The organism is Candidatus Tisiphia endosymbiont of Ptychoptera albimana (assembly GCF_964026605.1).
GTDB lineage: Bacteria > Pseudomonadota > Alphaproteobacteria > Rickettsiales > Rickettsiaceae > Tisiphia.
Window position 1 is genome coordinate 1,240,931 of sequence record NZ_OZ032164.1, and the last position, 115,343, is coordinate 1,356,273.

Genomic DNA, 115,343 nt, shown 5'->3' on the forward strand with positions numbered 1-115,343 from the left:
AGACTTCACTTTAACCTCTTTTCTAAAGCATCTACAGCTTCTTGTGATAACAAAACATAATCATGGCGTATTATATCATAAACATTTGCACCAATTTGCGGTACTGAAATAGTATTTGGAATATTTTGTACTGCCAAAGAAAAATTGATATCAACTTCATCACCACTAACAATAAAATAACTTTTACCATGAAAATTATTTAATAATTTTATAAGATTAGAAGTTTTGGATTCATGTAATTTTAAAGAATCTACTATTAGCAGTTTTCCCTCAGCCAATTTTTCCGACAAAGCATGTTTTAAACCAAGTTTTCTAACTTTTTTTGGTAATTTTGTAGCATGACTCCTTGTTACTGGACCGTGAGAAACTCCACCACCTCTCATTTGGACAGATCTTAAAGATCCTTGCCTTGCATTACCCGTACCTTTTTGCTTAAAAGGTTTCTTTGTAGTACCAGATACTTGCGACACTGTCTTTGTTTGATGTGTACCAGCCATAGCTTTAGCTCTCTGCCAATCAACAACAAGCTTGATAATATCTTCCCTAACAAAATCTACAGCAAAAACTTCGTTATCTAAATCAATCTCACCAACAGCTTCATTTTCAAGATTTAATAATTTGGCTTTCATATATTTTATCCTATAGCTGTAATGGTTTTCTTAATAGCATCCTTAATGTAGACATAAGATCCTTTTGAACCGGGAATATTTCCACTAACTATGATTATGCTTTTTTCCATATCAGTATCGACTACTTTCAAATTTTGAATAGTAACTCTTGTATTTCCCATGTGACCAGCCATTTTCTTATTCTTAAATACTTTACCAGGATCTTGTCTACCACCAGTAGAACCATGCGAACGGTGAGACACAGACACACCATGTGAAGCTTCAAGTCCTCTAAAATTATGCCTTTTCATACTACCAGCAAAACCTTTACCAATAGTAGTACCTACAACATCTATAAACTGACCAATAACAAAATGATCCACATGCAATACAAAACCTACATCAAGGAAACAAGCTTCAGAAATTCTAAATTCCTTCAATTTTTCCTTTGGCGTAACTTGAGCATTAGCAAATACCTGCTTCATTGGTTTTGTTACTTTAGATAATTTTTTATCTTTTACCCCAATAACCAAAGCATTATAACCATCTTTTTCTTGGGTCTTTTGTCCCACTACTTGACAATCTTCAACTTGCAGAAAAGTAACAGTAGTTCTTTCTCCCTTTTCATTAAAAATTGAACTCATGCCAATTTTCTTAGCGATTAAACCGGTTCTCATCACTCAACACTCTCTAACTTAATCTCAACATCAACACCAGCAGGCAAATCAACTTTTTTTAAAGCATCAACAGTCTGAGGAGTTGGATAACTTATTATCAAAAGTCTTTTCTGAATTCTAATCTCAAATTGCTCCCTTGATTTTTTATTGACATGCGGAGATCTATTAACGGTAAATCTCTCAATTGTCCTTGGCAACGGAATTGGACCAATTATATCAGCACCGGTTCTTTTAACAGCCCCTACTATTTCTCTAGTACCTTGTTCAAGCGAGCGGTGATCAAACGACTTTAAACGAATTTTGATTTTTTGATTATTTTTCATTAACTAAACCTTTTTATAAACAGCTAGACCAGTCAAAGCACATTCTTTAATAGACTTACTCTAATTAAACATATTTTGCCTAACCCTAAAAAAATAGTCATCCTGAACTTTTTCAGGATGACTATTTCTTATTATTTTATAATCTTTGATACTACACCAGCTCCTACTGTCCTACCACCTTCACGTATAGCAAAACGTACGCCCTCTTCCATAGCTATCGGAGCGATCAATGCAATTTTCAGATTCGCATTATCACCAGGCATCACCATTGTTTTACCATCTTTCAAAGTGATTTCTCCAGTTACGTCAGTTGTTCTAAAATAAAACTGTGGTCGATATTTATCTGTAAATGCTGTATGACGACCACCTTCTTTCGTGGTAAGTACATAAACTTCAGCTTCAAACTCAGTATGCGGAGTTATACTTCCAGGCTTAGCTAACACTTGACCTCTGCATACATCTTCCCTTTTAGTTCCACGCAGTAATATACCAACATTATCACCGGCTTCACCTTGATCTAATAGCTTCTTAAACATTTCCACACCAGTACAAGTAGTTTTTTGAGTATCTCTTATACCAACAATCTCTACCTCTTCACCAACTTTTACTATACCTTTTTCGATTCTACCAGTAACAACCGTACCTCTTCCAGAAATAGAAAATACATCTTCTATCGACATTAAGAAAGGTTTATCTGTATCTCTCTCAGGTTGAGGTATATATTCATCAATAGCATTCATCAACTCTTTAATCGCAGCTTCACCTTCAGGTTTTCCTTCTAGAGCCTGTAAAGCTGAACCTCTGATAACTGGTATATCATCTCCAGGAAAATCATACATTGATAAAAGTTCTCTGACTTCCATTTCTACTAAGTCAAGCAATTCTGGATCATCAACCATATCAACTTTATTCAAAAATACAACTATTGCAGGTACGCCAACTTGCTTAGCAAGCAATATATGTTCCCTTGTTTGGGGCATTGGACCATCAGCAGCAGATACTACCAATATAGCAGCATCCATTTGAGCTGCACCACTTATCATATTCTTTATATAATCTGCGTGACCAGGACAATCAATGTGAGCATAATGCCTTTTTTTAGTTCTATATTCAACGTGAGCAGTAGCAATAGTTATACCCCTTTCCCTCTCTTCAGGAGCTTTATCAATGTCATCATAATTAGTAGCCTGTGCTCCACCTTCTTTTGATAACACTAAAGTTATTGCAGCTGTTAAAGAAGTCTTACCATGATCTACGTGTCCTATAGTACCTATATTACAATGGGGTAGATCCCTTTCAAATTTTACCTTTGCCATAATTCATTCTCCACAATTTAAGATTTAATACAATTTAACATAAAAATACAAATTTATCCAATTTCCAATTATCACCAATACTCTTGGAGCGGGTGATGGGAATCGAACCCACGTGGCCAGCTTGGAAGGCTGGAGCTCTACCATTGAGCTACACCCGCGTATCTACCTAACCAACTTGTGGTGGAGGAAGAAGGATTCGAACCTTCGTACGCTCACGCGGGCAGATTTACAGTCTGCTGCCATTGACCACTCGGCCATTCCTCCAAAGAATTTACGCAAGTATTAAATGGTCTAATTAAACGTAAAGCATATATATAACTTAGTATAAGTACCAACAAATCTTTTTTGCTCTTTTCCAAGGACATTTGAACTTCGGCCTACAAGCCTTTATAAATAAGGATACAACCCTTTAATACATCAGTATTATTCCTGCACATCGCATGGGTATCAACTTAAGAGTCTCGATATCCTTCCCGTGGCAGCAATCCAAAAAACAACCCAAATGGCTGTTAGGTATCATGGACTTGTCTACACGGGAAGAACATATTCTTTGTTATAAAGCTGAAACTCAAATGACCCCGGCTCTTTTCTCTTGAACTATCCTAGGTTCTGTGAACGTTTCTATGTAATGAGTAGATTTATAGGCATTTTCGCTCGCAGAACCGTAGCGTACTAAATGTACGTGAGGATTCGAGAACGAAAATAACGACGAAATCGACCATTAGATAGAAACGTTCACAGAACCTAAATAAGCTAATATTAAACTTATATTACTTCAGAACGTTTATCAGTTGTAACTTTCTATAATAAATAGTAGTTTGTGTCAAGAATAAATTACTCTAGGTTCTAATAAGATGAGAAATAAAGCTAAAATTTCTAAAGATTTGCACTATATATACGGCAAACATCCAGTATTTGCAGCATTAAGCAACCCAAAACGTTATATTCAAAATGTTTTATGTACAGAAGATATTTTCAATTTGCACAAAAATTTAATCTCTAACCACCCATATGAGATTACCAACATAGATTACTTAACCCGTCTTTTTGGTTCAAATCATAATCATCAGGGAATAGCCGCTAACGTTAAAAGTATCTTCTCTAATCGTATTGAAGATATTGACATAACTATTCCTAATTGTAAAGTTGCTATTTTGGATCAAATAACCGATCCACAAAATATTGGTGCTATTATTCGTAGTGCAGCTTCTTTTGACATCACGACCATAATATTACCTCTAGATAATGCACCTGATGAAAATGCTACCATAGCAAAAACAGCTTCTGGAGCTTTAGAACTAGTACAAATAGTTAAAGTCACTAATTTAAGATGGTCAATAGAATATCTAAAAAAACATGGGTTTTGGATTATTGGCCTTGATGGCAATGCAAAACAATCTTTAAGTACAAAAATATTTTCAGATAAAATGGCAATAGTACTTGGTTCTGAAGATAAAGGAATCAGACGTCTAGTTAAAGAAGCATGTGATCACTTAGTTAAAATACCCATTTCAAGTAAAGTAGAAAGCTTAAATGTCTCAAATGCTTCTGCAATAGCGTTTTATTTAATTTCATTAGACTCTTGATGTCATTCCCTCTTCGGTAAGGAATCCATATTTTTAGTAGGAGGAATTCTACCAATCATTTCATCTAGTGATATTTGAAAATGATCCGCTAGGGCTATTATAATTTGACTATTTAAAGTTTTTTTACTAACGTCCACACCAATATAAGTTGTTGTCATATAGAGCCTCATGCTTTATATTAATAATAGGATATGCTACATACTCATACGCAAGGTTTAAACCTTATGACATCCGTTCGTAGTCTTTATCCAAAACAGGATGGGTCTTTGCTGAGGTATGAAGTCTTTAAAATTCAAAGCTTCAATTCGACATACAGTTTACCCATCCTACCACTATATATAACTGATCATGTTATATTTATCATGTTTTTTTATTGTATGAGTTCGATATAAGAATTAATAATTCTTATATCGATACTTGCTTTATTATAAGGAAAAATGTACTCTTGAAGCGGCTGACGCAAGTACATTTTAACTTTTTTCATCATTCAATATGTGATTTTAATTATTAAAATCACATATTGAATGGAGTATTATATTTTAACAATCAGGTGGGCAGCCGCTTCAAACCTGATTGTTTCTATATATAACACTGAATTCGATGTAACTTGTTACATCGAATTCAGGTTATATTATATTTCTTTAATTTTTGGTATTGGAGGTATTGATTTAGGATCAGGGCATTTACGAGTTTGGAACATTAATTGATCAATAGAATGCCCAAATTTATCAGTGCTTAGTAGATTTTTATTTATCCATTTTGCCGTTATCAACTTACCCAGTTCAGAATGAATAATTGGAATATCCGGTACGGCACTAGCACCTATCCCTGCAATTTTAATATGATAACCCTGTTTATCTAATCCATATTGTTGTAATACTTTATCAACTTCTCTTTGAGCAACAATTGTTTGGCGTTCAATATGAGGATTATTACTGACAAATAAAATAACAAAGTCTTTTTGTCTACCAAATTTTCTACTTAAAATTCTTTCAGCAAAATTAACTGCTGCATCATGAGCAGTAGTGGCTGTATCAGGCCTTTCGTTATTCTTGCCTACTTTAGTATTGATTATTTCAGTACGTTTAACTTGATCCTTATTAAGGAACTTGTTTACTAGGTCACTACTCATCAGGTCTTCTGTGAGTTTTCTCTCATTGCTACTTGCATAATTAGGATAGAATCTTCTAGGAAAAAGACCTAATGGACATTCTTCTTGTGTTTTATATTGAATAAATGGCTGAGCTTTATTTAACTTAATACCGTAATCTTTAGCAAGAGACTCGATATATCTTTCACCTTCCTCAATACAAGCTGAATCATTTCCAACTAATGGTACAGTATCCAATCTATTAATATCTGCCTTTCCTTGCCATGCTTCTAGCAATTCAGTGTATGTTTTAGGGTTAATGCCATCGAGATTAGCCCATAAGGGTCTTGCTCCTGTTAATACTAGTACTAATCCGTTAACTTTAATTTGTTCTGTTAATTTATTATAATAGATTATACGTGTCAATAACCTAATTCTAGCTGCCCCGGCAATCCAAGCTTCGTCGTATTCTTGATAGTTAGGTTTTATTTCATTAATAAGTCCCAATTGTCTAGCATCTACAATATATTGAGACTTATATTTAGTCATCCAATCTCTAGTGGTCAGTTCATTCCGTTCCTGACCAAGATTAAGATCAAACGCATCCTGAGCAACAAATAGTAACCAATCTTCAATATTTCGTACATTTACCTCATTAATAGATTTAAATAAATTTTTACGCAATGATTTAACATTGAATTTACTAGGAGCGTTTTGATTAGCACCAGCTTTAGCCAAACTGCCCTGAATCAAACGAAATATTTTGTCTGCATTAGTCTTGTCAAAACATACTAGATCGTGCCATAATTTTTGTGGTTCAAAATATCCAGCTAGATAAAAAATCTTTAACAAAGCTTCTTGCTGGGTTGGTGAGGTAAAACCTAATTTGCTAGCAGCTAATTCGAATCCTGAAAGTTCTGATGAATGTTTATAATCCCCGTATGTTACGCTGGTAGTTAGGGCAACTGTTACAGATAGTAGCATTCTTTTTAAGGCTTGAAGCATAATATAATTTTCTTCGTTTAATTATAACCCTAGATTTTTGGGCTTTTGATACTTAATCCAAGTATCAATCAACAACTTAGTAATAACAATCGCAGAGAACATAGATGATATTATACCAATAGTTAGTGTTACTGCGAAACCTTTTATACCTCCAGCTCCAAATATAAAAAGTAAAAATGCTGCAATCAAAGTTGTAACATTTGAATCAAGGATTGTAGCAAAAGCTGATTCAAATCCCATCCTTATGGCATATAGATTAGATACACCTTTTTTAAGTTCTTCCCTTATCCTTTCATAAATGAGTACATTGGCATCAACTGCCATACCAATCGTTAGGATTATACCAGCAATTCCTGGCAGAGTTAATGTAGCTTGAAAAAGTGACAATAACGCTAAAATATAAAGTAAAGCTAGGCTTAATGCTATATTGGCAAAAATGCCAAGAATTCCGTAAGACCAAATCATGAATATTACCACACTAACAAAACCAATCATACCTGCTTTCTTGCCTGCCTCTATTGAATCTGCTCCAAGATTTGGTCCTACGGTTCTTTCCTCTATTATTTTTAAAGGGGCTGGCAACGAACCGGCCCTAAGTAATAACGCTAATTCATTTGCTGATTCAACAGTAAAATTACCTGAAATTATACCGCTTCCTCCAAGAATTGGTTCATTAATTACTGGTGCACTTAATAATTTGTTATCAAGCACGATAGCAAGCCTCTTGCCAGAATTACTCTTGGTTATTTCTGCAAATAATTTACTACCAAGATTATTAAAAGAAAAAGCAACAGCAGGTTGGGAATTTTGATTGAAAGAAGCTTGGGCAGTTGTTAGCTGGTCACCACTAACAATAGCTTTTTTCTTAACAACTACGTAATATTCTTGCTTATTTTCATTTTCCCCTTTCACTAAAATTGAACCAAAGGGTAAATGTCCATTTAATGCTTGTTGTATGTTGGCAGTTTCATCTACTAAATGAAAGGTTAGTTTTGCAGTTTTGCCAAGAATATTTTTGAGTTGTTGTGGATTTTCCTCACCTGGTACTTGCAGTAATATATGTTTATCACCTTGCCTTTGTATGTTAGGTTCTGTTGTGCCGGTGCTATCCACTCTCATTCTGATTATTTCAATTGATTGGGCAATAACTTGATACCTTAATTCAGCAAGCTTCGAATCACTATAGCTAAGCTTAATATTAGTATTATCATTTTCTACAGTAATTTCTTGGTCGACTTTACCTAAGATCTTTTTGACCTGTTTATAATCTTCTAGGTTTCTCAATTCAAACTGCACCGCCTTGTTCTTAACAACAAGATTTTTATAACCTATTTTATCTTCCCGTAAATATTTTCGTAAATGGTCAGCTAGATTGTCCATTACATCATTTAAGTAACTATCAAAATCTACATCTAGCAATAGATGAGCACCACCTCTTAAATCAAGACCAAGATTCACCTTATGGTTTGGCAGTATTTTAGAATCTATAGTTGTAAAATTAGGTAAAGCACAAATAAAGGCTGCTATTGTACATAAAATAGAAAGGAATATTTTCCATTTAGGAATATTATACACAGCTCATTTCCCTTTATCTTTTTTACTTTTGGCACTAACTTCTGTTTTATGACGACTTGTAATATCAAGTATTGAAGATTTCAGAATTTTGATTCGTATATTTTCAGCTACTTCAAGATCTACCGTGTTGTCAGCATCGTTAATCTTGCTTACTACTCCGAAAATTCCACTATTAGTTACCACCTCTTCTCCTTTCTTAACACTACCAACTATAGCCTCTTTCTCACGACGGCGTTTATCTTGTGGTCTAATTAGAAAAAAATAGAATACAACGAAGATTAATACCATCGGTACAAGGCTTGTTAATATTGATTGAGTAGATGATGATTCAGCTACTGGAGTTACTTCTTCAGTTTCTGTTATTGATATTGTATCATTGTTATCTGCATAGGCATTTTCTATAAACATATATATCTCCTGACGTATTATGTAAAAGTAGTTGTATTAATTTATTGTATACTCTTCTGCTTTAAAGAATTGTTTTTTGACAATGAGGAACTCGCGTACTCTAAAAAAGCTTGTACACTTGCAATATAAGACTGTTATCATTTTATTTCAATAAATATTTTTCGGGCGAAACCTATAGCTTTCAGACGTTCGCACACTTTTTCAAACACCGCTTTTGGTAAAATATTTAGTGTAGAAATTTCAATATATCTATTATCTTTTAACTCAAGAGAAAAAGATGGTGACTGAAATCTTGGTCCATCAATTTCCCTAGCAATTTTTATAAAATTACCTATTATATGACTGTTACAATAATCATATGAATTAATCATTCTTTTTGCTAATCTATTAATATATGTATCACTTCTTGCTGTATAGGTAAGTGCAAGAGCAATACTAAGCATCAACCTCTGACGATGACTAAAAGGAATATCTGAAGCTAAAATAAATTCAACAATAAAATTAGAGCGAAGAGTTTTATCGATATTTTTATTATATTGTGCAAGCATTATGACCAAAGTAATTATACTAATTGTTGTTGTATCTGGTTGAATTAAGATAGGCTTAATGACTTCTGTATAATTTTTGATATTACAAGTAGTTTCATCAAAATTTACTAATGTCTTGATTCTTTCATAAATAATATCTTTCTCCTGTTCTTCTTTAGGGAGACAAGCAAATCTAACACCTTCTTTTAAACCATAATTTGAAATTATTACCTTTTCAGGTAAAAAGACATTCAGCATAGATTTTGCCACCAAAACTGCGTTAGAATGAATTCTTGATTTATATTGTGTTCTCATACTATGAGCATGAGCTAATTTTTCGAGATATAGTTCAAATTCTCTACGATTTATTTCAAGGTTATGTAAGTTCTTAAGAGGATAATGAACAAACTCCATGTAAGAGCGTCCAATTAGCCTTAAAGCTCCTCCTATTAAGTATAAGTTTGGACAATGATACCCTTGTTGACATTGTTGTATACCCGAATGATTTGGGTATACCTCTCCAAACTCTTTGTTGATCATTTGGCTAATTATATTAATATCGTCAAAATGATTATTAGTGATTAAGCTAGTGCCTAAAGGTAGAGATTTTAAGATTCCCACTTTTTTGTCTTTGATTTGGGCAAGCTCAAGGCTACCCCCACCTAGGTCTGCTGCTATGCCACAAGCATCATTGATACCAGAAATTAATCCGGCAGCTGTAAGATAGGCCTCGCGATTACCAGAAATAATTTCAATATTAATATTAAATTTTCTTTTAACTATTTCTCTAAATTCTTCAGCTCTTGGATGCCCTCTAAGTACAGCAGTAGCAACGCATTTAACATCTGTTACTGATAACCTATCAAAAATATGTACAAAATATTGTAGTGATAAATATACTTGATGCTTTACTTCTAGGTCATCTAGATTAAGTAAATTGATAATATCACTTTTAAATTTATCATTGAAAATTTCTGGAGCTCCAAGTCTATCACATTCATAAACTACAGCTCTTATGGCATTATAACCAATATCAATAATGGCTGAACGCATAGAGTTTTATCTTATTGCTTACTTAAAAAATTAATCTTCTTTAGTAGTAGAATCTGTATTTTCTTGTTCCTCATCTACATTATTTTTATTTGGATCATAAGGTTTTTGAGTTGGAACAAATGTAGGCGGTAATAACCTATTTGTAAAGAACTTATCCTCATAATACTTAATTTTTAAAGATTTAATAGGTGGGAAAGATTCAATTAAAACAATTTGCTCATCTTTTGGTAATTGAATTACTTCTTGAGGCAAAAGCAGAGCTCTTGAAACTTGTGATACATTCTGCGTTCTTGTTGAAATATTAAGATCAAAAAATAGTGGTTTACTATAAGATCGTTGTTCAACTGTTTTATTACCCACTAGCTGTGATATCAGGTTGGCTGTTTCATAGTTATTAGCTGCAAAAGTAATACGATATGTAGCATTTGACAAGAATGAGTTCATTCCAGCATCCTCATAAGTTCCTTTGAGCTGCTGAGTATCTTGTATAATCAAGAATAGGCGAACTCTATATCCCCTGAAAAATGCGATACCAGCCTTAAATGTATCCATTTTGCCTAAAGTAGGGAATTCATCAAGTAGAAACATAACCCCATAAGGTTCTTCTTTTAAATCAGGCATTTTGCGGCTTAAAAACTCTGTAGCTTGCTGGTAAAAAACCTGCATCAATTTTTGTAAACGCTGTATATTATCCGGAGTTAAACCAACATAAACGCTTGTTTTAATCTTCTTAAACTCAAGTATATTAAAGTCAGATGATGCAGTAGCTGAGTCAATTAGCGGGTTTGCCCATAATTCTAAAGAAGAGTTCATTGTAGAGATAACACCTGAACGCTCTTTATCTGCTTTTTGTAGGAATGCAGCAATATTCATATAGGCCACAGGATGTATTACCTTACCTAAAGTATCTAGAACTACTGCCAAGTTGTACACTACGTCATCACTACGCATTGTCCTGACCACTTCGCCAAAGGATTTAGTTTTTGTCGGGTCAGCAATTAAGTATAGTACTACACCAAGAAATAAACTTCGTGCTTCATTATTCCAAAAATCTTTTTCAGGCATAATCAGATTTGAGATTTTTTGTACGTCATCCACCATTTGACCTGGTTTGGTACTTACCCAGTCTATAGGATTGTAACAATGAGTTATCCCATCAGGATTGGAAGGTTCCCAAACAAATACTCGTTGTCCTTGTTTCTGCCGCCATCCACTTGTAAAACCATGATTTTCTAGCTTAATGTCATGTACTATAATAGAGTGTTCCCAAAATAATAAATTAGGAATTACAAATCCTACCCCCTTACCTGAACCGGTTGGGGCAAAAAGCAAAGCGTGCTGAAATCCATCAGCAACAAAATATCCTCCGCTATTGGTGCCAAGCAACATACCATGCTTTGAACGTAGACCGGCTTTATCTACATCAGCTTCAGTAGCCCAACTAGCATCACCATAAACTTTTTCCGGTTGAATAAAAAATTGTAAATTCTTTATTCTTTTAAAATTTTTCCAGTAAAATATGATAACTATAATTGTCGGCATAGTAAGGGATAATATTAACTTAACTTTTAAGTAGTTATATGCTTGAAAAGTTAATTGCGACCATACACTAACTAGCCAATAAGTCCACTTATAAGCTATATCTATGGCTGTTAAGTCAACATTTATAGCTCTAATCTCGTTAGTAGTAAATGCAACTAGCACTCCACTAATCCATATCGTACAAAATACTACCAAAGGGTGTATTATAAAATGACCTAAGAGGTTACGGATAATGTTTACTATTCTCTCCAATCCCATCATTAGTCTTGCCTATTCTTACTATAGTATATTTCTGAGACATATCTCTTCCCACCACTACCACGTTTTAATTGTATCACAATATCGACGACCGCTAATATATATTTTTTCACTTCCTCTGGTGGCATGCCTAAACTAGCTTGCATAACCATTAGCTTAAGTTGTTCTATGGCCATTGCTGGTGCATCAGCATGTAAAGTAGATATAGAGCCAGGATGACCTGTATTAATTGCTCGTAAGAAACTAAATGCTTCAGCTCCTCTAAGTTCACCTACAATAATTCTATCAGGTCTTAGACGTAAACACGCTTCAATCAAATCCTGAGTAGTAACTTTTGCACGACCTTGCCCCCCTTTTGAAGCGAGGAGATGTAATTTATTAGGGTGATTTGCTAAGATTACCTCCCTAGCATCTTCAACAGTAATTAATCGCTCGATATTTGGAATTTCTGCTAAAGCAGCGTTAGTAAAGGTTGTTTTACCAGTTGATGTACCACCACTAATAATAATATTTTTTTTAGAAATTACAGCATGTCGAATAAATTCTTTTATTTTATTTTCTTTTAAATAATTATTTAAGATTTTTGCATTCTCGTCAATTAATTCTCCAGTAGATGTTGAATCAAAAGCTCCCAGCTTGGCATATTGATCTAGTGTAAGGTTCATTGTACTACCTTTCCTGATAGCATATCCGACATGGCCTGGTTCACAAGCAGGAGGAAATACTATTTGGATACGATAGCCATTTGGTAGGGACGCAGAGAGTAAAGGTTTTTCCTCAGAAATTGTCTGATCAGTTGACTGAGCTACAAGCCTACCAAGAGATATAAGATGTTCAAAATCAAGTTCAGGTACTGATTTACAAAACAAATCTCCTTTCTTCTCAACCCATACTTCTCCTGGTTTATTTACCATGATCTCATTAACACCATCTTCTGCGAACAGTTCTTTAAATGGTAATAGAAAAGTCTCTAATGCAGCAAAATTATCACTCATTTTATCAATCTTGATTTTCTTAGTACAGATTGAGGAAATTTATAATCTTTATTGACATAAATTTTAATTACCGTACCTTGATCTATAGTAATAGTTGGTTTAAATTCATGTTGCTGAATCATACCTTTCATAGTATCACTGATATCAGTAAAAGCTTTTTTTGAAGCTGCTTGTGCTTGGGTTGGAGTGCTAGCAGTTGCAGTGCTAGTTAACAAACTAGCTGCTGCATTAGTTACTGCAGTCATTAATGCAACAAGCCTTTGACCAGGCTGTGATCCAGTTGGATTTTGTGCAGTATTACAAGCCTGCATCATGGAAATATAGGCTGCTGAGGTCTTATCGGGAATGGCGTTCATGACACTAGAACATATCTGTGAAATTTTAACATCCTCAGTACCAGGACCATTATTAATACTTTGTGCTAAACTTTGTATATTAGCAGCAACAGCAGCATTAGCAGCAGCAGCTTGTGAATTAACTGGGGGAGCTACCACTTTGTCAAGGGCATTGGCAAGTCCAATATTAAATGCCGATAATAATACAGCATTGGTTAATCGTTCTTTATATTTATTATCTACTCTTCCTTGCTCACCTTTCCTTCCAAGATTATCAACAGCTATAGCATCTAAGGTAATGGTATAACCGTTTGACAGATCAATACGATTCCATATTATTGCAATTCGACCATACGCTCCATCAATACCAGTTGTATAAGCACCAAAAATCTTTGATCCTTTAGGAATTAAAATAATCTTTTCCCTTTCAGAAAACACATCTCTGCTAATTATTGCCCTTACTTCCCCACCTAAATCACTATTAATAGCAGTCTCTAGTACCGCTTCAATTATCTTACCACGACCAAGAACAAATGCCATATCTCCACGATCTTGAAAATTTGCTTCTTCGGCAATTTGACTTGGTGTTTTTTTCTCTGGAACTCCTGCAATTAATACTATAGAAGATTTTCTCTTTGCTTCACGGCGTTTCTTTTCCTCGTCACTTTCAGCTATTCCTCCAGGAAGGGGTGATGATACAACGGAAGGAAGAGAAACTTTGTCAGCACTATTATTATCTACTGAAGTAGTAGGTAAAGGAAGCTTTGGCACATCAGCAACTTTAGGGGGAGGAGGGGGTGGAAGCTCCACAGGTGTTTCGAGTTTAGGTGCTTCTGGTAATTTTGGAATCTCTGGTAGATTTTTAGAATTATCTTGTGTCGGTTTAGTAATATCAGTAGGTGCTGATGGAGCTACCACCTCAGGTGGTTTATTATCAGCAATAAAAAGTTTAAAAAAAATAAATATAAAGACAGCAGAAATGACAAGTAGAATCAGAATGCTTTGCTTAGGATTAGTGGCAACTTTTGATAGCTCATTTTGAACTTCTGGTATGTCTTGTTCCTCTACACTCTGTGTACTGATTTGAGAAGAGGTGTTATTTTGCTTTGCCATAGTAAATTAATATCATTATTACACGAATTTGGGATAAGAATTAATTAATTCTTATCCCGAATTGAGGTATTATTGTGAAGTACTAAACCTTTTTTTAGGATAATAAAACCTAACTACATATACCAAGTCTTTTTCACGACCTTCTTCCAATTCTTTGGATACAACATCGAATTGGTAAGTCCTTTTATTAGTTATGATAGTCATATTTGTTCTAATGTTTTTTTCCAATGGCTTAATGAATAATCTATTTGCCAACGGAGTCATTTTCCAAGCATAGGATTCCCCTAGAACAATATTTTGGATCTCCTCATTTTTGGCAAATTCTATACTTGACTGAAAACCAAAATGCAGAACTAATAAATAAACTTCATTAGGATTATGTATATAAGTTTTAATTCTGTTATCAGTAGTTATGGCTAGATCATCTACATCATTATCTATATGCATATTACCTGCACAAGCGTTGGCAATAACCGAATGTAATAATATTGCCGCTACGAAAAGAAGTCTAGCTATTATCATCATCTACCCTATAATCATTAACTTGAAAACCTACTGGATTAATATCTCGATCTGCATCTGTTAATTCCATTGGAATATATGCGTAACTTACCACAGCTATTTTATTGAAAACCGTTTTATTGCCTGTTGTTTCATTAATAGAGAACCTAACCATATATTTATTTTTTTCTACTCCTGACCAAGATTTAATTACTAAAAAAGTTGTGTTGTTTTGACCATATATTAAAACTGGATTTATATCTTTATTTTGTATATATCCTAGATAGTTATAATATACTGGACTTGAAGATAATAATCTAACGCTTTTCCTTGCTTCAGTATCAAAATCAACAGGATTATATGTTTCTCTAGCTATGAGGTATTTTTTAATAAAATACCTTGAAAGTGCCTCGTCACCGTTTAGTATCTCCGAAGATATTGGATTTACAATCGTTGCCATTCCCGTACTATCATCAATTTGGATAACAAAAGGACTAAACTCTCTTGAATTTACCACTATAGTTACCGCTGCTATGGATACCATTATAACTATTATTAGTAATATAGATAATACCAACAAGATATTACGTTGTACAATTAGCCTATCAGCTCTTTCTTCGTACCAATTCCTAGTAGCTTTAACAAAGTTATTAGACTGAACGCTTTGGTTCTCTACCGTACCAAAAGGTGATTTTAGTATATTTAATATATTAGCTAACTTAAACATTGTACATCCCCACTACTTGTAAAACCTAAGACAAGTTAGTGAATAAATTAATTCAAACAATATAATCATAAATTCTCAATATTTTTGCAGTATACACTAATTTCGAGCTACACTAATAGGTTATTTGTCATAATTCAAAAATATTATTTAACCTCAATTCGATATAAGAATTACTAATTCTTATATCGAATTGGCTTCTTATAATGAAGAATGCATTCTTGAAGCGGCTGGCACGAATGCATTTTAATCTATTACCGCTAATAATTTTATTTTTATACTTATAAAAATAAAATTATTAGCAAATTAATATTTAACAATCAGGTGGGCAGCCGCTTCAAACCTGATTGTTTCTATATATATCAATATATCCCGAAAGTTCGATGTAACTTGTTACATCGAACTTTCGGTTACTTACGACCACTACCAAAGGAATAGATTAATTTACCTATTAAGGATTCAATATTAACTGCTGACTGGGTGTATTTTATCTGATCACCTCCAGCCAAATTTTCTTCAGATGAACCGGGAGTTACGGATATATATCTACTACCAAGTATTCCACTTGTGACTATTGCTATACTAGTGTCTTTAGGTAACTTTATATCATTATTGATGTTAATGGTTAATAAGGCAAAAAAGCTAGTTTTATCTAGAGTTATGTTAGTTACTGCTCCGATTTTTATACCCGCTAACATCACGCTACTGCCTTGAACTATCCCTTCCGCATTCTGAAAATTTGCCTTAACTATATACCCAGATGCAACTTTTGATGAGTTACCAATTTTATAAGCAAAAACAAAAAAGGCTAAAGCAACTAGTATTACTATAAAGCCAACTAAAGTTTCTATAACATTATGTTTCATTATTTTGATTTATCTAAAGGTTTCCAGCTACTATATTTAGCTTCAGTTGTACTATTTTTTATTAGGTTATGAGATAAGCTAGTGCCAGTAATATTAGGGAGATAATTTTGTTGCCAGTCAAATTTATTATTGTTAGTTGGTACTTCATTAGTCATATAATGCAACCAAGCATGCCACATGGGAGGAACTTTCGATGCTTCCACTTTACCTTTATAAACCACCTGTCTTCTAGCTTGACCTAAATAATTCTGTTTTTTACTTTGATAATATTTGTTACCAAATTGATCTTTTCCAATCTCCTTAGAGAAAATAGGTATAAAAAAATTATCTATGAATGACATTTAAGTATTTTTATAGCAGTTTCTTTTCCTTGCACAGCTAGCCTATCAGCCACTTCATTACCTTCATTATTATTGTGACCTTTAACCCAATTCCAAATAATATAGTGTTTACTTAACTCTTCGTACAATTTTTTCCATAAGTCAACATTCTTGACGGGATCATTGTTGTTTTTATGCCAGTTATTTTTTATCCATGTGTTAATCCACTGTGTTATTCCAAGCTGTAAATACTTACTATCTGTGTAAACTTCTACATAGCATGATTTTTTAAGAACTTTTAATGCTTCAATTACTGCTGTCATTTCCATTTGATTATTAGTGGTATATAGTTCATGACCGAATATACTCTTCTGCTTTAAAGGCAAGCTATCACGAAACTTCGTAGAGTTCTCACATATATCTAACATGTTTAACTTTTTTTTGTTATACCAATTTTTCAAAGCATTTGTATCTAGCTCTACACTAGCTCCATGAAACTGTAATAACGCTCCCCAGCCACCTGGTCCAGGATTACCTGAGCAAGCTCCATCAGTGTATATGGTAACCTTAGGCAAAGTAGCTTGACTCTTTGAAATACTTGGGTCTTGTATATTCATTATAATTTAACCTGAGTTATGCGAATTCGCGTAAATTATATAGTCAATTCAGGAGGATTTGGTGCTAGGAGCGATGGAGCGACGCCTATATGTAATAGGCGAGCGACGAGTGACGACGTCACCAACTTCTCATCAATTGACTATACCTCTAAATAACGCCAAAGTCTGTCTGTACCTTTGCTAATACCAATCCTAGGAGTATTAATAAATTTAGGGGTATTACCTACATCAATAATACAAAAAGACTTATTACTAGTTACATCTTGACCATTTTGGGTTTTATTAATTCCAAGAGTACGACATAATTTACCAGGTCCATCAAGTAAAACTTGTAAAGGGCTATATTGATACACTCCCCTAATTAATACAGCAGCTGGAAATCCCTGTTTTTCTGTTACTATATTTAAGCAATAATACATACCATAAATCAAATATACATATGCATGACCTGCAGAACCATACATAATCTTTGTACGGGGCGTTATACCTTTTGCTGCATGACAAGCAGGATCATCTTCTCCAACATAAGCCTCTGTTTCAATAATTCGTGCTTCTATATTACCAAAGCACAAAACCTTTCCAAGTAACTCTTGTGAGACAATAAGCGTATTTCTTTCATAAAATGTTTTTGGAAGTATTTTAAACATCTTAGTGGTTTAATAAAATATGATATAATTGTATTGATGCACTATAATTCACTATTACATCATTTCACAGCTTTTTCTTGACAAATATTAAAGGTAAGATATTTTGTACTTAGGTTTGTATATTATAGAAAAATATTTGAGATTATTACATATATGTCAAAAGCTAAAACAGCGTCTAAAAATAACCCAACCTCTAGAGAACAGGCAAAGGAGTATTTTCATAATGGACAAAAAATTAGGCCTGTAAAACTTATATCCGGTAAATCTTCTTTTTTGGCAGCAGAATATGATGTATCAGGAGATTTGGTACTTGGTTCTGATGGCAAGGCATTACCTTGGGACAGAACAAAAATTTAGCCTAAATATTAAGTTTTCAAACAAGTTTGTTGACCTTACATGTAAAAAGGTATATAAGCTACCTATCATTAATATGGTTTGGGGATGTAGCTCAGGGGTAGAGCATCTGCTTTGCACGCAGAGGGTCGGGGGTTCGATTCCCTTCGTCTCCACCACTCTCCTATTTTAATTAATAAGTTTATTCATCTATATTTAAATTTGGTTTTTTACTACCAAATGTATGGTATCTCTTACAATAAGTAGCAGCCACATATAAAAAATAATCATCCTCTATATTCACTTTTTTCAAGAGTACTTTTTTATAGAATCTTTCGTAAGTAGTAACGGTAATTAAGCCGGCAGATGACAAAGTACCAAGCACAGCCCAAAGTAACGTATTAATTGGTGTATATAGCAAGTCCTCGTCAATTAGAATGATGACAGATTTATCACTACAAGTCATTACTCGGCGAATTAATTTGCCAAGAGTACAATAATCATAAGGTCCTTTAGATTCAATAATTTCTACTACTGTTAATCCTTCTTGTTGGCTAGTAGTAATGACATCATCTCTAAGTTTCATATCCTTAGGATGGTCATAAGCCGGATCAAAAAAGATGATTGCTTCAGAAGCTAAAGTTGTTGTGTATGTCATAGCAGTATCCCCTTTATGATTAAACTTAAAGTTATTAAGTTTTAACCACCAAAGAACCTTGAGAGATTACTTTGGCGATCGGGGAGTTAGTAAAACTGCCGCTAGACAGCTACGTTAGCCTTTAGGCCTAAGGTTTACACCTTAAGCCTTGAACATAGCTAACATCTCCCCGACCATTACAGTCGAGGATACATCATTTAATGGTTGATGCTTACCACTAACGGACTACAGGTTACTACACCCCAAAGTAACTTTGCAGTTACTTCACTTTTAATTTTAAACTATACTCCCCTAAAGTCAATAACAGTTTTTTTACTGTGAATTGTTATTTTCATTGTCTTCCTTGGTACGTTCATTACATTTTTTTATAGGTATAATATTTTAGCTCTTTTTATTTTTATAATTTTATCTTAGCATCCAACATAATTTTATATTACACAACTGTGAATTCATGGCATGTAAAAAAATAATTTGTTTTTTAAGATTTTGTTGCATTTAACTTTAATTTTAGCTTTGTAAGTGATATACTCATGTATGGAACTACCCAAAAATGCAAATTCATATATTTGCTAAGAAAATAGGTAAGAATAGCAGTCAAGTACATAAATATATCCATGCAAATGTTATGCCAAAGCATGATGTCATTGTTAAAATTTATATTGCAACTTTGGGGGCAGTTTCAGCTAATGATTTCCATAGGCTTTCTGATAAATTATTTGAGAAAGAAAAATTACATGCTAATTCTTTTCATGATGATTAGTAGATCAATCGTAATTAACATATCAAAATCCAATCTATAATTTCTTTTAAATCTTGACTATATGGGCTTGTTGACATTTTCTCTCTTCTTTATATTATATTCTGTCACCTAATTCAATCTGATTTACTATATAATTATTTAGTTAGCAATTAAAACTATAGGTTATTATTTCTATTGTATTTGTAATCTAAGTATGTATAATGCAATAATTTACGATTGAATTATGCTATTTCATATGTTGCTATATAGACATGAGTTTATAATTCATTTACTAGAATGGCAAGAAAAAATCACTACATGAAAGCAAGTTGATCAATTTATTGGAAAAATTTTCTTCTCTGAGATTGGCAAAAGGTTACACATGGCAACAACTTATTGATTTAATTGAGGTAACCCATCAACAATTAGTGAGATAAGGTTTCCTTTATGCTATTGTCTGAAGTAGCTACATTAATAGCACATCAGCCAGTAAAGCCATAATGTGGATGGTCGCACAGATGTGGAAAGAGTTTGTGGCGCACCCGAGAGGAGTCGAACCCCTAACCTTATGATCCGTAGTCATATACTCTATCCAATTGAGCTACGGGTGCTATATATACTCTTCTGTTTTAAAGAATTGCTTTTTGAGATATTATTGGATTCACGTACCAAAGTACGCTGAGTGCGCTGAGTGCGTTCCTAATTCATTTTCAATTCGTAAGACCATTCGAGTATACTTGAATCCTAGATAGCATAGTGTGTTCATTTTTATAAAACATCTTAAAATTGAAAATTTTTAGAAAGAGTATACTATATCCCTAAACTCCTATTATGTCAAGATCATAAGTTTCCAAACCTAGAACAGAGCAGTTTAAAAATCACAACTGTGAGTAGAAAGAAGGTGCAAATGTTTAGAACAGGAATAAAAGAACTAAAAGATACTGCAAGCTAGGAGATAAGGTATCTAGAAAGGGATAAAGATAGTAAGAAAGAGTTGTAATGAATAGTTGTAAAATGTAAAAGTTTGTATAAAATACTCCGTTAATAGATTTACAACTTAAAATAACGGAGCTATTTATAAGCATAATTATTTAGAAAAAGTCAAAGATTTTAGAAAAGTGCGGGGACGAAGGTACGATACTGCAAGTGTAGTTAAACTAATAGTAGCAGGGTTGTTAAGCAATAAGAATAACTTAGAATAGATATCGAGGTTTGTAAAAAGTTTTAGCAAAGAAGAATTGTTAAAATTTAACAGAAGTCATTGGTCATGCGAAAATAATTTAAACTGGATAAAAGATAAGGTTTTTGAAGAAGATAAGTCAACTATTAGTACTGGAGAAGCTCCGTTAATAATGTCATTATTGAGGACAACAACTCTTTCTGTAATAACTTTATTTTCAAATAAAATTACTGAAACTAGAGAAAATTTTAACAATTATAGACATAGGTTATTTAAATTAATTCCAACTTAAAGTTGGAATTTTTAAACTGCCCTGAACCTAGAACAGCCTAATTAAAATATTATTTAGCCAAACCAATTTATTAAAGTAAAAGTGATAGCATAATGCATAACTGAAGCAAAGATTGCTGCTGCAATGTCATCTACCATAATACCAACACCCCCTTTGATATTAGCATCGAGCCAATTTATTGGCCATGGTTTTATTATATCAAAAAATCTAAATAACACTAAGGGCAAAGCAAATAAAAAGATAAAATTTATTAGTTGTGAACTTAAATATTTTGTAAGTCCTGAGTAGTTTACGAAAACCACAGAAAAACAACTTAGTATTATTGTTAGCATTTGACCAACTACCTCATCAATCACCACTTCTTTTGGATCGTCCTGTGTATCATACTGTATGTATATTGAAGAGAAGTACGTGCCTAATATAAATAACAATAGGCAAATCAAAAGAGTAATAAGTTGTGCTTGTAAAGTTGTGAAATTAGTAAATGAAAAAATTAGTTGATTAGTTATAGAAAGATATAAGATCAAGTAGCACAAAGGGAAAGCAGCTAAAGACCCAAATGTACCAGGACAATATTTTATTCTACCTATATAGAAAAAAGTTACAAAAAGTTCTACAAATTTTTTTCTTTTAGACATAATTCTGCTTAATTTTCTGATAATTCAAATAATTGATGCAAACAACGTATTGTTTTCTCGGTATCTAGGTCTTTTATTAGGATAGAAATTTTAATTTCTGAGATTTGTATCTTTTTCACTGATATATTTTCTTTTTCTAGTTCATTTAATACCATACCAAGTAGGGTCTGATCATTTTTAATACCATAACCAATAATTGATACTATAGAAATTTGACTATCAATGATAAAATTATTTATTTGATTAGTATTTTTTAGATCATCTAGTAAATGTTGTAATTTATTTTTATCGGATAGTTGGATAATGAAACTATATTGTATATTTGTCTTAATATTTTCCATTAATTCTAGGTGAATATTATGGTCAGCGATGAGTTTGCATATCTTAGAAAAACTCAATTGGGAGGATACCAGTAATTGTAATAAATTTTTGTTGGAAGTAATACCAGTAATTTGCCTATTTTCCATAATTTTATCTCTAGATGTTATTAGTGTACCATTTTTTTCGTGGTATAATGGGAATAAAAACGACGATAAAACGCGTATGGGTACATTATATCTAATAGCAACCTCTAAGGAACGTGGATGCAGCACTTTAGCTCCACAAGATGTAAATTCTAGCATTTCTTCAAAACTAATCTGTGATAATTTTGTTGCTCCCGGGACAATGCGAGGATCGGCAGTAAACACTCCTTCCACATCAGTGTATATATCACATCTATCAGCTTTCATAGCAGCTGCAATTAAAGAGGCGGTAGTATCTGATCCTCCTCGACCAAGCGTTGTCAACCTATTATTATTGGTAACACCTTGGAATCCAGCAACTATTGGAATGATGTTTTGCTTAATACATTCTATTAACAAACTAGTAGAGAGTTGTTCAACCAAAGCTTTGCTATAATTATCATTGGTTAGAATCGGTAATTGCCATGCCAGCACAGATCTTGCACTCATGCCTTGTTCTTGTAGTTTAAGGGCTAGTAAAGATGCTGTTACCATCTCCCCGCTACAAAGAGCGGCATCATATTCTGCGAGTTCTGAATTGGTCTTAAGACTAGAGACTTCATTACATAGAGTAACTAGTTGGTTGGTAACCCCGGTCATAGCTGAAACGACAATTATTAGTTGATTGCCATGCTGCTTTTCAAGCTTAATTATTGGAATAATTTCTTTTATTCTTGCAATGTTAGCAATGGAAGTTCCACCAAATTTTTGAACTATTATTGACATAAATCTGCAAGCGTAATTTTCGATGTCATTCCTACGTAGGTAGCAGAACCTAAAAAAAATAGACCAAGAGGGTTTGTTAAACTTTTTTAGACCTCTGTCTACGCAGGGGTAACATTGTGTGGTGAATAGGGATGACATCTGCAGGCAGAAATAGCATCATCACTGCACAATATTGACTATTTTATAGTCTCTCTTACTAGAAAATTCTACTTTGCCTGCAATCAATGCAAATAACGTATGATCTCTACCAAGTCCAACATTTTTACCTGGGTAAAATTTAGTACCACGTTGTCTAACAATAATGTTACCTGGTATCACATATTGTCCATCATATTTTTTAACACCCAACCTACGACCGATCGAGTCTCTGCCGTTTCTAGAACTACCACCAGCTTTTTTAGTTGCCATTTATATATCCTTAAATAAATCCTATTATAGTTTAGTAATGTCTAATATTTTCAGTTCGGTCAATTCCTGCCTATGACCAGTCTTGCGACGATAATTCTGACGACGTTTTTTCTTAAAGACAATAACCTTACTATCTTTAAACTGGTTAGTAATTTCGGCAGTAACAAGAGCTCCTTTAACCATTGGCGTACCTATAAAAGATGGCTTTGAATCTTCACCAATCATCAATATTTGGTCAAATTGGATTTTTGCACCTCTTTCACCGTCAATTTTTTCTACTTTGATGACACTGTTTTTGCCGACTTTATACTGTTTCCCGCCTGATTTGACGATTGCGAACATGAAAAATATCCTAACTAAAATTTAAACAAATTAAGTCGACATTATATTACCAGCAACTATTTTAGTCAATAGCAATTCGTAATTAAATAGATAATGCTATAAATAAAAGATAGCCCGTATTATTTATAATAATACAGTTTCTAATCATTATTATTGACCTTGTATTGTTGACATGATTAGTATACTCTTCTGCTCCTACGAATTGTTTTTTGAAAATACCATGGATTCGCATGCTCACCATTCATTTTCAAATCCAATTCTTCAAATCATTTGAGTATAACAACGATAGTTGCTTGCCTTATCACAACCACACATTCTGTCTTCTATGCTATAATTTTATTTTGGTTTTACTATTACTTATTTTGGATTTATTTGTTGACTCTTCAGTTGTCTTACACTTTTCTTGTTGTTCAAGTATGCTCAAAATACTTTTGATATACAGTTCGATATCCTCTAAGTGATACACTACGCTTAAAATGTTATCATCTCTTTTACTGGTTACAGCACTTAACTGTTGTAGTTCTTTAAATAAACGAGATGTATCTGCCTTAGCTTTGCCAAATATATTTGAGAAATCTTTACTAGTTATATTTATCTGATGCAAATATTTCAAAGATATTAAGATTAATAAACCTTCAATAATAATTAATATTATTGCTAAGTATTGCTGCCACATTCTAATTTCTTATTGTTTTGTTATGATATCGCTTCAACATGTTTTTTTGTGAACTATCTTATTCTTTTAATATTGGGATTAAAATATCTTGAGTTGCATCTTGCTGTTCCATACATACTACCCCCATTCGTAATAAGAATTAGTTAATTCTTATTACGAATTGGCTTTAATATAAGGAAAAATGCATTCTTGAAGCAATTCTGCAAGTGCATTTTAACTTTTTTCACCATTCAATATGTGATTTTAATTATTAAAATCACATATTGAATGGAGTGTTATATTTTAACAATCAGGTGGGCAGCCGCTTCAAACCTGACTGTTTCTATATATAACACTGAATTCGATGTAACAAGTTACATCGAATTCAGGTCATTTAAATAAATACTTTGATAAACTACTTTACCTTGTACAAACTTTAGTATATCAATACAGTTAATACTTATAATATTATGCATAATAATATACATTTATTTTTAGTGTATATAAATACATAATATTGTCAACTGAAATGTCTAACTAAATTCATTTATTTATAAGAATGTCACACTTAATTATTAAGAAAAATATTGAAAGGCTATTAAAAGAAAAAAATTGGCGTGTTGCTGATCTTGAAAATAAGATTGGACAAGGTAGAAGCGTTACAAATATATTCAGGGGTACTTCCAAAAATCCTACTATAGAAGTATTGCAATCTATAGCAGGTGCTTTTAATATTGAAATTCAAGAATTATTATTAGATCACGATAACCAAGATTCTATACTTAATATTTCTTTGCTTCGTGATACTTGTGATAAAATCATTAATGAACTTGAGCTAATTCACTATCCTATTGCTGTAAGGTATAGTAACGTATTTGCTCTTATTAAAGAAGTATACGAATACTCTTCACAGTTGAGTTTAAATAAAGCTGATGAAAATTTTACTAAATGGCTTATTCAAAAACATTATAAAAAATAACTCTAATATTTAGATTAACACTGGGTTCTAGAGCATTATTCACTTCAGACAATATGCTTTTATGGGCATACTCCATATAATTTTTTACTCCTAGGGTGATCAGAACCAAAATATGTCAAAAGAAGTGAGTAAAAATAAGTGCATTGTATATGTCTGTCACTTTTATTGGTTAATTTCGTAGCAGTTTTTGCTGCCTGAGAGAAGGCATAACTTACATTATCCATATTGCCGATGTTTTTGATATTAAATATGTTCCAATAAATATTTTTAGCTAATCTATAATTAATCATAGCCTCTTCTGCTTTCCCTAAAGTACTTAATATATTTGCTTTTACTACTAAAGCATTAGCTAAAAATATATCTATGGAATTCTCTAACTCATTTTCCCTATTGTTTCTATCTTGGTCTTGTATCAGTATATCAACTGCTTTTACTATATGTTTCCAAGCATCATTCTGCCTCTTTAGTCCTAATTCAGATTTTGACAACTCTGTTAAACAATATGCTATTGTTGTAGATGTGATATCTTTAATTTCATTTAGATCACTACTCATTATCTTAGTATATACATCGTTAGTTATAGCGTAAGCCTCTTCAAATCTTTGCATATTATTTAGTATCTCTGCTTGCAAAGTATAAATGGGTGCAAGCCATGCATTTTCTTGTCTTAATTCTACATCACTTATTTGTGCCAATATCCTAGATTTATTTAGCTGAGCTTTTTCTTTACTTATCGTATCTATAATTGCTAATAAAGCCTGCTGACACTTCCCTTGAGTTAATAATATTCTAGCCATACCATAATCTATCATGCTTGCTTTATGCATAAAGTTTTTATTATTAAGCATTATACTTTGTATAATATGTAAGTTATCTTCTGCCTCCTTTATTTGCCCTGTGAATACCTGAACTTGAAACATTTCATAATAAATTGATGATTTTGCTACCTCATTGTTTGGTAAACTATTTATGGCGTTTTTAGCCTTCACTAAATATTGCATGACTATATCTGAATGGTGATTAACAACAAAGTATTCATATCGTCCTATACGTCCTAAATACCTACTATACGCTACTTGCTCTAATTCTGTCATATTTTGCCAAATCAACTTATGTTCGTGTTCTTTAAACCAACTTACCATTTTTTTGGCATTATATGGTTCTCTAGAACGTAAGTAGTAGCCAAGTAGGCTATTATGCAAGACCATGCTTGTATAAATATTACTATTATACTTATCTGCATTAGCTAGCAGTACTTCTACATTACTTTCAAAGGTATTATCCTGCATAATTAAATAAAATTGATTTACCATCTCCCCTGACATTAAATGTTGTATTTTAATAAGTAGTTTATCAATAGTTTTCTTATTAGTAGCTAAATCGTATATATTTAATATCTCATATTTTACTGCATCATGCATTCGAAATACTTTTTTATTTCTATTGTTACTAATTTGTTCAATTAAACCAAATCTTACTATCTCATCAATTAAATCGGATAATTTCTCCTTATCATCTACTAGATGTTCTAGTAAATTATTACCTATTTTTTGATTATTTAATAACGCCATATAGTATAATAGTGTTTTGGCTTCTGATGTAATTTCATTTAATACTATTGATAAATGTGCATTTAATTTGTTATCATGTTTTCGTATATAATTTATATACTCTTTGATTGTCATGTGGTTATTGCTTTGTAAAAAAATAGCACTATGTCCAATTATATTAGTTGGATAACCTTTTAAATTACATGCCAAATCTTTTTTAAATTCCTCTGATCGCTCGTCTATAAGCTTATTAATTGCCATAAAAATGTCTTTTTCTTGTAAATAAGGAACTGAGATTCTTGGTAGCAAATATTGACTATCTTGTGAACAAATCATAATATGTCCATTATGATGCCAATCAATAATATCCTTAATTTTGTTATTTTCATTAATATGTAAATTATCGAATATTAATAACCACCTCCCCTGAGGTTTAAGATATGTCATAAGGTTTTGTTTAACGTTTCCGGTACTTTCTGAAATGAAACACCCCGTTTTTGAACATATTTTTTGATTTATTTCTTTGGCCAATAAAACAAATTGTGGGATTAAATCTATACTTGCATCTAAAAACGCAATAATATCGTAATCTTGTTGATATTTTTGTGCATATTTTCTAGCTATTTCACTTTTTCCTATACCACTGATACCTGTAATACCTACTATTTTGTCTCTTATTAATAACTTTCTTATGTTGTTAATTTGTTCCTCATGATTAACGAAATAGTATACTGGCTCTTCTTTATTAAAAAGAAGTACTGCATATGCTTCACAAGTAGGAATTACTACTATAAATAGCAATAGTATAAAGTTTCTCATTTTAAGTCGTTAAGTTTTCTATACTTATTCATTTTAATTATCTGTGCCTTTTGGGTAGTGTCGGTATTTAACTCTGTTGGTACATTATCTAATTTTATTTCTATTGTTGTAGAGTACTTATTTTTAGTTACTTGACAATTTATTTTAAAACTTTTTAACAAAATAAATATTTGTCCCAAATTTAATATGTATAAATTAGCTGTATCATTAAATATTTTTTCAGAATATCTTACTGCTAAATTTTGGTCTAAACTAAACCCTTCACCGATAAAGGTAATCAAGTTGTTTTGAAATATTAACTTTACACATCTCGATCTTTCTGTATTTTTATTAAAGTACAAGATATTAGATAATACACTAACCATAATTTGGTTAAATATTTCCGATTCAAAAGGCACTTCAAGTGTCTCTATATTACTGACTATATCTAATTTAATATTAGAATTATAGCAAGCTGTGTATCCTGTATAATAACTTTGTAGATATAAAATTATCGGAGTTAGTTTTATTGTATGGTAGTTAATTTCATTGTGGGACTCTAATGTTGTTATTGGTAATGGAAAATATTCACTATTATATCCTAGTTCTTCTTCTACATTAACAGTATTAGAGATATTAAATGATTTTTTATTATTACTACTTTTAGAATAGTGATAACATTTTAGAGTAAACTCTTCGTTTATTTTGTGAAATAATAGAATATTTTTACTATGTTCCATACTGTTAGTTAAATCTGTCTCTAACTTGTTAAGTTTAATTTTAATTTTTTTATCTCTATAAGATAGATACAATACTATCATACATAGTACTAAAATTGTAAATACAGAACCTATATTTAATAATAAAATTTGCTGCTTAACCCTAGAGATAGCTTGTTGTGTATAATAAGAATTAGGAGAAATTTGTATTGAGATATTATAAGTGAGGTCTTTATTAATGTAATACTGCTTGTTCACACTCTCCTGAAATTCTACCACACCATTAGATATAATTGAATGATTATTAATAGTAATATTGTATTTAAATGCTTGGTTTGATACTATATCTAGTAGTTCTTGTAGAGTGGTATAAGGTAGATCATTCTTGCCATACACGCTATTTGGTATATGATACTTCGAAATGAAAACATGATTCCTAATATGTTCTTTTAAAATAGAGATTTGATCAGATATATCATTACTACTTAATATATAATTAATATTAAATTTATCAACTAAAAGCGATCTAATTATATTATGATATTCTTCTAATTTTATTAGGTTTTGCTGATGATATTCATGATTGATACAACGACGTACCAATATATTTGTTAATATAACAAAGCTAATCACAAATATCATAGATATTGCACTTGCTTTTAAAATGTTCTTCCTTTTAATAAACATTTTTGTTTTTTCGTTCATGATTTAATAACATTTTGTTAAGTATTATGGAAAGCAATTTAAGCTCAATAGTATGTAATACCAATCCTCGAATTTAATTTAGCAAATAATTCATACAACAAATCGATTTAATTAGTGAAGCATTTAAATATCTCCCATGCAGCTCACTTCCTCATACATGGAACAATCTTTCGGAAAAACATCACACTTTAAAGGATAATCTTCTATCTGTGTACTATGATCTACACCCCCCAAAAACTTTTATACACTCAATATTCTCAGCACGCAATGCCCTTTTTATGCCATCATGATCAGTTTTTTTATCAAAAATACTAAAACAGCCCCATTATCATTTTCATAAATTTTGCTTGCGTATAACCGAGCATCTGCATTTATTTTAAGTTCTAGAAAACATGAGCCTAATCATTTTAACCCCATTAAGGTTAGGATTTTTTACTATACCTTTCTTTAAAGCAGTGGTAAATTGTTGCTGCTCGGATATCTCTAATGATCCTAACAGTTCAGGGTCAATGCTAGTATAATTATTATGTTTCTTACTAAGACGTACTACAACATCTTTATTCTTTGTTGTATATGATACTTCGTCAGAAATGTTCCAACTTTGATAAGTTTCTTGGTGATTATCAGACTTTTTATCATGAAAAAAGCGAGCAATTTTTTTAATATTTTGATAACACTTTCCTCGCCCTTCTTTAAATGCTCACGAATTAATACAAGATTATATAATTGTCTCCAAAATTTTAATTGTTCCATTGAATTCTTATCCATTTCTTGAACAAACTTTGATACAAATTCCTCTAGAATCTTTATATATTTTATTTTTTCTCCATTAGTTATATTAGTTGCATCAAGGGAACATAAAATATGATTGACTATAAAATTTCCTATTTTACTCGTACCTAAAGAGCTATTTAAAATTGCTTGTAATTTACATCAAATTGTTGTTTTTAATACTAGAGTCATGTACTGAACTACTAGCTAATAAGCTAACACTTGTAGACGCTTTTGTAGAGTGTTTATGTTTCATATAAGAACCAGTGTTAAGAATGAGCCGTTTTGTTGCCACTTAGAATTAAATTACGCGAATTCGGGATATATTGAAACTCAAGGTGAGTAACGTCTTACATTCTACACGCTAAAGACATATGGGGTTTTACGACATCTTTTATAAAAACAGAAATATTTTCTTATATATTAAACGATTTTCCACATCCACAACTACCTTTTTCATTTGGATTATTAAAAGTAAACCCCGATTTAAACTTATCTTCTACATAATCCATTTCACTGGCTAGAAGATACATTAGAGCTTTTGGGTCAATTAATATTCGTACACCTTTATCTTCTATCACCTCATCAAACTTATTCTTGTTATCCGCATATTCTACGTAATAAGATAGACCGGAACAACCACCAGACTTTACGCCAATCCTAATACCAAAAGACGGTCTATTACGTTTGTCTATCAGTCTCTTTATTTGCTGGGCTGCTGCATCAGTCAATGACATAACATTTTTCATGATAGCTACTTATGGTTTTTTAGTTCTATAATCAGCTATTGCAGCTTTTATGGCATCTTCTGCTAATAAAGAGCAATGGAGTTTTACTGGTGGCAAAGATAATTCCTTAGCTATTTCAGTATTTTTTATACTACCAGCCTCATCAATAGATTTACCCTTAACCCATTCTGTTACTAAAGAACTTGAAGCAATAGCAGAACCACAACCAAAGGTTTTAAATTTGGCATCTATAATAATTCCATCTTCACTAACTTTAATTTGTAGCTTCATTACATCACCACAGGCAGGAGCTCCCACGAGACCTGTTCCAACATATGCGTCATTTTTGTCTAATGACCCTACGTTACGGGGATTTTCGTAATGATCCAGCACTTTTAAACTATATCCCATGTTATTTCCTCTTTATTAATGTTCTGCACCATCACTTATGGTACTTCCTAGTAGTTCAGCAGATAGTTGCCTGTCAAGAGCTGTATGATCACCATAAGGGAATGTATGATCAGGGAATCTTGTCTCCAACCACATATGAAGATTTGGGTATTTAGTATAAAGGTCGTTAAATAAATGCCCCTGACTATCTTTATCATTAATGTCCAAAGGATATTGCTCAGGATGGTCTAAAATATGTTGAGCATATTTTATTCCTGGTTCAACAACCTTCTTGTCCTCTGTACATTCATCTTTAATCTTAACCTCCACCTCACATAATTGGAATATAATATCCATCAACGATAATGTTTCATTATAGATAGCTTTTAATAATGTATCTACATTTGAATCAAAAAAAATCTCTATGCCTTTATCAGCACCCCATTTATACACATCCATAACCACAGACAGGGATAAAAAACTATTACCGTTAAAATGTAGCTCCTCAAGTTCTGGTAAATTCTCAGATGTTATTATATCTCTCATTCCTTCATCATGAATATTATTACCTTGTATATCTAGAACTTTAAGATTTTCTAAATTCTCAGATTCTGCAATATATTCAGCCCCTGTATCAGTTATCCCTTGTGCAGCGAATGACAAATGAGTAAGATTAGGAAATTTTTCTGAGTTCACTATGGCTTCAACCCCTTCATCACCAATAAACTCATCTTCACAATCAGCATTATAAAATGATAATGTATGAAGATTTTCAAAGCAGTCGTCAATATTTACTAAATTTATCACTCCTTCTGCAGTAATAGAGTTAGCACCAATATAAAGCTCCTGCAACCGATCTAATAATCCATAATGGGTATTATAATATTCTTTTATATCCTCCATCGCTTGATCAGTAATAGCGTTGAAAGATAGATCAAGTACCTCAAGATTTGATAAGCCACTATAGGTTAATATAGCTGTACACCCTTCACCTATCGAATTACTTGCTAAATTAAGCCATGTTAAATTCTCAAAATCAGCCTTTGCTATATATTCTGCCCCTTCATTTCCAATCTCATTACCACTTAAGTCAAGCTTGGTAAACTGCTGCGCCAAATTAGAGTCTACTATAACCTCCACATCATCATTTTCCATGCAATTATTACGTAAGTTAAGAACAGTCAGTTTACTTAACAATTGCTTATTGAATGGTATAACACTCATATCACCATACGCAAGTTGATTATTACTTAAATCCAACTCCGTAATATCATTTAATGCACCACTCTGAATCAACAGCTGTAAATCTTCACATGAAATATCAGTATCCGCTAATTTCAGTATTGTAACATTTGGGTTGTCCCGTATAAGCTGTATTAAATCTTCTATCGTCCAATTTTCACGCTTATATCCAGTTAGATCAACAATATCCTTTCCTTCGTTTAAATATCCTTCCAATTCTTTCATTATTCCTCCATATTTTTAGTTAATTATTATTAATACAACACATTCATCAATGCATTGCCCACTTGATTTGCTTTAAATTAATTCCTTCTTGAACCATCTCCCAAAGAGGGCTTAGTTCTCTTAATTTATTAATTTTTGACGCTATTAACACTGCAGCATAATCGATTTCTTCTTTAGTGGTAAATCTACCAATACCAAACCTAATCGATGTATGTGCCATTTCTTCATCAACTCCCATAGCTCTTAACACATATGACGGTTCTAGCGAAGATGAGGTACAAGCCGAACCAGATGAAACGGCTAAATCTTTAATAGCCAATATCATCGACTCACCTTCGACATAAGCAAAACTTAAATTTAGATTTCCCTTATATCTCATATTGATATCACCATTTAAATAGACATCAGCAATTTGTTTAGTAATATTATTATAAAATCTATCAAAAAGCCCTTCTACATGTTTAGCATCTTTTGCCATTTCAGATAGAGCCAATTCGCTAGCACTACCTAGTCCAACAATTAAAGGGGCTGGTAGAGTTCCAGAACGCATGCCTCTTTCCTGCCCACCGCCATTTAAAATTGGCACCAACCGTACTCTAGGTTTTTTCCTTACATATAAAGCTCCAATACCTTTGGGACCATAAATTTTATGCCCGGAAATACTTGCCAGATCAATGTTACAATCATTAACATCTATAGGAATTTTACCATATCCTTGGGCGATATCTGAATGAAAAAATACCCCTAATTCCCGACAAATTTTACCAATTTCTTTAATTGGTTGGATGACACCTATTTCATTATTTACCGCCATCACTGATACCAACATAGTTTGGTCAGTTATGGCATCTCTTAATTGTTGTAAATCAATCAAACCACTTGGCTGAATTGGCAAATATGTTACCTTAAAACCTTCATTTTCTAAATGCCGACAAGCATCTAAAACGCATTTATGTTCACTTATCACTGTCACTATGTGATTTTTTTTACTACCATAGAATTTAGCAATACCTTTTATTGCTAAATTATTAGACTCCGTAGCTCCAGAAGTAAAAATAATTTCTTTAGGATCAGCGCCAATAAGCTTTGCTATTTGTTCTCTTGACTTTTCCACAGCCTCCTCGGCTTCCCAGCCAAAAGAATGACTCCTAGAGTGTGGATTACCAAACTTAGTGGTAAAATATGGCAACATACATTCCAAGACCCTTGGATCCATAGGAGTTGTCGATTGATAATCCATATAAATCGGTAGTGATTTACCACTTAATTTTACTTTTTGTCTTAATTCTTCTAATTCATCCATTTGAGTATACTTCTTCAAACGCTTTAACAAATGTCACAACATCTTCAATAGTTTGTTGATAATCAAAGCTGACTCTAATCGAAGACCTAGTGTCATCCTCACTAAACCCCATACTCGATAAAACATGTGACTTACCAACTTTCCCTGATGAACAGGCCGAACCGGAACTAACCGCTATACCCCGTAAATCGAAAGCTATCAATTTGGTTTGTGCATCAGTGTTAGGTACGATTATCAACGTGGTATTTGGTAATCTTTCAACATCTTTCGACACTATTTTAACATTTTTATAGTTGCACAAATTTTGTTCCAAATATGTCTGTAATGTCTTCATTTTTTTGTATCTATCTTCTATCTCTGCAGTCGCTATTGATGACACAAGACCGAACGAAGCAATCGCTAGTACATTTTCTGTACCTGAGCGAATGTTTCTCTCTTGCCCTCCACCAATCATCATTGCTTTAAGCGTATGTTCTGCTTTAGCAATCAACGCACTACTTCCCTGCACTCCTCCTAATTTATGACTTGATATAGTAGCAAAATCAACTGCTAATTCTTTAATATTGACCGATATTTTGCCAACTGCTTGAACACAATCACTATGAAATACTGCCCCATATTTTTGGGCAATTTTAACCAGTTCTTGTATATTTTGCACAACACCACTTTCATTATTAGCTAGCATTATAGACACGAGCTTTTTATTGCTATGACTAACCGATAGTAGTTCTCCTAAATGCTGAGCATCAACAACACCATCACTATCTACCCTAATAATTTTAATATTATTTCTATATTTAGCATGATCAAAGATCGATAAATGTTCTATGCTAGAAACAAAAATTTCTCCGTCATAATAACTATTCATCAACAAATTATTACTTTCTGTGCCAGAGGAAGTAAAAATAACCTGATATTCTCTAGAATTTATGTCAATGCCTACAGATCTTGCAACTTGCTCCCTAGCTATTTCTACTAAACTCCTAGCATAACGCCCTTTGGTATGAATAGAAGACGGATTATATGCTTCTTCGAGCAAATTCTTCATAAGTTCCTTAACCTTAGGATGAACGTTAGTAGTGGAATTATGGTCTAAATATAACATATATATAACATAATTTATTCGTCCACTAATACATAAGTTAAAATAATTTTCAAAAACTTTTAGAGCTAATCTAGTGTATCAGCTAGCATGTCAGCTACAGAGATGGTGTCAAAATAGTTCCTTATATGCTTACTTAAACCTAACCATAAATGATGAGCGTTACATTTTACTTTATTAGGTACGCAACTATTCTGAGATTTTCTTAAACATCTTGTCATTTCAATATTCTCATCTACCGCATCAATAATATCAGTAATCTTGATATTATTTAATTTTTCATTAATGATGTAACCACCTTTTGGACCTTTCGCTGATCTAACTATATTAGCTTTCTTAAGCTTTGCAAAAATTTGCTCCAAGTAGTTGACCGGTATATTTTGTTTCACCGAAATTTCAGCCAAGGTAACAGGTATATCCGACATTTGCGATGCGATTTCTAAGATAGCCATTACAGCATATCGCCCCTTTGTAGTTAATTGCATACAAACAACTCCACTATAATAACATTACTATATAATACCCTACTAATTTAGTCAAGTATTATTTTATCATGGCGGTTTAAAAATCGTAGTCAATAATTAATATAAAACTTAAGTTTAACTACTACTGATATCATCTGAGCTATAGTGGGGATTCAAAAAATAACCTGAAAGGCTAGATGATATAGAAAGTAAATTGAAGGTTATATCTTTTACTTTACAAGCTTGCAGCCTAATTTTAAAAATTACTACTATTTAACGTCGAATTATCGTATAAATATATCAAATTTAGTATATAACTAAGCGTTCAAGTTTTGTTAACTTAAGCAGCCTCGGTGTTATCCCAGTCTTCGCTGTCACCCCCGCGAAAGTAGAGGTCTAAAAAACCAGCTGGGAAGACTATCAACATTTTTAGATCCCGCTACCTACGCTGGGATAACATCACTCTTAGAACATCGAGGACTATTATATACTTAAACTTGCACACTTGGTTATATAGTACTATGATACTAAATGACTGCATTTTACATACCCCCTCACTTCAAAAGTTATCTTTAATGCGAGTTTTCTGCAATATATTGATTATTATTACTTTGTTATCGGTTTTTGGTTTTGCAATAGCTGATAAGCAAGAGATGAACAAACAATTTAGCTTTATATCAGCGGATTATATTGAATATAACCAAAAAGAACAGTTTATTTATGCTAAAGGTGATGTTCAAGTTATATTGGATAATTACTTCCTAACAGCTAATTCTTTGATTTATGATATAGGGCAAGATAAACTTTGGGCTGAAGGTGATATTAGAATTAAAGATCAGCAAAATAGAGTTATTCTAGGAGATCTTGTCATATTAAAAGACAAACTAAAGGCAGGGATAATCTCAGATTTTATTTTATATTTTGGTGATAATACACTATTAGTATCAAAACTAGCAGAAAGAGTAAATGAAGATGTTTTTCGTCTGCATAATAGTACCTTTACTCCATGCAAAATACTATGTAACCAAAAACCTATTTGGCAAGTTTCTGCAAAAAATACTGAGATATATCTTAATAAGAATAAAATGGTTTATAATCACCTATTTTTTGAGGTATATGGTGTACCAATCTTGTATATACCATATTTTTCTCATCCAACACCTAAGGCTTCCGCAGAATCGGGAATATTGATACCTAGAGTGCGGGATAATGCTTTGGGAATACCGCTATATTATAGAGCTAAACCTAATCTAGACTTTACTATAACCCCTAGGATTTTTTGGCAAAAGCATAATATTATATATAAAATTCTTGAACTAGAAGCTCGTTACAAACCGAATAAAACTGATTATATATCTTTAGACGCTAATTATGGTAAAGTGCCATATTCCATAAAGGATGGTGATGTAACGATAAAAAACCGTAAGGTGAACTCATATTATCTATTAAGCAATGGTAATTTTATCAAAAACGATTATAGATATGGATTTAGGTTACAACGTACTTCTGATAAAGCTTATTTAAAAAATTACTATAACAATTATACTCCGTATTTGATGTCTAAGTTATATTTAGAGCATGTCAATAATTATAATTACTTATTGACGGAAGGAATATATTTTGAGGGATTGGGAACAAATGATTCTAGTAGTACGAATCCATTAATTTTCCCCAAGGTTAGAACTAAGAATGTTATACCTCTAAATGACGAAGAAACTAGTAACTTAGTTGTAGAGAATAATGCATTAATTTATAAAGAAAGAAGCGGAAAGGAACTAGGTCGAGTTGCATTACAACTGGCAGTGGATAATAATTTTTTAACTGAGGCAGGTCATTTATTTAATGTTACCTTACGGAATAGATCAGATGTATATTTTATTAATCACCTATATCTAAATGATTCTAGGACTAATCATGTTCTAACTAGAAATATACCTGAAATCCAAAATATTTGGAGTTATCCATTAGCTGGAACAATTTTTGATAAAACTAGCCTGTTTGTAGAACCAATTATATCCGTGACTATTGGACGTAGACATAATTATAATAAGAAATTTTCCTTTATTGATCCATCAAAATATGAACTATCAGAAAATAATATATTCAATTCGAATCGTTATAGTGGTATAGATTATCATGAATTTGGCAATAGATTAAGTTATGGGGTTAATTCTTCTATACTATCGGAGGAGAATTATACAAGTTTATTTCTAGGACAAACCTATAACACTACTATTAATACTAACTCTATTAATAGTATCGAAAATGTTGGTAGAATTGCTAGTAGTTTTTCTGATAAGATAGAGCTATTCTATAGATTTAGAAAAAGTAGAAATTTTGATCCAATTAGAGATGAATTAGGTGGAAGTCTTAACTCTAAGAAAATTCAGTTAACTGCTGGATTGGTTCAGATTTCAAATTTACAGAAATATTATTTTACAGATAAATTAACTGATGAGAAAATAAAGCAATTCTACTATAATCTCACTTATCAATTAACAGAAAATTGGTCAGTTGTCTATGATATGAGAGTAAATTGGCCAAAAAGCAAACTAAATGTTCTTTCTAAGAGTATCCAAGTGACATACTTAAATGATTGTGTTAGAATAGCCGGAAAACTTTCAGACAACTACACGGAAGATGGTAGTAGGGGAATAAAAAAGAATTCTGCTGTACCTACTATTTCTATAGGTTTAAAAATATTAAATATGTGAGTCTAAAATTATGAAGAAGTTATTTTGTTTAGTTGCTATCGTTTTTAACCTAGCTATAGCGAAAGCAGAATTATCCAATATAGTTGCATTAGTTAATAATGAGCCAATTACGTTACATGAATTTTTAGCTAGAAAACACATGATCATGGCACTTAACAATATTAACAATCCTGATTCTCAAACAGATAAGCAACTTGACAAGATGGCAATTAACAGCGTGATTGATGATTTATTGCTTTATCAGTCTGTAAACGGTAAAAAAAGTTCTGATAGTGAGTTAAATGAGTCTATAGAGACTATTGAGCAACGTAATAAAATGGCAAAAGGACAATTAATGCAACTTTTGAAGAGTAAATCTGTAGATATTAATAGTTTTAAATCTCAGATTGGTGCTGAAATTATCAAAATGAATATTTTATCTAGTATTTCTAGATCAGTTGCTATTAGTGCAAAAGAAGTTGATGCTATAATATTAGCGACTAATTCAAAAGATGCAGAAGTATCGGCTCAAATCTTTACTTCAAAAGATAAACAGGATAAAACTTTGCAAAAGATGTATGGGTTACAAAAACGCCTTACAAATTGTCACGATATCAAAGAATCTTTATATAAAGATTTTTCTACGTTAGAGATAGTCAATCAAAATTTAAGTACTCTAGATTCTACGCTACAAACAATTCTCAAGGATTTAAATACAGGAGAGAAAAGTAGTGTTTTCGAGATGCAAGATGGGTTTAAGTTAATCTTAATGTGTAATAAAAAGATAGTTAATATTACTCTAGATGAAAATAATTATGTAGTAAATCTTCTGACCAATAAAAAAATGTCACAAAAAGCCCAAAAATACTTTGAGGATATGCGTAAGAAAGCCTATATCAAAATAATGCTACCTTTGTGATATACTCGAATAATCCGAGTACACTACCTTCAATCGCCAAGCATGCTAGCCAACATGGCATTGTTCCTATTAAGAGATATGGTCAGAATTTCATTTTTGATAGTAGTCTATGTGATAAAATAGTTCGTGTAAGCGGTCTCCGAGAAAATGACTCTGTATTAGAAGTTGGTCCTGGTACAGCCGGACTCACTAGAGCTATCCTTTCTTATAACCCTAAATCTTTAACTGTGGTTGAAACTGACGCTAGATGCATACCGTTACTGACGGAAATAAGAGAGTTATACCCTAATCTACATATTATTCATTCAGATGCTTCTAAATTCGATCTATCAACCTTAAGTCATGACAAAACACATGATAAAATAACTATTATTTCAAATTTACCTTACCGAATAGGTACAGAGTTAGTCATAAAATGGTTAAAAAAATCATACTTAATAAGTAGTATGACTTTAATGCTGCAAAGAGAGGTTGTAGAGCGAATATGTGGTAAAGTTGGGACAAAATCTTATGGCAGATTATCAATAATATGTCAGTTACTTTGTTCAGTTGAAAAATGCTTTGATGTTAATCCGCAAGCTTTCTACCCTGCACCAAAAGTCCACTCTGCAATAGTTAGACTTGTGCCTTTTAATAATCCATTAACACTTGAACTAATTGGGAAAGTTGAACTAATTACCAAACTAGCCTTTAGTGAACGTCGTAAAATGATTAAATCATCTTTGAAGAAACTAACCCCGCACATAGAAGATTTGTTATCTCAATTAAATATTGATAATTCTTCTCGATCTGAAAATTTGTCACCACAAGATTATTTGTCTTTAGCAAAATTATACTCGAATGAATCACTACATCGCTATTAATATCACTGCCAGTAAATATTTATTGTTAATTGTCAATTTTTTACTTTGGTATATTTGGTAATGTAATGATACAATTCTATTTACGGTAAAAGCAACCTACTTAATCATATAATCTCAGGTATATTTTTATGAGAATAACCAAAATCTTCCTAATATATTGTTTCGTAGCTATAGTAAATCTACCTTATGCATTATGTGCAGATACAAATAAAACAATTTATATAACATCAGATGATGGTCCTCTTGGAGGAACCGAAAATGTTATTAATGTCATGACCCAAAAAAAGACTCCCATTACCATGTTCATGGTAGGATTACATTATGATAATTCGAGTCCTAGCCTAAAGAAAGCTGTTGATCTAGCTAAAAAAAACCCTTTTATTGAAATAGGAAATCACAGCTATACTCACGCTAATAACCACTATAGGAATTTTTATCATCAGCTTCCGGATGTAATTAAGGATCTTAAAAAAAATAATACTGTTTTTGGTTTCACTGGTTCACATGTCAATACTAGACTACCAGGTCGAGATGTATTCCGTCTTCCTAACCTAAGTAAAGATGATCCATATATTTCAAAAGAAGAAGATAAAGTAGAAAGAATAGATGATGATGGAATATATAAAAATGGCTTCTATCTATATGGTTGGGATTTAGAATGGGCTCATAATCAGCATGGCAAGCCAATTCAATCCTTAGATGAATTAGTGCAAGAGATAGAAGATAAATTTAACAGAAATGATACTGCCTTACCTAATAAATTAATTTTACTTATGCATGATGAGATGTTTCAAGACCAATTTAATGGCAAAGAAAATTTAAGTCAGTTAGTTGATCTTTTGCATAAAAAAAATTATAAGTTTGATTTTATTAAAAATTATCATGTAGAGTGATGAAGAGTATATATACTGCTCGTAAATGAAGAGTTAATAGATGAAGAGCAAAATCATGAAGTGCTAGGAGTCAAAGGGTCGAGGAGCGGAGCCTACATTAGTACGTGAGCACCGAAGATCCCTGAAGACGACAACGCAATTCTTGATTTTCATCGAGTATACATAATGCTATATCGAACTTAGGTTAAGTAAGTCTATTCGCTTTACACTCCGTGACGTTCTATTATTTGGTTTTTTATCTCTGCAATAGCTTTAGCTGGATTTAAACCTTTCGGACAAGTCTTTGTACAGTTCATAATCGTATGACAACGATATAATTTAAATGGATCTTCTAAAGCATCTAAACGTTCTCCAGTATACTCATCCCTAGAATCAGCAATCCACCGATATGCTTGTAGTAAAATCGCAGGTCCTAAATATTTATCACCATTCCACCAATAACTTGGGCAAGAGGTAGAACAACACGCACATAATATGCATTCATATAAACCATCCAGCTTTTCTCTATCCTTAAGAGACTGCAATCTTTCAGTATTGGAAGGTGGCGGACTGTCAGTTTTTAGCCAAGGTTCTATCGATTCATATTGAGCATAGAAATGCGACATATCAGGTACTAAATCTTTTACTACCTTCATGTGCGGTAGAGGATATATCTTGACATCACCACGAATTTCTTCAATAGCTTTAATGCAAGCAAGTGTGTTAGTTCCATCTATATTCATCGCACAACTACCACAAATTCCTTCACGACAAGAACGCCTAAAAGTCAATGTAGAATCTATTTCATTTTTTATTTTAATTAAGGCATCTAGAACCATTGGACCTGTTTTGCATAGATCTAACTCATAAATATCAATTCTAGGATTTTCTTCAGAATTTGGATCATATCTATAAATTCTGATATTACGTAACTTAACCGCTTCTCCAGAATGTTTATATGTAGTACCTTTACGGACTTTAGAATTAGGTGGTAATCTAAGTTCTGCCATGTTTATTCCTTATCTAAAATTCTAACTATATTTCAGAGCAATTTAAAAGTTGTAATCAATGGTGAAAAGATGTCATCCCCGCGTAGACGGCACAACTGTTGAAAGTTAAAAATCGTCTATTAGCGAAGTGCCGTTAGGCACTGTGGCAATCTTCATGATAGTCAAGACCTCCTTGCCACGTCGCCGCTTACAGCGACTCCTCGCAATGACGGTTTAAGACTTACAACAGTGCTTCGCTAATAGACGATTTTTAACTTTCAACAGTTGTGGGGTGACATCAAGCACACTTCTTTACCATAGCCACGACTTTTAAATTACCCAGCTGTTCTTTTCTGATTTAGTTTCTTAACTTTTACAGTACCACCATAGTCATTTTTTATTGGAAATAAATTTTCCTCTTCTGAATTCATTGATCTATCACTCAGCAAGTTTTTAATTTGCTGACCAGACAATGTCTCATGTTCAATCAATAATTTAGCTAACAAATGAAGTTGATCAATATGTGTAGTTAATATATTTTTGGCAAAATCATAACCTTTTTCAATAATTTTTCTTACTTCTGTATCAATTAATTCTGCTGTATGTACAGAAGTATGACCTGCTCCCCTACCACTAGTATATAGATCTTCATTACTCGAACCATGATATACTGGTCCTATTGCATCACTTAACCCCCAGTCCGTTACCATAGCTCTAGCCATTTGGGTTGCCATTTTAATATCTGAAGAAGCCCCAGAAGTAACTTTATCTCTGCCAAAAATAAGCTCCTCAGCTACCCTGCCAGCCATTGCCACCGCTATGTCAGCTTCCATTTTATCACGTGGCATAGAAAAACGATCATTTTCAGGAAGTCGCATAACCATTCCAAGTGACCTACCTCTTGGAATAATAGTTGCTTTGTGAATTGGATCAGAAGCAGGACAATACAACCCAACCAATGCATGCCCTCCCTCATGATAAGCAGTTAGTTTTTTCTGCTCATCTGACATAACCATAGAACGTCTTTCTACACCCATTAACACTTTATCTTTTGCCTCTTCTAAATCTGTCATACTTACTTCTTTTTTACCCTTGCGAGCAGCAATTAATGCAGATTCATTGACAAGATTAGCAAGATCTGCTCCTGAAGATCCAGGAGTTCCTCTAGCTATGATTCTAGCGACTATATTTGAGGCACATTTTATTTTCTTCAAATGTACTTGTAAAATTTGTTCTCTACCATCAATATCTGGATTAGGAACAGTAATTTGGCGATCAAATCTCCCAGGTCTTAGCAACGCTGGATCCAATACATCCGGTCTGTTAGTTGCAGCAATAATAACTACCCCTTCATTATCCTCAAACCCATCCATTTCGACCAGCATTTGATTTAGTGTTTGTTCACGTTCATCGTTGCCACCACCCATACCAATACCTCTGTGGCGACCTACTGCATCTATTTCGTCAATAAAAATTATACAAGGAGCATTGCGTTTACCTTGTTCGAACATATCACGGACACGGCTAGCACCAACACCAACGAACATTTCAACAAAATCAGAGCCAGATATACTAAAGAATGGGACATTTGCCTCGCCGGCTATAGCTTTTGCTAGGAGAGTTTTACCTGTTCCAGGTGATCCTATAAGTAAACATCCCTTTGGAATTTTACCACCAAGTTTTTGGAATTTGCTTGGGTCTCTAAGGAAATCAACAATTTCAGTTAATTCTTCTTTAGCTTCGTTAATTCCAGCAACATCTTTAAAAGTAATTTTTGGGCCTTTGTCTGAAACTAGCTTAGCTTTAGATTTACCAAAACCCATGGCTTTTCCTCCACCTTGCATTTGACGCATGAAAAACACCCACCCACCTATCAAAAGAATCATTGGAAACCACGAAACAAATATGTTAAACAACAAGTTCATTTTTGTATCAGGTGGCACTATTTCAATATGAACCGAATTGCTATTTAGGCGATTTATTAGATCTGGATAGTCAGCAGCATAAGTCGAAAAAGAAGATCCATCGCTTAGAGTTCCCTCAATCATTCTACCCTGAATTTTAACAGCACTAATTGATTTTTCATCAATTTTGGTTAAAAAATCTGAAAAAGCGATATTACTTCTTCCTCCAATAAAACCATCATTTTGAAATGCATGAAAAACAAGTATCATTAAAACAAAAACCGACACCCAAATTAGAACATTCTTACTTTGATTATTCATCTACTACTCACCTAACAGAAATGTGTAAAACGCGATATAAAATTGGGAGAGAAAGAAACACTAAGCCTTCTTCTCAAACCTTGGTCATTATAATACGATATATGGGGTATGGCTATAACTTTTTCAAGTATCTTGACTACTGGTAGGGTGAATAAAATAGCTATATGATTGTTAAAACTTGCGTCTTTCAGTATTTTAAAATCTAAATCTTGCCTTATTTTACTATAATCCTTGATCGTTAGGTTACTGATCAAATAGCCTGAATTATTAGACTTCTTGTATAATTCTACTTCTGCTGGTAATTTGGACGTCGGTGCGGTACTAGAATCCTCACATGCATTTGAGTATGATGTGGTTCTGCGTTCCGGATATCCTGCAAATTCCTGAGCTAGAGCGAATTCTACAAGAGGTCTATTGATATAGAAATGAAATCTACCATCCCATGCATCTACATTATTAAGTCTAATATCTATAGGTAAATTCCTACCAAATTCTCGGTAAATTATTAGATTATTACTAATTTTTTTAATCACGCAACCATGGAGTGTCTTAATAAAGTCTATTTTTTGTTGTAATAGTTCTGTTATCATGCTTATTGAGCCTGATCTACTGGCACGGTTCTTACCGCTAATAATGATAAGTACAAAACTGATTACCTGTAGTGTTATTGCACTAGAAAATTCTGCAAATTTTAATAAATTTACAGTAGCAAAACCAAAATCATAAATTTTTACTGATTCTGCGATGCAAGCAATCAATTCCGGTTGCCATTTCTCTTCTACTACTTGGTTAATTCTAGATTGTTGAGAAGTTATTTGATTCTTTATATATTCTCCTTCTAGGGATAGCTTTTTTCTAATGATATTTCGTTGATATTTGTCAGATTTATTAGATTCATCTTCAAACCATTTTACATTATTGGTAACTAAATATGCAACTAACTGTTGTTTTGGAATGTTAAACAATGGTCTCACTATTTTAACATTATTATACCAATTAATATTGCTGCTACTAAGTCCAAATATACTACTTTTTTTTTCTGATCTTAGACAATAATTCTCTATATAATCATCCAAGTGATGTGCTGTTAAAATTGTCAATATATCTAATTTGCTACATAAATCAGTCATTAATTTATAACGACCTTCTCTAGCCCTTGCTTGTAAATTAGAAAAATTATTTTGGTGATCGAAATGAAGCTGGTGATATCTATGTCCCAATTTATGGCTTAAGTCTCGTACATACTCATGCTCCAACTTAGCCTGCTCTCGTAAATGATGATTAACTAACATCACTACTAGCTTAATACTATTAGTGCTAGTCCATTTATGTGTTAACATTAAAAGGGCTATGGAATCAGAACCACCTGAAATAGCCAATGCGATAGACCTCAGGTGAGGTCTATCAACTAGCTTTTCAATATTCTGCTGAAATTGTTCATAAAGCATTATTTAGGCAAATCTTTTTTGTCAGATTTTTTCTCAATAGAGCTAGTATCCTCTTGGTTTTTAGCTGAATTTTTGCTTAAGGATAGTATTCTTTTTTTATAGTCTCGTTCTTTGGCAAGATAGTTTTGAGCTTCTTGTGAGATTTTTTTATATAATTCACGTTTTTGACCATTAATTTTAGCCACTTCTATTCTATATTTTGTTATTTCTTCTCTTAGTTCTGCTGAAATTCCTGCAGCATAAGACTTGAAATCACTCTCAATTTTTTGTAATTCATCATTAGTGCCACTACTACTAATATTAGTTTTATTGGCATTTGATTTTGCAGCTGTTGTACTTGCTAAGCTATTTGAACTTAGTAATAGTAATCCTATTATAGTAGTAATTAATCTATTTTTTTTTATCATCATATGCTCCTAAAATGTTTTTATATATTTTTTGCTAAACGTGAAATCTAGCAAAATTTAATATACACTATAATAATCCTATTTAGTCAATCATAAAGATACTGAAATAATCTTTTTAACACCAAATAATATAGTAATTTTTAATATGCTATTATATTTAGAATATTAGCTATTAAATATAATAATTTTACTTGATATTAATTGATACTTTATCTAAAGTGGTTGAACGCAACAAATTTGTTAATGTACAAGGAGGAAAAAATATGGGACGTAACAAACATAATCAGGGAGACTGGGCTAATCATTACCGGGAACATAATTTTTTAAAACAAGATAAACCTCTTTCTAAAGAAGTAGAGCCTCTTAAGTTATATACAGCTAAAGATATGCTGTTATTGACAACTCTTTCTATGATTCGTCCTAACTCGATAGATGATAAAGATAATCTGTCAGCACATTATATTGCAAAACGTACAATAAGTGAGGGTTACACAAATGCTGGTTATACATTAGAAAATACTACTACTCCTAAACATACTACTCCTGAAAAATCAACTTCTCACAATCAGGATAGTAGAACAATAATGTTAAGCATAGGTGGTGCAGCTACTGGTTGTGTTATTATAGGGATTATTGCATGCGAAGCATATAAAAGTTTTGGCAGTAAGAACAAAAACGTTGATCACCCAATAGTTTTTCCAATAGAAGTATGTGAAAGTTCTGATAGTAAGAACGAAAATATTGATTGCTCAGTAGATACTAACTTGTCAATAATAACAATACCACTAGAAGAGATTCAAGATATATCTTTAGCAGGTAATACAACAACGCAGGTAGAACAGTAATAAAAATAAAGACCTCTTGCATAATTCTACTTCTGCTGGTAATTTGTGCGTCAGTACGGTAGTCGAATCCTCACGTACGTTTGAGTACGTTGCGGTTCTGCGTTCCAGTCCTCCTACAAATTCCCTAGCAGAAGCGAATTCTGCAAGAGATCTAATATTAGTATCAATTCTTCGCTGCTTTCAAAAATTAATGATATCAGGAGCGGTTAAACTTATGTTTATATCAACTATTGATTATAATTTTTAATTACCCTACTCAAATTCGTGCTTATTCTTCTTGACACTAAAGACAATAAGCTTTAATATGTAGCCCTAGCCAATAAATAAGTAGGTTAGGTCTTATATGGCAGTCATTTCTAGAATTTTTTCGTATCTCTCTATAACTCGCAACACATCCTCCACCTCAAAACTAACAAATAGATTGTCAGAATACGTGTTTCCTATCGAAAGGCGTGAATTATCTAAGTTTCTAAGTGTAACATTGTTGATGTTTTGTATTTTATTTATACAAAATATTATCAGAGCCTTAAAAGATAGTCTTATTAATACTATGATTGGTACTGAAACTGTATCATTTCTTAAATTTTGGGGGGTTCTACCTTCGGCATTCCTGCTGTCAATAATCTATGTGAAATTAGTAAATAACATAAAAGGGGAGTATATATTTTACCTTATATTGTCAGTTTTTCTACTATTTTTTGCCTTATTTGCCTTTTATATTTTTCCTAATCATCTAGCATTACATTTGAGTAATGAGCATGCCGGCATTTTAATAAAGTCTTATCCCAATTTGAAATGGTTTATATTACTTTTATCTAATTGGAGTTTCTCCCTGTTTTATATTATAGCAGAATTATGGCCGAGCGTGATATTTGCGTTACTTTTTTGGCAATTTGTTAATAATATAACCTCGGTGGAACAATCGAAAAGATTCTATCCTTTATTTGGACTTTTTGCTCAAACAGGACTTTATATATCAGGGAAGTTTCTAGAAAATTTAGCTTATTTAAATCAATCTTTAATTAAAAGGTTTGACCTACAACATACAGAGACTGAACTTTCAGTACAAATTATATTAGGCTGTGTATTGGTATTAGGTGTAGTAGCATTAGCAACTTTTTGGGTACTAAACCATAAAATATTAGATAAAGTTCAGGTAGAAAAACTACAATTTTCTGTCAAGAGACAATCCATGACTATTATAGAAAGTTTTAAAATGGTTATTTCTTCAAGATATATTAGATTAATTGCTACACTACTTGTTTGTTATGGTATAGCTATAAATTTAGTCGAAGGACCTTGGAAAGCGTCAGCTTCAAAGATTTATAAAACACCGACGGAATTTGCCGCTTTTGTCGGCAGTTATCTAAGTATTACTGGCATATTTACCATTTTATTTGTTATTCTCGGCTCTAATATTGTAAGAAGGTTGGGCTGGTTTACAGCAGCAAGTATAACGCCAATAATGGTCTTTATAACTGGCATGCTATTTTTCTCAGTATCTAACTTTGATGGATTTTCTGCCATAATCGTGGTTAGCTTTATGCTAACCGATCCTTCTTTGATTGCTATTACCATGGGGCTAGTCAACAATGTTCTAAGTAAATCAAGTAAATATACTTTATTTGATTCTACAAAAGAAATGTCATATGTTCCTCTAGATACCGAACTTAAGACAAAAGGTAAAGCAGCTGCCGACGTAATTGGTACTAAGCTTGGAAAGTCAGCAAGTGCCCTTCTCCAGTCTTTAATATTTATTATTTTGCCTTGTGCAACTTATCAATCTATTTCTATATACTTAATGATAATATTTGGTATAATTTGTATTATATGGATATGGGTGATTAGAGAATTGAATAAAGAATACAATAATATAACATCATACGCGAATTTGGGATAAGAATTTATCAATTCTTATCCCAAATTCGGTGAAATTATCGAAACAATCAGATTTGAAACGGCTCTACATCTGATTTTAAAATCATGTTTTTAGCTTCAGAAAGGTTTAAAATGCATTCGCAAAACCTTTTTAAGAATGCATTTTTTCTTCTATTAAAGCCAATTCGGAATAAGAATTAACTAATTCTTACCCCGAATAGGGATATTATGAATCTTAAACATTATTCCTTAAATTTAAGATAACAACTAATAGCTACAATTTAGCATATTAATTTTTAACTCCTGCTCTAAAATAACAACTAGATCATCAGAGGATTTTGATTTCCATTTACCAGCAACATAATAAAAATGGTAAGGACCACTAATCGGTGAAGATAACCAAATTTCTTTAGCAGCTGAGTGTTTGTTAATAACAAATACTCCTTGGTTAGTAGTTAGGGTTAGAATATCACCTTGAAAATCAATATCGATAAGACAATTCTTATCTTCTGCCTCAATCGTATCGGCAATTAAAGATATTGTTTTTTCAGCCAATTTGGCAAATTCAGTATTGTCCATACTTAATGCTCCTTTAAACTTTTGCGATACATCTCAACGTACTTATTGTGATCGTTAAGGTTATTAGAAAAATTATGCCCTCCCATAATGTTAACGACAAAATATAATGAATCAATTTTAGCAGGATTTACTACAGCTTCTAAAGATTTTACTCCAGGACAAGAAATAGCTCCAGGTGGTAAATTAAAGACATAATATGTATTATAGGGTGATTGGATAGCTAAGTCTTTTTTAGTTAATCGCCTTGCTAGTTTATCTTTCCCAAGTGTTATAGCATAAATCGTCGTTGGATCTGCTTGCAATTTCATATGTTTGGTAAGGCGATTTAGAAATACAGCAGCAATCAAAGGTTTTTCTGCGTCTAAGCTAGCTTCCTTCTCCACAATGGACGCTAAAATTAAGACGTCAAGACGGGTTTTTAATGGGGAATTGGGTGATAATCTTTCCATGACTTTGTCAAGATGCAGGGACATTAATTTTCGCATTTTATCAATGATCTGCTCTTTTTGATCACCATATGAAAAAAAATAAGTAGATGGCATTAAAAATCCTTCAGGAATTGTTCCTAGAATCTCACCAATTAAGCGTTCTTCATTATTAATCTTTTGTATTATTTCATATACAAGCATACCCTCAGGTATAATCATTTTATGAATAATCGATTTGCCACTGGACAATATTTTTAAAGTTTGCATTGGAGAAATATTTTGAGTAAAAGTATATTCCCCACTTTTTATAGGATGTTTTAATGAATATATTTTTGTAAGAAATGCAAATAAATAAGGATATTTTATGATTTTGTTATCATTTAATATCGTAGTAATTTGATCAATCGACAACTTAGGCTTAATTATTAGAGTTTTACTTTCTGCAAGTAAACCAGGTGTAAATAAGTAAAATATACAAAAATTGATTCCGCTGATCAGCAAAATCAATGTAATAGTTACAAAAACAAATTTTATTTTTAGTATTTTCTTAAACAAGCTATACCTAATTAGAATTAGATGATTTCAGAAGATTATAACATAACCTCAACCATCGATGTAATAAATTAATAATAGGCGGAACAGTAATATAGGTAGTGATAACATTTAAATAATATGTTATCATGCAGATAATTAACATTCATAAAAATTATTAATATGCAAATACAGAAATGCTATCGCGTTATTTTTCAAACCTATGATCAATCTAATCCTCTAATTTAGTTAAGGAATATAATCAAATGCTAAGATATGATTTGTATAGAAGTGTACATAAGTTCATTCGTAAGAAGCTGTACCAGTTCGGAGAGGAGCTAGGTAAAACAGATTTTCGAAAAATAGCAGCTGTAATTGGTATTAAAGATTCTTTTAATAATATTGCAGTTGATCTAAAAATGCATGCACAAAAAGAAGAAAAATATTTTACCCCATTGTTTAATGAAAAAGGATCAACCGTGCATAAGCATGTTGAACAAGAACATTTCAACCAGCAAGATGAGCTGATGGAGTTTCAAGGGATTTTTGAAAATGCGATAAAAATAGTGGATGATGAAGAACGGGTTATACAGGGCTGCCATATCTGCTCCTTATATGATAAGTTTTTGTCTAACAATCTTCTACATTTTTATCAAGAAGAAACCATATTAATGCCTGAATTATGGCATCTTTATTCTGATACAGAGCTGCAGCAGGTTACCGTAGATAGTTATAGAGGTCTGCCTAAACATGTTTTATTAGATAGCTCGAGCTTCTTCCCGATTTTGAATTTTCTTGAAAGGCGTACTTATTTACAAGATCTTAAAGAAGCTTGCTCACCTGAAATGTTTCTTGAAATTTGGAAGCGTACATTAGTCTCAGAAGGCTGTTTCACTAATGATGAAAAATCTGCTTTCGCCATGGAGTTTGATTTGCCCTTAAAAGACAGTACAGAACTTGTGAAACCGTAATATATTTAGTGATTTCAACATATTTACGCTGCATTTAATACAGCAGTTTACCGCTTACGCGAATTTGGGATAAGAATTTGTCAATTCTTATCCCGAATTGGGGTCACTTGTTATACCATTCTCCCTTACTATGTAAAACAGTCCTGATCTACAACAACGGATTAAGACCATCTCTAGAGCAACGCATATGTTGGTGACCTTTGCACAACGATTAATTAAACTTTCTACCGTAGACTCAGCTAAATTACTAGTAAATACAATATCAGATTTTTGGTGTCCTTCATAATTCACAATTCTACCTCAATGATTTAAAGCATGAGGTATTTTCTTGGAATTAATAGATACATTAAATGCCATAGAGACCCATTTTCCAAGTTCTTCCTGTTGATCTAAAATCTCAGGTAATACTTTCCAATATGATATAGTTACTAGCTTATTTTTGCTATTATAGGTAAATGGCTGTGAGCCAAAAGATTTAAAATATTCAGCAGTGAAGCTATCTGCTTTAAAATATAGCTCACTTTCTGCAATAATCCCTATTATCACTTTATCTTTATATATGCCATAACCACCAAACATCGCACGAGTAGTTATTTGACCAAAAGGGGCTAATATATCTTTTATATATTCAATAAATTCATTATTTCTTACAATCTTGTACATACTTTGTACTTTTTATTTTTATAAGCTCATCATACTTTGCTTTAAGCTCATCTAGAGAATAATTACCATCATAATAGCCTTGGATATTAATGATTCTTTCTAAATAAAAATTCAACTGCTCAGCATTATTTTCTAGAATATCATTATCAATTTTTAAGTCTTTCGTAATATAGCCCAATGCTTGATTTTTGATAGTCGAGCAGTATAATTTAAATTCTTGGATTTTTTTTATAATATTTGGAATATCTTCTGGCTTCATTACTATCAGTGCTACTAACATAACCACTAATATTTCTCCTAGAGACATAATATACCTCTAATATCAGAAAAATGCATTCTTGAAGCGGCTGGTACGAATGCATTTTAATTTATTATCGCTAATAATCTTATTTTTATACCAATAAAAATAAGATTATTAGCAAATGAAATATTTAACAATCAGGCGTCAAACCGCTTTAAGCCTGATTGTTTACTTGAGCAAATCTCATTCCAATTTCGGATTAATGAAATTAATCCAAAATTGAGGTTTATACTAATTTTTTATGACGATATTTAGGATTAATAATATTTTCACCTGTTGAATTAATCATATAATCATGATAATCTTGGTAATTTCCTTCAAACCACGTAGCATTTCCATCTTTATCAAAAGCAATAATATGTGTTGCTATTCTGTCTAAAAACCAACGATCATGGCTTATTACTAATACACATCCAGCAAAATCTAAAATAGCATCTTCTAAGGCTCGTAATGTGTCAACATCAAGATCATTAGATGGTTCATCAAGTAATATAACGTTAGCTCCCTCTTTTAGTAATTTGGCTATATGTACCCTGTTGCGTTCACCTCCAGAAAGTTGTCCTACTTTTTTTTGTTGGTCGCCACCCCTAAAATTAAAGGCTGCACAATAAGTTCGACTTTTCATTGATCTAGAACCAAGTTGTAACTCTTCAAGACCTGAGGAAATCTCATCCCACACAGTCTTGTTATCATCTAAATCATCTCTTGATTGATCAACGTAACCAAGTTTAACAGTCTGTCCTAATTTAATAGAGCCGTGATTTGGATCAGTCTTGCCAGTGATAATGTTAAATAAAGTAGATTTACCTGCTCCATTTGGACCTATAATACCAACAATAGCTCCTGGAACAACCTTAAAGCTAAAGTCTGATAACAATACCTTATCACCGTATCTCTTCGCTATATGCTCTGCCTCTATAACTAAATCGCCTAGGCGTGGACCATTAGGTATAATAATTTGTGCAGTGCCGGATCTTTGTTCTTTTTGTTTGGTCAACAAATCCTGATAAGCGGTAATTCTAGCCTTACTTTTTGATTGCCTAGCTTTTGGTGATTGACGTATCCATTCAAGTTCTCTTTTTAATTGTTTACTTCTATCATCTTCTTCTTTATCTTCAAGCTCTAATTTTGCTTGCTTTTGCTCGAGCCAAGCAGTGTAATTAGAATGCCATGGAACACATCTACCACGATCCACCTCTAATATCCAATCCGTTACATTATCAAGAAAATATCGATCATGGGTAATAACTACTACAGTACCTTTATAATTTTTTAAATAATTTTCTAGCCAAGATACCGATTCAGCATCTAAATGGTTTGTTGGTTCATCGAGTAATAACATATCAGGCTTTTCTAGTAAAAGTTTACATAACCCAACTCGTCTTTTTTCTCCACCTGAGATTTTTGTAACATCGGCATCTTTATTTGGACACCTTAATGCAAACATAGCAATCTCTATTTCCCTCTCTAAACTCCAAGCATCACAACTATCTATTTTCTCCTGTAGATCAGCCTGTTTTGCTAGAAGTTCGTTCATTGCATCATCTGACATTTCCTCAGCAAATTTATAGCTTATTTCATTAAATTCATCGATTAAAGCTTTCTTATCACTTAAACTTTCCATAATATTATCAAAAACATTTTGAGTAGGATCAAGATGCGGTTCCTGAGCTAAATAGCCAACTCTAACCCCACTAGCTACAAACGCCTCACCGTCATATTCTTTGTCAATACCTGCCATAATTTTTAAAAGAGTAGATTTACCAGCACCATTTGGACCAATAATACCGATTTTTGCCCCTGGTAAGAAAGACAAATACGTTTCCTTTAAAATTTGTTTACCGTTGATGGTCTTACTTAGACCATTCATAACATAAACATATTGATACGACATAATCCTTAATCCTTTATTTTTGTAATTTATTTGTAGTTTTTAAATAGTTAATAGAACAAATTAACCTTAACTCTTTAAGGAAGCTATATACATATACAACCTAAATATTTTGTTTATTTGCCCAAGTTGTAAATTCAGACATACTAAAAACACCTTTTAAGTTTCCATAAACTTGATCTTTTAACCATTGTAAAGCACCTTTTTTGTAACCATCTCCATCTATAATGATAATAACATTATAAACACTTTGTTTTCTAACATTTAATATTGTATAAGGGTATTTTTCATCTGCAGAACCGCCTGATTGTTGCCACTTAGATTCAATAACAAGACAATTAGAATGTTTTATAGGATGATATAGAATAAAATCGCATTGCCAAGCGGTATTATAGATAGTTTCTCCTAAATTAAATTGTCTAGTATAGATTGGTTGTGCTAATACTTGTGAAGCAATAAATCTAGTCTTGGGAACAAAAACGTAACCTTCCCTAACAAGACGATTATTTATAAATACCTCAAGTTCATTCCCTGTTTTATTTGCAATTGATCCACCTTGTATTTTATCCATAATTTCTAATCAAAACTTCTTCTGTATTTTTTCTTTCATTAGCTTTACAATTGATAGCACGTGGTGCTTCGATAATCTCTATATAAAAATCTTTATACAGATGCTTTATAAACTGAATATTAGAATTTGAAAGCATAAAATATATACCTTTATCGTTTAATTCTTTACATTTTTGATAAAGTTTTATCTGATCTGTTTCTGTAAAATCAAGTTTTGTATATTTAGTAAACGATGTATTATTTATAGGATGATAAGGAGGATCAATATAAACAAAATCACCTGTATTTGGAGAAATCTTACTGAAATCCTGATATTTTATATCAACATTTTGTAATAATTTACTACAAGCTAGTATATTTGTCTCATCAACTATTGCTGGATTTTTGTATTTCCCCATAGGCACATTAAACTCACCTTTGTTATTAACTCTATACAAACCATTATAACAGGTTTTATTAAGATATATAAAACGTCCAGCAACTTCTATGTCATTATCATTAATAAATTGTTTCCGGATTTTATAGTAATATTCTTCACAATGATTGACTTTATGTTTTGCCAATAGCTTTATCAATTCTTGAGGTTTATTTTTAATCACGGCATATGTAATAACTAAATCTAGGTTTACGTCTGATATAGTCGCACCAGATGGGGCAAGAGCAAACAAAAGTGCTCCTCCTCCTATAAATGGTTCATAATAGCTTTTATAAGTTTGCGGTGTTCTTGAGGATAATTCTTTTATTAAACTTCTTTTTCCACCTACCCATTTTACAAATGGTTTTGCTTTATCGTCATTTTCAATTATTATGTCATCATTTTTTAGCACACTTTTTCCTATCCTTGATAAGGCTTCATTAAACGATATTCTTAAATTGTTTACTGATTCAATTTGCATAATAATTTACCAAAATTTCATATGCCAAATATCTTTCGACATTACAAGAATGTTATTAAACATACCACCTATTTTCTGATTCCTCTTTCACCTGTTGTTACCTGAAATAAGCAGTATCTAATTCTTTTTTAATAATTAAATTTTTAATCCAGATTTATCCCAATCTTTATTAAAAATCTCTAAACCGAAGTCTGTTAGTGGATGATCTAATAATTGCTTGATAATTTTACTAGACATTGTAGCAACATCAGCCCCATACATACTAGCTTGATAAACATGGTTAGGGTTTCTTATAGATGCAGCAAGGATTTTTGTTTGATACTGATAATTATCATATACTTGTCTTATATCACTTATTAAACTAATACCATTTTGACCTATATCATCAAGTCTACCGATAAAAGGCGATATATAATATGCTCCGGCTTTTGCAGCGATAAGAGCCTGATTCACAGAAAAGCATAAGGTCATGTTCACTTTTTTTTCTTTATTTGCAAAATATTGGCACGCCTTAATACCATTCCATGTCATAGGTAATTTAATAACAATATTGCTGGATATTTCTAAAATTTTATTTCCTTGACTAATCATAGTATCAACATCATTTGCAACCACTTCAACACTAACATCGGAAGTTATTATCTTACATATTTCTGCAATAGTTGAGACAAAATCATCTTTTGTCTTAGACATTAAGGAAGGATTAGTAGTTATACCATCAATTATACCTAATTGATTAATCTCATCAATTTCTTTAATATCAGCACTATCTAAAAAAATTTGCATTTAATTTAACCTCGACAAAATTGAATCAAGTTCTTCTAAATTACTATAGTGAAATATTAATTTTCCACCAATTGGGTAGTCTTCAATAGTTACTTTTATATTAAATCTTTCTGACAATGATTTAGCTAATAATTGTAGATCATTCTCTTTACTATTTTCTTTTAGAAATCTTTTCCCTACATGTCTATCATGTTCTGGGATTTTTGTATATTCATTTTTAGACCAATTTTTTACTATATCTTCAGTTTGTCGAACGCTTAAATCATTTTCAATAATATGGTTAGCTATTACCTCGGCCTGCTGATGATTAATTAGGCATCTTGCATGTCCCATAGTTAAAAGCCCTTCATTTATTTTATCTTTGATAGATTGTGGTAATTGATTTAGTCTTAATAAATTAGCTACATGACTACGACTCTTGCTAAGTTTTTCTGCTAATTTCTCTTGTGTATAACCAAACTCTTTTATTAACCGCTCAAATCCTTCTGATTCTTCTATAACAGATAATTCCTCTCTTTGAATATTTTCAATTAGTGCTATCTCTATAATTTCTTTATCCCCTATATCTTTTACAATAGCAGGAATATCGCTAAGCTTAGCTATCTTACAAGCACGCCAACGTCTCTCACCAGCTATAATTTTATATTTTCCATCACTGGTTGAATTAACAATGATTGGTTGCAATAAACCATTATTACTTATGGAGTCAGCTAATTCTTTTATTTTATCATATTCAAATTTCTTCCTTGGTTGATTATTCCTAGCTTCAATTTTATCAATATCTATAATTTTTATTAATTCATCTTTTTCTACAGTAAAAACCTCTTCTCCAAGCAAAGCCGATAACCCTTTGCCTAAACCTTTGTTTTTCATATATTTCTACCTAAAATCTCTTTTGTAAGTTCTATATAAGCAATAGAGCCAGTACATTTATGATCATAAATAATTGCTGGCTGGCCGTAAGATGGTGCCTCAGATAGTTTTACATTCCGCGGAATAACTGTCTTAAATACCAATCTTCCTAAGCATTTTCTAACATCATCCTCTACTTGCTCAGTTAATCGATTGCGCTTATCATACATAGTAAATAAAATACCGGCAATTTTTATTTTTGGATTTAAATTCTTTTCTACAATTTCAATTGTCTTTAGTAAATGACTTAATCCTTCTAATGAATAAAAATCACACTGCATAGGGATTAATACATAATCACAAGCTACTAACGCATTAACTGTTAGTAGGTTAAGAGCAGGAGGACAATCTATAATAATATAATCATATTTACTGACCAACTTATTTAACAAATCTGATAATAAATATTCACGCTTTTTTATACTTAATAAATCCGATTCAGCACCGGATAAATTAGTGTTAGCTGTAATTAATTGTAAATTTGGAATATTCGTTTGTATTATGGCTTCTTCAATCGTTCTTAAGCCAATTAATACCTGATAAATAGTAACTTTTCTATCTTGTTGGTTTATACCAAAACCAGTACTACTATTTCCTTGAGGATCTAAATCTATAACCAAGATTTTTTTATCCATTACAGATAAAGCTGTCGATAAATTTACAGTAGTTGTAGTTTTAGCAACTCCACCTTTTTGATTAACTATCGCAACTATTTTTGTCATATATGTTACTAATTTCTAGAATCTTACTATTATTAGAAGTCTCACTATCATACATAGAATGACAAAAAGACCATCTCTTTTTAGCAATTTCAATTTCTTTTTGATATTGCTCACCTTTAAATAATAAATACTTATTTCTTACATTAATATGTTGGGTATAAACAAATATTTTCTCTAACTGAGCACAGGCTCTAGAAGTTAATATATCACAATCTAATTTAACATTCTCTATTCGTTGATTAACCACATTGACTTTATTAGTAGAAATTTTAGAAGCTTGCAATAAAAAAATAGATTTTCTTACATCAGATTCTACTAAAGTAACATTTTTTATTCCAGCAATAGACAAAACTATTCCTGGAAATCCACCACCCGAACCAACATCTATTAAATGAATATTTTGGTTATTTATATACTTCATTAGCTGTAAAGAATCTAAAATATGTCTTACCCAAAACTCACGCTCGGTATTACAAGAAACGAGATTAATAGTTTTATTCCATTTTAATGTCAATGATTGATACTTCTCAAGGGCATCTAATATTTCACGTGGAACATTACGACAGTCATACATTAATGTTTATATCTTGTTTTTATATAAATTATAATTGCTATTAAAGCAGCTGGAGTAACTCCAGATATTCTTCTAGCTGCACCAATAGTTGCTGGTTTATGATACTGGAGTTTTTCTCTTACTTCTGTAGACAGACTTGGTATTTTAAAGTAATCGATATTCTCATCTAATAATTCCAACTCTTCTTCTTTAAATAATTGAATATCTGCATTTTGTCTAATCAAATAAGAAGAATATCTTGATTCAATACAAAGATAATGAAGAATTTTTTTATTTAATGAAATAAGTTCTGGGAATATCTCTATTGTTTTATTAACACCAAAATTTGGTAGTCCTAGTAAATCAAAGGCTGTTTTATATGAACCATCTTGTGCGATAGACACACCCAAGTTAGCTAACTTAGTGGTTGTTAAAGAAATAGTTTTTACAATATTTTCTACCTTATGAATATCATCACATTTCTTACTAAAAATCTCTTTGCGTAAATTGGATATAACACCAATATCTATGGCCATTTGAGTTAGCCTTAAATCTGCATTATCAGCCCTAACAGAAAGTCTATATTCAGATCTGGAAGTGAACATTCTATAAGGCTCCACTGTACCAAGGGTAATTAAATCATCAATCATAACACCAATATAAGCATCTGCTCTAGTCAAAATAAAATCTGATTGATTTTTTATCGATAAGGCTGCATTAATGCCAGCCATAATTCCTTGCCCCGCAGCTTCTTCATAGCCAGTGGTGCCATTAATTTGACCGGCAAAATACAAACCTTTAATTTTTTTTGTTTCTAACGTTACTTTTAATTCTCTTGGATCGACATAATCATATTCTATTGCATATCCTGGTTTTAACATAGTGGCATTTTTAAGACCAGGAATTGTTTTTAGCAATGCTAATTGTATATCTTCAGGCAACGATGTAGATATACCATTTGGGTATATAGTATGGTCGTCCAAGCCTTCAGGTTCTAAAAATATTTGATGACTTGCTTTAGAGAATCTGGTAACCTTATCCTCGATGGATGGACAATATCTTGGTCCTATACCCTTGATTTGTCCAGAATACATAGCTGATTTATCTAAATTATTCCTAATAATTTCGTGGGTTTGTTCAGTTGTTCTAGTAACGAAACAATTTATTTGCTTTATCTTAACAGAATTTGTAAGTTCGGAGAAAGGACGTGGCACGGTATCTCCAGCCTGCACTTCTACTTCGTTATAATCAATTGTTCTTCCATCTATTCTTGGAGGGGTACCAGTTTTTAACCTGCCAAGAGAAAAACCAAAAGATTTTAAAGTGTTAGATAAACCGTATGACGGCTTTTCACCTATTCTACCAGATGGGATTTTTTTAGTTCCTATGTGAATGAGCCCGGATAAAAATGTACCTGTAGTTAACACAACTTTTTGACACTCAATACACGTACCATTATCTAAGGTTAATGCCTTTACTCTAGAGTCGTGGACTTCAATATTTTCTACAGACGCACATAAAATTGTCAAATTTGGGTGATTTATCAAGACATTATGCATAGCTTTCTTATAAAGTTTTCTGTCAGCTTGAGCTCTTGGTCCCCAAACTGCTGGTCCTTTACTTTCATTGAGCATCTTATAATGGATACCGGCTTGGTCTATAATTTTACCCATGAGTCCGTCAAGTGCATCTATTTCTTTTACTAAAGTACCTTTTGCTACCCCACCTATTGCAGGATTGCAAGACATTTCACCAAGATTATCTAATTTTAGAGTAATTAAGAGAGTATCTACACCTAAACGCGCAGAAGCCGAAGCTGCCTCGCAACCAGCATGACCACCACCAATAACTACAACGCTATATCTCATATAGACTATAATTATTCTACAATTTCTTTTTCAGTAAAGAAAATTTTTATTTCTCTTTCAGCACTTTCCAAAGTATCAGAACCGTGAATACTATTAGCCTCGATATTTTCTGCAAAATCTCTCCGAATTGTGCCTAGTTCAGCATTTTCTGGGTTAGTAGCTCCCATTATTTTACGATTTTGTAAGATAGCATTTTCCCCTTTAAGAACCTGCAAAACAACAGGACCAGAAATAATGCCCTCTATTAAACTACTAAAAAATGTTCTTGATTTATGTTCTGCATAAAAATGCTCTGCTTGATCTTTAGTTAAAATGGTCATTTTTTGAGCTACTATTTTCAGCCCATTATTTTCTAAATAAGAATTAATCTTACCAATTATATTTCTCCTCGTAGCATCTGGCTTAATCATTGAAAATGTATATTCTTGAGTCACAGTAAACCTTTATTAATTTATTATTAACATTTATATAAATTTATATATTTTTGGCAAGTAAATTCTAACAGTATAATTAAGTAACACGTTACGCATTTCTTCTAGAACTATAATTCCAAGTTAAGGAAAAAAGTATTGCCCCCAAGAAAGCAGACAAGATAAAGAATAAAAAAACACCATTCCAACCTAAATTATCAGAAATCCAACCAACACATACCCCAGCCAATGCAGCACCAAGATAACCAAATAAGCCTGAAAGACCATTAGCTGTACCAACTGCTTGTTTGTTAGTAAAATCTGCTGTAGCAACACCTATTAAGACCTGCGGTCCAGATACAAAAAAACCAGCCAAAGCAAGAATAATCATGCTAAATATTTCATACTCGTTTGGTATTTGCCAAAATAAAATAAGAGTAAAAGCCAAAACAAACATAAATACTGAACCAACTGGACCACGTCGTCCTTGAAATAGCTTGTCTGACATCCATCCAGCAACAACCCCACCAATTAAACCTAAAATATCATAAGAAGCAACTTGTAGACCAGCTTGAGCAATAGTAACGTTTTTTAGTTCACGTAAAAATACGGGTGCCCAAAAAATTACACCTGACCGTACAATATAAACAAACATATTAGCAAAACACACATACCACACTAACTTATTACAAAATACAATTTTTATTAGTTGACGCGTTAATAAATTATCACCATTGTTTCCAAGAGATATATCACATTCTTTATACTCTTCTACTATGGGCAAATTAACCTCATTGGGAGAATTACGTAATCTATTAAATAAAAATAACGATATTAATAATGCCACTATTCCAGGAATTATAAATGCTGCTTTCCAACCATAAACGTCTATTAAATAGCCACACACTATCATAGTAGTTGCTCCGCCAATTTGATTAGAAGTAGCCCCTAAAGACCATTTCATTCCTAATTCCTTAGAAGCGTACCAATAAGTCAACATACGTGTTGCAGGCGGCCACCCCATGGATTGAAACCAATTATTCAGAATCCATAAAAAACCCAGTAAGGTTATACTAGAAGCAAAACCCGATAACAATGTTATGATGCCTACAAGGGTAAGACCAACCACCATAAATATACGAGCATTTGATCTATCGCTAAAGAATCCATTACACAACTTTCCTACACCATAAACTATAGAAGAGGCTGTTAAAATCCAGCCAAGTTGAGTTTTTGTTACCTCAAAATGATCCATTAAAGCAGGCATTGCAATATTAAAATTCTGACGACAAAATATGAATGTTGAATAACCAATAATTATTGAATATAAAATTCTAATACGCCAGCTATTATACTTTCTAGCATAAGGAGGTCTTTCTTTGAAGGATGTACTTACCATTGTTTCCTTAGGTTATTACTTGCAAACATTTGGAGGAAGTATATATGCTTGTCAGGCAAAATGCCACAAGCTATTATGTATTTTGTATCTAAAACTTATTTTTTATCAAATGTACTTGAGATTTATTGCGAACTAGGTTAACCTCCTATAGAATCTAAGACAATAAAATTAATTCCAAACGACAATTATGACAAAATTATTAAGATTTTCTCTGTTTTTTGTTATACTCTTGCAATTATTATCATGCACTCCTGGTCCTCCTTACGAGATTAAAAGCCCTTGTGTGTCTGTTGAATCAACAGATTCTTCGAGTAGTGGCAACCCATGTGTTCGTAGACCGGTAAACTTAACTAGAGATATTGCCTAAAGGTTTGCTTTTATAGTAATGTACAAAATTAGTAGATTTTATAATTACCTAGTAGATTATATCTTGCCAGCAAGATGTTTGTCTTGTGCTGAAATGACTGCCACTAAAGAGGAATTTTGTCTAAATTGTTGGAAGAAATTTGACTTTATTACAAAACCTTACTGCAATATTTGTGGTTGTAGATTAGATATATCAATTTTAGATGATATGTGTTGTGCAAAATGCTTTCAATATAAACCACATTATAACATATCCCGTAGTTTAATTAAATTTAACGAGCATAGCAAGAAAATAATTCATGCTTTTAAATATCAAGACAAAACCATTCTTTCCAAAACTTTCAGCAAATTACTTTATATACAATATCACAGCGAATTTCAAGATATTGACCTGATTATTCCAGTTCCAATGAATAGATTCAAAAGATTGTTTAGAATGTATAATCCTGCTTTGATTATGGCTCAAGAAATCAGCAGACTACTAAAAAAACCGGTAAGTCCTGACGTATTAATTAAGTCAAGATGGACCAAATCCCAAACTTTTTTATCTAAAAAAGAACGAGAAAAAAACTTATCAAATAGCCTTATATTCAATAAAAAATATCAAATTATAGACCAAAAAATATTATTAGTAGATGATGTATTAACCACTGGCACTACCATTAACAAATGTGCTAAAATCTTAAAGGATTCCGGGGCTAAGAGTGTTTATGTTATGACAATTGCCATGACATAAATACTCTTATATCCCCCTTTTGCACTCATTAAATTGAGGATAAGCTACTTAAAAATTCACTTTAACCTTCAAACTACCTTGGTGACCAATATATTTGCTGGCAATGTTAACATTATAGATAATACCACATTCCATCATATTATATTTTGCAGTGAAACCAGTACCAACAGTGAAGAAGGTCTTAACAGGTTTAACTGATTTAGTCGGTAATGGTTCATTTATCCCATCTAACCTTGCATCAATAATTGGTGCTTTTCCTTTGAAGTCATGATTAACGTAACCATGCAATTCTGGTATTAACAGTACTTTGTTAGCCTTCAGGGTTGCTGCAGTTCTTAACCCCAAAATACCTTCAAATTTATTGTACGACCTTTTCTTAACAACTAGGTTTTGGAATTTTGTACCAGTTTCCGTATAGCCAGCATCCTTAAATTGCGAATATCTGAACCCAATTGTTGGGGTAATCATTAACTTTTCAGAAGCTATATAATTATACCCTGTAAGTAATTGACCACTATAAGAGATAGATTTATACTTAGCAGCAGCAGTCTCTAGAGCAGTAACATTTCTTTTCACATTCGTTGCAATTAGGCGTCCTTCTGAATTCCTAACCCTAGTTATACCATATGATGCTATAGCTTCAGTAAACCAATTATTGGTAAGATTATATAAACTATATAAGGAGAAGATATTAGTCTTACCGTTAGTTTTATCACCAAATTTCTTATCCTGATGAGACATTTGTGTGTTAATTCGGCTATAAGCTGCACCAAGTAGCAGATTATCATTTACTAAACCATCAAATCCAACTATTCCACCAGCTGATTTCGCTTTATAACCACTAACTCCTTTATACGTTTCTTGGCAAGCAGTACCATAGAATGGACTACCCCATACTCCATACCTTAGCGTATCATCATCACCAGAGCCTACAGCTGATGCAGCATTTTGCATAGGTACTGAATTTCCCATCCTTGTTGCAGTAATTTGGGTATCAACTTGAGCCATCAATCCAATTGTTTCAAATGTTGGATTTCTTGCAAGACTTGCTCCTATTGGATTTTCATTACCAGGCAATATTCTATCCATCGCTTGAAGGGCATGCTCTCTATCCATCAAACCTATATTGTTCCTGAACTTACCAGCAGAACTATTACGATCTGTTACATTATTCAACAGTGTATAAAATTTCCGTTCTTCCTGTGATAGGGATTCAGCAATGTCTTTATCTATAACTTGCTTAGAAATGTCAGTTATATATAGTTTTAGATCACTAGAATCCATGGACCACTGTACGAAACGGTTTTGTTCACCAGTTGGGTCAAGCTTAATTTTACTGTTATCAATTGCAACAAGACCCTTACCATCAACTGACGAAATCACAACATACTTAACACCCCCCTCAGGAATTTTGTTAATATCAGTCTGAGCTTTCACTTTTATAATCAGCTCGTCTGCTTTCGATAAATCCAATTTACTACCTGTCTGAACCTCTATATTACCACCTGCTCCGCTTGATGTGTCGTAGGCAGTAACTAGTTCTACATCTCCTGTCAGCTGTGCCTGACCAGTATATTTTAATTGATTAGCTGCAAGATCTACGGTTAAACCTTTAGCTGCTAAATTACCAGTTATAGAGACTGTTTTAGGTAATATAATTATCTTAGCTTTATCTGCTTTAATATTAGCAAAGCTGATATTTTGTTCTAATATTACAAACTTATCTGCAGCAAAATTTACTTCTTTCCCATTAGCAGTTTGTTTAAACCAAACATTATCGGCAAACGTTACCTTACCACCAGTAATTTTGGCATCAACCAGTACTGCCTTATCAAATTTTGCAATACCTTCATTTTTTATTTCATCCGAACCAATTTGTGTACTATAGGCAAAACTTTTCAATGATCTTGATATGCTAGCTCCATCTACAGTGGAGTTTGGCACAGATATAGTTCTGTTTATAGTACCAGCAAAAGTTGCAGTCTTATCACTAGCAATGGTTATTTGCTTAGAATAAACATCACCTCTTACCGTAGCATTCTTAGCAAAGGTTACATCAGACAATCTTAATTTATCTGTTCCAAGGTTATAAGCAAAGCTTCTATCCAAGTTGAAAATTACTTTACCAGTATTATTAGTGTTAGTTGATACATCGGAATAGACACCACTATTAATAGTAATTTTATGATCACCCAGTAATTTAATAGATTTTAACCTGTTATTCTCTGACCCAATATCTTGTATTCCAGTGGTAAAATCTGCAGCTAATGCAAGAGTATGAACATTATTACCATTAGTCCTAATACCACCTACAGTACTTGTCCTTTCTAACGTTAAAGTTGCCTCTTTACTAGCATTAGAGAAGTTAATATAATTCGCTGAAACTGCTTGGGTAATCTTTACATCTGCTCCCGCTATGTCTAAAGTATCTACTGCATTAGTAGCACCTATTGCACTATTAACGATTATAGTTTCAGCATTACTAAATTGAACTGTACCTTGACCAGCTGCATGTCCCTTAATATTACGAGTTGTCACGCTGTTAGCAAACTCAGCAGTTGCTCCAGCAGATATTATGATGTCCTTATCATTAGCAGTTTGAACTTTGTCGCCAAAGATGGTAGTACCTTGGACTTGTATAGTACCAACAGGACTTGTTGCCGTTCCAACTACACCAGTAACTCTATTGTTGCCTTCGAATATTAAGCCAACTGTATTTCCTCCTGTTGAGTTAATAGAACCTGTTAAATTAAAGTTCTTAGAAAAAGTTACATTACCAACACCATTACCTTGAATTTCAGTAATATTATAATTACCACCTGCTAATCTTACATCACCTACCCCAGCTTTTAACATCTTTAAGTTAGTGATCAAGTTTGTTACTGCACCAATTCCTAGGAATTCTAATGTTCCCTTAGCATCACCAGTACCAGTGCTAGTTACACTACCAGTGATGGTCTTACCAGCTTTCAACTTAACTGTACCATCATGATTTTGGAAATCTACATTACCTGTAATATCACCAACGGTAAGTACAGTATTATTAACAAATAAAATATTGCTATTAACATCACCCAATATTAGTTCATTTACATTTAATTCCATATTTCTACTATTAATGGTAATCTGCTGAGTGTCAAATTTACCAGCACCAGAAAAAATTACCTTTTGTAATTTATTAACAGCAGTACCTAAAGATGTAGCTGCTCCAGCAATTGTCAATGTTGTTCCATCTACAACAGAATAAAGTTCAACTATACCCTTACCATCAACACTAGCACCTGGATCTAAATTATTTACTAAAGTTATTGTTCTATCTACAGCAGCACTATTCTTTAAGGTTAACTGAGCATCTGCATGGTCAAAAGTAATCTGATTAGCCCCAGCAATATTTAAATTAAAATTAGCTTGTTCTGCATCAAGTATATAATTTGCTGGACCGGCAGGTGTAGGCACATCAGCAGACGCTGCTCCAATATGAATATTGGCAATCTTTGCAGAGGTAGTACTTTTATCGGTAAATGTTGCCCCATTAATAATGTTCAAATTATTTGCATGCTGGACATTAAGCCTATTAGCAGCCTCCCCTACGATGGTAACTCGACGAGAAATACGTAATTCACCTAGCTTATTACCAACAATACCAAGGGTTTCTCCACCGGTTGCAGATTGCACAGTTAAAGTGCGAGTGTCATCACCATCTAGCCACACGATTCCTCCATGACCAACAAAACCACCATGACCATCAGGAACTCCTCCTGATAAGTTATCATGAAAGGTTACAATACTATCACGTCCCCTTGTAAATAAGGCCAATGCCGAATCTGCATGCATAAAATTAATATTTGTACCATCAAGAAGATTAGCACCAGCAGCTGAAACATTTATTGCTAGAGCTTTAGCATCTCCCCCAACCATACCTATATTTATGGTATCAATCTCCCCAATTTCCACATTGTTAGCTACGAGCATGCTAGTATTAACATTTAAAATACCATGAGCACCACCTTGTATTGTTGAGTCGAAAATACGAGGTATTTTTGTTACAATACCAGTACCAGGATCAACATGATCAGCACCGTTAAATTCTAATGTTCCACCAGCATGAAAATTAACTTCTCCTACAAAATCACCACCAATTTTTACAGTACTAGCAGCAACAAAGTTAAGTTCTTCAGTATATACATTTTGTCTTAATACAACCTCACTACGAGCTTTATTAATATTAATTTCTCCAATAAATCTATTAAGAGCAGAAGCAGGATCAGGATCAATAATAGCACCAATATTCCCAGTTACCTCACCATTTCCTGCGAAGTTTAATACTCCCTTATTATTTACAGCAGTGGTGTTAACTATATTACCAGTGATTTTTTTAGTATGCTCAACATTAAGTACAGAATTTATGTGGGTAAGATTAGTGTTCTTAGCCCAAACATCACCGTCTAAAGTAACCGCTCCATCACCTATGTTTATAGCTTTTAAAGTCCTATGACCAGCAACAGCAGCAGGCTCATCAGCAGCACCGATATCTCCAGTTACCGTGCCAACTCCTTCGAAGGTTAATACACCCATATTAGCCACATTAGTATCATTCCATACAGCACCAGTGATTGTCTTACCAGCTGCTAGCTTAAGTATTGAATTTTCATGGGTAAGCCTAGTGGTAGTAGCAAAAACATGACCCTGTAAATGAGCTTCCCCATTACCTATATTTACTCTCGCTAATCTAAGAGGATCTGTACCAATATCTCCAGTAGCACCACCAGCTCCTGCGAAGCTTAATATTCCCTCACCATTTCGAACAGCAGTGACAGTACTAATTGTATTACCAGCTTGAACCACAAGAGTTGAGGCATGATCACCATCATTACCATCAAGCTCTACATTACCCAAGGCAGTGTAGGTATTGGGGTCTGCATCGAAGCCATGATTAGCTGCAACGGCTGCAGTACCAGTTAAAGTTAGTATTTTACCAGCTTCTATCTTTATAGGTAAAGTACCAACAGCACCAGCATTACGCACTATAGAACCGATTGATAGATTTTGACTAACTGTAAGATCGCCGGGCTGATGATTAACTATGTTGATAGCTGTAATAATAGCATCTGCTCTGTTAGCATTAAGTGTAAAATTACCACCATAGGTGAATGCCTCGTTATTCTGAGGTGCAGTAATATCAGTCCTCCGATCCGCACCATTCCGACCAATCTCGTGCCAATTCGCATCACCTACATTATCCGTCAAAGTCGCATTACGTATCATCATAGCACCATCATTTGCAACAGCAAATGCCACGTTACTACTGCCTAGGCTAGCTACAACCGAGGCGATTGCACTACTAGCCAGTAAATATTTAAAGAATTTTTGTTTTTTTGCCATCATTTTACCATTCTATAATTAAAAAAAATAATTCATGTCTAGATATCTGCCATCATTACGTTATCCCTATCTCTCTTAACGATGTCACCCCCTGCATAGCACAACTGTTGAAAGTTAAAATCGTCTATTAGCGAGCGAACGTACGTGAGCGTGGCAATCCATGAAGCTTGTCATATAGATTACTTCATCGACCTACGATCTCCTCGCTAATAGACGGTTTAAGCCTTACAACAGCACTTCGCTAATAGACGACTTTTTAACTTTCAACACTTGTGCTATGCATAGGTAGCAGTCTAAAATAACTTAACTCAACTCAACCTGATCTTGGTCATTTTTTTATATCCCCTACCTACGCAGGGATTGACATCAAACTGAGGTTAATACTTAAGTATCATCCCGAATGGGGAGAGTATCTTTGGTTCAAACTTCACCAATCTTATCAGATACTTAGCACATTCTGTGACTCTGCACAAGAACTTTTCTGTTGATTTTACACTAAAGTTGCAGAAAGGCAACCACGAAAAAACTCTTTCGTTTCACTATCATACTAGTTGATTATATTTGAAAATTACCATAAAGCCTTATATCTAACAAATTGTAGCACAAATAAGAAACATTATGTTGACTAATTTTTAGTATGCCAAAAGCACTACGAGCCTGATTTTTTAGACATTTCAAGCACTTTTCTGTCTCGAAGATAAAACGTGAGTACGCGAATACCACGCAGTTTTACAAAACCAATTCTTCAAAGCAGAAGAGTATATATGTCACTCTCACTTTCGCACACTGGTTCTACAACCAAATTGGAGAAAGAATTTTTGACAAAAACTCTTTATGTTTTTGTAACTCTTCCTTAGTTGGTTTGATAACTATAGTATTCTTTTTATTTGCCATAGTAGTTTGAACCACTAACTCGTCTATATTTTGTGCCTTTTGGCTATTAATATTGAAACTTATCTGCCTACCTCCAGTAAGTTCAACATAAACTTCTGCCAGTAATGCCGCATCTTTAAGTGCCCCATGCAACTTACGTGAGGAATTGTCAATTTTATATCTTTTACATAATGCGTCAAGATTAGCTTTCATTCCAGGAAACATCTTCCGAGCTAAAGCAAGAGTATCGATAATATTAGAAAGTTCTAAATACTCTGTAGAAGGTCTTTTGAGCAGAGATAACTCATAATTAATAAATTTAATATCGAATGCTGCATTATGTATAATAAGTCTGCTATTGCTAATAAACCCTAAGAACTCGTCAACAATTTCTTCAAAAGGTGGTTTGTCTTTTAAAAATTCTCCCGATATGCCATGTATTCGATAAGCTTCCGTCGGCATATCTCGCTTTGGATTAATATAAAAATGAAAATGTTTGCCGGTTAAAACTTTATTAACCATCTCAATAGCACCAATCTCAACAATTCGGTGACCATTTTTGGGGTCTAAACCAGTTGTCTCAGTATCTAAAATTACTTCTCTTAATTGCTGCATTTTAATTTTTCTATTAGTTGAGTTATTTGTTTATCTAAATCTACTAGATTAACATCAGTATTAATAACAAAATCTGCTTTTTCTATTTTAATCTGTTGCGGCAATTGAATTTGTGCTATTTTATTATAAGCTGTTAAATTAAAAGCCTCTCTAGACATTGCACGTTTTAATCTAGATTCTTCTGAGCAGAATGTTGTAACATAAAAATCAAAATATTGATCAAATCCAGCTTCAAAAAGTAATGGTATCTCAGCAAATGTAATCTCTGATTTACTATTTTGCTGTTTAAAAAGAAACAAACTTTCCACTACAAATGGATGAATAAAATTTTGCAGTTTGTTTCTTGCTGAATCATTAGCATAGATTAGCTCTGCAATTTTTCTTTTATCAAAGCTTTTTAGATCAGGTAGTAAGTTAAGAACCATATTTTGTATTTCTGACTCTTCGTATAGGTTCTTAACATATTCGTCAGCAGAAAAAGTTATAAATCCTAGATTAGCTAAATAATTTAAGACAAAAGTTTTCCCTGAAGCATAACTACCGGTGATTCCTACCGCGATCATTCTAATAAATATTTTATTTTTTCTAAGTAATTTTCACTTTAAGGGATTTAAATTTAGATAACGTAATTACCTAACTCATAATTTTTCATTTCTTTTATAAATTCATACATTCTCAGTTGCAATTGAATGTTATTACCTGGGTGAGTTGGGTCGGTTTTTATTTTATGCGAACATAACTTACCATTTCCCCCTTTTCTTTTAAAAGTTATCAAATTACCAATAAGCAAATTACCACCTTTAGCAAGAAAATTCCATTTTTACATCTACTTTTTCATTATGTACTCCGCTACAAATCGCAGCTACGAAGTCCCCTTGTATTTTAAAGTTTTCTTGAATTTTTTGTATGATTTTTTGATGATCTCCTATGCTATTTTTAAACAGAACCTCAACATTTTTTCCTATATAAGCATTTCTATTCATAATTATGATATTCCAATTGAATCATAAATATTACTGATCATCTTTGGTATAACAGCATTGCCAAGCTGTTGATAACCTTTTATCCCTTCTATAACATGGTGATTTTTTGGAAATCCCATTAAGTTTTTACATTCATTAACTGATAATCGTCTAATTCTATTATTAATTAAATATAAGCCAGTTCTTGCACCCACTCCTCCACCAAAAGCGGAAAGAGTTATTGCATGTCCCAAGGGGCTATAGATTCTTTCTCCTTGACCGCCTTTATTAACATAACCAATTCTTAGAGGTCTTAAATTTCTTTCAATTTCTTTATTGCCATCTATTACTATGTCATCTCTTTTAATATATAAACTATCATCAACTTTTTCTTCTAAAATATCATCCAAATAAACTTTTGCAAAAGTTTCTTTTGGCGGTAAATATTTAAATTTTAGATCATTATCGTAATCTTTACGTAAACAAACAAAATAAACCCTTTCTCTTGATTGAGGTATACCAAAAAAAGAAGAATTTAGAATATGCCTATAAACTTTATAACCAATTTCATCCAATTTTATATCTATTGTTTTAATTACCGATCCATTATCAATATTAATTATATTTTTGACGTTCTCAAGCAATAAAACATATGGTTTATGATATTGGGCGATTCTAATTATTTCATAAAATAATCTTCCGTTACTGCCTTTTAATCCCAATTGCTTACCAGAAATACTAAAGGGTTGACAAGGAAAACCTGCACATAGAATATCGTGTTTTGGTATTTTTTTTTCTGAGATTTCATTTAAATCGCCATAAGGTCTTTCTCCGAAATTTTTTACATAAGTTTCTTGAATATCCTTATCTATATCTGAAGAAAAAACACACTCCATTCCTTTTCCTTCTAAAGCAATCCTAAATCCACCAATACCGCAAAACAAGTCTATAAATTTATACACATTATTCCTGTTTAAATAAGTTATGATATAGTTAATTCCATTAGATTTGATCAGGGCAATTTAAGAATTGTACCAATAGTTGGTATAAATATAATCTTAACTACTATCGATATCATTCCTGCAAAAGTGGAAATGACATCGCTTTTAGCTAAGAGTTCCTTGGGTTAGGTATATAGAATGTTGGCAAAGTCATATAAATGCTATATAAAGCAAATTTTTAAGTAATTCTTTAGTTAAATTGCCAACAAAAAAAGTAAAATTATATAATATATTCTCAAAATATGACGATAATTTTACTTTATTACTACTTTGCCAACACCCTTTAATATCATTTGAGTATATATACTCTAGAATAGAAAATCAAGAATTGCATCGTCATTATCCAAGATTCTTGCGGTACTCAGCTGTATTTTTTACTCAAAAATTCTTCAGTTCACGGGTAGTCCTATTATTGCAATATACTTTTTGGACTAAAAATGACCCCAAAAATATACATATATAAACTGTTAATGAATATGCACATTTAAATAATACTTCTTTTAAAAATATCGACAAAACTCTACTTGTAGAGAATATATTTACAAAAAATCCTGACATCACAATGCCATCTACAACCGCACCCATCATTAAACCAGCAAAATTTCTTGTATTCAAAGAACATGTTGACTTGAGTTGTACAAATATACTTGTACTACAATATGTTGATAACAATATAGATACAAAAGATACAAGTATAATTCCATTAATAACACGACCATGAATATAATAATTGAAGTCCCATAACAAACAAAAGCTTACTATTATACTCAACGTTACAGCAATCCAAGCTTTTTTCCTACCATATAGTTCAGATATGATATTTGCAGTTATAGCTAAAAACACAAATACTAAAGAACACTGAGATATTTTATTAAAAAGATTTAATGAATAAGTGAATATACCAAGTAGTATTACTAGTAGTATGTAAAACTTAGTGTTAATATTGTTCATATTACCTCCTTCTTTTTGTTTTAATTTTATCAAATAATATGGATTATTGTTAGTAGATAATTTAGTTGATTTTTTAAAACTTACTTTTTAAAAGACTTGCTTGCAAGGGTAGTTAAATGATTTGGAGAATTGGAACACAAAACAACAAATGTCTAATGACAATTTGTATACTCTTACGCTTTTAAGAATTGTTTTTTAAAAACATCAGGAACTCACGTATTACTTTAGTTTACCCCTCATTTTCAAATGCAATTCGTAGGATCATTTGAGTGTACATGACCTTCACAAAAAACTTGCATTGCAAGCTTGGCAGCGACTTACTCTCCCATGCCTCAGGGCATAGTACCATCAGCACTACGAGGTTTCACGTTCGAGTTCGGTATGGGATCGGGTGTTTCACTCGTGCTATAACCACCAAGCTAGCAATACAAATTTTTTATATATAGACTTCTTTAGACATTTATTCATAGAACCATAATTTCAAAAGAGGTCTAAAATTTGAGTTGTTGATAAAACTGAAAACCTTTTTATGTTTCTTGCAGAATTAATGCTGTACACAAGTACAACCTCAGCAAAGTAAAACAATCGAGCTATTAGTACTAGTTAGCTACACACGTTACCGTGCTTCCACACCTAGCCTATCAACGTGGTGGTCTTCCACGGCTCTGATAGGGAAGTCTAGTTTTGAGGTGGGTTTCCCGCTTAGATGCATTCAGCGGTTATCCCTTCCGTACTTAGCTACCCAGCTATGCCGCTGGCGCGACAACTGGTCCACCAGAGGTACGTCCACCTCGGTCCTCTCGTACTAAAGGCAGATCCTCTCAAACTTCCTACACCCACGGCAGATAGGGACCAAACTGTCTCACGACGTTCTAAACCCAGCTCACGTACCACTTTAATCGGCGAACAGCCGAACCCTTGGGACCTTCTCCAGCCCCAGGATGTGATGAGCCGACATCGAGGTGCCAAACGATTTCGTCGCTATGGACGCTTGGAAATCATCAGCCTGTTATCCCCGGAGTACCTTTTATTCGTTGAGCGATGGCCCTTCCACTCGGGACCACCGGATCACTATGACCGACTTTCGTCTCTGCTCGTCTTGTCAGACTCGCAGTCAGGCTAGCTTATGCCATTGCACTCTAACAGTTGATTTCCGACCAACCTGAGCTAACCATCGCGCGCCTCCGTTACTCTTTGGGAGGCGACCGCCCCAGTCAAACTACCCACCATGCATTGTCTCGGACCCTGATTCAAGGATCGCGGTTAGATATCAAGAATCAAAAGGGTGGTATCTCAAGGATGACTCCACAGTGGCTTGCGCCACCGCTTCATAGTCTCCCACCTATCCTGCACATCTAATTCCTAATACCAGTGCAAAGCTATAGTAAAGGTTCACGGGGTCTTTCCGTCTAACCGCGGGAACTCCGCATCTTCACGGAGAATTCAATTTCGCTGAGTCGATACTGGAGACAGCGGGGAAATCGTTACGCCATTCGTGCGGGTCGGAACTTACCCGACAAGGAATTTCGCTACCTTAGGACCGTCATAGTTACGGCCGCCGTTCACTGGGACTTCAATTCAGAGCTTGCACCCCTCCTCTTAATCTTCCAGCACTGGGCAGGCGTCAGACCCTATACTTCGTCTATTGACTTTGCAGAGCCCTGTGTTTTTAATAAACAGTCGCTACCCCCTGGTTTGTGCCACCTATAGATGGTTGCCCATTTATAGGTCATCCTTCTCCCGAAGTTACAGATGCAATTTGCCTAGTTCCTTCAGCATCGTTCTCTCAAGCGCCTAGGTATACTCTACCTGTCCACCTGTGTCGGTTTAGGGTACGGTCTTTAATAAGGGTGTTATTTCCTGGAAGATATTCACTGCATATAACAATCCAATAAGCATATACAATTTACTATCTTCGTCACACCCTTTCGGTTCAGGAATATTAACCTGATTCCCATCGATTACGCCTTTCAGCCTCACCTTAGGGGCCGACTAAACCTGCGCAGATTAACTTTACGCAGGAACCCTTGGACTTTCGGCGAGAATGTTTCTCACATTCTTTATCGCTACTTATGTCAGCATTCTCACTTCCGATACCTCCAGCAAACTTCACAGTTCACCTTCACAGGCTTACGGAACGCTCCGCTACCATCTGCACTATTAAAGTGCAAATCCGCATCTTCGGTACATGACTTGAGCCCCGTTACATTGTTGGCGCAGGAAAACTTATTTAGACTAGTGAGCTATTACGCTTTCTTTAAATGATGGCTGCTTCTAAGCCAACATCCTAGTTGTTTTGGTTTTCCCACATCCTTTAACACTTAGTCATGATTTAGGGACCTTAGATGGCGGTCTGGGCTTTTTCCCTCTCGACTATGGACCTTAGCACCCACAGTCTGTCTGCTATGCTGTACTCGTCGACATTCGGAGTTTGGTTGAGTTTGGTAAGTCTGTAGGACCCCCTAGCTCATCCAGTGCTCTACCTTCGACGGTAATCGCTATAACGCTCTACCTAAATAGATTTCGCGGAGAACCAGCTATATCCGAGTTTGATTGGCCTTTCACCCCTAGCCACAACTCATCCCCTACTTTTTCAACAGTAGTGGGTTCGGTCCTTCAGCGGATATTACTCCACCTTCAACCTGGCCATGGCTAGATCACTCGGTTTCGGGTCTAATTCATCTAACTAAAGTCGCCCTATTCAGACTCGCTTTCGCTACGCCTACACCTAACGGCTTAAGCTTGCTAGATAAACTAAGTCGCTGACCCATTATACAAAAGGTACGCCGTCACAGAACATATAAACGAGCTTTAAAACTCAATGTCTGCTCCGACTGCTTGTAAGCATTCGGTTTCAGGTCTATTTCACTCCCCTTATCGGGGTTCTTTTCACCTTTCCCTCACGGTACTTGTTCACTATCGGTCACTAGAGAGTACTTAGGCTTAGAGGGTGGTCCCCCTATGTTCAAACAGGATTTCACGTGTCCCGCCTTACTCAAGGACTCCAAAACTTTTTACCTATAAGGGGCTATCACCCTCTATGGCCAACCTTTCCATGTTGTTCTAGTTTTTATTCTGAAGCCACTGGCCTGGTCCGCGTTCGCTCGTCACTACTAACGGAGTCTCGGTTGATGTCCTTTCCTCCAGCTATTGAGATATTTCAGTTCACTGGGTTTGCTTCGCATAGCTATGTATTCACTATACGATACCTGCTAAGCAGGTGGGTTTCCCCATTCGGAAATCTTCGGATCAAAGCTTATTCGCAGCTCCCCGAAGCTTATCGCAGCGTATTACGTCCTTCATCGCCTTCTAGTGCCAAGGCATCCACCAAATGCTCTTATTTTATTTACTTTGATTCTTTTAAAGCTTGAGATTGTACGATGTGTACAGAACTAATTCTGCTACTTATACAGTATCCACTCACGATCATAAATTTTTATTATCGCAGTGTGTATTTAGTTTTCAGTTTTATCAACTTTTCAAACAGCTACAGGATTTTTGCCCTGTGTGAAGTTTTATACCGATTATTCAGAACAATGTCAAACATTATTTTATCTGATTAACAGATTTGTTTGTCTTTCTTTGTTAGCATTTCTATCATATCTTTCTCTATGTTCATTTGATGATATTGTTTGACTTGCTTTAGGTACTGGTGGAATAACTTCTATTTTTTTTACAGTAGCTTTATTCAAATCTACATTTTTTAGCAAAGGATTTGATTTAACTTCTTCGCTTATATTCCCAACAACTCTGATATTATCTAAATTCATTGTTTTTTCCGGATGTTTTTTATTATATTTTTTAATTTCCGGAAGAAGTGTAGTTAAAGTATCACCATCAATGGTAGCTCCTTCAAAGTCTATATGTTCTTTAAAAGTAACTCTCTTAAAAGAGCATTCTTTCAACTCAGCATTTTTCAGAGAACATTTTCCTAACGTCACTTCATTAAAATTAAACCCCTTAATTTCAAAATTATCTAATTTCATATCTACTTTTTCAAAAGATAATCCTCTCAAATCTTTATTATTTAAGGAATAATAAAGTATCGGTGAATACTCAGATGAATTATTTCGACTATATTTCTCAGCCTGCTCCTGAAAGATAGAAGATAAATCTATTTTCTTGTCTGACTTAGCTATCACAAGAGGATTGGACAAAACATCTTCCATAATTTGGTTCATTTTTTCACCAATTACTTTTTCACGTGTTGAATTAGACACAAAATGTTTTTGAAAATTATACTTCCAAAGGTTAACAGTAGCTTCTACAGCTAAACTTAGAACTTTTGTATCAGATAACAAATTAATCAATGGACGAACCATTGCACTATATTCTCCCTTCTTATATGAAGCCGTTATTGTTCCTACTTCCTTAGCATGATCCCCTAGTGCTTTAACAATTGCTTCACCTTTTAGTTTTAGTTTTTTACCCATCTCGGTTTCATTTAAAAATTTCTCAACCACAGGGCCAAGGTCTTTAGCATGTTTTATTAAAAGCTCAGGTATTTTTTCTTGTAAAACTTCTTTAACCTTAGGATTATCCTTATTAAACTTAATAAGAGAGTTTACTAATTTACCAACTTTTTCTGCTTGTTTGGATTCAGGTACGTTCATAACCTCTTTAGTTTGCTCAATGATTCGCTCTAACCCCTCTTTGTCTGCTAAACAACTTTCAGTAAGTTCTGCTATTATCGGTAAAACATCAACAATAAATGGAATAGTTGCTGCTGTTGCATCACGTACAAATTTAGGATTCAGACCAAGAGATCTTATATTTTGCTGCACTTCTGTTTTATCCAAAAATTCTAAAATATTCTTTTTATTATCAGCAAAATATTGTGGTAGAGTCGATTTTAAGGCAGGAGCTAGATCTTGAACAACCTTACTAGTATTATCTAAAATAGACAATATCATGGCTTTTTGTGTTTCCACTATTTCTTCTATTCGAGTCGAAGATAAATTGTTATCAGCCAATAATTCCAAGCCAATATCTTGATGTTTCATATAGAACTCATAAATCGTAACCATTTCAGGAGTATGATCTAATATCGTACTACTTGCATTAGTTGCCAGTAACATAGTATTTTTAAAAAATTCTTTTGATACGAACCTAGTAAATTTATCGTCTAGAACATTCTCAGCAATTTTGGTAATTTCTTTTTGATTAGCTGAATCACGTAAAAACTCAACTAAATCTTTTTTGACTACTTCTGCTACTTTAGGGCTGGTAAAGATTTCTAAAGCATTTTTAATGATATCACGCCCTGAATTCTCGTTAGAAATTATTAGATTTTTATAAATTTCTTGTACTTTTTTATTTGATTCTCCTTCTAATACGCCACCTCCTAATTTTAGCACCAACGGCACTATCCTTCTAATAAAATTTTTATCTACTCCATCAAATATATCAGGATTAACTCTACTAGCTTCTGTAGGTGAAATCATTGGAGCGGGATTTAACACAGCTTCTAAAACTGGCAACAAAACACGCTGAGCGATCTGATCTTTCAATAGATCAGATCGTGCTTCATTCAGAGCAGGAATATATATATCAGCCACTGCACCAGCTCCCTTGATTAGATTAGATACATGCTCTACTTGTTCTTTTTGTAATTTTTGCCTTTCTTCAATTAGCAACTTATCACTTAATAATTTTCCACTCACTTCTTGAAATCTCAGGAAATCAGCATATAGCTCATCATATAATAGCTTCTTTGTATCCAGCGGATTCCTAATAGCTGAAGGTACTATAGTAGCAATATCAAGAAGAAATGTCCCTGTCTCTTTTAATAAACCTACAGCGATGTGAGGTAAATTCTCTAGTGTTAATTCTAATTGCTCCGCTTTTTTTACTTGCTCCAATTGTTTTTGCTCTTCTTGAAGCTTTTGCGGAATAATTTCTTGACCATTCTGAATGAATGTGCCTTGTAAACCAATCAAATTTACGTCCACAATATCAGTATCAATATCGACCGTAGCTTTAGACAAATCAGCCTCAGCTAACTTTGCCGCACGTAAATTAACTCCTTCTAACTTAACCTTTTCTGCTTGTACTTTTTCCAATATCGCTTGCTGCAATTTTGATTTTGTAAGATCACCATTCATGAATATTACTTCGGTGAAATCCCCTTCCTGAGCGTCAATACTCCTCATTATACTATTCGAGAAATCAGCCTTTTGTGCATGAACTTTTTTTAATATACTATAACTTGCATTGATTCCTTTAGCCTTCGCTCCTTCTAAAATCGCCTCTGTTAAGTTAGCAAATTTGACCTCTACTCCTTCTAAAATTGCATTTCTGAAATTCGCCTTTTGTGCTTCCACCATATTTAGATTGGCATTAATAAAATTCACTCCTTCAGCATTAATCCTTCTTAGAATAGCTGCTTCTAAATTCGCTCCATCCAACTTAGTCAAACCACTTAACTCAGCATCCGACAAATCTAATCCTTTTGCTTCTATGTTCTGCAATATAGTATCTTTAAATTTTGCCTTATGTGCTTCAACCTTTTCCATCAAAGCATTAGATAAATCACTCTCTATAACTTGACACTTTGTTAAAACAGCTTTATCTAATATTGCATGCTGCATTTGTATTCTTCGTAAATCTGCTGAGATTAAAGAAATACCTTGCAAATCTGACTGATTAAATGTTGAATCAGTCAATTTTGCGTTATCCCATTTACCATTTTTTATATTCGCATAATCAAAGTTGGAGTTATTTATCACAACCTCCTGACCATTAGAACGAGCCATAAAAGCATGTGTAAACTGACTATTATCAACGACTGCCTGACTTAAATTACTATTAAAAAAATTCGCGTTATCTGCTTTAGACCCTAAAAAATTAGCTCGATCAAGTTCTGCACTCTCAAAATTCGCTTCACTAATATTAGTACCATTAAATCTACATCCGGATAAAACGGACCCTGCGAACACAGCACCCCCTAAATCTGCTCCAGAGAAATCTAAATTAGATAAATCAACTCTATCATACCATTCATTATTATTAGAAGTATCAACTCTACTAGAACAATCTGCAATAATTCTTGCTCCTGATCTTATCTGTGATTTCTCTAATTTAGATTTAGCAAAATCATTTAAGCTTAAATTCTCATTACTCTTTCTTGCCTGCAAATATTGCTCTATATCTTTCCGAGCTAAGGGTACATATTGCGTTTCTTGATCCCGCTGTTCTTTAGTTGATCCTCGTACATAAGCTGGATCAAAAGTACAACTGCTACTGCCAAAAATGTTTTGAAAAGTTTCATGCATTGAATTATCTTCTCTAGGAAATATTTTTTGCTCAACCATTAGTTGCAGCTCTTCTTGCAGCCTATCATATTCTGAATTCCCGGTTTTATAACCTCCAATACGCCAAGCCTGAGCTTTCAAGCTTAACTTCTTCTCCGCCTCTTCTAATTCTTTTTGTTTACTACTTATAAGATCTTGCTGCTCTTTTTTGCGAACTAAGTCACTTTTTATGTCAGCATATTTTCTGCCTAAAGAAGAAGTGGTACTGAATTTTATCCCCTCAATATCACGTTCTTTCCCTATTTGAGAGTATCCTTTATAGCCATCAGAAAACCTACAATTAGCAAGGTCAGCCCCTCTAAAATCTATGTTTTTTAGAATAGTATCTTCGAAATAAGCATTGTCAAAATCAACATCACAAAACACCGCATCAGCTAAATTACATCCTGTAAAAGTAGTATTTTTAAGTATACAACCAGTAAAATCTCCTCCGCTTAGGTCTGTTACATTACCAGATCTACTAAAAGTCCTATCGGATAAATCTGCAACTACTACTACATTATCATCTGAAAAATATTTTTCCTTTAAATATTGGTTAAGGCTTAAACTTTCCTTAGGGTCACTTGCTAAAGTTGCATGCTGAGCTGTAATATAATCCTTTATATCCTTGCTAGTAGGACGAAATTTTTCAATCTTAACAGCGAGATCATAGAAAACAGGTTTATTTTTCACCATAACTTATACTCCTTCTTTGTATTAAAGATTTAATAACAATTTCTCAGGATTCTCAATCAATTCCTTTATTTTTACAAGAAAAGTAACTGCTTCTTTGCCATCAATAATACGATGATCATAAGATAAAGCAACGTACATCATGGGACGTATTTCTATCTTACCATTAACCACTACTGGTCTTTCTTCAGTCTTGTGAAGACCTAAAATACCTGATTGAGGAGGATTAATAATCGGAGTTGATAATAGTGATCCATAAACACCGCCATTTGAAATGGTAAATGTTCCACCTGATAAATCAGACATAGATAATTTTCCTTCTCTAGCCTTTTTACCCAAACCAGCAATTTCTTTCTCAACCTTAGCAAAACTCAATTTGTCAGCCTGCCTAACTATTGGCACTACTAGACCCTGCTCTGTTCCTACTGCAACACCAATATCATAATAATTCTTATACAAAATCTCATCCCCTTCTATCTCGGCATTTACCGATGGAACTGCTTTAAGAGCTTCAATAGTAGCTTTTACAAAAAATGACATAAATCCTAGCTTAACGCCATGCTTCTTCTCAAACTCTTCACGATACTGCATACGCAAATTAATAACTTTCAACATATCAATTTCATTAAAAGTAGTTAGAATGGCTGCAGTATTTTGTGATTGTTTTAAACGATCCGCTATAGTTTTACGAAGACGTGACATTTTAACACGCTCAACCATCCCTTCATTTGCACGTACAACATTGGCTATAACAGGTAATTCTGTTTCTTTCACAGGCGGGGTATTTATGAACTCTAGTACATCTCCCTTGGTTACTCTGCCTTCTCGACCAGTACCTTTTATGTCAGCTAATTGCAGTTTATTTTCGCTCACTAATCTTTGCACCGAGGGCGGAACATCAACCTTGTTGGTACTTGCAGGTTGCTGTTTTATCTCTTTGTCTAGTGTACTAGGTGAAGCTACACTAGAAGCTTCTCCTTCGGTAATTTGTCCTACGCTCTCACCCACATATACTGTATCGCCCTCATTCTTAAGTATTTTGCTTATTACACCAGAGGAAAGTGCATTTACTTCTAACGTAACTTTCTCTGTCTCAAGTTCTAAAAGTAGTTCATCCACTTTTACCGCATCTCCTTGTTTTTTATGCCACTTAGCAATAGCCGCTTCTGATACAGACTCTCCAAGAGATGGAACTATAATTTCAATACTCATAATTATTTTATTCTCCCAATTATATTCTATTATACTATTATTTATATCTTGCACTAATAACAAAAATTGTTTTAGCACTCAAATGATGTTAAAAACATCTATCTATAAAACATCTATTTTTTGCAGTCATTTTAGTATACTATTATTTTATTTACCACTAATATATATTAAGGATATTATAGGGAATGAAATGAAAGATCGGAAAGAAATTGAGCCATACATGGCATATAAGCCTACTCAGATATATAATGTCTTGAAAGATTTATCTAGAAAGCAAGGATATAAACTATCAGCAGAGACGTATGAAAATCCGGGGAATCCTGAGAATAAAATCAATTATTATCTTAAAAATGACAATAATTATATCACTGCTCCATCTCATGATGCTCAAAAAGGCAGTACGCTTACAACAACTGCAGCCCCATTAAAGGATACACTTGGAGTATTAAACCAAGATCCTAATTGGGAGAAAGCAATAATTCCTATTTGTCAGTCTAACAAATATTTTTTTGGACTTCTGACAAGGAGACACTTCACATATTTAGAACTTAATAAAGATACTGCTGGCAATATAACATCTCATCATCATGATTCCAAAGGATGGCTTAGCCGTTTCTACCCACTAAAACCAATTAGAGACTCACTAGAAGAAACATTTGGAAAAGATAGAGTTACCTTTAAATCATCATATCTAGGTCATCAGAAAATAGCTGATAATATAAATTGCGGTCGATTTATCCTGTCTTATATAAAAAACGTTATTACTGGTGATCCTGCTAAAAATAAAATAAATCCTCAAACTCAGACAAGTTTATTTAGCGATTTTGACACAACAATTAACAAACCACCTAAGGAGGAAAAGATTTTACCTAAAGCTAAAGTCCCAACACCAAAACCTCCAAATATGGTAGACCACGTATCACGCATTAGTAGAAAACCTAATAATCCAGCAAGAACACATTAAGTCACGCGAATTCGATATAAGAATTAATAATTCTTATATCGATACTTGCTTTGTTATAAGGAGAAATGCACTCTTGACGCGGGTACATTTTAACTTTTTTCATCATTCAATATGTGATTTTAATTATTAAAATCACATATTGAATAGAGTATTATATTTTAACAATCAGGTGGGCAGCCGCTTCAAACCTGATTGTTTCTATATATAATACTGAATTCGATGTAACTTGTTACATCGAATTCAGGTTAAGTAGTACCACTCCTCCTACCATCCATCTCAGCGAATACATCTTCCCACGATCCAGTAGTTGCAGCTTTGGTATATTCGGTCACCCTTCCTTCAAAGAAATTAGTATGTTCAGCACCGTTTAAGATTTCATCAAGCCAAGGCAACGGATTAGTATCAATTAAATAAATCTCTTTAAGTCCAAGCTGCATTAATCTGCGATCGGCAATATAACGAATATATTGTCTTACCTCTCTAGCTGTCAGACCTTCAATGCCACCAACCTCAAATGCTAGTTCAATAAAGGCATCTTCAAAATGCACAATAGTAGCACACGCTTCATAAAGACGGCTACGAAGCTCTTCAGTCCATACTTCAGGGTTCTCCCTAATAAAAGTTTTAAATAACATAATGATAGAATCAGTATGTAACGTCTCATCCCTTACTGACCAACTAATAATTTGCCCCATACCTTTCATTTTATTAAAACGAGGAAAATTAAGTAAAATAACAAATGAAGCAAATAACTGTAACCCTTCAGTAAATGCACCAAATACTGCTAAAGTAGTAGCAATATCTTCTTTAGTTTCTACACCGAAACGCTGCATATAGTCGTATTTATCTTTCATTTCTCTATATTTGAGAAATGCTGAATATTCAGTTTCTGGCATACCTACGGTATCAAGCAGATGAGAATAAGCAGCAATATGAATTGTTTCCATATTAGAAAATGCTGATAACATCATCAATACTTCTGTTGGCTTAAATACCCTAGAGTAATGTTTCATATAACAATTATTTACTTCAATATCAGCTTGAGTAAAGAAGCGAAATATTTGGGTTAATAGGTGTTTTTCTCCAGGACTTAAATTATATTTCCAATCTTTTAGATCATCAGCTAGCGGCACTTCCTCTGGTAACCAATGAATTCGTTGTTGAATATGCCACGCTTCATAAGCCCATGGATAAGAAAATGGTTTGTAGATTGGACTGGCATTAAGTAAAGACATATTATATTTCCTTTTTAAGTATACTACTATAAAACATCATTGCGAGGAGACCATAGGTCGACGAAGCAATCTATATGACAAGCTTCATAGATTGCCACGCTCACATACGTTCGCTCGCAATGACATATACGTCTATAAAACGTCATTGCGAGAAGACCGTAGGTTGACGAAGCAATCTATATGACAAGCTTCATGGATTGCCACGCTCACATACGTTCGCTCGCAATGACGATTGGATAAGAATTGACAAATTCTTATCCCGAATTCGCGTATATTCATTAGACTTCCTGCATAATTCGCTTTTGCTGAGGAATTTGTAGGAGACACAGAACCTCGACCCGCAGCGTACTCAAATTCCGTTACGGATTCGAGTACCCGGATCGACGCACAAATTACCAGCAAAAGTAGAATTATGCAGGAGGTCTATTACTGACAGGATAAACATTCATCATAAGACACAACTTCTTTTTCTTGTTTTTTCTTATTATCTCTTTCAATATCTTGAAAATCCGCTTTCTTGACATCGTGTGATACTTTATCAGCTCTTTGAATTGAGGTTGATCTACAATAATATAAACTCTTAACCCCTTTTTTCCAAGCTCTAAAATGGATATTATTTAAATACATCTTACTTACATTGCCTGCTAAGAAAACATTTAGAGATTGAGATTGTGAAATATGTGGTGTCCTATCTGCTGCTAGATCAATAAGCCAATTTTGATCAATCTCATAAGCAGTTCTGAAAACATCTTTTTCATGGCTGGATAAAAAGGTTAGATGTTGAACTGAGCCTTCATGAGTTGCAATTGATGACCAAACCTGCTCATTATTAAAACCTTTGGTGCTTAACAGCTTTTCTAAATATTTGTTACGTACATTAAAAGATCCAGTAAGAGTCTTTTGGACAAAACTATTAGCAGCAAATGGTTCAATTCCAGGCGAACTATTGCCAGCAATAATAGAGATTGATGCCGTAGGAGCAATAGCTGTTTTATTACTAAACCGTTCGTTAATACCTACTTCAACTGCATCGAGGCAAGCACCACGTTCATCAGATAGAACTACTGAAGCTTTATCAACTTCTTTATGAATATGTTCAAATATTTGATTATTCCAAACCTTTGCCATTACCGACTCTATTGGTACATCCTTTGATTGCAGGAATGAGTGAAAACCCATAACACCTAAACCTACGCTACGTTCACGCATTGCTGAATATTTAGCTCGCTCCATGGTACTAGGTGCTTTAGTAATAAAATCTTCAAGTACATTATCTAAAAAACGCATTACGGTAGGAATAAACTCAGGGTCATTTTGCCAATCATCAAAATATTCTAAATTTACAGAAGACAAACAACACACAGCCGTTCTAACCTTACCCAAATGATCAATGCCAGTTGGCAGGGTAATCTCGCTACAAAGATTAGAAGTTTTTACTTGTAGCCCAAGTTTTTTATGATGCTGCGGAATATATTTATTGACAGTATCAATAAATAAAATATAGGGTTCTCCAGTTTCTATTCTAGTAGTTAGTAACTTAACCCACAAATCTCTAGCCTTAACTTCACGTACAACTTTTTTAGTAGCAGGGCTGATTAATGGAAAATTTCCATCACTCTCAACTGCTTGCATAAATGCATCTGTTACAGCTATGCCGTGATGCATGTTTAAAGCTTTACGATTAGTATCACCACCAGTATGGCGTCTTAAGTCTATGAATTCCTCAATTTCAGGATGATCAATTGGTAAATATATAGCAGCACTACCACGTCTAATTGACCCTTGAGAAATAGCTAAAGTCATAGAATCGACAACCTTGACAAATGGAATAATGCCAGAAGAAGTACCTTTGCCTTTAATTGCTTCATTAATAGAACGAACATTGCCCCAATAGCTTCCTATACCACCACCACGTGAGGCTAACCAAACATTCTCAGTCCAAAGATCTACAATACCTTTTAAACTATCATCTGTTTCATTTAAAAAACAAGAGATAGGCATCCCTCTGTCAGTTCCACCGTTACTAAGAACCGGTGTAGCTGGCATAAACCACAACTTGCTTATGTACTCATATAATTGCTGAGCTGATTTTGCATTATCAGCATAATAGCTAGCTACTCTAGCAAATAGATCTTGAAAATCCTCTCCGGCTAGTAAGTACCTATCCTTTAGGACAGCTTTACCAAAATTAGTCAGTAAATTATCTCGTTTCTTATCAATTTCTATAGGAAATTTAGTATTTGCTTGCGTTGCCATTATTATATTATCTTATATCTTATTGTTTTAATTAAATTGGGATCATAGCAGATTTTTGTCTTAGCACTAATACCATAATCACATAATTTCTAAAAATTTTTCTAATTCTACAAGACTCGAAACATTAATCAAATTAAATTTATGATCAGTTTTTTTCAGCATATTAGTTAGAACCTTACCTGCACCTATTTCAACTATTTGTTCTATTTTCAGATTTTCCAATTCGTTTAAAGTTTGACGCCACCTCACCCTACCACAAATCTGGGAGATTAAGTTTTGTTTTATCTCTATAGGGTTAGTTATTGGTTTAGCTGTAACATTTTGTATCACCGGAACAAACGGTTTGTTAATTGCTACTTTGTCTAAAGTCTTTGCCATTTGCTCTTCTGCTGGCTTCATCAAACTACAATGAAAAGGACTACTTACATTCAATTTAATAGCTTTATAGCCTAAATCTTTTACGATAGATATTACCCGTTCCACTGCTATAGTTTTACCACTAATTACCACCTGTCCATCTATATTATCGTTAGCTATATCAAGGTCTATAACCTCTTTGATGATTTCTTCAAGCTTTTTTAGAGGTACGCCTATACATGCCGCCATTGAGCCTTGACCGACCGGATAGGCTTCTTGCATGGACTTACTACGTACTGCTAGCAATTGGGTAGTTACTTGTATATCTATACTTTCCGCTGCACATAATGCACTATATTCCCCTAAAGAATGACCTGCAACATATGAACACAGGTTAGTAATATTTCTATTTGTTTGTTGCTTAATGACATTCAATATTGCCATAGATACTGCCATTAGTGCTGGTTGAGCATTAATAGTCAAAGTTAAATCTTCACTTGATCCATTAAAGACAATATGGCTTAATTTTCTTCCAAGAGTATTATCTACAATTTCAAATGTCTCTTTTGCCACCTGAAAGTTATCGTAGAATTCTTTCCCCATACCAACCATTTGTGACCCTTGACCTGGAAAGACAAATGCTCTATTCATAATAATACCATAATAATTTAATTTATCCGCTGTCGATTATGAGAATTTCAACAATACTGTCAATAGTTTTAATTATTCTAAATTTATTAATATCAGAGTCAATGGCATCGGACTATGTCAAAGAAACTTTTATACATTTAGACAAAAAAGCATGGCAAGATTGTGAAAAGATGGCAAAGACTTCAAAAGATAAAACCTTAATCAAAATTATTATGTCTCAAAGATTCTTAGACCCGAATTATAAGAAAAATAGCTTTGAAGAGGTAATAAAATTTATACAAAACAATCCCCACTGGCCGCAAGTCGATAAACTAAAAGAGATGGCAGAACAATATTTAAACTATAACACAGACCAAGCTTTAATTGTAAACTGGTTTAGTGAAAACGAACCAATTACTGCTTTAGGCTATAAATTTTATGCTTTAGCCAGTAGAAAATTAATAAAAGATCCACAAAAATTAGCGAAGATTATGAAAAATGGTTGGATTTATGGGGTTTTTACGCAAGCAGAAGAAAGCAATTATTTGAGTAATTTCAAAAATATATTATGTGAAGAAGATCATGTAAAAAAAATTGATGAATATTTATGGGCAGGGGATATGCGTAGTGCAAAAAAATATATGCATTATGTCAGTAATGGCTATAAACAAAATTTTATTGCCCAAATTGCTATCTTAAATAAATCTAATGATAGTGAAAAACTTTTTCAACAAGTATCAGAAAAATATTATACCCCAGCTTTATTATTTAACTATTTGGATTCCAAGAAAACAGAGATTCCTACCAGCCAAAGTATCGCTCTATTTAAAAAAGTAAAGCAAGATAAAAGACATTCCGCCTATTGGGCTTGTGTACAATCTTATTATGCTAGAGAATTTATTGACCAAAAAGATTTTTCCAGTAGTTATAAGATAATTAGCATGCCAATTACTGTTGATCCCGAACATGTAAGAGAAGCAGAATGGCTTAGTGGTTGGCTTGCCCTTAGATTTTTGCATAAGCCTGATATTGCTTTAAGTCATTTTAACAAATTTATGAAAGTTGCAGCTAAACCATTAAGCGTATCAAGGGGGCAATATTGGCTAGCTAGAACTTATGAAGCCAAAGGGGATAAAGAGCAAGCGAATAAATTTTATCATATGGCCAGCAAGTATTCCCATAGTTTCTATGGACAGTTAGCTAATATCGAACTTAACAAACGGCACTTCATTTTACCACAAAAGCCTACCTCCACTAAGCATAATAATGAAAATAGTGAAATTATTAGAGCCATAAAATATTTGACTAAATATGGTAAGCATGATTTAGCTCTGTTATATGCTAAAACGGCTATTGAAAAATCATCAACCCCATCTAAGATTGTATTAATTACCGATATCATTAGCACAAAGGGTAATATTCATCATACAGTAGATGTAGCAAAAACTGCTTGTCAACATCATACTTTTATTAAGGATTATGCTTTCCCTACCCCTTATACTAAGGCAGTAGAAAATACCCCCCTAGAACCAGCTTTAACATACAGTATTATAAGACAGGAGTCAGTTTTTAATCAGCATGCAATTAGTACAGCTAAAGCTAAGGGGCTAATGCAACTTACAGATACAGCTGCTTATGATACGGCTAAATCTGTTGGCTGTAAATGTCATATTAAAAAGCTAACTCTTGACCCTAAATATAATATCATGCTTGGTACTAATCATTTTAAAGAATACTTACAACTATATAATGGTAATTATCTTTTAGCCATTGCAGCTTATAATGCTGGTCCTTGTAGAATCACAAGATGGATTAATCTGTTTGGTGATCCTCGTGACTTTAAGAATTTACGACAAATAATTGATTGGATTGAACTAATACCATATGCAGAAACTAGGAACTATACTCAACGTGTTTTGGAAAATCTGCAAGTTTATAGATCTATTATTAGTAAAAATAATAACTTAAAATTAAAACAAGATCTTTTAAAGACTAAAGATAATAAGAGAGAAATATAGCTATACCCTAGTTTAAATAATGTTATTTAAGTTGACAGTTTAACATTATCTGACTATAAAGAAATATATTATTTCGTATTGGATATGAATTTATGAAACGTACATTTCAACCTAGCAATTTAGTAAGAAAAAGAAGACATGGATTTAGGGCAAGGATGGCAACTGTCGGCGGTAGAGAAATTTTAAGGAAACGCCGAGCAAAAGGCAGAAAAAAATTATCAGCGTAGTAAGTGCTTATCTCATCCCTAAAAAATCAGAAAGAATTTGACCTAGTTAATAAGTTAGGAAAAAAGTTCCATAGTCCTTATTTTATCACAATAATAGCAAAGAATTCTGCTAAGCTCTTTGCAAAGCTAAATGTAAAAGGTAATATTGACAACCTATGTAAGAAATCTAGTGAGATTTTATATAATTCGTCAAATACATTACTTTTTGGCATGAAAGTCGGAAAAAAGTTAGGAAATGCTGTTATTCGTAATAAAATCAAAAGACGTATCAGGCATTTAGTTAGACTGCTAAGCAAAGAATCAAAATTCAAACAAAATAGTTGGGCAATGATAGTCATCCCTAGGAAAGGTTTTGAGCAAATTGAATTTGCAACTTTATTAAGTGAACTATACAAGATAGTTTCACAGGTGTAATCCTTACTGCATAAATTACCTCCTGCAATCAAAAGTTATCATTCGTGTAAAAAATATCATCCTAGCCTTGATGCGGAATCCAGCCCTTATTCAGCTACCATCAAGTTACCCAAATTCGCGTAAGTTAAGTTGGGAATAATTTGGATTGCATAATACTGATACTAGGCTAGTGGAATTTAGGTTCAGAATTAGCAAACAAACTTTCCTACTTTTTAATGATTTTTATTATTAATATTCAAACTTAAGTTGAGTTATTATTTTCTTATTGACTTCCATTACGGATGCTGAGGTTAATAATATGTTTTATACGTACCGTTAGGGCATAATTTATTTTTTAACAGTTTCATTATATGAAAAATTTTCTACTATCAATCATATTATTAATCATTAATACTAGAACTTTTGCTCAAGAACAAGTATCTAATTTAATCACCCCAGTTAGTTATTTTGTCAATCATGAGCAACAACTTAAAATCCTTGATGAATATTTAAGTAAATATAGACAAGCAAGTATAGTGGGTACTAGCGGTATAGGTAAAACTCAATTAATTAGAATGTATGCTTATAAAAATAATTATGATCTAATTTGGTTTTTTGATTGTAACCTTGATTTGAACGAGCAATTTGTTAAATTAGCCAAACAACTCAATACTATCAAACAAACTAATATATCTGAAGAAGTTGCTTTAGCAAAAAAAGAAGTAATATCATATTTAACTGCTACTAATAAATGGTTATTAGTGTTTGATAATTTAAAAGTTAATGAAAATAAAAAAGTACAAGATTTAATTGATTGGGAGCATAATGGTCAGGTCGTGTTTTGTTCGCAAGATAATGAAAAATTATCTAATATTATAGCAATGCCCCTACTTGATGTGTCTACTATTGTAGCTTTAGCTAATAACTTATTAGACAATAAAAATAACAATAATATCGAATTTTTAATGCAATCTTTTAGTGGTTATCCAATATTGATAGTGCAAGGAGCTCAATTACTTAACAAAGTTAAAGGTTTAGATAAAGAGGAATATAAAAAGAAAATTTATCAATCGACTGATAAAATAGCAACAAATATTAAAATGGCTATTCAAGAATTAAAACCTAGTGCAGTAAAATTACTTAATAAAATAGCTTTACTCAATAATCAAAGTTTCTCAAAACAGCTGCTTACCATCATTACTGATAATACAAATACTTTAGATGATGATATATATCAATTATCTAAATTTATGCTAATCAGTAATATTGATCCTAACAAGGATAATCCTATTTTTGAAATGCATGATATAATCAGCAATAAAATAATGGAATTAAATGGTGATAATAATAAAATATATTTAGAAAATATTATTAACAAATTACCTAAATTTAAAGGTCCTTATTCAGGATATTTGTGGAAAAGTACCAAAACTATACTAGAAAACTTAGAAATCCTTCTAAATAATTCTGAAAAATATAATATTAATCTATCCGCAATACTTATCTTAAGAGTGGAGTTATTTGCTCTACACGCAAACACCTGCCCCAACAAAGTCAAACAAATGTTTGATTGGTTTTATCAAAAAGAGAAAAATAAGGAATTTAAATTATGGCAAGTGCCTGAATCTCAAAAATGTTATTATGCTAGGTACTTAGGAATAGTGGGAGCGTATTATAAAACAATATTAATGGATTTTAACACAGCAATTTCTTATTTTACTAAAGCATTAAATATTCTAGATAAGCTTGATAATGAAGCTGATTATTACGCTATTAAATTAAATCTTCTCTCTAATCTAGCTATGACTTATATATTCTTAGGTGAAATAAAAATATCTGAAGAACTTTTTAAAAAGATAGAAAAGCTAGTAAAATCAAGAGTAATGCAAGAAGATGAAATATATACACTATATATTATAAAAGCTTCATTCTTTAAGATGCAAGGTCACTATCAAGAAGCTTTAGAGTGTGCAGATAAAGTTATTGAAATATTTATAAAAAATGGTCATAATATTAATGACTCATACGCTTTTACAATTTATATGTATAGAGCATATATGTTGAATTTTTTAGGTAGATATCAAGAAGCTTATACTCAGGTTCAATCATTATATAACTCAATACACAATGAGTATGAAGATGGAGATATTTATGCAATAATGGCAAGAAGTGAATTAGGTTTAGGTAAAATAGATAAAGCTTCTGAATACATTAATAAAGCTATTCCCATATTTTTAGCAGATGAAAACAACAGTTCAGAGAAAACAAATTATTCTAAAAATACTAGCTTAGCAGCTAGTTATGTAGTACAAGGGGATATTCTGTTTGCTCAAAATAATATTAAACAAGCAATCGAATCCTATAAACAAGCATTTACCATATATCATTACTTATATAAAGAGAAAAGTAAAAATATTGCTCAAGTAAGTGAATTATATAACAAAGGGGCAAAAGCCGCATGTAAATCAAAAGATCTGTATAATTATAAATTCTTTGGTAAGCCACAAATTAAGGAGTTTGGCATACATCATCCTAATACCGTTGATATGCTTGAATATTGTAAACAATATAACATGGATTTGTGGGTCAAGAACAATTAAATATTAAGGTTCAATCGTTGGAACTTTATATTAAGTGGCAGCTCATCGCAACTACCTTAACATTGGTTCTATCTATGCAATTGCTAATAGAGATTTCCAACGAGTATATACTCCACTGAATCGGTTGATGGAGTAATAGCTAATTTATAACCATATTCCGTAATTAAGTAGTAAGTGTAATATTCATGAACGTTTTCGATACTTACATCATCAATAGTTCTGTTTCCAAGCAAAATATCTGCTCTATCCTGATCAAGCCTGAGGTTTGGAGATGTTACTACAATCTTTATACCAATAAAATTGTCATTTTGTATCTCTAGTTCAATCTTAATAACAGCATCTCTGTATATATTGCTAGATGCCGCAACAATTAAACACATAATAATCTGAGCTATATTGTCATCGATATTTGTGCTGATTAACCTTGTGAACACTAGTTCAATATTATGATTTTTTGATTTTAAAAAATCAGTACTTAATCTATTAATTTCTGCAATAGCAATTTTGTTCCCCTCAGAAGGTAGAGAGTATACATAACGATGAAACTGTAAATAGCTCATGAGTCTATTTATACTATCCTGAACCAGTTTAGTAGCTTTCTCTTGATACTCTATAGTTTTTATTAACCCAATAGCATTATCTATAACACCTATTGATCCTGCAAAATCATGACATATTTTTTCATTTAAAGCTTGGCATAATTTTAGTGAATTTAGCATATTCTTAATAAACTCGTTTAGCTGGCGAAATGCTATCTACTTCATCTGTCAAAGTTGTAAGAGTTACAGGTTTGTAATCTAACTTCACCTTACCTTTCTCATCAATCCAAGCGAGTGTATGTTTCATCCATTCTTCATCATTACGCTCTGGGTAATCCTCCCTAGAATGAGCTCCCCTACTCTCTTTTCTAGCCGCTGCGCAGTGTACAGTAATTACCGCTTGATCTAATAAATTAGCTAGTTCTAATGCTTCAACCAAGTCGCTGTTCCATATTAATGATCTATCATTAACCTGAATATCAGCATATTCCTTTCTTGCTTGGTCAATCATTTCTATTCCTTCATCTAGAACCTCTTGAATTCTAAATACCGCTGCATGATTTTGCATGATTTTTTGCATTTTAAGTCTTAAGTCAGCTACTGGTAGACCCCCTTTAGCATGACGTATACCATCAAATCTGCTAATTATTTTATCCAATATAGACTCCGGCAAGCTTTTATGCTTTTGCCCTACTTTAACAATTTCAGCAGCTTTTTGTGCTGCGGCTCTACCAAATACTACTAAATCAAGCAGAGAGTTTGAGCCTAATCGATTAGCTCCATGTACTGAAACGCAAGCAGCCTCACCAATTGACATTAACCCAGGAATAATCTTGTTATGACCATCCTGATCTTTATCAATAACTTGCCCATGGTAATTTGTTGGTATTCCCCCCATATTATAATGCACTGTTGGTAATACAGGTATTGGCTGAAGAGTTACATCAATACCAGCAAAAATTTTAGCCGTCTCTGAAATACCGGGTAAACGTTCGTGAAGAATTTCCGGCGGTAAATGATCTAAATGTAAGAATACATGATCTTTATGCTCTCCTACCCCTCTATTTTCTCTGATTTCCATGGTAATAGCTCTTGATACTACATCTCTTGAAGCAAGATCCTTAGCAGCGGGAGCATATCGTTCCATAAATCGCTCTCCATTAGAATTTACTAAATACCCCCCTTCTCCTCTAGCACCTTCGGTAATTAAGCAACCAGCTCCATATATACCAGTTGGGTGGAATTGGACAAATTCCATATCTTGCAAGGCAATAGAACTTCTTGCCGCCATGCCACCTCCATCACCAGTACAAGTATGAGCACTTGTTGCAGAAAAATAAGCTCTACCATACCCGCCAGTAGCTAATACCACTAAGTGAGCATGGAAACAGTGAATTGTTCCGTCATCAAGATTCCAAGCAACTACCCCTACACATTCTCCATTATTCATTAATAAATCAAGGGCAAAATATTCGATAAAAAACTGGGCTTTATTTTTTAAAGCCTGTTGATATAAAGTATGTAATATTGCATGACCAGTACGATCTGCTGCAGCACAAGTCCTTTGAGCTGCTTGTCCCTTACCATAATTTGTTGTCATGCCACCAAAGGGACGTTGATAAATTTTGCCTTCTTCTGTTCGAGAAAAAGGTACTCCATAATGCTCAAGCTCTAGCACTGCTGCAGCTGCATGTTTACACATATACTCAATCGCGTCTTGATCACCCAACCAATCCGAGCCTTTTACTGTATCGTACATATGCCAACGCCAATCATCTTGCCCCATATTACCAAGAGAAGCACTAATGCCCCCTTGGGCAGCCACAGTATGACTCCTAGTTGGAAAAACCTTACTAATGCAAGCAGTATTTAAGCCCTCTTTCGCCATACCAAAAGTAGCCCTAAGACCAGCCCCACCTGCTCCAACTACCACTACATCAAATTCATGGTGGATAATATTATAAGATTTAGACATTTATATAAATTCCTTTTGTTTGTAATAATCCTTTTGTTCATAGTACCCTACATTTTTTATATAACCACTATTAAAATGGCTGCTGATCGTCTATTAGCGAGGAGGCGATGAAATCGCCGACGTGGCAATCTCATGAAATAATATCTACCTTTATTAGGCGACCTCGAGGTAATTTAAGCTCTTCTTCACAAGATTGCCACGTCGGCACTTTGTGCCTCCTCGCAATGACGGTTTTTGCTAAAACCTTTTCATGTTAGTTATACATCGAATTCAGGTAAATATTAAACCTTAACTGGCATAATCACAAAAACATCTTTAGGATTCTGAAGGGTTTTCAATAACATTGGTGATGATGCATTTAAAAAGTATAGCTCAACTTGGTTTGCTTTAGTAGCACTTAACACAGCACTTAGTGCATCAGTAAGATATTTAGGATTAAAACCTATAGACAGAGTATCTTCATGATCAAAAATGCATAAATTACTTTCATCTAGAGAACATGGTATACATTCTTTAGCCACACCTCTTGTTTCTCCAGAAGCGGTAATTTCAAGCAAGTCTTTTGATAAAATCAATTTTATTGCTTGAAATTTGTCTATAGTTATTGTCGCTACTCTATCTATAGCATCAGCTAGCAACTTGGTATTAATAGTAAGTTTATAGTTGTTCTCTACTGGGATAAAAGCTTGATAGTCCGGAAAAGTTCCATCAATTAGTTTTGATACCATTATAATATCATTACAAACAAATTTAATCCTATTAACACTTAGAAAAATTTCAGTCTCTAGTTGGATATTCTTAGGATCTTTCAATATCTTAACAATTTCCTCGAGAGTCTTTTTAGGTAAAATAACTCCAAATTCGCTAGCATTATTGGCTATTTTTACTACTGACACTGATAATCTATGCCCATCGGTGCTAGCCATACAACATTCTTCATCTTTTACGTAGAAATAAACACCATTAAGATTATAACGAGTTTCATCAACGGATACCGAAAACAAAGTACCGTCGATCATTTTAACAAAATCACTACAAGATATTTTTAAAGTAGCTTCAACATTAATATCATCTAACGCAGGGAACTGGTTAGCATGTAGGGTTAGTAGGTTAAAAGCACAATTCTTTCCTAGAATTTCAAGTTGATCTGTTTCATTTGAGACACTAAGTGTTACATCATTATCAGATATCTTTCTTATTATGTCATTTAATGTTTTAGTAGATACCATTATTTCGCCTTCACTTATTACTTGAGCTGCTACTTTTTGGCTTAAATATATTTCCATGTTAGTAGTTATTAGCTCTAGCTTACCATCCTTAGATGATAATTTAACATGACTAAGCTCAGCAATTACGTTACGTTTTTCTACCACAGAATTGGCAAAAGCCAAAGCATGAGTTAATGTTTTTGTCTCAACTATTGTTTTTAAGTTATTATTATTCATAGTATTTATCCATAATTAACCTCAGTGCAAACTTACTCTTGAAGTAGGAGAAGTATACATATTATATACTATCTAACAAATAAATACAAATATGTTTCCCATGTAGTTGATTCTCATCTAGTGTTATTTATCCTTTAATTACAATGGTGGATAATATGGTACGGTTATATAATTCTCCAGTATGACAGGAACGTCGATAACTTGGATATTTCTCAGGGGTAGTATATGTATCTTCTAGCATCCTTGTTATATCTTTAATACTAGCTTCTTGCAGTTGAAGTTCTACATAAGCTGGTAAATCGAACATATAATGCTTTGTTCTCAAAGAGCTACTAAAAAACTTTGAGTTCTTAGCCCGTTGCTTTATAAAATTATCGTAAAATTCTTGGTCTACCTCATAAGAATATTGTTGAATACTAGGGCAAATAATAGCTTTAATATTTTTTGCTCCTTTCTCATGCATTAGTTTTACCAAATTATTAGTGATACCAGCTTTAGCTCCACGCCAACCACAATGAGCTGCCCCTATAACCTTACCATCTTCGCTACTAAGTAGAATAGGAACGCAATCAGCAGTTTGTACTGTTAGTACTAGATTTTTTTTGGTAGTAACTGCCCCATCAGCTTCCGGATCAGTCTCAATATCACTATCAGCATCAATAACTTTGTTACCATGAACTTGCTGTAGGATAACAATGTTCTTGGCATCATAATGTTTAACTACTGTTAGCCGATTATTCTCGACACTTTCTAATATCCTAGAATCACCCAACTTATTTTTTTTACTATAAATATGACTAGATTGCTTGAAGCTTCCATCAAAAATTTTATAATAAACTTTATTTTTTATAAACTCATCCACATGACCACCCTACAGCAATTTATCCATACACTATCAGATCATTTGAAAAAGAACAATGCTTTACAAAAAATCATTAAGAAATTTCGAACAGACTACTCGCTAATAGCTTGCATCGGAGTGGAAATAGAATTTTATTTAAGTAAAAATATTAATCCACTCGAATTTCAAACTTTACTTGGAATAGCCGTTAAGAAAGAAAAAGGAGCTAATCAATTTGAGGTAGATTTGCCGCCTTCTACTAATATAATTGAGTATATAGAAAAAATTAGTAGCACTAAGTCTAAAATACAAATTATTGCAGAAAAATTACGAGGTAATGTAAATTTTTCTGCCAAACCATTTGCAAGCGATTATGGTAGTAGTATGCATTTTCATGTAAATTTTATATCTCCAAATAATTTGGAGAATTGTATACTTAATATTGATCTAATGGCTCAAAGTATCTGTCATTATATGCTTGACACTTTCTTGATATTCATGCCAAATGAAGATGATTATCTTCGTTTGGATAAGAATTTTATGGCACCAACTAATGTATCTTTTGGTAATAATAATAGAACTGTTGCACTGCGCATCCCTGACCTCTCTCCTAAAAGACTAGAACATAGAATAGCAAATCCACTCACTGATCCTTATTTGGCAATTTTTACTATTTTAAACTCTATATTTCTAGGTCTAAAATTTCCTGATAAAATAAATAATATCAACAAAATATATGGCAATGCTTTTGATCAACAATATAATTTAGTGTCATTCCCCAAATCATTAACAGAAGCATTAGAGCTATTTAATTTGGAGTTTTTTATATATACTCAATAGACAAAGAGAACTAGCTACTCTAGAATCACTACTAGAAATAATGAAGAAATTATAGTGTTACAAACTTTAAAAAAAAATACTTTAAAAATCGGTAAGTGCCAAGTTCAATTATTACCTTTATTACTTACTATATTAGCATTTGTAATTCTCTTATCACTTGGGTTTTGGCAAATTGCTAGATTACAGGAAAAAGAACTGTTTTTAAGTTCAATGAAAAATAATCTTAATAATCCGTCAATTAATATAAAAACACTTAGTGGAAATAAATTATATGCTAAAATAAGAGTGAACGGTCATTTTCTAGAGGGTAAGAATTTACATCTTTATGGACGCAGATCAATGTCCACTGAAAAAGATGGTTATTATTTAGTTACCCCATTTCAAACTGATGATAACAAGATAATCTTGGTTGTACTAGGGTGGTTTGCTGGGAGGCATAAAAAAAATATTGATAATATAATAGATAACTCTATGGAAATCACAGGTGTAATTCTTCCCGGTGAAAAAACAAAGCTGTTTGTACTGGATAATGATGTTAAAAATAATGTTTGGTTTACCTTGGATTTAACTCAAGCCTCTGATGTTCTTGGCTTAAAATTAGAAGATTTTTATTTAGTTATGGAGGGTAATAACAATCGATCTGATATTCTTAAAAGTTTGTCGATTGAAAATTTGCTGAATGTCAGAAATGATCATTTAGAATATGCCATAACTTGGTTTGCATTAGCGATCTCGTTAGCAGTAATTTTTGTAATTTATAATTTGTCTAAAAAAGAAATAAAATAAATATAAAGGAGTAGTTATGACATTAAAAATAGGCGATACTGCACCAAATTTCACTATGCCAATAGATAATAATAGTACAGTTAATTTGTCAGATTTAGCAGGAAAAGTTGTTGTATTATATTTTTATCCTAAAGATGATACACCAGGTTGTACTATCGAAGCCGGTGACTTTAATAAATTAAAACTAGAATTTGAAAAAATGAATGCTGTCATTATTGGTGTATCAAAGGATGACTTAAATTCTCACGATAAATTCAAGAAAAAATATTGTTTGGACTTTGATCTTGCATCAGATTCTAATTCCGATACTTGTGAAAAATATGGAGTTTGGGTAGAAAAATCAATGTTTGGTAAAAAATATATGGGAGTTAATAGAGCTACTTTCTTAATAGATAAAAAAGGCAAGATAGCTTACATTTGGTCAAAAGTACAAGTGGCTGGACATGCTGAAGACGTATTAAATCAAGTACGGAAAATAATAGACTTACTGCATAAGTCAATCTAGTTGGTGATTTTGTCGTCGAAACTCGCCTCCGCTCCTCACGTACGTCTGTGTACGCGAAGGTAGCCGGCTTCGTTTCTCCTAAAAATCCCTCAACTATCTTTGATTTATGCAGCAAGTCTAATATAAACATGTCTATATTTTAACAGTCTATTTTCCAAGAACATATACAAAAGTGAACAAAAACAACCATACTACATCGACAAAATGCCAGTACCAAGCTGCAAATTCAAAACCCAAATGACCATTACCTTTTACAAAGTCACCTCGCCGCACTCTATAATAACAAACACTTAGAAATATAGTGCCAATTATCACGTGAACACCATGGAAACCGGTTGCTAGATAAAAATTAGAAGAATAGATACCATCTTTAAATTTAAAAGTTGCATGATGATATTCATAAGCTTGCATTAAACTAAATAATACACCAAGTATTATGGTAAAGCTAAGAGCGGTCATACAATCCTTTTGGTTATTTTCCTCAAGAGCATAATGTGCCCAAGTTACTGTTGTACCGGACAACAAAAGAATCAATGTGTTAATAAAAGGAATGTCAAAAGGATCAAATGTTTGAATACCAGCAGGAGGCCATACACCAGGTTTTATCACCCATATACCATCTAGCACTCCTACAGGGAAAAGACTTGCCTTAAAAAATGATCCAAAAAATACAGCAAAAAACATTATCTCTGACAAGATAAATAGTGCCATACCTATTCTTAAACCAATTCTTACTGGCTGCGTATGATGTTTTCCAATTAATCCCTCTTTAATTACATCACTCCACCATGAATATAAACAAAAAATCACTGAAAGAATACCAGCTCCAAAAACATACTCACCAAATCTATATGCATGCATAAACATTATGCTACCGCTAGCTAAAAGCAATAAGGCAAATGAAGTTAGGATTGGCCAAGGACTCGGATCAACGAGATGAAATAGATGTTGTTTTTCTTCTAAAGAAACAACATCATTGTTTTTAATAGATATATGTAACATAACAAACTCATAAGCAATTCACTGCTTGGTTATTTTATGCTATCTTCTGTAAATATCAAGAATATACTCAACAGACGCGAATTCGGGATAAGAATTAGTTAATTCTTATCCTGAACTGGGGTAATTACAATTAATACACTTCAGGAGGAGCGTGTGAAAAATCTGAGCCTCTTCCATCACACGGTACTTCTTGAGCTAAAGCTTCTTGACCACAAGTATTATAATCATTATCAGGTATAAACATCTTACTAAAAGAGTTAAGAAGCATATTTTGAGAATTAGTTAACTCAGGTATTTCATCCATATGATTACCGTTGATGATTGAGCTAATCCGACCGGATAAAGCTTCAATTTGTGTATTATCTAATACTTGTAAGAACATTTCTAGAAGCTGAGATTCCCTAGGAGTTAAAGTACTCAAGCTTTTTTGTAAAGTTTCATATTGACTATCATTTAAATCTTTAATCAATAATTGTTGTTTATCACATTCTTTCGATATTACACGATTACTAACAGTACTGGAAGCATTATTATCTTGTCCTTCATCAGTATTATCGTTCTCTACTAACTCACTAAAAACATTAGATTCGTCAATATTTGTTGCTTTTAGACTCTCTTCTCTATTGACACCCTCAACTAATGTTTTACAGAGACTCACAAGTAATTCTTTGTTATTTGCCACATATTGCTTACCAGCTTCTTTTAATTTAGCTATATTAGCCGAACTAGAATTGTCTAACTTTGAGCATTCTTTTGGTAGAGGAAGTAAGAGCTCTATAAATTCCCCATCTCCCGGTAGATCTCGTTTAACTTCCTTGGTAGAAGCTGCCTCACTAGCACGCATAAGTTTATCTACTATTTTTCCAGTAGTCCCCCAACCTATCATACCATCAAATGATTTTGATGGTATCACTTTCTCCGTATCCGTTATTGCAAAATTTATTGAACAAACCATCGTACGATCTAACATTTCTCTTTGTTCAATACTACTCAATCCCTCTTTAAGAGTCCTTAGAGCTGCTGCCGCTGGACGATTAGCACCTAACCCTCCATCAACAAAAGCACTCTCACCATCCTCGCTAATAACAGGTTTAAAATAGGTAGGAGCTGCTGCAGTAGCAAGAACTACATCTCTTTTATTAGCAAGTTGACTAGTAGGATCAGAACTATCAAAGAGCTTATGAGGATCATTTTTTCCACTCACGTCAAAAACAGGTACCATGATACGAGCTGTAGTCTCAGTGTCAGAAAATTTACTATCACCCAAATATTCTTTTAATATTTCTTTAAGAGGGCTTTGGCTATATTTATGTTTAACTAATTTATCTAGCACTCCACCAGTATGATACCACTTTTGTGGAAAAATATTCTCAGCACTACTTTCAAATATTTCTAAGGCTTGTTTTGCTGAAAAAAGTGGTTTCTTTGATCCTTCCTCTTTAGGGATTGTTAATAAAGTTGCAATTAATCCACCAACACTAGTGCCAGCAATAATATTAAATAATTCAGATATAGGTTTGCCTGTCATTTCCTCAATTTCTGCAAGTACAACCAACTCAGCAATTCCCTTAACTCCACCACCTGAGATAGAGAGAATCCTATTTTCTTGTATTTTATCTATTCCTCTCTCTTGTATTTTATCTATTTTATTCAATTTTGCTTCACCTATGTCTGCCATAATTATAACTCACTAAATAAAAAACATTTTATATACTCGATAAAAATCGAGAATTGTGTTGTCGTCTTCAGGGATCGTAGGTAGCCACGTACTAAATGTACGCCTAGCACCTCGACCCTTTGATTCCTGCTACTAATCATGATTTTGATTCTATCGTCTATCAACTCTTCAGTTACGAGCAGTATACAACATACATAGTGGAAGAGCTTGTCAAAAAGATCAAGTTATAGATGATACAAACTACTAATTATTATCTACCTGTATTGTATAATAATCACTATATACTAAATAGTAATTAACTTTCCTGTAATATATATAACTTGTCGCAAGAAAATAAAATTATTTTACACTTTATAAGTTGGTTAAGTAGTCTATAATCCGATTTAATTAAATTTGATTGATAAGATATAGATGAGCAAACCTAAATCCGTTTTTTTATCAGCAATTTCAGGAAATATACTAGAATATTATGATTTCACAGTATATTCAGTATTTGCATTAGTAATTGGTCACACATTTTTTCCTTCAAGCTCAAAATTTTTACAAATATTATGGACTCTCGGGGTATTTGCAGTAGGATTCATTACTAGACCAATTGGTGGTATATTTTTTGGTTATGTTGGCGATAAATATGGAAGGCGTATAGCCTTAATTATTTCCATGCTTGGTATGACTATACCAACATTTACTATGGGACTAATTCCTTCCTATCATGACATAGGAGTTTATGCACCGATAATATTAATCATAATGCGTCTTTTTCAAGGCTTATGTATTAGTGGTGAAGGAGCTGGAGCTGCCATTTTTATTCTAGAACATCATCAAAATTTACGACCAGGTTTTACTGCTGGTTTAGTACATGGCTCAAATATGGCTGGTACGTTAATAGCCACTCTTGTAGGAATTATTATTGGACAATATTTTTATCATTTTGATTTTGCTTGGCGTTTTGCATTTTTACTAGGCGGAGTTATGGGGCTTGTTGGTTTCTATTTGCGTCTTCGTGTATCAGAGACTCCAATTTTTAAAATGTTATCTGAACAAAAGAAAACTTTAAAAGCACCTTTTATCAACGTAGTTAAGACAGCTTGGAAAGCGATGTTTTTAACCTTTTGTACAGGTGCAGTTGCTAGTAGCGTCGTCTATTTAGTAAAAACCTACATTAATGTGTATTACCAGGATGTTATGCATTTTGATAATACAACTTCCCTTATTTATTCATTATATGCAAATTTTATAGCGATGGTATCTATGCCATTATTTGGTGGATTAACTGATATTATTGGAAAATTTAAGACTTTAGCTTTAGTAAGCTTAGCGATCTTGATATTGGCTTTACCTATTTTGTTATCTATGTCATTACCGTTCATGTGGCAACAAATTCTAGCACTAACTATCTTAGGTATTCTTAGTGGGGCAATAGCTGGGGCAGCCTATAGCTTTATTATATCTTTATTTACTCCTGAACAAAAATTTTCAGGGGTATCCTTTAGTTATAATTTGGGTATTACTATATTTGGTGGCACTTCTCCTCTTATTTCTCGTTGGCTTGTTGAAAAAACAGGCTTGTTTTATGCTCCTGCCTTTTATATTATGACTATTTCTAGTATATTTTTAGTTATCATTTATTTTATGAGAAATGAAATAAGACGTCTACTTAGCAGGAATTCTTTCAAAACTAGAAAGAGATATAATAAGTTGTTTTAACATTCCCACTATAGTGATGGTATAAATTATTATGATTAGCAACAAAGAGAAAGTAGTAACATGGTTTACAAATTTACGTGATCAAGTATGTACTGAATTCGAGAAAATTGAACTTGAATATAGTAAGGTGCAAGGTTTAGCTGCTGCGAGATTCATACGAACACCATGGGACAGAAAAAACGGCGGTGGTGGCGTAATGTCTGTAATGCGTGGTAACTTATTCGAGAAAGTTGGGGTGAATATTTCTACAGTTTTTGGAGAATTATCTCCAGAGTTTAGTAAAAATATACTGGGTACGGAAAATAGTAGGCAATTCTTTGCTACTGGTATTTCTATCGTGGCTCATCTTACTTCTCCATTGATACCAGCGGTACATTTCAACACCCGCTATATTGAAACTGCTAATCATTGGTTTGGCGGTGGTGGAGACCTAACGCCATTTTACCCTAATGAAAATGAGACGACAAAATTTCATAATGCTTTTAAACATGCTTGTGATAAACATGATCCAAATTATTATCCTAAATTTACAAAACAATGTGATGAGTATTTTTACTTAAAACATAGAAATGAGCCAAGGGGAGTAGGCGGTATATTTTATGATTATTTAAATACTGGAAATTTTAATAATGATTTTTCTTTTACTAAGGACGTGGGACAAACATTCTTAACAGTATATCCTGAAATTGTTAGAACAAAGATGCTACTGCCTTGGACTAATGAACAAAAGGATTATCAATTAGTGCGTCGTGGTAGATATGTTGAATTTAACTTATTATATGATCGTGGGACAATGTTTGGCTTAATGACAAATGGCAACGTTGAAGCAATATTAATGTCTCTGCCCCCAGAAGTACGCTGGTAGCTTTTATAATAAATATCAAATTTGTGCAAAAGGTAAAAGCCACTATTATAGAACCTTTTTCACTCATTATTAAATCCTTAGACTCTCAAGTAATTGGTGCATTCGATTGGATTCGAACCAACGACCTCTGCCTTCGGAGGGCAACGCTCTATCCAGCTGAGCTACGAATGCTTAATTTATTGCTGCTTCTCAAACATGAAAATACAATAGATATTTTTCGCTAATAGCAACTACTGATCGTAACTTTTAAATTACCCTATGGCTTTATCTGAGAGAAGAATTTTTAACCTAACAAATATGGGGCGAATGACGGGACTTGAACCCGCGACCCTCAGATCCACAATCTGATGCTCTAACCAACTGAGCTACATCCGCCATGTAACCTGCGTTAAAGTAAATTATTATCACCCATAAGTCAAGTATATTCAAACCAAGTTACCATGACTTAATACTTTTATTCTTAGAATTTTTGCTGTCATAATTATATGATATTATTTTACTAATTCATCTAACTTACCTTCTTCTTCAAGTTTATGAAGAGCGTCACATCCACCAATATGCTTATCATTAATAAATATTTGTGGTAATGTACGTTGTCCATTAGCTTTAGCTTGCAACTCTGATCTTTGCTTGTCACTATAATTGTCTACGATTATTTCTTGATAAGGTATATTTTTTTGATCAAGTAGCTTTTTGGCCTTAGTGCAATAGGGACAATATGTTAATGTATAAATGATGACCGTATAAAAAAGAATGCTTTTCATAAGAGTTACCCTATATTAATTGGTTATAAAACTATTATCCACATATAATAAACTTTTAGCAAGTTACAAGTTAATGATAAATAAGTTTTCAATAGTATCTAAATATAGTCCAGCTGGCGATCAGCCAAAAGCAATTAATGAAATCGTTAAAGGTCTTGAATCTAGAATGCGTTCACAAATACTCTTTGGTATTACTGGTTCTGGTAAGACCTTTACTATGGCAAATATTATTGAGAGAACCGGTCGACCATCGCTTATTATGGTACATAATAAGACATTAGCTGCACAAATTTATTCAGAAATGAAGGCAATTTTTCCCAATAATGCCGTTGAATATTTTGTATCATATTATGATTATTTCCAACCTGAAGCATATATTGCAAAAACCGATACTTATATAGAAAAAGATTCTTCGATAAATGAACAAATAGATTTATTAAGACACTCTGCTACTAGGTCACTGCTGGAACGTCGGGATGTAATTGTTGTATCCTCAGTTTCTTGTATTTATGGTCTTGGTTCACCAAATCTTTATTATCAGATGACAATAAGCCTTAAGTCTGGAGAAACTTATGCTAGAGATAAATTGCTTAATGACTTAGTAAATTTACAATATGAGCGTAATGATGTGGGGTTTGAACGCGGTACGTTTAGGGTAAAAGGTGATAATATTGATATATTTCCAGTACATTATAACGATAAAGCTTGGCGATTGTCATTTTTTGGCAATGAACTTGAATATATAAGCGAATTTGATCCGCTTACAGGTGAAAAATTAGCTAAATTGGATCAAGCTGTGATTTATGCTAAATCTCACTTTGTAACACCTAAAGAAGTAGTACAAAATGCTATATCACAAATTGAAGAGGAATTACAACGACGTTTAGAATTTCTTAAAGCACACGATAAATTAGTAGAGGCTCAAAGATTAAATCAACGTACCCAATATGATATGGAAATGATGATGGAAACTGGTAGCTGTAAAGGTATTGAAAACTACTCTAGATTCCTGACTGGTAAAGCAAACGGACAGCCCCCACCAACTTTGTTTGAATATCTACCTAAGGATGCTTTATTATTTGTTGATGAAAGTCACGTATCTGTTCCACAAATTAGAGCAATGTATAATGGTGATAGGGCAAGAAAAGAAGTATTAGTGGAACACGGGTTTCGCCTTCCATCAGCCTTAGATAATAGACCATTAAAATTTGAGGAATGGCAAGATTTTAGACCTCAAACGGTTTTTGTTTCGGCTACACCGGGGTCTTTCGAATTGGAAGAAACAGCAGGAGTTACGGTTGAGCAAATTATTAGACCAACGGGACTACTAGACCCAGAATGTATTATAAAACCAGCGACTAACCAAGTTGAAGATTTGATAAGTGAGATTCAATATACGATAAATAAAGGGTTTCGTGTTTTAGTGACAACATTAACTAAAAAAATGTCAGAAGATTTAACAAATTATCTACAAGAATTAGGGTATAAAGTATCATATTTGCACTCTAATGTTCATACTCTTGAACGTATGGAAATCATAAGAGATTTACGCCAAGGTACTATAGATATTATTGTTGGTATTAATTTATTGCGAGAAGGTTTAGATATTCCAGAATGTGGACTTGTTGCGATACTTGATGCTGATAAAGAAGGTTTTTTGCGTTCTGAAGTCTCATTAATTCAAACTATCGGCAGGGCTGCAAGGAATAGTCAAGGAAGAGTAATACTCTACGCAGATCGCAACACCAAGTCTATTGATAAGGCTGTAGGTGAGACATATAGAAGAAGAAAAATTCAGGAGGAATATAATAGGCAACATGGTATAGTACCGCAGACAATTAATCACCATATCCATGCACTAATCGAATTAGAAAAATTGGATAGTAAGTTAGATAAAAAAAAACAAACTCATATATTATTGGACAATCCAATGAAATTGAAAGCTCATATCGATAGATTAAAGAAGGAAATGTATGAAAAGGCTAGTAATTTAGAATTTGAACAGGCGGCAAAAATACGAGATCAAATTAATGTACTAGAAGAAGCAGCCTTAGAGCTAACTTAATTTAAAGTACTTTCTGTTCCAATTAACCATTAGTTTGGGATAAGAATAAGCCTTTTAAAGAATGAGTAATAGTAGAGTAATAGTAATGTACTGGTTAGGGGATGAACAAAATAAGCAATACCGCAAAAATAATGAAAACAGCTATTAGTGGATCATAAAAATCTGTTATATTTATAGATATAACCGAATTTGGAATAACTTGTTATATTAAATTCAGGTTATTTATTACCGTGTATCATCACAACACTCGCAAAAATAAGTTGATGAGTTCTGTAGATATAATAACAGAGATAATTACGATATGTTTAATTTGTTGATAAAACAAGCTGTTTTGTGAAATTGGAATATTCTATATGTATACTAAAAGATTAGAAGCGTCTGTAACGCATGATATTTTAGTCCAACTTGATAATCTTGGTTGGATTGTCGATGAAAAAGACCCAAAATGTAACGTATTTCAACAAAGAGTGAAACTTACAAAGCAAAAAGAATTACTTAACGGTAAAATGCCTGACTTTGTGCTATACAAGGAAGGAAGTAATGAACCAATAATAATAATTGAGGCAAAAAAACCGAATGAAAGTATACAATTAGCAATAAACCAAGCATTGAATTTGTATGCTAAACCACTAAATACGCCACTTATATTTGCTTATAATGGAAGTTATATTGAAACCCAATATTTGTATAATGGGCGTAATCTTAAAATTGATGGAGAAGATGTAAGGCAATTTGTAAATCATCATACGGCACTCAGATTTGTTAACGAAGGATCTGAAATACTATCTGCAGTAAATTTTATTCAGCATTCAAGAGACGAGCTTATTAAGATATTTAAAAGAGCAGCTAATTTACTAAGAGAGGATGGTCTACAAGCAGGTCTTGATAGATTTGGAGCATTTTCTGATATTTTGTTTTTAAAAATTCTTGATGAGATTTCTGTTCTAAAGATGTTGGGGGGTGAGGAGAATACATTAGATGAGTACCTTAGATGGAGTTCATTTTCTCAGAGAAAAGGAAACGAATTGTATCAATATGTGAAAGATGTTGTTTGGATTAAGATTAACAAGAAATATGGTGATATTTTTAGCGAAGCATTCCCTATTAATTCACCTGATATTTTTGAAGAAATTATTTGCGAACTTTCAAAACTTAACCTTACAGCTTCAGATAGTGATGTGAATGGTGATGCTTTTGAGTATTTTTTAAAAAATGCTTACCAAGGCATCAAAATTAAAGATTTAGGCGAATATTTTACACCTAGAAATATTGTAAGAACAATGATAAGTATGGTTAATCCTAAAATTGGCGAAACCATTTATGACCCTTTTTGTGGTACAGGAGGGTTTTTAATTGAAGCGTTTAGATATTTAAAAATCAGAACTTCATTTAACGATGAGATGCAAAATATTCTAAGAAAAAAAACAATTTACGGTTCTGAGATTACTGTAAATGCAAGAATTGCAAAAATGAATATGATTTTGTTCGGAGACGGACATAGTAATATCAAAAAACAAGATACCCTGTCTGATTATGTAAATCAAAAATATGATATTGTAATTACAAATCCACCATATTCGCAACAAACAAGGTTTGGGTATTTGTATCCAATTCAATCAAATAATGGTGACGCTATTTGTGCTTTACATTGCTTTGAAGCTTTAAAACTAGGTGGTAGAGGTTGTTTACTTGTAAAAGAAAACTTTCTTTCAGATGGGGGCGATGTTGGAAAGGTAAGAGAGTATATTTTTAATAATTCATCAAATGTTTCTATTGTTTCATTGCCAAGAAAGCTTTTTGAACCTTACACACCAACAAAAACAAGTATTGTGTATTTCGAGAAAAACAGAAAGATATCAAACACATTCTTTTTTGCAGTTAATGCGGTTGGTCATGAACTTGGTTCAAGAAAGAAGCCAATTAAGGACAATGATTTGCCAGCTGCACTTGATGCTTTCAACAATAAAAAGACTGTTTTAGAAATTGAATCTGCTATAATAGCATCAACTGAAATCGCCAAGAATGGTTATAGTTTGTGGATTTATGATTATTTTGATATTTTTGCTAATTTAAAAGGTGATATTATAAAACTTGGTAATTATATTGAGGAGATAACAGAAAAAACAGAGCCCTCTTTACAGCCAATTACAGATTTTAGAATTTTAGGTGTAAGTAATAGTATTGGTGTTTTTGACAATGAAATTTTAAAAGGTGAGGACATAAACCAAAAATACAAGCAGGTTCAAGCTGGAGATTTGGTATATAATCCGCATAGGATTAATGTGGGTTCTTTAGGTTTAGTCTTTGAGGATTTAAGCGGTGGTTATGTAAGTGGTATTTATACCGTCTTTAGAGTTTTAAAAAAATTCCAAGATATTCTACCATCCGAATATTTATTACATATTTTAAAGTCAAAATATTATTTAGCCATTATTGGCAAATACGATACAAAATATGGAGCTGTTAGAGCGAATTTAACTTATGAACAGCTTTGTAATATACAGATACCATTACTTAAAAAAAATGAAATGAAAGAATTTTTAGAAAAGATAAGTAAACTAAATAATATCACGGAAGAATTTCAGAAAATTAAAAATAATCTTAAAGAATCTATACATAAAATTTTACCTTAATTTTTACAACCTTATTAACCTAAAAGTTTCAGCATTATAAAAACTAACACAAAAATTTGTCCTGCAATAAGCCAATTGTTATGACTTAGAAAAAAGTTGATTATCGAGTAACAAATTACATACTATACTACAACTAAATATGTCTCTGGAGAAAGCATGCCATCAAATCAATTATATTTATTTCGAGATATGCGTTTTTTGCCTATCTTCATAGTACAATTTTGTGGTTGTATGAATGATAGTATACTAAAAAATGCTCTAATTATATTAATTACTTATAAACTATCTAGTCAATTGGTAGAATCAACCCAATTGCTTGTACTTGCTGCTAATACTATTTTTGTATTGCCTTTTGTTATATTTGCAAGTATTGCAGGGCAAGTGGCTGATAGATATGAGCGATCAACTTTAGTTAAAATCATTAAATTATTTGAACTATCCATAGTGCTTTTCGCTACTTATGGGTTTTTCAATAATAATTTAGTAATACTTTTTTTGTCTATATTTTTTATGGGTATACATTCAACATTTTTTGGACCAATCAAATACAGTGTTCTGCCAGATCATTTATACAAAAATGAACTATTGGGAGCTAATGGATTTGTTGAGGCAGGAACATTTATCTCTATTTTAGTTGGTACTATTATTGGAGGATACTACACTATAAGTGGCAATTTAATCATCACTATTCTGATAATAATTGCTATGGTTGGTGTTGTTGCTAGTTATTTTATGCCAAGATCGAATAATTCTAACTGTGAAATTAAAATAAATTTAAATTTATTTCGTGAAAGTATAGAAATGATTAAATATGCTAAAGCTAAAAAGCAAGTATATCTAGCAATTCTTGGTATATCTTGGTTTTGGTTTATCAGTGCAGCAATACTTGCCCAAATTCCATCTCTTGCTAAAGATACTTTTGGAGCGGATGAAAATGTTGCTAATTTGTTCCTTGCAACATTTTCAATTGGAGTAGGGGTTGGTTCTTTTTGGTGTAGTAAGATTTTTGGAAATGAAATTACCACGAAATATGTTTTTGTCTCGGCACTTGGTATCAGTATATTTGGTATTGATTTATTTTTTGCCAGTCGCATTAGTGCAGTTCATTATGAACCGGAACAGTTAAAGAGTATATTTGTCTTTTTATCTAAAAAGCATAATTGGCGGATCATTATCGATTTATTTTTTATAGCTGCTATTGCAGGGCTATATATTGTTCCACTTTTTGCAGTATTACAATATTTGAGTTCTTCAGCTCATCGTAGTAGAATAATTGCTATAAATAATTTTGTTAATGCTATATTTATGGCTGGCTCCACTGCAATATTGTCGTTGTTGTTCTATTGGGAATATTCGATACCATCCGTTATATTATTTATTAGTCTGCTCAACATAGTGGTAGCTTATTATATTTATCAATTAATTCCTGAAGTAAAAATAGTACCTTTTGCTGTTAACCGAGCTATTTTAAAATTTCTTTTTGATTGCATGTACAGAGTGGAAGTAAAAGGCATTGAAAATTTTTATAAAGCTGGTAAAAGATCAGTAGTTATCGCCAATCATATTTCATATCTTGATCCTGCCTTACTTGCAACTTATCTACCTGAAGAAATGACTTTTGCCATTAATACAACTATGGCTAAAGTGTGGTGGGTAAAACCATTCTTAACGATGGCAAAAACTTTACCAATTGATCCTTCTAATTCAATGGCTATAAAGAGCTTGATTAGGGAAGTACAAAAAGATAAAAAAGTTGCTATATTCCCTGAAGGAAGAATAAGTATTACTGGTTCCTTAATGAAGATATATGAAGGACCTGGCATGATTGCTGAGAAATCTGATGCGACAATTCTACCTGTAAGAATAGATGGTACACAATTTACTCATTTTTCTAAACTTAAGAATATATTAAAAACACGGATATTTCCTAAGGTTACTATTACTATTTTGCCACCAGTAAAATTTCCTTCTAAGCCGAATATAGATAATAGGGAAAAGCGTAAATATATAGGTCAGGCTCTTTATGATATCATGGCTGATATGATGTTTGAAAGCTCTGATTATCAGAATACTATATTTCAGTCTCTAATTGAGACAGCAAAAGCTTACGGTTTTAACAAAAAAATAATACAAGATATTGATGATAAATCTGTTACCTATCGCCAATTAATATTGGGATCTTTTACTTTAGCAAATTTAATAAAACAGGATACAGAAGTAGCTGACTATGTAGGTCTTATGCTACCTAATATGGTTGAAACTATGGTTACTTTTTATGCTATGCAAGCCTGCTGCCGTCGACCAGTTATGATTGACTATATGAGTGAGGTGAGCAATATAGTGGCTTCATGTAAAACAACGTCCGTTAAAATGGTATATACTTCAAAACAGTTTGTTGAAAAAGCTGGATTACAGGAAGTGGTAGCAAAAATCTTAGCAGCCAATATAAAAATTATTTACCTTGAAGATTTAACACAAAGAATTGATTTATATTTAAAAATTAAGGCTATTATTGCCAGCTTCTTCCCACAAAGTTATTACAACAATATATGTAGCAGTTATGATGATAATGATCCATCAGTTGTAGTATTTACTTCTGGTATTTCAGCAACAGCTAAAGCTGTAGTATTATCACATAGGAACTTGCAGGCTAATAGATGCCAACTTCTAGCTAAGGTACATTTTAGTCCTGATGATTCTGCCTTTATGGCTTTACCGCTTTTTCACTGTTTTGGTTTATCTGGAACAATAATGATGACACTCAATGCTATACCAGTGTTTCTTTACCCGTCTTCTCTGCATTATAGGAGTATTCCTGAGGTAATATACGATATCGGAGCGACAATTATGTTTGGTACGGATATATTTTTGCATGGTTATGCTGTCTATGCTCATCCTTACGATTTTTATTCTATAAGATACGTATTTGCCAGTAGTGAGAAACTGAGAAAAGACACAAGGGAATTATGGCTTGATAAGTTTGGTATAAGAATTTTTGAAGGATATGGTACGTCAGAAACATCTCCAATAATATCTTGTAATACCCCAATGCATTATCGTGCTGGAAGTGTAGGGCGTTTGATGCCTAAAATAGAATATTATATTAGACCAATTCACAATAGACCTCTTGCAGAATTTGTTTCTGCTGAGGAATTTAAAGAAACCACGGAGCTTCGAACCGTAGCGTACTCAAATGTAGGTGAAGAGCAGAGTACCGGTAGTACGAATAAATTACCAGCAGAAATAGAATTATGCGGGAGGTCTAGTGGAATAGAGGGGATAGGACAACTATTCATCAAAGGACCAAATATTATGCTTGGCTACATGCATTCTAATAATCCTGGAATTATCCATCCTACATCATCAGAAGAATTGGGTTTGGGATGGTATGATACTGGGGATATAGTAAAAATTGATGAGGATGGATATCTTACCGTATTAAGCCGTATTCAGCAGTTTAGTACAATACAAGAAGCAATTTCTCTGATATTAATAGAGGATTTAGCTAATATGATTGATGTCGATAGTAAGCATGTTGCTATTTGCCCTGATGATGATAATAAAGACAAACAGATTTTTCTATTGACCACAAGTCAGACCATAAATAGTGAAAAATTCATAGAAATAATGCATAAAAATTCAATAGACTCAAACCAAAAGAATATACCAGTTATTATCCCTGTTAAAGAAATACCAATTCTACCAATAGGTAAAGTAAATTATCGGCAAATAACTAAAATGCTTGAAAATTATAGAAAAGTAACTAAAATGCTGAAATAAGGTACATGAGTGTCATATATGGACGCCAATATACTATATAACTTGGACTAATAAACCATTTATAACAAACTAATCTATTTAATAGAAAAATATTATGCATAATGTTGTTGGTAAAGTATTATTAATTATTGTTGTTGTTCTTCTAGCATTATTTGCTTATAAAACTATGAAGACTCCTAGTGCTTCTACTACGGTTTCGATTAACACTCTCGATCAGCAAGTGTTAGACAGAAAAGAAGAAGTGGAAAAAACTGAACAAATTATAAAAGAATATTTATTAAATAATCCCGAAATAATCATTCAGGCAATAGAAGGTCTTCAGCAGCGTAAAATGCAAGAAATGGAAATAAAAACTGGCGAATATATAAAAGATAATAAATCTGAAATAGAAGATTCTCTTACATCTCCTGTACTTGGTAACCCGAATGGAGATGTAGTCATCGCTACTTTTTATGATTATAATTGTAGTTATTGTAGAAAAGGTCATAACTTTATTAACCAGTTAATCAAATTAGATACGGGGGTTAAAGTCGTTTTAAAACCGTTCCCGATTCTTGGTGATGCATCTAATTATGCTGCAACTATTGCTTTAGCTGTTTATAAAACCACTCCGAGTAAGTTTCAAGATATTCATAATGGTTTAATGGACTTAAAATCTATTACCAAAGAATCTGTAGAAAAATTGTTACTAGTAAATGATCTAAATCCTGAAGTAATTGCGGAAGAAATCAATAAAGATGAAATAAAAAATCTCATCGACAAAAATGTTAAGTTAGCAAAGGGTTTAAAAATACAGGGAGTACCTGCTTATATTATTAATGGTAAATTAATAGCAGGAATGGTAGATCTAGACCAATTGCAGACGATAGTTGCTGATATACGAAGTCAAAATAAGTAGTTTTGCTGTTATCCGAGCTACGGTGCATGGAGACTTTGCCTAAAAATACCAATGTAAGTAATGGTACTACAAGACCAAAAACGATATCGACAACGCAATTCT

98 protein-coding genes, 6 tRNA genes and 2 rRNA genes (1 of these 106 cut by a window edge) are annotated in these 115,343 nt (G+C 32.9%); 29 read left to right on the forward strand and 77 right to left on the reverse strand.

All coding sequences use genetic code 11. From position 1 onward, the window contains the following. The 7 genes from rplW to AAGD36_RS05955 all read right to left on the reverse strand — a co-directional run. Window positions 1-9, reverse strand: partial view of a 50S ribosomal protein L23 gene (rplW, locus tag AAGD36_RS05925; RefSeq protein ID WP_341755300.1) — the 5' end (the start) only. The gene continues 291 nt to the left of window position 1, outside the view; only the first 9 of its 300 coding nucleotides appear in the window; its start codon is at window positions 7-9; its stop codon lies beyond the left edge, outside the window. Beyond that, the gene (gene rplD / locus AAGD36_RS05930) at window positions 6-629 is read right to left on the reverse strand and encodes a 50S ribosomal protein L4 (RefSeq protein ID WP_341748173.1); all 624 of its coding nucleotides are present in this window, start codon (window positions 627-629) and stop codon (window positions 6-8) included. Before rplD ends, rplW begins: the two co-directional genes overlap by 4 nt. 5 nt (window positions 630-634) lie before the next feature. After that, window positions 635-1,285 carry a 50S ribosomal protein L3 gene (rplC, locus tag AAGD36_RS05935; protein WP_341751362.1) on the reverse strand — a complete coding sequence of 217 codons (651 nt, stop codon included), beginning with the start codon at window positions 1,283-1,285 and terminating at the stop codon, window positions 635-637. Further along, on the reverse strand, window positions 1,285-1,608 hold the full coding sequence (gene rpsJ, locus AAGD36_RS05940) for a 30S ribosomal protein S10 (protein WP_341748171.1): 324 nt from the start codon (window positions 1,606-1,608) through the stop codon (window positions 1,285-1,287). Before rpsJ ends, rplC begins: the two co-directional genes overlap by 1 nt. A 131-nt stretch (window positions 1,609-1,739) precedes the next feature. Beyond that, entirely contained in the window at window positions 1,740-2,924 is a 1,185-nt protein-coding gene (gene tuf / locus AAGD36_RS05945) for an elongation factor Tu (RefSeq protein WP_341748170.1), read from the reverse strand. Between the two features lie 84 nt (window positions 2,925-3,008). After that, window positions 3,009-3,082, reverse strand: a tRNA-Gly gene (locus AAGD36_RS05950). 20 nt (window positions 3,083-3,102) lie between these two features. Beyond that, a tRNA-Tyr gene (locus AAGD36_RS05955) sits at window positions 3,103-3,188 on the reverse strand. A gap of 590 nt (window positions 3,189-3,778) precedes the next feature. Here AAGD36_RS05955 and rlmB point away from each other — a divergent pair. After that, on the forward strand, window positions 3,779-4,510 hold the full coding sequence (gene rlmB, locus AAGD36_RS05960; RefSeq protein WP_341755301.1) for a 23S rRNA (guanosine(2251)-2'-O)-methyltransferase RlmB: 732 nt from the start codon (window positions 3,779-3,781) through the stop codon (window positions 4,508-4,510). 2 nt (window positions 4,511-4,512) lie between these two features. On the opposite strand, the gene AAGD36_RS05965 is transcribed toward rlmB, so the two are convergent. The 14 genes from AAGD36_RS05965 to AAGD36_RS06035 form a co-directional block, all read right to left on the reverse strand. After that, window positions 4,513-4,668, reverse strand: coding sequence for a hypothetical protein (locus AAGD36_RS05965; protein ID WP_341755302.1), 156 nt, complete (start codon window positions 4,666-4,668; stop codon window positions 4,513-4,515). A 473-nt stretch (window positions 4,669-5,141) separates the two neighbouring features. After that, a complete protein-coding gene (locus AAGD36_RS05970) occupies window positions 5,142-6,605 on the reverse strand; it encodes a hypothetical protein (RefSeq protein ID WP_341755303.1) in 1,464 nt (487 codons plus the stop codon). 21 nt (window positions 6,606-6,626) lie between these two features. Next, window positions 6,627-8,180, reverse strand: coding sequence for a protein translocase subunit SecD (gene secD / locus AAGD36_RS05975; protein ID WP_341755304.1), 1,554 nt, complete (start codon window positions 8,178-8,180; stop codon window positions 6,627-6,629). A gap of 3 nt (window positions 8,181-8,183) precedes the next feature. Further along, the gene (gene yajC, locus AAGD36_RS05980; RefSeq protein ID WP_341755305.1) at window positions 8,184-8,588 is read right to left on the reverse strand and encodes a preprotein translocase subunit YajC; all 405 of its coding nucleotides are present in this window, start codon (window positions 8,586-8,588) and stop codon (window positions 8,184-8,186) included. Between the two features lie 137 nt (window positions 8,589-8,725). Beyond that, window positions 8,726-10,168, reverse strand: coding sequence for a Ppx/GppA family phosphatase (locus AAGD36_RS05985; RefSeq protein WP_341755306.1), 1,443 nt, complete (start codon window positions 10,166-10,168; stop codon window positions 8,726-8,728). A gap of 30 nt (window positions 10,169-10,198) precedes the next feature. Then, window positions 10,199-11,968 (reverse strand): type IV secretory system conjugative DNA transfer family protein, encoded by a 1,770-nt coding sequence (locus AAGD36_RS05990; protein ID WP_341756022.1) that lies wholly within the window; start codon window positions 11,966-11,968, stop codon window positions 10,199-10,201. A 2-nt stretch (window positions 11,969-11,970) separates the two neighbouring features. Continuing rightward, entirely contained in the window at window positions 11,971-12,963 is a 993-nt protein-coding gene (gene virB11 / locus AAGD36_RS05995) for a P-type DNA transfer ATPase VirB11 (RefSeq protein WP_341755307.1), read from the reverse strand. Then, window positions 12,960-14,411 (reverse strand): TrbI/VirB10 family protein, encoded by a 1,452-nt coding sequence (locus tag AAGD36_RS06000; protein WP_341755308.1) that lies wholly within the window; start codon window positions 14,409-14,411, stop codon window positions 12,960-12,962. The genes virB11 and AAGD36_RS06000 overlap by 4 nt, the downstream gene beginning before the upstream one ends. 69 nt (window positions 14,412-14,480) lie before the next feature. Continuing rightward, a complete protein-coding gene (locus AAGD36_RS06005; RefSeq protein ID WP_341751373.1) occupies window positions 14,481-14,933 on the reverse strand; it encodes a TrbG/VirB9 family P-type conjugative transfer protein in 453 nt (150 codons plus the stop codon). Next, window positions 14,920-15,639 carry a virB8 family protein gene (locus AAGD36_RS06010; RefSeq protein ID WP_341755309.1) on the reverse strand — a complete coding sequence of 240 codons (720 nt, stop codon included), beginning with the start codon at window positions 15,637-15,639 and terminating at the stop codon, window positions 14,920-14,922. The genes AAGD36_RS06005 and AAGD36_RS06010 overlap by 14 nt, the downstream gene beginning before the upstream one ends. A gap of 407 nt (window positions 15,640-16,046) precedes the next feature. Further along, the gene (gene mlaD / locus AAGD36_RS06015; RefSeq protein ID WP_341755310.1) at window positions 16,047-16,502 is read right to left on the reverse strand and encodes an outer membrane lipid asymmetry maintenance protein MlaD; all 456 of its coding nucleotides are present in this window, start codon (window positions 16,500-16,502) and stop codon (window positions 16,047-16,049) included. Further along, window positions 16,502-16,843, reverse strand: a complete 342-nt coding sequence (locus tag AAGD36_RS06020; protein WP_341748339.1) for a complex I NDUFA12 subunit family protein — start codon at window positions 16,841-16,843, stop codon at window positions 16,502-16,504. The genes mlaD and AAGD36_RS06020 overlap by 1 nt, the downstream gene beginning before the upstream one ends. After that, complete coding sequence (locus AAGD36_RS06025; RefSeq protein WP_341751376.1) at window positions 16,831-17,439, reverse strand: ribonuclease HI; 609 nt, start codon at window positions 17,437-17,439, stop codon at window positions 16,831-16,833. The genes AAGD36_RS06020 and AAGD36_RS06025 overlap by 13 nt, the downstream gene beginning before the upstream one ends. 140 nt (window positions 17,440-17,579) lie before the next feature. After that, on the reverse strand, window positions 17,580-18,086 hold the full coding sequence (locus tag AAGD36_RS06035; RefSeq protein ID WP_341755311.1) for a DNA-3-methyladenine glycosylase: 507 nt from the start codon (window positions 18,084-18,086) through the stop codon (window positions 17,580-17,582). A 153-nt stretch (window positions 18,087-18,239) separates the two neighbouring features. Between AAGD36_RS06035 and AAGD36_RS06040 the strand changes: the two genes are divergently transcribed. Beyond that, entirely contained in the window at window positions 18,240-18,443 is a 204-nt protein-coding gene (locus tag AAGD36_RS06040) for a hypothetical protein (RefSeq protein ID WP_341748342.1), read from the forward strand. Between the two features lie 80 nt (window positions 18,444-18,523). After that, a tRNA-Ala gene (locus tag AAGD36_RS06045) sits at window positions 18,524-18,598 on the forward strand. Between the two features lie 23 nt (window positions 18,599-18,621). On the opposite strand, the gene AAGD36_RS06050 is transcribed toward AAGD36_RS06045, so the two are convergent. Continuing rightward, entirely contained in the window at window positions 18,622-19,077 is a 456-nt protein-coding gene (locus AAGD36_RS06050) for a hypothetical protein (RefSeq protein ID WP_341755312.1), read from the reverse strand. 550 nt (window positions 19,078-19,627) lie between these two features. On the opposite strand from AAGD36_RS06050, the gene AAGD36_RS06055 reads away from it, so the two are divergent. Next, complete coding sequence (locus AAGD36_RS06055) at window positions 19,628-19,837, forward strand: hypothetical protein (protein ID WP_341755313.1); 210 nt, start codon at window positions 19,628-19,630, stop codon at window positions 19,835-19,837. A 513-nt stretch (window positions 19,838-20,350) separates the two neighbouring features. On the opposite strand, the gene AAGD36_RS06060 is transcribed toward AAGD36_RS06055, so the two are convergent. Further along, window positions 20,351-20,427, reverse strand: a tRNA-Arg gene (locus AAGD36_RS06060). Window positions 20,428-21,054: 627 nt separating this feature from the next. Between AAGD36_RS06060 and AAGD36_RS06065 the strand changes: the two genes are divergently transcribed. Next, window positions 21,055-21,288: a hypothetical protein gene (locus tag AAGD36_RS06065; RefSeq protein WP_341755314.1), complete on the forward strand. Its 234-nt coding sequence runs from the start codon at window positions 21,055-21,057 to the stop codon at window positions 21,286-21,288. A 53-nt stretch (window positions 21,289-21,341) separates the two neighbouring features. Here the strand turns inward: AAGD36_RS06065 and AAGD36_RS06070 are convergent, their stop codons facing one another. From AAGD36_RS06070 to AAGD36_RS06090, 5 genes are all read right to left on the reverse strand, one after another. Further along, entirely contained in the window at window positions 21,342-21,926 is a 585-nt protein-coding gene (locus tag AAGD36_RS06070; RefSeq protein WP_341755315.1) for a phosphatidylglycerophosphatase A, read from the reverse strand. 8 nt (window positions 21,927-21,934) lie between these two features. Beyond that, window positions 21,935-23,155 (reverse strand): aspartate kinase, encoded by a 1,221-nt coding sequence (locus AAGD36_RS06075; protein WP_341755316.1) that lies wholly within the window; start codon window positions 23,153-23,155, stop codon window positions 21,935-21,937. Between the two features lie 159 nt (window positions 23,156-23,314). Beyond that, complete coding sequence (rpmA, locus tag AAGD36_RS06080) at window positions 23,315-23,563, reverse strand: 50S ribosomal protein L27 (protein WP_341755317.1); 249 nt, start codon at window positions 23,561-23,563, stop codon at window positions 23,315-23,317. Window positions 23,564-23,587: 24 nt separating this feature from the next. Beyond that, window positions 23,588-23,905, reverse strand: a complete 318-nt coding sequence (rplU, locus tag AAGD36_RS06085; protein WP_341751386.1) for a 50S ribosomal protein L21 — start codon at window positions 23,903-23,905, stop codon at window positions 23,588-23,590. Between the two features lie 328 nt (window positions 23,906-24,233). Further along, the gene (locus tag AAGD36_RS06090) at window positions 24,234-24,581 is read right to left on the reverse strand and encodes a hypothetical protein (protein ID WP_341748348.1); all 348 of its coding nucleotides are present in this window, start codon (window positions 24,579-24,581) and stop codon (window positions 24,234-24,236) included. Between the two features lie 538 nt (window positions 24,582-25,119). Between AAGD36_RS06090 and AAGD36_RS06095 the strand changes: the two genes are divergently transcribed. After that, window positions 25,120-25,539 carry a helix-turn-helix transcriptional regulator gene (locus AAGD36_RS06095; RefSeq protein WP_341755318.1) on the forward strand — a complete coding sequence of 140 codons (420 nt, stop codon included), beginning with the start codon at window positions 25,120-25,122 and terminating at the stop codon, window positions 25,537-25,539. 59 nt (window positions 25,540-25,598) lie between these two features. On the opposite strand, the gene AAGD36_RS06100 is transcribed toward AAGD36_RS06095, so the two are convergent. The 9 genes from AAGD36_RS06100 to AAGD36_RS06140 form a co-directional block, all read right to left on the reverse strand. Beyond that, window positions 25,599-27,908: an NB-ARC domain-containing protein gene (locus AAGD36_RS06100; protein ID WP_341755319.1), complete on the reverse strand. Its 2,310-nt coding sequence runs from the start codon at window positions 27,906-27,908 to the stop codon at window positions 25,599-25,601. Beyond that, on the reverse strand, window positions 27,905-29,311 hold the full coding sequence (locus AAGD36_RS06105) for a hypothetical protein (RefSeq protein WP_341755320.1): 1,407 nt from the start codon (window positions 29,309-29,311) through the stop codon (window positions 27,905-27,907). The genes AAGD36_RS06100 and AAGD36_RS06105 overlap by 4 nt, the downstream gene beginning before the upstream one ends. A gap of 546 nt (window positions 29,312-29,857) precedes the next feature. Beyond that, entirely contained in the window at window positions 29,858-30,079 is a 222-nt protein-coding gene (locus AAGD36_RS06110; RefSeq protein WP_341755321.1) for a hypothetical protein, read from the reverse strand. A 419-nt stretch (window positions 30,080-30,498) separates the two neighbouring features. Beyond that, the gene (locus AAGD36_RS06115) at window positions 30,499-30,831 is read right to left on the reverse strand and encodes a HesB/IscA family protein (protein ID WP_341755322.1); all 333 of its coding nucleotides are present in this window, start codon (window positions 30,829-30,831) and stop codon (window positions 30,499-30,501) included. 9 nt (window positions 30,832-30,840) lie between these two features. Continuing rightward, entirely contained in the window at window positions 30,841-31,221 is a 381-nt protein-coding gene (gene iscU / locus AAGD36_RS06120; protein WP_341755323.1) for a Fe-S cluster assembly scaffold IscU, read from the reverse strand. Window positions 31,222-31,236: 15 nt separating this feature from the next. Beyond that, entirely contained in the window at window positions 31,237-32,667 is a 1,431-nt protein-coding gene (locus tag AAGD36_RS06125; protein ID WP_341755324.1) for a hypothetical protein, read from the reverse strand. Between the two features lie 46 nt (window positions 32,668-32,713). Next, window positions 32,714-33,970: an IscS subfamily cysteine desulfurase gene (locus AAGD36_RS06130; RefSeq protein ID WP_341755325.1), complete on the reverse strand. Its 1,257-nt coding sequence runs from the start codon at window positions 33,968-33,970 to the stop codon at window positions 32,714-32,716. After that, on the reverse strand, window positions 33,963-35,075 hold the full coding sequence (locus AAGD36_RS06135) for a cysteine desulfurase family protein (RefSeq protein ID WP_341755326.1): 1,113 nt from the start codon (window positions 35,073-35,075) through the stop codon (window positions 33,963-33,965). The genes AAGD36_RS06130 and AAGD36_RS06135 overlap by 8 nt, the downstream gene beginning before the upstream one ends. Window positions 35,076-35,140: 65 nt before the next feature. Further along, window positions 35,141-35,557, reverse strand: a complete 417-nt coding sequence (locus AAGD36_RS06140) for an Rrf2 family transcriptional regulator (RefSeq protein WP_341748359.1) — start codon at window positions 35,555-35,557, stop codon at window positions 35,141-35,143. Window positions 35,558-36,111: 554 nt separating this feature from the next. Here AAGD36_RS06140 and AAGD36_RS06145 point away from each other — a divergent pair. The 4 genes from AAGD36_RS06145 (at window position 36,112) to AAGD36_RS06160 (ending at window position 40,904) form a co-directional block, all read left to right on the forward strand. Then, window positions 36,112-38,250, forward strand: coding sequence for an LPS-assembly protein LptD (locus AAGD36_RS06145; protein WP_341756023.1), 2,139 nt, complete (start codon window positions 36,112-36,114; stop codon window positions 38,248-38,250). Window positions 38,251-38,260: 10 nt separating this feature from the next. After that, window positions 38,261-39,148: a SurA N-terminal domain-containing protein gene (locus AAGD36_RS06150; protein ID WP_341748361.1), complete on the forward strand. Its 888-nt coding sequence runs from the start codon at window positions 38,261-38,263 to the stop codon at window positions 39,146-39,148. Further along, window positions 39,148-40,011 carry a 16S rRNA (adenine(1518)-N(6)/adenine(1519)-N(6))-dimethyltransferase RsmA gene (gene rsmA / locus AAGD36_RS06155; protein ID WP_341756024.1) on the forward strand — a complete coding sequence of 288 codons (864 nt, stop codon included), beginning with the start codon at window positions 39,148-39,150 and terminating at the stop codon, window positions 40,009-40,011. Before AAGD36_RS06150 ends, rsmA begins: the two co-directional genes overlap by 1 nt. Before the next feature lie 128 nt (window positions 40,012-40,139). Continuing rightward, complete coding sequence (locus AAGD36_RS06160) at window positions 40,140-40,904, forward strand: polysaccharide deacetylase family protein (RefSeq protein WP_341751397.1); 765 nt, start codon at window positions 40,140-40,142, stop codon at window positions 40,902-40,904. 203 nt (window positions 40,905-41,107) lie between these two features. Here AAGD36_RS06160 and AAGD36_RS06165 read toward each other — a convergent pair whose 3' ends face one another. The 4 genes from AAGD36_RS06165 to AAGD36_RS06180 all read right to left on the reverse strand — a co-directional run bounded on the left by AAGD36_RS06165 (window position 41,108) and on the right by AAGD36_RS06180 (window position 45,952). Continuing rightward, window positions 41,108-41,893, reverse strand: a complete 786-nt coding sequence (locus AAGD36_RS06165) for a succinate dehydrogenase iron-sulfur subunit (RefSeq protein WP_341755327.1) — start codon at window positions 41,891-41,893, stop codon at window positions 41,108-41,110. Between the two features lie 314 nt (window positions 41,894-42,207). Next, window positions 42,208-44,097, reverse strand: coding sequence for an ATP-dependent zinc metalloprotease FtsH (gene ftsH, locus AAGD36_RS06170; RefSeq protein ID WP_341751399.1), 1,890 nt, complete (start codon window positions 44,095-44,097; stop codon window positions 42,208-42,210). Between the two features lie 11 nt (window positions 44,098-44,108). Then, window positions 44,109-45,545 (reverse strand): tRNA lysidine(34) synthetase TilS, encoded by a 1,437-nt coding sequence (tilS, locus tag AAGD36_RS06175; RefSeq protein WP_341755328.1) that lies wholly within the window; start codon window positions 45,543-45,545, stop codon window positions 44,109-44,111. Continuing rightward, complete coding sequence (locus tag AAGD36_RS06180) at window positions 45,545-45,952, reverse strand: hypothetical protein (protein ID WP_341748367.1); 408 nt, start codon at window positions 45,950-45,952, stop codon at window positions 45,545-45,547. The genes tilS and AAGD36_RS06180 overlap by 1 nt, the downstream gene beginning before the upstream one ends. 191 nt (window positions 45,953-46,143) lie before the next feature. On the opposite strand from AAGD36_RS06180, the gene AAGD36_RS06185 reads away from it, so the two are divergent. Together AAGD36_RS06185 and AAGD36_RS06195 are read left to right on the forward strand one after the other, a co-directional pair. After that, the gene (locus AAGD36_RS06185; RefSeq protein ID WP_341755329.1) at window positions 46,144-46,797 is read left to right on the forward strand and encodes a hypothetical protein; all 654 of its coding nucleotides are present in this window, start codon (window positions 46,144-46,146) and stop codon (window positions 46,795-46,797) included. Window positions 46,798-47,176: 379 nt separating this feature from the next. Continuing rightward, window positions 47,177-48,697, forward strand: a complete 1,521-nt coding sequence (locus AAGD36_RS06195) for an Npt1/Npt2 family nucleotide transporter (protein ID WP_341756026.1) — start codon at window positions 47,177-47,179, stop codon at window positions 48,695-48,697. 245 nt (window positions 48,698-48,942) lie between these two features. On the opposite strand, the gene cyaY is transcribed toward AAGD36_RS06195, so the two are convergent. Together cyaY and mltG are read right to left on the reverse strand one after the other, a co-directional pair. After that, the gene (gene cyaY, locus AAGD36_RS06200; RefSeq protein ID WP_341751403.1) at window positions 48,943-49,254 is read right to left on the reverse strand and encodes an iron donor protein CyaY; all 312 of its coding nucleotides are present in this window, start codon (window positions 49,252-49,254) and stop codon (window positions 48,943-48,945) included. A gap of 2 nt (window positions 49,255-49,256) precedes the next feature. Further along, on the reverse strand, window positions 49,257-50,225 hold the full coding sequence (mltG, locus tag AAGD36_RS06205) for an endolytic transglycosylase MltG (RefSeq protein ID WP_410521256.1): 969 nt from the start codon (window positions 50,223-50,225) through the stop codon (window positions 49,257-49,259). Between the two features lie 254 nt (window positions 50,226-50,479). Here mltG and AAGD36_RS06210 point away from each other — a divergent pair, with 254 nt between their 5' ends. Further along, window positions 50,480-51,184: a hemerythrin domain-containing protein gene (locus AAGD36_RS06210; protein WP_341755331.1), complete on the forward strand. Its 705-nt coding sequence runs from the start codon at window positions 50,480-50,482 to the stop codon at window positions 51,182-51,184. 300 nt (window positions 51,185-51,484) lie between these two features. On the opposite strand, the gene AAGD36_RS06215 is transcribed toward AAGD36_RS06210, so the two are convergent. The 12 genes from AAGD36_RS06215 to AAGD36_RS06270 all read right to left on the reverse strand — a co-directional run bounded on the left by AAGD36_RS06215 (window position 51,485) and on the right by AAGD36_RS06270 (window position 62,155). After that, the gene (locus AAGD36_RS06215) at window positions 51,485-51,847 is read right to left on the reverse strand and encodes a TfoX/Sxy family protein (RefSeq protein ID WP_341755332.1); all 363 of its coding nucleotides are present in this window, start codon (window positions 51,845-51,847) and stop codon (window positions 51,485-51,487) included. Then, complete coding sequence (locus AAGD36_RS06220; protein ID WP_341755333.1) at window positions 51,825-52,154, reverse strand: DUF2672 domain-containing protein; 330 nt, start codon at window positions 52,152-52,154, stop codon at window positions 51,825-51,827. Before AAGD36_RS06220 ends, AAGD36_RS06215 begins: the two co-directional genes overlap by 23 nt. Window positions 52,155-52,374: 220 nt before the next feature. Beyond that, window positions 52,375-54,042: an energy-dependent translational throttle protein EttA gene (ettA, locus tag AAGD36_RS06225; RefSeq protein ID WP_341755334.1), complete on the reverse strand. Its 1,668-nt coding sequence runs from the start codon at window positions 54,040-54,042 to the stop codon at window positions 52,375-52,377. A gap of 100 nt (window positions 54,043-54,142) precedes the next feature. Then, the gene (locus AAGD36_RS06230) at window positions 54,143-54,610 is read right to left on the reverse strand and encodes a PD-(D/E)XK nuclease superfamily protein (protein ID WP_341755335.1); all 468 of its coding nucleotides are present in this window, start codon (window positions 54,608-54,610) and stop codon (window positions 54,143-54,145) included. Then, window positions 54,603-55,505, reverse strand: coding sequence for a DNA adenine methylase (locus tag AAGD36_RS06235; RefSeq protein ID WP_341755336.1), 903 nt, complete (start codon window positions 55,503-55,505; stop codon window positions 54,603-54,605). The genes AAGD36_RS06230 and AAGD36_RS06235 overlap by 8 nt, the downstream gene beginning before the upstream one ends. 135 nt (window positions 55,506-55,640) lie before the next feature. Then, complete coding sequence (gene fsa, locus AAGD36_RS06240; protein WP_341755337.1) at window positions 55,641-56,291, reverse strand: fructose-6-phosphate aldolase; 651 nt, start codon at window positions 56,289-56,291, stop codon at window positions 55,641-55,643. After that, complete coding sequence (locus AAGD36_RS06245; RefSeq protein WP_341755338.1) at window positions 56,292-57,164, reverse strand: ParB/RepB/Spo0J family partition protein; 873 nt, start codon at window positions 57,162-57,164, stop codon at window positions 56,292-56,294. It abuts the gene before it with no gap. Continuing rightward, on the reverse strand, window positions 57,161-57,925 hold the full coding sequence (locus AAGD36_RS06250) for an AAA family ATPase (protein WP_341748380.1): 765 nt from the start codon (window positions 57,923-57,925) through the stop codon (window positions 57,161-57,163). The genes AAGD36_RS06245 and AAGD36_RS06250 overlap by 4 nt, the downstream gene beginning before the upstream one ends. Next, complete coding sequence (rsmG, locus tag AAGD36_RS06255) at window positions 57,900-58,499, reverse strand: 16S rRNA (guanine(527)-N(7))-methyltransferase RsmG (RefSeq protein ID WP_341755339.1); 600 nt, start codon at window positions 58,497-58,499, stop codon at window positions 57,900-57,902. Before rsmG ends, AAGD36_RS06250 begins: the two co-directional genes overlap by 26 nt. After that, complete coding sequence (mnmG, locus tag AAGD36_RS06260; RefSeq protein WP_341755340.1) at window positions 58,499-60,346, reverse strand: tRNA uridine-5-carboxymethylaminomethyl(34) synthesis enzyme MnmG; 1,848 nt, start codon at window positions 60,344-60,346, stop codon at window positions 58,499-58,501. Before mnmG ends, rsmG begins: the two co-directional genes overlap by 1 nt. Before the next feature lie 11 nt (window positions 60,347-60,357). Further along, on the reverse strand, window positions 60,358-60,780 hold the full coding sequence (gene ndk, locus AAGD36_RS06265) for a nucleoside-diphosphate kinase (RefSeq protein WP_341755341.1): 423 nt from the start codon (window positions 60,778-60,780) through the stop codon (window positions 60,358-60,360). A gap of 88 nt (window positions 60,781-60,868) precedes the next feature. Then, window positions 60,869-62,155: an MFS transporter gene (locus tag AAGD36_RS06270; RefSeq protein WP_341755342.1), complete on the reverse strand. Its 1,287-nt coding sequence runs from the start codon at window positions 62,153-62,155 to the stop codon at window positions 60,869-60,871. A 187-nt stretch (window positions 62,156-62,342) separates the two neighbouring features. On the opposite strand from AAGD36_RS06270, the gene AAGD36_RS06275 reads away from it, so the two are divergent. Continuing rightward, window positions 62,343-62,522 (forward strand): DUF2706 domain-containing protein, encoded by a 180-nt coding sequence (locus tag AAGD36_RS06275; RefSeq protein ID WP_341748385.1) that lies wholly within the window; start codon window positions 62,343-62,345, stop codon window positions 62,520-62,522. 18 nt (window positions 62,523-62,540) lie between these two features. Continuing rightward, window positions 62,541-63,257 carry a ComF family protein gene (locus AAGD36_RS06280; RefSeq protein WP_341751419.1) on the forward strand — a complete coding sequence of 239 codons (717 nt, stop codon included), beginning with the start codon at window positions 62,541-62,543 and terminating at the stop codon, window positions 63,255-63,257. A 48-nt stretch (window positions 63,258-63,305) separates the two neighbouring features. On the opposite strand, the gene AAGD36_RS06285 is transcribed toward AAGD36_RS06280, so the two are convergent. The 10 genes from AAGD36_RS06285 to odhB all read right to left on the reverse strand — a co-directional run bounded on the left by AAGD36_RS06285 (window position 63,306) and on the right by odhB (window position 82,238). After that, on the reverse strand, window positions 63,306-68,639 hold the full coding sequence (locus AAGD36_RS06285) for an autotransporter outer membrane beta-barrel domain-containing protein (RefSeq protein ID WP_341755343.1): 5,334 nt from the start codon (window positions 68,637-68,639) through the stop codon (window positions 63,306-63,308). A gap of 792 nt (window positions 68,640-69,431) precedes the next feature. Continuing rightward, on the reverse strand, window positions 69,432-70,127 hold the full coding sequence (gene dnaQ / locus AAGD36_RS06290; RefSeq protein WP_341748117.1) for a DNA polymerase III subunit epsilon: 696 nt from the start codon (window positions 70,125-70,127) through the stop codon (window positions 69,432-69,434). Further along, window positions 70,115-70,690: a dephospho-CoA kinase gene (gene coaE / locus AAGD36_RS06295; protein ID WP_341748118.1), complete on the reverse strand. Its 576-nt coding sequence runs from the start codon at window positions 70,688-70,690 to the stop codon at window positions 70,115-70,117. The genes dnaQ and coaE overlap by 13 nt, the downstream gene beginning before the upstream one ends. Before the next feature lie 237 nt (window positions 70,691-70,927). Continuing rightward, window positions 70,928-71,110: a hypothetical protein gene (locus AAGD36_RS06300; RefSeq protein ID WP_341755344.1), complete on the reverse strand. Its 183-nt coding sequence runs from the start codon at window positions 71,108-71,110 to the stop codon at window positions 70,928-70,930. A gap of 2 nt (window positions 71,111-71,112) precedes the next feature. Next, window positions 71,113-72,051 (reverse strand): DNA cytosine methyltransferase, encoded by a 939-nt coding sequence (locus AAGD36_RS06305; protein WP_341751424.1) that lies wholly within the window; start codon window positions 72,049-72,051, stop codon window positions 71,113-71,115. Between the two features lie 417 nt (window positions 72,052-72,468). Then, on the reverse strand, window positions 72,469-73,041 hold the full coding sequence (locus tag AAGD36_RS06310) for a VUT family protein (RefSeq protein ID WP_341755345.1): 573 nt from the start codon (window positions 73,039-73,041) through the stop codon (window positions 72,469-72,471). A 304-nt stretch (window positions 73,042-73,345) separates the two neighbouring features. Continuing rightward, window positions 73,346-73,460, reverse strand: a 5S ribosomal RNA gene (gene rrf, locus AAGD36_RS06315). A gap of 153 nt (window positions 73,461-73,613) precedes the next feature. Then, window positions 73,614-76,393: ribosomal RNA gene (locus AAGD36_RS06320) — 23S ribosomal RNA — on the reverse strand. A gap of 199 nt (window positions 76,394-76,592) precedes the next feature. Continuing rightward, the gene (locus AAGD36_RS06325; RefSeq protein ID WP_341755346.1) at window positions 76,593-81,029 is read right to left on the reverse strand and encodes a pentapeptide repeat-containing protein; all 4,437 of its coding nucleotides are present in this window, start codon (window positions 81,027-81,029) and stop codon (window positions 76,593-76,595) included. 21 nt (window positions 81,030-81,050) lie between these two features. Then, window positions 81,051-82,238, reverse strand: coding sequence for a 2-oxoglutarate dehydrogenase complex dihydrolipoyllysine-residue succinyltransferase (odhB, locus tag AAGD36_RS06330; RefSeq protein ID WP_341751427.1), 1,188 nt, complete (start codon window positions 82,236-82,238; stop codon window positions 81,051-81,053). An 85-nt stretch (window positions 82,239-82,323) separates the two neighbouring features. On the opposite strand from odhB, the gene AAGD36_RS06335 reads away from it, so the two are divergent. Next, entirely contained in the window at window positions 82,324-83,202 is an 879-nt protein-coding gene (locus AAGD36_RS06335; RefSeq protein ID WP_341755347.1) for a hypothetical protein, read from the forward strand. A 245-nt stretch (window positions 83,203-83,447) separates the two neighbouring features. Here the strand turns inward: AAGD36_RS06335 and AAGD36_RS06340 are convergent, their stop codons facing one another. From AAGD36_RS06340 to fabD, 3 genes are all read right to left on the reverse strand, one after another. Next, window positions 83,448-84,437 carry a ribonucleotide-diphosphate reductase subunit beta gene (locus AAGD36_RS06340; RefSeq protein WP_341751429.1) on the reverse strand — a complete coding sequence of 330 codons (990 nt, stop codon included), beginning with the start codon at window positions 84,435-84,437 and terminating at the stop codon, window positions 83,448-83,450. 426 nt (window positions 84,438-84,863) lie between these two features. Beyond that, on the reverse strand, window positions 84,864-86,693 hold the full coding sequence (locus AAGD36_RS06345; RefSeq protein WP_341755348.1) for a ribonucleoside-diphosphate reductase subunit alpha: 1,830 nt from the start codon (window positions 86,691-86,693) through the stop codon (window positions 84,864-84,866). Window positions 86,694-86,771: 78 nt separating this feature from the next. Next, window positions 86,772-87,701: an ACP S-malonyltransferase gene (gene fabD / locus AAGD36_RS06350; protein WP_341755349.1), complete on the reverse strand. Its 930-nt coding sequence runs from the start codon at window positions 87,699-87,701 to the stop codon at window positions 86,772-86,774. A gap of 35 nt (window positions 87,702-87,736) precedes the next feature. Here fabD and AAGD36_RS06355 point away from each other — a divergent pair, with 35 nt between their 5' ends. The 4 genes from AAGD36_RS06355 (at window position 87,737) to AAGD36_RS06370 (ending at window position 92,918) form a co-directional block, all read left to right on the forward strand. After that, window positions 87,737-89,698 (forward strand): transglycosylase SLT domain-containing protein, encoded by a 1,962-nt coding sequence (locus tag AAGD36_RS06355; RefSeq protein ID WP_410521257.1) that lies wholly within the window; start codon window positions 87,737-87,739, stop codon window positions 89,696-89,698. Window positions 89,699-89,790: 92 nt separating this feature from the next. Beyond that, on the forward strand, window positions 89,791-89,925 hold the full coding sequence (rpmH, locus tag AAGD36_RS06360) for a 50S ribosomal protein L34 (RefSeq protein ID WP_341748129.1): 135 nt from the start codon (window positions 89,791-89,793) through the stop codon (window positions 89,923-89,925). A gap of 3 nt (window positions 89,926-89,928) precedes the next feature. After that, a complete protein-coding gene (gene rnpA, locus AAGD36_RS06365; protein ID WP_341755351.1) occupies window positions 89,929-90,339 on the forward strand; it encodes a ribonuclease P protein component in 411 nt (136 codons plus the stop codon). 350 nt (window positions 90,340-90,689) lie between these two features. Beyond that, window positions 90,690-92,918: a tetratricopeptide repeat protein gene (locus AAGD36_RS06370; RefSeq protein WP_341755352.1), complete on the forward strand. Its 2,229-nt coding sequence runs from the start codon at window positions 90,690-90,692 to the stop codon at window positions 92,916-92,918. 83 nt (window positions 92,919-93,001) lie between these two features. On the opposite strand, the gene AAGD36_RS06375 is transcribed toward AAGD36_RS06370, so the two are convergent. From AAGD36_RS06375 to pgeF, 4 genes are all read right to left on the reverse strand, one after another. After that, window positions 93,002-93,637: a histidine phosphotransferase family protein gene (locus AAGD36_RS06375; RefSeq protein WP_341755353.1), complete on the reverse strand. Its 636-nt coding sequence runs from the start codon at window positions 93,635-93,637 to the stop codon at window positions 93,002-93,004. A 4-nt stretch (window positions 93,638-93,641) separates the two neighbouring features. Continuing rightward, window positions 93,642-95,432 (reverse strand): succinate dehydrogenase flavoprotein subunit, encoded by a 1,791-nt coding sequence (sdhA, locus tag AAGD36_RS06380; RefSeq protein WP_341755354.1) that lies wholly within the window; start codon window positions 95,430-95,432, stop codon window positions 93,642-93,644. 281 nt (window positions 95,433-95,713) lie between these two features. After that, on the reverse strand, window positions 95,714-96,877 hold the full coding sequence (dnaN, locus tag AAGD36_RS06385; RefSeq protein ID WP_341755355.1) for a DNA polymerase III subunit beta: 1,164 nt from the start codon (window positions 96,875-96,877) through the stop codon (window positions 95,714-95,716). Window positions 96,878-97,004: 127 nt separating this feature from the next. Continuing rightward, a complete protein-coding gene (gene pgeF, locus AAGD36_RS06390; RefSeq protein ID WP_341755356.1) occupies window positions 97,005-97,739 on the reverse strand; it encodes a peptidoglycan editing factor PgeF in 735 nt (244 codons plus the stop codon). Here pgeF and AAGD36_RS06395 point away from each other — a divergent pair, their 5' ends adjacent. The 3 genes from AAGD36_RS06395 (at window position 97,740) to bcp (ending at window position 99,849) form a co-directional block, all read left to right on the forward strand. After that, window positions 97,740-98,558: a glutamine synthetase gene (locus tag AAGD36_RS06395; protein WP_410521233.1), complete on the forward strand. Its 819-nt coding sequence runs from the start codon at window positions 97,740-97,742 to the stop codon at window positions 98,556-98,558. An 87-nt stretch (window positions 98,559-98,645) separates the two neighbouring features. After that, window positions 98,646-99,344, forward strand: coding sequence for an SURF1 family protein (locus AAGD36_RS06400; RefSeq protein ID WP_410521258.1), 699 nt, complete (start codon window positions 98,646-98,648; stop codon window positions 99,342-99,344). A 16-nt stretch (window positions 99,345-99,360) separates the two neighbouring features. Continuing rightward, window positions 99,361-99,849, forward strand: a complete 489-nt coding sequence (gene bcp / locus AAGD36_RS06405; protein WP_341755359.1) for a thioredoxin-dependent thiol peroxidase — start codon at window positions 99,361-99,363, stop codon at window positions 99,847-99,849. Between the two features lie 147 nt (window positions 99,850-99,996). On the opposite strand, the gene AAGD36_RS06410 is transcribed toward bcp, so the two are convergent. Both AAGD36_RS06410 and AAGD36_RS06415 read right to left on the reverse strand, forming a co-directional pair. Continuing rightward, window positions 99,997-100,851: a cytochrome c oxidase subunit 3 gene (locus AAGD36_RS06410; RefSeq protein WP_341755360.1), complete on the reverse strand. Its 855-nt coding sequence runs from the start codon at window positions 100,849-100,851 to the stop codon at window positions 99,997-99,999. Window positions 100,852-100,981: 130 nt separating this feature from the next. Then, a complete protein-coding gene (locus AAGD36_RS06415; protein WP_341755361.1) occupies window positions 100,982-102,529 on the reverse strand; it encodes a patatin-like phospholipase family protein in 1,548 nt (515 codons plus the stop codon). Between the two features lie 411 nt (window positions 102,530-102,940). Here AAGD36_RS06415 and AAGD36_RS06420 point away from each other — a divergent pair, with 411 nt between their 5' ends. Both AAGD36_RS06420 and hemF read left to right on the forward strand, forming a co-directional pair. After that, a complete protein-coding gene (locus AAGD36_RS06420; RefSeq protein WP_341755362.1) occupies window positions 102,941-104,236 on the forward strand; it encodes an MFS transporter in 1,296 nt (431 codons plus the stop codon). 28 nt (window positions 104,237-104,264) lie between these two features. Continuing rightward, the gene (gene hemF / locus AAGD36_RS06425) at window positions 104,265-105,101 is read left to right on the forward strand and encodes an oxygen-dependent coproporphyrinogen oxidase (RefSeq protein WP_410521259.1); all 837 of its coding nucleotides are present in this window, start codon (window positions 104,265-104,267) and stop codon (window positions 105,099-105,101) included. Between the two features lie 94 nt (window positions 105,102-105,195). Here the strand turns inward: hemF and AAGD36_RS06430 are convergent. The 3 genes from AAGD36_RS06430 to grxC all read right to left on the reverse strand — a co-directional run bounded on the left by AAGD36_RS06430 (window position 105,196) and on the right by grxC (window position 105,865). Then, window positions 105,196-105,272: transfer RNA gene (locus AAGD36_RS06430), tRNA-Arg, on the reverse strand. Window positions 105,273-105,399: 127 nt separating this feature from the next. Continuing rightward, window positions 105,400-105,476 (reverse strand) — tRNA-His (locus AAGD36_RS06435). A gap of 116 nt (window positions 105,477-105,592) precedes the next feature. Next, window positions 105,593-105,865, reverse strand: a complete 273-nt coding sequence (gene grxC / locus AAGD36_RS06440) for a glutaredoxin 3 (protein WP_341755364.1) — start codon at window positions 105,863-105,865, stop codon at window positions 105,593-105,595. A 76-nt stretch (window positions 105,866-105,941) separates the two neighbouring features. On the opposite strand from grxC, the gene uvrB reads away from it, so the two are divergent. The 4 genes from uvrB (at window position 105,942) to AAGD36_RS06460 (ending at window position 115,241) form a co-directional block, all read left to right on the forward strand. Next, window positions 105,942-107,930, forward strand: a complete 1,989-nt coding sequence (gene uvrB / locus AAGD36_RS06445) for an excinuclease ABC subunit UvrB (RefSeq protein WP_341756027.1) — start codon at window positions 105,942-105,944, stop codon at window positions 107,928-107,930. Window positions 107,931-108,283: 353 nt separating this feature from the next. After that, on the forward strand, window positions 108,284-110,563 hold the full coding sequence (locus tag AAGD36_RS06450) for an N-6 DNA methylase (protein WP_341755365.1): 2,280 nt from the start codon (window positions 108,284-108,286) through the stop codon (window positions 110,561-110,563). Between the two features lie 156 nt (window positions 110,564-110,719). Continuing rightward, window positions 110,720-114,343: an acyl-[ACP]--phospholipid O-acyltransferase gene (locus tag AAGD36_RS06455; RefSeq protein ID WP_410521234.1), complete on the forward strand. Its 3,624-nt coding sequence runs from the start codon at window positions 110,720-110,722 to the stop codon at window positions 114,341-114,343. 94 nt (window positions 114,344-114,437) lie between these two features. After that, complete coding sequence (locus AAGD36_RS06460; RefSeq protein WP_341748067.1) at window positions 114,438-115,241, forward strand: DsbA family protein; 804 nt, start codon at window positions 114,438-114,440, stop codon at window positions 115,239-115,241. Window positions 115,242-115,343 lie beyond the last annotated feature (102 nt).

Coding starts and splice junctions, on each gene's coding strand:
- AAGD36_RS05985 (WP_341755306.1), bottom strand. CDS start 10,168: ATGCGTTCAGCCATTATTGATATTGGTTATAATGCCATAAGAGCTGTA.
- AAGD36_RS05965 (WP_341755302.1), bottom strand. CDS start 4,668: ATGACAACAACTTATATTGGTGTGGACGTTAGTAAAAAAACTTTAAAT.
- coaE (WP_341748118.1), bottom strand. CDS start 70,690: ATGATCGCGGTAGGAATCACCGGTAGTTATGCTTCAGGGAAAACTTTT.
- AAGD36_RS06215 (WP_341755332.1), bottom strand. CDS start 51,847: ATGTACAAGATTGTAAGAAATAATGAATTTATTGAATATATAAAAGAT.
- AAGD36_RS06160 (WP_341751397.1), top strand. CDS start 40,140: ATGAGAATAACCAAAATCTTCCTAATATATTGTTTCGTAGCTATAGTA.
- AAGD36_RS06070 (WP_341755315.1), bottom strand. CDS start 21,926: ATGTCTAAAAGAAAAAAATTTGTAGAACTTTTTGTAACTTTTTTCTAT.
- yajC (WP_341755305.1), bottom strand. CDS start 8,588: ATGTTTATAGAAAATGCCTATGCAGATAACAATGATACAATATCAATA.
- AAGD36_RS06025 (WP_341751376.1), bottom strand. CDS start 17,439: ATGAATATACAAGACCCAAGTATTTCAAAGAGTCAAGCTACTTTGCCT.
- AAGD36_RS06180 (WP_341748367.1), bottom strand. CDS start 45,952: ATGATAAAAAAAAATAGATTAATTACTACTATAATAGGATTACTATTA.
- AAGD36_RS06115 (WP_341755322.1), bottom strand. CDS start 30,831: ATGAAAAATGTTATGTCATTGACTGATGCAGCAGCCCAGCAAATAAAG.
- AAGD36_RS06105 (WP_341755320.1), bottom strand. CDS start 29,311: ATGAACGAAAAAACAAAAATGTTTATTAAAAGGAAGAACATTTTAAAA.
- rplD (WP_341748173.1), bottom strand. CDS start 629: ATGAAAGCCAAATTATTAAATCTTGAAAATGAAGCTGTTGGTGAGATT.
- AAGD36_RS06275 (WP_341748385.1), top strand. CDS start 62,343: ATGACAAAATTATTAAGATTTTCTCTGTTTTTTGTTATACTCTTGCAA.
- AAGD36_RS06245 (WP_341755338.1), bottom strand. CDS start 57,164: ATGAAAAACAAAGGTTTAGGCAAAGGGTTATCGGCTTTGCTTGGAGAA.
- AAGD36_RS06300 (WP_341755344.1), bottom strand. CDS start 71,110: ATGAATAGAAATGCTTATATAGGAAAAAATGTTGAGGTTCTGTTTAAA.
- ettA (WP_341755334.1), bottom strand. CDS start 54,042: ATGTCGTATCAATATGTTTATGTTATGAATGGTCTAAGTAAGACCATC.
- AAGD36_RS06130 (WP_341755325.1), bottom strand. CDS start 33,970: ATGGATGAATTAGAAGAATTAAGACAAAAAGTAAAATTAAGTGGTAAA.
- AAGD36_RS06075 (WP_341755316.1), bottom strand. CDS start 23,155: ATGTCAATAATAGTTCAAAAATTTGGTGGAACTTCCATTGCTAACATT.
- AAGD36_RS06110 (WP_341755321.1), bottom strand. CDS start 30,079: ATGGATAAGAATTCAATGGAACAATTAAAATTTTGGAGACAATTATAT.
- AAGD36_RS06415 (WP_341755361.1), bottom strand. CDS start 102,529: ATGGCAGACATAGGTGAAGCAAAATTGAATAAAATAGATAAAATACAA.
- AAGD36_RS06370 (WP_341755352.1), top strand. CDS start 90,690: ATGAAAAATTTTCTACTATCAATCATATTATTAATCATTAATACTAGA.
- rplU (WP_341751386.1), bottom strand. CDS start 23,905: ATGTTCGCAATCGTCAAATCAGGCGGGAAACAGTATAAAGTCGGCAAA.
- AAGD36_RS06395 (WP_410521233.1), top strand. CDS start 97,740: ATGACCACCCTACAGCAATTTATCCATACACTATCAGATCATTTGAAA.
- tilS (WP_341755328.1), bottom strand. CDS start 45,545: ATGCTTTATGAACAATTTCAGCAGAATATTGAAAAGCTAGTTGATAGA.
- virB11 (WP_341755307.1), bottom strand. CDS start 12,963: ATGAGTGATAATTTTGCTGCATTAGAGACTTTTCTATTACCATTTAAA.
- AAGD36_RS06420 (WP_341755362.1), top strand. CDS start 102,941: ATGAGCAAACCTAAATCCGTTTTTTTATCAGCAATTTCAGGAAATATA.
- AAGD36_RS06460 (WP_341748067.1), top strand. CDS start 114,438: ATGCATAATGTTGTTGGTAAAGTATTATTAATTATTGTTGTTGTTCTT.
- AAGD36_RS06455 (WP_410521234.1), top strand. CDS start 110,720: ATGCCATCAAATCAATTATATTTATTTCGAGATATGCGTTTTTTGCCT.
- AAGD36_RS06135 (WP_341755326.1), bottom strand. CDS start 35,075: ATGTTATATTTAGACCATAATTCCACTACTAACGTTCATCCTAAGGTT.
- AAGD36_RS06375 (WP_341755353.1), bottom strand. CDS start 93,637: ATGCTAAATTCACTAAAATTATGCCAAGCTTTAAATGAAAAAATATGT.
- odhB (WP_341751427.1), bottom strand. CDS start 82,238: ATGAGTATTGAAATTATAGTTCCATCTCTTGGAGAGTCTGTATCAGAA.
- rpmH (WP_341748129.1), top strand. CDS start 89,791: ATGAAACGTACATTTCAACCTAGCAATTTAGTAAGAAAAAGAAGACAT.
- mnmG (WP_341755340.1), bottom strand. CDS start 60,346: ATGAGATATAGCGTTGTAGTTATTGGTGGTGGTCATGCTGGTTGCGAG.
- AAGD36_RS06325 (WP_341755346.1), bottom strand. CDS start 81,029: ATGGTGAAAAATAAACCTGTTTTCTATGATCTCGCTGTTAAGATTGAA.
- AAGD36_RS06150 (WP_341748361.1), top strand. CDS start 38,261: ATGAAGAAGTTATTTTGTTTAGTTGCTATCGTTTTTAACCTAGCTATA.
- rplC (WP_341751362.1), bottom strand. CDS start 1,285: ATGAGAACCGGTTTAATCGCTAAGAAAATTGGCATGAGTTCAATTTTT.
- cyaY (WP_341751403.1), bottom strand. CDS start 49,254: ATGGACAATACTGAATTTGCCAAATTGGCTGAAAAAACAATATCTTTA.
- AAGD36_RS06410 (WP_341755360.1), bottom strand. CDS start 100,851: ATGTTACATATATCTATTAAAAACAATGATGTTGTTTCTTTAGAAGAA.
- AAGD36_RS05990 (WP_341756022.1), bottom strand. CDS start 11,968: ATGGGATTGGAGAGAATAGTAAACATTATCCGTAACCTCTTAGGTCAT.
- AAGD36_RS06210 (WP_341755331.1), top strand. CDS start 50,480: ATGCTAAGATATGATTTGTATAGAAGTGTACATAAGTTCATTCGTAAG.
- AAGD36_RS06165 (WP_341755327.1), bottom strand. CDS start 41,893: ATGGCAGAACTTAGATTACCACCTAATTCTAAAGTCCGTAAAGGTACT.
- AAGD36_RS06125 (WP_341755324.1), bottom strand. CDS start 32,667: ATGAAAGAATTGGAAGGATATTTAAACGAAGGAAAGGATATTGTTGAT.
- bcp (WP_341755359.1), top strand. CDS start 99,361: ATGACATTAAAAATAGGCGATACTGCACCAAATTTCACTATGCCAATA.
- AAGD36_RS06345 (WP_341755348.1), bottom strand. CDS start 86,693: ATGGCAACGCAAGCAAATACTAAATTTCCTATAGAAATTGATAAGAAA.
- sdhA (WP_341755354.1), bottom strand. CDS start 95,432: ATGTCTAAATCTTATAATATTATCCACCATGAATTTGATGTAGTGGTA.
- fsa (WP_341755337.1), bottom strand. CDS start 56,291: ATGCAAATTTTTTTAGATAGTGCTGATATTAAAGAAATTGATGAGATT.
- AAGD36_RS06310 (WP_341755345.1), bottom strand. CDS start 73,041: ATGAACAATATTAACACTAAGTTTTACATACTACTAGTAATACTACTT.
- dnaQ (WP_341748117.1), bottom strand. CDS start 70,127: ATGCAGCAATTAAGAGAAGTAATTTTAGATACTGAGACAACTGGTTTA.
- AAGD36_RS06055 (WP_341755313.1), top strand. CDS start 19,628: ATGCAAATTCATATATTTGCTAAGAAAATAGGTAAGAATAGCAGTCAA.
- rsmG (WP_341755339.1), bottom strand. CDS start 58,499: ATGTATGACTGTCGTAATGTTCCACGTGAAATATTAGATGCCCTTGAG.
- AAGD36_RS06280 (WP_341751419.1), top strand. CDS start 62,541: ATGTACAAAATTAGTAGATTTTATAATTACCTAGTAGATTATATCTTG.
- AAGD36_RS06340 (WP_341751429.1), bottom strand. CDS start 84,437: ATGTCTTTACTTAATGCCAGTCCAATCTACAAACCATTTTCTTATCCA.
- AAGD36_RS06235 (WP_341755336.1), bottom strand. CDS start 55,505: ATGCAAATTGAATCAGTAAACAATTTAAGAATATCGTTTAATGAAGCC.
- mlaD (WP_341755310.1), bottom strand. CDS start 16,502: ATGAAACATAATGTTATAGAAACTTTAGTTGGCTTTATAGTAATACTA.
- AAGD36_RS06230 (WP_341755335.1), bottom strand. CDS start 54,610: ATGGATAAAATACAAGGTGGATCAATTGCAAATAAAACAGGGAATGAA.
- AAGD36_RS06035 (WP_341755311.1), bottom strand. CDS start 18,086: ATGTTTAAAATACTTCCAAAAACATTTTATGAAAGAAATACGCTTATT.
- AAGD36_RS06090 (WP_341748348.1), bottom strand. CDS start 24,581: ATGTGGCAGCAATACTTAGCAATAATATTAATTATTATTGAAGGTTTA.
- AAGD36_RS06100 (WP_341755319.1), bottom strand. CDS start 27,908: ATGAGAAACTTTATACTATTGCTATTTATAGTAGTAATTCCTACTTGT.
- AAGD36_RS05970 (WP_341755303.1), bottom strand. CDS start 6,605: ATGCTTCAAGCCTTAAAAAGAATGCTACTATCTGTAACAGTTGCCCTA.
- tuf (WP_341748170.1), bottom strand. CDS start 2,924: ATGGCAAAGGTAAAATTTGAAAGGGATCTACCCCATTGTAATATAGGT.
- ftsH (WP_341751399.1), bottom strand. CDS start 44,097: ATGAATAATCAAAGTAAGAATGTTCTAATTTGGGTGTCGGTTTTTGTT.
- AAGD36_RS06050 (WP_341755312.1), bottom strand. CDS start 19,077: ATGACATACACAACAACTTTAGCTTCTGAAGCAATCATCTTTTTTGAT.
- AAGD36_RS06020 (WP_341748339.1), bottom strand. CDS start 16,843: ATGTCATTCATAGATAATTTTTTTATACCTATTTTCTCTAAGGAGATT.
- AAGD36_RS06095 (WP_341755318.1), top strand. CDS start 25,120: ATGTCACACTTAATTATTAAGAAAAATATTGAAAGGCTATTAAAAGAA.
- iscU (WP_341755323.1), bottom strand. CDS start 31,221: ATGGGATATAGTTTAAAAGTGCTGGATCATTACGAAAATCCCCGTAAC.
- AAGD36_RS06140 (WP_341748359.1), bottom strand. CDS start 35,557: ATGCAATTAACTACAAAGGGGCGATATGCTGTAATGGCTATCTTAGAA.
- rlmB (WP_341755301.1), top strand. CDS start 3,779: ATGAGAAATAAAGCTAAAATTTCTAAAGATTTGCACTATATATACGGC.
- AAGD36_RS06270 (WP_341755342.1), bottom strand. CDS start 62,155: ATGGTAAGTACATCCTTCAAAGAAAGACCTCCTTATGCTAGAAAGTAT.
- AAGD36_RS06010 (WP_341755309.1), bottom strand. CDS start 15,639: ATGTTTAAGTTAGCTAATATATTAAATATACTAAAATCACCTTTTGGT.
- AAGD36_RS06450 (WP_341755365.1), top strand. CDS start 108,284: ATGTATACTAAAAGATTAGAAGCGTCTGTAACGCATGATATTTTAGTC.
- AAGD36_RS06220 (WP_341755333.1), bottom strand. CDS start 52,154: ATGTCTCTAGGAGAAATATTAGTGGTTATGTTAGTAGCACTGATAGTA.
- dnaN (WP_341755355.1), bottom strand. CDS start 96,877: ATGAATAATAATAACTTAAAAACAATAGTTGAGACAAAAACATTAACT.
- AAGD36_RS06145 (WP_341756023.1), top strand. CDS start 36,112: ATGCGAGTTTTCTGCAATATATTGATTATTATTACTTTGTTATCGGTT.
- rpsJ (WP_341748171.1), bottom strand. CDS start 1,608: ATGAAAAATAATCAAAAAATCAAAATTCGTTTAAAGTCGTTTGATCAC.
- fabD (WP_341755349.1), bottom strand. CDS start 87,701: ATGAATAGAGCATTTGTCTTTCCAGGTCAAGGGTCACAAATGGTTGGT.
- AAGD36_RS06005 (WP_341751373.1), bottom strand. CDS start 14,933: ATGATAATAGCTAGACTTCTTTTCGTAGCGGCAATATTATTACATTCG.
- AAGD36_RS06285 (WP_341755343.1), bottom strand. CDS start 68,639: ATGGCAAAAAAACAAAAATTCTTTAAATATTTACTGGCTAGTAGTGCA.
- grxC (WP_341755364.1), bottom strand. CDS start 105,865: ATGAAAAGCATTCTTTTTTATACGGTCATCATTTATACATTAACATAT.
- AAGD36_RS06335 (WP_341755347.1), top strand. CDS start 82,324: ATGTTAAAAACATCTATCTATAAAACATCTATTTTTTGCAGTCATTTT.
- AAGD36_RS06250 (WP_341748380.1), bottom strand. CDS start 57,925: ATGACAAAAATAGTTGCGATAGTTAATCAAAAAGGTGGAGTTGCTAAA.
- AAGD36_RS06000 (WP_341755308.1), bottom strand. CDS start 14,411: ATGGCAAAGCAAAATAACACCTCTTCTCAAATCAGTACACAGAGTGTA.
- rpmA (WP_341755317.1), bottom strand. CDS start 23,563: ATGGCAACTAAAAAAGCTGGTGGTAGTTCTAGAAACGGCAGAGACTCG.
- AAGD36_RS06040 (WP_341748342.1), top strand. CDS start 18,240: ATGTCAAAAGCTAAAACAGCGTCTAAAAATAACCCAACCTCTAGAGAA.